This is a genomic window from Streptomyces sp. CB03238 (assembly GCF_002099185.1).
Taxonomy (GTDB): Bacteria; Actinomycetota; Actinomycetes; order Streptomycetales; family Streptomycetaceae; genus Streptomyces.
This window is the reverse complement of the sequence record NZ_NBCN01000022.1, coordinates 57,672-139,225: the sequence shown is the minus strand read 5'-3', so window position 1 is coordinate 139,225 and position 81,554 is coordinate 57,672. Positions and strand designations below refer to the sequence as shown.

Annotated in this window: 61 protein-coding genes and 5 pseudogenes (1 of these 66 only partly in view); 38 read left to right on the top strand and 28 right to left on the bottom strand. The window is 72.3% G+C overall.

Going from position 1 to position 81,554, the window contains the following annotated elements:
- Positions 1-83: 83 nt before the first annotated feature.
- Positions 84-524, bottom strand: a complete 441-nt coding sequence (locus BKD26_RS31180; protein WP_084905215.1) for an ATP-binding protein — start codon at positions 522-524, stop codon at positions 84-86.
- Between the two features lie 546 nt (positions 525-1,070).
- Here BKD26_RS31180 and BKD26_RS31175 point away from each other — a divergent pair.
- From BKD26_RS31175 to BKD26_RS31160, 4 genes are all read left to right on the top strand, one after another.
- Complete coding sequence (locus BKD26_RS31175; RefSeq protein WP_084905213.1) at positions 1,071-3,266, top strand: discoidin domain-containing protein; 2,196 nt, start codon at positions 1,071-1,073, stop codon at positions 3,264-3,266.
- A 261-nt stretch (positions 3,267-3,527) separates the two neighbouring features.
- The gene (locus BKD26_RS31170) at positions 3,528-5,702 is read left to right on the top strand and encodes a discoidin domain-containing protein (RefSeq protein WP_084905211.1); all 2,175 of its coding nucleotides are present in this window, start codon (positions 3,528-3,530) and stop codon (positions 5,700-5,702) included.
- Between the two features lie 82 nt (positions 5,703-5,784).
- On the top strand, positions 5,785-6,861 hold the full coding sequence (locus BKD26_RS31165) for a DUF1996 domain-containing protein (RefSeq protein ID WP_084905209.1): 1,077 nt from the start codon (positions 5,785-5,787) through the stop codon (positions 6,859-6,861).
- Positions 6,862-6,995: 134 nt separating this feature from the next.
- The gene (locus tag BKD26_RS31160; protein WP_084905207.1) at positions 6,996-9,437 is read left to right on the top strand and encodes a glycoside hydrolase family 3 C-terminal domain-containing protein; all 2,442 of its coding nucleotides are present in this window, start codon (positions 6,996-6,998) and stop codon (positions 9,435-9,437) included.
- Positions 9,438-9,443: 6 nt separating this feature from the next.
- On the opposite strand, the gene BKD26_RS31155 is transcribed toward BKD26_RS31160, so the two are convergent.
- On the bottom strand, positions 9,444-10,766 hold the full coding sequence (locus BKD26_RS31155; protein WP_084905205.1) for an ROK family protein: 1,323 nt from the start codon (positions 10,764-10,766) through the stop codon (positions 9,444-9,446).
- Positions 10,767-10,958: 192 nt separating this feature from the next.
- On the opposite strand from BKD26_RS31155, the gene BKD26_RS31150 reads away from it, so the two are divergent.
- The 4 genes from BKD26_RS31150 to BKD26_RS31135 are packed head-to-tail and all read left to right on the top strand — an operon-like array spanning position 10,959 to position 15,564.
- The gene (locus BKD26_RS31150) at positions 10,959-12,275 is read left to right on the top strand and encodes an extracellular solute-binding protein (RefSeq protein ID WP_084905203.1); all 1,317 of its coding nucleotides are present in this window, start codon (positions 10,959-10,961) and stop codon (positions 12,273-12,275) included.
- A 14-nt stretch (positions 12,276-12,289) separates the two neighbouring features.
- Entirely contained in the window at positions 12,290-13,285 is a 996-nt protein-coding gene (locus tag BKD26_RS31145; protein WP_084905236.1) for a sugar ABC transporter permease, read from the top strand.
- A gap of 28 nt (positions 13,286-13,313) precedes the next feature.
- The gene (locus BKD26_RS31140) at positions 13,314-14,153 is read left to right on the top strand and encodes a carbohydrate ABC transporter permease (RefSeq protein WP_084905234.1); all 840 of its coding nucleotides are present in this window, start codon (positions 13,314-13,316) and stop codon (positions 14,151-14,153) included.
- A 55-nt stretch (positions 14,154-14,208) separates the two neighbouring features.
- Positions 14,209-15,564 carry a GH1 family beta-glucosidase gene (locus BKD26_RS31135; protein ID WP_084905201.1) on the top strand — a complete coding sequence of 452 codons (1,356 nt, stop codon included), beginning with the start codon at positions 14,209-14,211 and terminating at the stop codon, positions 15,562-15,564.
- 110 nt (positions 15,565-15,674) lie between these two features.
- Here BKD26_RS31135 and BKD26_RS31130 read toward each other — a convergent pair whose 3' ends face one another.
- The 4 genes and pseudogenes from BKD26_RS31130 to BKD26_RS31115 all read right to left on the bottom strand — a co-directional run bounded on the left by BKD26_RS31130 (position 15,675) and on the right by BKD26_RS31115 (position 18,311).
- Positions 15,675-16,694, bottom strand: coding sequence for a LacI family DNA-binding transcriptional regulator (locus BKD26_RS31130; protein WP_084905199.1), 1,020 nt, complete (start codon positions 16,692-16,694; stop codon positions 15,675-15,677).
- 186 nt (positions 16,695-16,880) lie between these two features.
- Positions 16,881-17,306, bottom strand: a complete 426-nt coding sequence (locus BKD26_RS31125) for an amino acid transporter (protein WP_241518933.1) — start codon at positions 17,304-17,306, stop codon at positions 16,881-16,883.
- Positions 17,307-17,552: 246 nt separating this feature from the next.
- A complete protein-coding gene (locus BKD26_RS31120; RefSeq protein WP_241518932.1) occupies positions 17,553-17,864 on the bottom strand; it encodes a sulfite exporter TauE/SafE family protein in 312 nt (103 codons plus the stop codon).
- 91 nt (positions 17,865-17,955) lie between these two features.
- Positions 17,956-18,311: pseudogene (locus BKD26_RS31115) on the bottom strand (helix-turn-helix domain-containing protein).
- Positions 18,312-18,384: 73 nt separating this feature from the next.
- Between BKD26_RS31115 and BKD26_RS31110 the strand changes: the two are divergent.
- The 3 genes from BKD26_RS31110 (at position 18,385) to BKD26_RS31100 (ending at position 21,639) form a co-directional block, all read left to right on the top strand.
- Positions 18,385-19,086 (top strand): DsbA family oxidoreductase, encoded by a 702-nt coding sequence (locus tag BKD26_RS31110; protein ID WP_084905197.1) that lies wholly within the window; start codon positions 18,385-18,387, stop codon positions 19,084-19,086.
- A gap of 249 nt (positions 19,087-19,335) precedes the next feature.
- Positions 19,336-19,725 (top strand): ester cyclase, encoded by a 390-nt coding sequence (locus tag BKD26_RS31105; protein ID WP_107418048.1) that lies wholly within the window; start codon positions 19,336-19,338, stop codon positions 19,723-19,725.
- Positions 19,726-20,040: 315 nt separating this feature from the next.
- Entirely contained in the window at positions 20,041-21,639 is a 1,599-nt protein-coding gene (locus BKD26_RS31100) for a serine/threonine-protein kinase (RefSeq protein WP_084905193.1), read from the top strand.
- A 514-nt stretch (positions 21,640-22,153) separates the two neighbouring features.
- Here the strand turns inward: BKD26_RS31100 and BKD26_RS31095 are convergent.
- The 3 genes from BKD26_RS31095 to BKD26_RS31085 form a co-directional block, all read right to left on the bottom strand.
- Positions 22,154-22,741: a hypothetical protein gene (locus BKD26_RS31095; RefSeq protein ID WP_084905191.1), complete on the bottom strand. Its 588-nt coding sequence runs from the start codon at positions 22,739-22,741 to the stop codon at positions 22,154-22,156.
- Positions 22,742-22,963: 222 nt separating this feature from the next.
- Positions 22,964-24,154 (bottom strand): Ig domain-containing protein, encoded by a 1,191-nt coding sequence (locus BKD26_RS31090; protein ID WP_241518931.1) that lies wholly within the window; start codon positions 24,152-24,154, stop codon positions 22,964-22,966.
- Positions 24,155-24,251: 97 nt separating this feature from the next.
- On the bottom strand, positions 24,252-25,145 hold the full coding sequence (locus tag BKD26_RS31085; protein ID WP_179166766.1) for a LysR family transcriptional regulator: 894 nt from the start codon (positions 25,143-25,145) through the stop codon (positions 24,252-24,254).
- Between the two features lie 397 nt (positions 25,146-25,542).
- On the opposite strand from BKD26_RS31085, the gene BKD26_RS31080 reads away from it, so the two are divergent.
- From BKD26_RS31080 to BKD26_RS31035, 10 genes are all read left to right on the top strand, one after another.
- Positions 25,543-32,343, top strand: coding sequence for a type I polyketide synthase (locus BKD26_RS31080; RefSeq protein WP_084905187.1), 6,801 nt, complete (start codon positions 25,543-25,545; stop codon positions 32,341-32,343).
- Complete coding sequence (locus tag BKD26_RS31075) at positions 32,336-36,988, top strand: type I polyketide synthase (RefSeq protein WP_107418046.1); 4,653 nt, start codon at positions 32,336-32,338, stop codon at positions 36,986-36,988. Before BKD26_RS31080 ends, BKD26_RS31075 begins: the two co-directional genes overlap by 8 nt.
- Positions 36,978-37,289 carry a phosphopantetheine-binding protein gene (locus tag BKD26_RS31070; protein WP_084905185.1) on the top strand — a complete coding sequence of 104 codons (312 nt, stop codon included), beginning with the start codon at positions 36,978-36,980 and terminating at the stop codon, positions 37,287-37,289. Before BKD26_RS31075 ends, BKD26_RS31070 begins: the two co-directional genes overlap by 11 nt.
- Positions 37,290-37,300: 11 nt before the next feature.
- A complete protein-coding gene (locus tag BKD26_RS31065) occupies positions 37,301-38,152 on the top strand; it encodes an alpha/beta hydrolase (RefSeq protein WP_084905183.1) in 852 nt (283 codons plus the stop codon).
- Entirely contained in the window at positions 38,149-39,315 is a 1,167-nt protein-coding gene (locus BKD26_RS31060; RefSeq protein WP_084905180.1) for a nucleotide disphospho-sugar-binding domain-containing protein, read from the top strand. The genes BKD26_RS31065 and BKD26_RS31060 overlap by 4 nt, the downstream gene beginning before the upstream one ends.
- Entirely contained in the window at positions 39,312-41,171 is a 1,860-nt protein-coding gene (locus BKD26_RS31055) for a class I SAM-dependent methyltransferase (RefSeq protein ID WP_084905178.1), read from the top strand. The genes BKD26_RS31060 and BKD26_RS31055 overlap by 4 nt, the downstream gene beginning before the upstream one ends.
- Positions 41,172-41,175: 4 nt before the next feature.
- Entirely contained in the window at positions 41,176-42,060 is an 885-nt protein-coding gene (locus BKD26_RS31050; protein ID WP_241518930.1) for a galactokinase, read from the top strand.
- A 38-nt stretch (positions 42,061-42,098) separates the two neighbouring features.
- On the top strand, positions 42,099-43,310 hold the full coding sequence (locus BKD26_RS31045; RefSeq protein ID WP_084905176.1) for an alkaline phosphatase family protein: 1,212 nt from the start codon (positions 42,099-42,101) through the stop codon (positions 43,308-43,310).
- Positions 43,311-43,482: 172 nt separating this feature from the next.
- Positions 43,483-44,655: an MFS transporter gene (locus tag BKD26_RS31040; protein ID WP_241518936.1), complete on the top strand. Its 1,173-nt coding sequence runs from the start codon at positions 43,483-43,485 to the stop codon at positions 44,653-44,655.
- The gene (locus BKD26_RS31035) at positions 44,652-45,668 is read left to right on the top strand and encodes a TolB-like translocation protein (RefSeq protein WP_084905172.1); all 1,017 of its coding nucleotides are present in this window, start codon (positions 44,652-44,654) and stop codon (positions 45,666-45,668) included. The genes BKD26_RS31040 and BKD26_RS31035 overlap by 4 nt, the downstream gene beginning before the upstream one ends.
- A gap of 335 nt (positions 45,669-46,003) precedes the next feature.
- Here the strand turns inward: BKD26_RS31035 and BKD26_RS31030 are convergent, their stop codons facing one another.
- Complete coding sequence (locus BKD26_RS31030) at positions 46,004-46,399, bottom strand: RidA family protein (protein WP_084905170.1); 396 nt, start codon at positions 46,397-46,399, stop codon at positions 46,004-46,006.
- Positions 46,400-46,535: 136 nt separating this feature from the next.
- Here BKD26_RS31030 and BKD26_RS31025 point away from each other — a divergent pair.
- Positions 46,536-47,504 (top strand): annotated as a pseudogene (locus BKD26_RS31025) (WYL domain-containing protein); the annotation flags it as partial.
- Positions 47,481-47,948, top strand: a pseudogene (locus BKD26_RS41690) (transposase); the annotation flags it as partial. The pseudogenes BKD26_RS31025 and BKD26_RS41690, both read left to right, overlap by 24 nt.
- 13 nt (positions 47,949-47,961) lie before the next feature.
- Here the strand turns inward: BKD26_RS41690 and BKD26_RS41685 are convergent.
- Positions 47,962-48,138: pseudogene (locus BKD26_RS41685) on the bottom strand (IS5/IS1182 family transposase); the annotation flags it as partial.
- A gap of 35 nt (positions 48,139-48,173) precedes the next feature.
- On the opposite strand from BKD26_RS41685, the gene BKD26_RS31020 reads away from it, so the two are divergent.
- On the top strand, positions 48,174-48,650 hold the full coding sequence (locus BKD26_RS31020; RefSeq protein ID WP_084905166.1) for a hypothetical protein: 477 nt from the start codon (positions 48,174-48,176) through the stop codon (positions 48,648-48,650).
- Between the two features lie 163 nt (positions 48,651-48,813).
- Positions 48,814-48,924 (top strand): annotated as a pseudogene (locus BKD26_RS31015) (LacI family DNA-binding transcriptional regulator); the annotation flags it as partial.
- Between the two features lie 449 nt (positions 48,925-49,373).
- Here the strand turns inward: BKD26_RS31015 and BKD26_RS39885 are convergent.
- The 7 genes from BKD26_RS39885 to BKD26_RS30985 all read right to left on the bottom strand — a co-directional run bounded on the left by BKD26_RS39885 (position 49,374) and on the right by BKD26_RS30985 (position 59,160).
- Positions 49,374-49,595, bottom strand: coding sequence for a hypothetical protein (locus BKD26_RS39885; protein WP_143662733.1), 222 nt, complete (start codon positions 49,593-49,595; stop codon positions 49,374-49,376).
- 121 nt (positions 49,596-49,716) lie between these two features.
- Positions 49,717-52,608 (bottom strand): NHLP bacteriocin export ABC transporter permease/ATPase subunit, encoded by a 2,892-nt coding sequence (locus BKD26_RS31010; protein ID WP_084905164.1) that lies wholly within the window; start codon positions 52,606-52,608, stop codon positions 49,717-49,719.
- Between the two features lies 1 nt (position 52,609).
- Positions 52,610-54,739: an NHLP family bacteriocin export ABC transporter peptidase/permease/ATPase subunit gene (locus BKD26_RS31005; protein WP_107418053.1), complete on the bottom strand. Its 2,130-nt coding sequence runs from the start codon at positions 54,737-54,739 to the stop codon at positions 52,610-52,612.
- A gap of 83 nt (positions 54,740-54,822) precedes the next feature.
- Entirely contained in the window at positions 54,823-55,632 is an 810-nt protein-coding gene (locus BKD26_RS31000; RefSeq protein WP_084905159.1) for an HlyD family efflux transporter periplasmic adaptor subunit, read from the bottom strand.
- Positions 55,633-55,726: 94 nt separating this feature from the next.
- Positions 55,727-55,948, bottom strand: a complete 222-nt coding sequence (locus BKD26_RS30995; RefSeq protein WP_084905157.1) for a hypothetical protein — start codon at positions 55,946-55,948, stop codon at positions 55,727-55,729.
- Between the two features lie 436 nt (positions 55,949-56,384).
- Complete coding sequence (locus tag BKD26_RS30990) at positions 56,385-57,374, bottom strand: polyprenyl synthetase family protein (RefSeq protein ID WP_084905226.1); 990 nt, start codon at positions 57,372-57,374, stop codon at positions 56,385-56,387.
- Positions 57,375-58,113: 739 nt separating this feature from the next.
- Positions 58,114-59,160: a tetratricopeptide repeat protein gene (locus BKD26_RS30985; RefSeq protein ID WP_084905155.1), complete on the bottom strand. Its 1,047-nt coding sequence runs from the start codon at positions 59,158-59,160 to the stop codon at positions 58,114-58,116.
- A gap of 251 nt (positions 59,161-59,411) precedes the next feature.
- On the opposite strand from BKD26_RS30985, the gene BKD26_RS30980 reads away from it, so the two are divergent.
- Together BKD26_RS30980 and BKD26_RS30975 are read left to right on the top strand one after the other, a co-directional pair.
- Positions 59,412-60,161 carry a beta-phosphoglucomutase family hydrolase gene (locus BKD26_RS30980; protein WP_084905153.1) on the top strand — a complete coding sequence of 250 codons (750 nt, stop codon included), beginning with the start codon at positions 59,412-59,414 and terminating at the stop codon, positions 60,159-60,161.
- The gene (locus BKD26_RS30975; RefSeq protein ID WP_084905151.1) at positions 60,158-62,554 is read left to right on the top strand and encodes a glycosyl hydrolase family 65 protein; all 2,397 of its coding nucleotides are present in this window, start codon (positions 60,158-60,160) and stop codon (positions 62,552-62,554) included. The genes BKD26_RS30980 and BKD26_RS30975 overlap by 4 nt, the downstream gene beginning before the upstream one ends.
- 24 nt (positions 62,555-62,578) lie before the next feature.
- On the opposite strand, the gene BKD26_RS30970 is transcribed toward BKD26_RS30975, so the two are convergent.
- From BKD26_RS30970 to BKD26_RS30955, 4 genes are all read right to left on the bottom strand, one after another.
- Positions 62,579-63,283, bottom strand: a complete 705-nt coding sequence (locus BKD26_RS30970) for a pyridoxamine 5'-phosphate oxidase family protein (RefSeq protein WP_084905149.1) — start codon at positions 63,281-63,283, stop codon at positions 62,579-62,581.
- A 112-nt stretch (positions 63,284-63,395) separates the two neighbouring features.
- Entirely contained in the window at positions 63,396-64,244 is an 849-nt protein-coding gene (locus BKD26_RS30965) for a geranyl diphosphate 2-C-methyltransferase (protein WP_084905146.1), read from the bottom strand.
- A 60-nt stretch (positions 64,245-64,304) separates the two neighbouring features.
- Positions 64,305-64,535, bottom strand: coding sequence for a hypothetical protein (locus BKD26_RS30960; RefSeq protein WP_084905144.1), 231 nt, complete (start codon positions 64,533-64,535; stop codon positions 64,305-64,307).
- A 117-nt stretch (positions 64,536-64,652) separates the two neighbouring features.
- Positions 64,653-66,086 carry a family 2B encapsulin nanocompartment shell protein gene (locus BKD26_RS30955; RefSeq protein WP_084905141.1) on the bottom strand — a complete coding sequence of 478 codons (1,434 nt, stop codon included), beginning with the start codon at positions 66,084-66,086 and terminating at the stop codon, positions 64,653-64,655.
- A 363-nt stretch (positions 66,087-66,449) separates the two neighbouring features.
- On the opposite strand from BKD26_RS30955, the gene BKD26_RS30950 reads away from it, so the two are divergent.
- Entirely contained in the window at positions 66,450-67,250 is an 801-nt protein-coding gene (locus BKD26_RS30950; RefSeq protein ID WP_084905139.1) for a DUF4239 domain-containing protein, read from the top strand.
- Positions 67,251-67,261: 11 nt separating this feature from the next.
- Here the strand turns inward: BKD26_RS30950 and BKD26_RS30945 are convergent, their stop codons facing one another.
- From BKD26_RS30945 to BKD26_RS30930, 4 genes are all read right to left on the bottom strand, one after another.
- On the bottom strand, positions 67,262-67,915 hold the full coding sequence (locus BKD26_RS30945) for an LUD domain-containing protein (protein WP_084905137.1): 654 nt from the start codon (positions 67,913-67,915) through the stop codon (positions 67,262-67,264).
- Positions 67,912-69,330, bottom strand: coding sequence for a lactate utilization protein B (locus BKD26_RS30940; RefSeq protein WP_084905134.1), 1,419 nt, complete (start codon positions 69,328-69,330; stop codon positions 67,912-67,914). The genes BKD26_RS30945 and BKD26_RS30940 overlap by 4 nt, the downstream gene beginning before the upstream one ends.
- Entirely contained in the window at positions 69,327-70,037 is a 711-nt protein-coding gene (locus tag BKD26_RS30935) for a (Fe-S)-binding protein (RefSeq protein ID WP_084905132.1), read from the bottom strand. The genes BKD26_RS30940 and BKD26_RS30935 overlap by 4 nt, the downstream gene beginning before the upstream one ends.
- A 109-nt stretch (positions 70,038-70,146) precedes the next feature.
- On the bottom strand, positions 70,147-71,436 hold the full coding sequence (locus BKD26_RS30930; RefSeq protein ID WP_241518929.1) for an MFS transporter: 1,290 nt from the start codon (positions 71,434-71,436) through the stop codon (positions 70,147-70,149).
- 191 nt (positions 71,437-71,627) lie between these two features.
- Between BKD26_RS30930 and BKD26_RS30925 the strand changes: the two genes are divergently transcribed.
- On the top strand, positions 71,628-71,951 hold the full coding sequence (locus BKD26_RS30925; RefSeq protein WP_084905130.1) for an L-rhamnose mutarotase: 324 nt from the start codon (positions 71,628-71,630) through the stop codon (positions 71,949-71,951).
- Positions 71,952-72,056: 105 nt separating this feature from the next.
- Here the strand turns inward: BKD26_RS30925 and BKD26_RS30920 are convergent, their stop codons facing one another.
- Positions 72,057-72,527: a MarR family transcriptional regulator gene (locus tag BKD26_RS30920; RefSeq protein WP_084905128.1), complete on the bottom strand. Its 471-nt coding sequence runs from the start codon at positions 72,525-72,527 to the stop codon at positions 72,057-72,059.
- A 153-nt stretch (positions 72,528-72,680) separates the two neighbouring features.
- Here BKD26_RS30920 and BKD26_RS30915 point away from each other — a divergent pair, with 153 nt between their 5' ends.
- The 6 genes from BKD26_RS30915 to pcaC are packed head-to-tail and all read left to right on the top strand — an operon-like array spanning position 72,681 to position 77,823.
- Positions 72,681-73,436, top strand: coding sequence for a CoA transferase subunit A (locus BKD26_RS30915; protein ID WP_084905126.1), 756 nt, complete (start codon positions 72,681-72,683; stop codon positions 73,434-73,436).
- Complete coding sequence (locus BKD26_RS30910; RefSeq protein ID WP_084905123.1) at positions 73,436-74,071, top strand: CoA transferase subunit B; 636 nt, start codon at positions 73,436-73,438, stop codon at positions 74,069-74,071. The genes BKD26_RS30915 and BKD26_RS30910 overlap by 1 nt, the downstream gene beginning before the upstream one ends.
- A 20-nt stretch (positions 74,072-74,091) precedes the next feature.
- Entirely contained in the window at positions 74,092-74,877 is a 786-nt protein-coding gene (pcaH, locus tag BKD26_RS30905; protein WP_084905121.1) for a protocatechuate 3,4-dioxygenase subunit beta, read from the top strand.
- Positions 74,874-75,455: a protocatechuate 3,4-dioxygenase subunit alpha gene (gene pcaG / locus BKD26_RS30900; RefSeq protein WP_084905118.1), complete on the top strand. Its 582-nt coding sequence runs from the start codon at positions 74,874-74,876 to the stop codon at positions 75,453-75,455. The genes pcaH and pcaG overlap by 4 nt, the downstream gene beginning before the upstream one ends.
- On the top strand, positions 75,452-76,711 hold the full coding sequence (pcaB, locus tag BKD26_RS30895) for a 3-carboxy-cis,cis-muconate cycloisomerase (protein ID WP_084905116.1): 1,260 nt from the start codon (positions 75,452-75,454) through the stop codon (positions 76,709-76,711). Before pcaG ends, pcaB begins: the two co-directional genes overlap by 4 nt.
- On the top strand, positions 76,708-77,823 hold the full coding sequence (gene pcaC / locus BKD26_RS30890) for a 4-carboxymuconolactone decarboxylase (RefSeq protein ID WP_084905114.1): 1,116 nt from the start codon (positions 76,708-76,710) through the stop codon (positions 77,821-77,823). The genes pcaB and pcaC overlap by 4 nt, the downstream gene beginning before the upstream one ends.
- Here the strand turns inward: pcaC and BKD26_RS30885 are convergent.
- The gene (locus BKD26_RS30885) at positions 77,820-78,560 is read right to left on the bottom strand and encodes a Clp protease N-terminal domain-containing protein (protein WP_084905112.1); all 741 of its coding nucleotides are present in this window, start codon (positions 78,558-78,560) and stop codon (positions 77,820-77,822) included. The genes pcaC and BKD26_RS30885 overlap by 4 nt on opposite strands.
- 199 nt (positions 78,561-78,759) lie before the next feature.
- Here BKD26_RS30885 and BKD26_RS30880 point away from each other — a divergent pair, with 199 nt between their 5' ends.
- The 3 genes in view from BKD26_RS30880 to BKD26_RS30870 are tightly spaced (each overlapping or abutting the next) and all read left to right on the top strand, a layout consistent with a single transcriptional unit that may run on beyond the window.
- Complete coding sequence (locus tag BKD26_RS30880) at positions 78,760-80,070, top strand: extracellular solute-binding protein (protein ID WP_084905110.1); 1,311 nt, start codon at positions 78,760-78,762, stop codon at positions 80,068-80,070.
- Positions 80,067-80,963, top strand: a complete 897-nt coding sequence (locus BKD26_RS30875) for a sugar ABC transporter permease (protein WP_084905108.1) — start codon at positions 80,067-80,069, stop codon at positions 80,961-80,963. The genes BKD26_RS30880 and BKD26_RS30875 overlap by 4 nt, the downstream gene beginning before the upstream one ends.
- Positions 80,960-81,554 carry the 5' portion of a carbohydrate ABC transporter permease gene (locus tag BKD26_RS30870; protein ID WP_084905106.1) on the top strand. The gene runs 236 nt beyond the window's last position, so only the first 595 of its 831 coding nucleotides appear in the window; the start codon lies at positions 80,960-80,962; the stop codon falls past the right edge of the window. Before BKD26_RS30875 ends, BKD26_RS30870 begins: the two co-directional genes overlap by 4 nt.

The following is an 81,554-nucleotide window of genomic DNA, read 5'->3' as shown; positions in this document are numbered from 1 at the left end:
CCGAAGCCGTCGACAGGCGGGGCCTCACTACAGGGCGAACGTTGACTGATGCGGCACTAGATGCCTGTGCGGCCCTGGAGATTTCACCAGGGTAGAAACGCGTGGATCTCCTTCCCGCCTTGGTTGGGCACGACGCTGACCTGGCGAGAGAGCGCCTGGATGAGATGCCAGCCGAGACCGCCGGCCCCGCGCGTCGGGTCGCAGGTCCTGGGTGTGGGCGGAGCCGGGTTTTGGTCGGCCACGGTCACGTGCACTCCGTCGAAGGTGCGGCGCATCCGCAGCGTGAAGGGGCCGGGGGCGTACTGGATGGCGTTGGACGCCAGTTCCGTGACCACAAGCAGGATGTCGCTCCCACTCTCGGAGCTGCTTGACGGGTCATGGCGCATGAGCGTGCCGAGGAACAGCCGTGCCGCCAGTCGTATGTCGGTGACGTCGCTGATTTCACCGTCGAAACGGGCGGTGAAGGCGTCGCCGACCTCTGGACAAACGCTGTTTTCGTCGTCCCGGAGCGGCCCGGTGACCATCCCGTCCTCCTGCCTCTCGCCCTGCGGTGTCCCTTTCATGCTGGATTGCGCCTTCCCCCTCACCTGGGAACTACTCGCACCGTCGGCGGGAGGCGACACGACCGGTACCGTAGCCGCCTTCGCCCGACGTAGGCACGGACCGGACGGGGAAGGGCCGAATCCCGCAGGTCACTGCGGGGCTCGTCGTACAACACGCGTATCGACGGCTGTTCCCCAGAGGTCGTCACGGCGACATCGTGGGGGTGGCGGCTGGGCCGTACGTGTTACGGCAGTTCTTCCCCCTCAGCCTCGTTCGGCCGGTCGGTGAGGCCTCACCTGGCCTGAACGGCCAACAGGCGGCACACCCTCAGCTCCACGCCGTTCCGGAGCTGGGGAACGACCGCCGTCGGTGATTCGCGCGATGCGTCCAGTCGTCGAGGCCGTCAACTGCTGCTTAATGAAAGCCGAAAGATAAGTGGCGACGGAGCCCTTGACCGCCCGTGTCGTTACGGGCAGGGTTCCGGAGAGCGCTCTCCTGAGTCGTTCTCGTTTCCAAGGAGCCCCCACATGACCACAGTTGGCATACCATCCGTGGCGCCACCGGCACCACGCAGATTCGCCCGCAGCGGTGTCGTCGGTGTGGTGGTCACCGCTCTCGCCGCCACCCTTCTCGCCTTCGCCCCCGCTCAGGAGGCCGAGGCCGCGCCCGTATTGCTGTCCCAGGGCAAGCCCGTCACGGCGTCGAGCCAAGAGCACTACGGCACGCCGGCGAGCGCAGCGGTTGACGGTGACAACGGCACGCGGTGGTCCAGCGCCGCCTCCGACCCGCAGTGGATCCGTGTCGACCTCGGTGCGTCGGCCACGATCAGTCAGGTCGAGCTGCGCTGGGAGGCCGCGTACGCCAAGGGCTACCGTATCGAGACGTCCCAGAACGGCACGGACTGGTCGACCGCCTACTCGACCACCACGGGGACCGGCGGCACGGAGACGCTGAACGTCTCCGGGACGGCCCGTTACGTCCGGATGCTCGGTACCGCCCGGGCGACCGGGTACGGGTATTCGCTGTGGGAGTTCAAGGTGTTCGGCTCCATGGGCGACGACGGCCCGACCCTGCCGGGCGGCGGTGACCTCGGCCCCAACGTGCACGTCTTCGACCCGTCCACCCCCGGTATCCAGGCCAAGCTTGACGAGGTGTTCAAGCAGCAGGAATCGGCGCAGTTCGGCAGCGGCCGGCACGCCTTCCTCTTCAAGCCGGGCACGTACAACGGCCTCAACGCCCAGATCGGTTTCTACACCCAGATCGCGGGCCTCGGGCTGCGGCCCGATGACACGACCATCAACGGTGACGTGACGGTCGACGCGGGCTGGTTCAACGGAAACGCCACCCAGAACTTCTGGCGGGCCGCGGAGAACCTGGCCCTGAACCCGGTGAGTGGGACCAACCGGTGGGCGGTCTCACAAGCGGCGTCGTTCCGCCGCATGCACGTCAAGGGCGGACTGAATCTCGCACCGAACGGGTACGGCTGGGCCAGCGGCGGCTACATCGCCGACACCAAGGTCGACGGGCAGATCGGCAACTACTCGCAGCAGCAGTGGTACACCCGTGACAGCTCGATCGGCGGCTGGTCCAACTCCGTGTGGAACCAGGTCTTCTCCGGCGTCGAGGGTGCCCCGGCGACCAGCTTCCCGGAGCCCCGCTACACCACCTTGAACACCACCCCGATCTCGCGTGAGAAGCCGTTCCTCTACCTCGACGGCAACGAGTACAAGGTCTTCGCGCCCGCCAAGCGCACCGCCGCGCGCGGCACGACGTGGGCGAGTGGCACTCCGCAGGGTGAGTCGATTCCGCTGAGCCGGTTCTATGTCGTCAAGCCGGGAACGACCGCCGCCACCATGAACGCCGCCCTGGAGCAGGGCCTGCACCTGCTGTTCACCCCGGGTGTTTACCGCGTCGACCGGACCATCAACGTGAACCGGGCGAACACCATCGTGCTGGGCCTCGGCCTGGCGACGATCATTCCCGACAACGGGGTGACGGCGATGAGGGTCGCCGACGTGGACGGGGTCAAGCTCGCCGGCTTCCTCATCGACGCGGGTCCGGTCAACTCCCCGACGCTGCTGGAGATCGGCCCCCAGGGCGCCGCCGCCGACCACGCGGCCAACCCCACCACGGTGCAGGACGTCTACATCCGGATCGGCGGCGCCGGGCCCGGTAAGGCCACCACCAGCATGGTGGTCAACAGCGACGACGTGATCATCGACCACACCTGGGTCTGGCGCGCCGACCACGGCGACGGCGTCGGCTGGGAGACCAACCGCGCCGACTACGGTGTGCGGGTCAACGGCGACGACGTCCTGGCCACCGGCCTGTTCGTCGAACACTTCAACAAGTACGACGTCGAGTGGTACGGCGAGCGCGGCCGCACGATCTTCTACCAGAACGAGAAGGCCTACGACGCGCCCAACCAGGCCGCCATCCAGAACGGCACCACCAAGGGGTATGCCGCCTACCGGGTGGACGAATCGGTGAACACCCACGAGGCATGGGGCCTGGGCAGCTACTGCAACTACAACGTCGACCCGAGCATCCGCCAGGACCACGGCTTCAAGACCCCGGTCAAGCCAGGGGTGAAGTTCCACAGCCTGCTGGTGGTGTCCCTCGGCGGTATGGGCCACTACAACCACGTCATCAACGACACCGGAGCATCCACGGTCCCTGCCGGCACCTCGACCGTGCCGTCCACCGTCGTGTCCTTCCCCTGACACACCCGGTCCGCCGGCCGCCGGATGATCCGGTGCGGACCGGCAGCGATTCCCCTCCGGTCCGGGTGACATCCCCGCGACCCGGCCCGGAGGGGCCACCACCCGGTGCCTGAACCCGAACGGTTCGCACCGCGCACCGCCTGAACGCCGACCGCGCCGTCCCGAGCCGGGAGCGCCGTCGCGACCATCGCCGACGGGCGCCGGAGTCCCCAGGAGAGCGGCCCCGCCCCGCCCGGCACTCCAACCCGCCAGGAGTCAGATGTGTCCAGACCCTCCTCACCACCCGCCCCGGCCCGCCGCCGTGCCGGCGTCCCCCTGCTGGCCCTCGGCGCACTGGTGGCGTCGACGCTCACCCTCGCCGCCCCGCCCGCCCAGGCGGCGGACACCCTGCTGTCGCAGGGCAAGCCCGCCACCGCCTCATCCCAGGAGGGAGACGGATACGCCGCGTCGGCGGCCTTCGACGGCAACCTCACCGGCACCCGCTGGGCCAGCCAGTGGAGCGACCCGCAGTGGGTGCAGGTCGACCTCGGGCAGCGGTCGAACCTGAGCCGTGCCGTCCTGACGTGGGAGGGCGCGTACGGCAGGAGCTATCAGATCCAGGCCTCCGACAACGGCACCGACTGGCGGACGCTGAAGACCGTGACCGGCGGTGACGGTGGCACCGACGACCTCGCCGTTTCCGGCTCCGGCCGCTATGTCCGGATGCTGGGAACCGAACGGTCCAGCGGCTACGGCTACTCCCTGTGGGAGTTCCAGGTCTACGGGAACACCGACGGAACCCCTCCGCCCGCCACGGGAGGAGCGGTGCGGGTCACCGGCTCTCAGGGGAACTGGCAGCTGACCGCCGGTGGCCAGCCGTACACGGTCAAGGGTCTGACCTGGGGCCCGTCTGTCGCGGACGCTCCGAAGTACATGCCCGATGTGAAGTCGATGGGCGTCAACACCATCCGTACCTGGGGAACGGACGGCTCCACCAAGCCGCTGCTGGACTCGGCGGCCGCGCACGGCATCCGCATCGTCAACGGCTTCTGGCTCCAGCCCGGCGGCGGCCCCGGCAGCGGCGGCTGCGTGAACTACGTGACCGACTCGACGTACAAGAACACCATGCTGGCCGAGTTCGCCAAGTGGGTGGAGGCTTACAAGTCGCACCCCGGCACCCTGATGTGGAACGTCGGCAACGAGTCGGTGCTCGGCCTGCAGAACTGCTACAGCGGCGCGCAGTTGGAGACGCAGCGCAACGCCTACACCTCCTTCGTCAACGACGTGGCCAAGAAGATCCACGCGATCGACCCGGACCACCCGGTCACCTCGACCGACGCCTGGACCGGTGCCTGGCCCTACTACAAGCGCAACGCGCCAGACCTCGACCTGTACTCGATGAACTCCTACGGCGACATCTGCAACGTGCGGGAGGACTGGGAGGCGGGCGGCTACACCAAGCCCTACATCATCACCGAGGGCGGGCCCGCCGGCGAGTGGGAGGTGCCGGACGACGCCAACGGGGTCCCGGACGAGCCCACCGACGTGCAGAAGGCGGACGGCTACACCCAGGCGTGGAACTGCACCACCGGCCACCGGGGCGTCGCGCTCGGCGCCACCCTCTTCCACTACGGCATCGAGCACGACTTCGGCGGCGTCTGGTTCAACCTCCTGCCCGACGGGCTGAAGAGGCTGTCGTACTACGCCGTCAAGAAGGCCTACACCGGATCGACCAGCGGCGACAACACGCCTCCGGTCATCACGAACATGGCCGTCAGCCCCGCCTCCTCGGCCCCGGCGGGCGGTGAGTTCAGCGTGCGCGCCGAGGTGCGCGATCCGGACGGCGACCCGATCGCGTACAAGATCTTCCTCAGTGGGAACTACGCCAACGGCGACAAGCGGCTCGTCGAGGCCCGGTGGCGCTCCACCGGCAACGGCACCTTCGCCGTCACCGCGCCCGAGAAGCTGGGCGTCTGGAAGGTGTACATCCAGGCCGAGGACGGCCGCGGGAACGCCGGCATCGAGACCACGTCGGTCAAGGTCGTCGCCCCGCCGGTCTCCGGGACCAACGCGGCGCTGAACAAGCCGACCACCGCCTCCTCCTTCCAGGCGTCGTACGGCGACTGCCCCTGTGAGCCGGCCAAGGCGACGGACGGCAGGGCCGACACGCGCTGGGCCAGCGACTGGAGCGACCCGCAGTGGATCCGCGTCGACCTCGGCACCCCCACCGCCATCCGCAAGCTCCAGCTGGTGTGGGACCCGGCCTACGCGAAGTCCTACGAGGTTCAGGTGTCCGACGACGGAAGCACCTGGCGCACGGTCCACACCACGACGACGGGCAACGGCGACATCGACACCATCGACGTCGTGGCGACCGCGCGGCACGTCCGTCTCCACCTGACGGCCCGCGGGACGGGCTGGGGCTATTCGCTCCACGAGTTCGGCGTCTACAGCTGACGCACCACGCCACGCCCCCGGCAGGGGGAGCGCTCAGCCCCCTGCCGGGTCACCACCCCCACCCATGGGCTGGAGGCCCTCCATGAGATGGCGTTCCAAACGACTCCCCGCGCTCCTTCTCGGCAGCGCTCTCGTCGCAACGGTCCTCGGCATCGGCACGGTCGCCACCGCGGCCGATCCCGGAAGTCCCACCCCGGCCGGCAGCCACGCCGGGCACACGATGGCCGTGTCGACCCAGACGTCCGGCGACGACCCCGACGGCGACGGCTACGTACCGGCCGTCCCGCAGGTCACGGGCGTGACACCGTCCACGGCCACCCCGCCGCCGCGCTACTTCCACGAGTTCCAGGCCAACTGCTCCGTCACGCATACCGCGCCGGACGACCCGATCGTGTACCCGGGACAGCCGGGCAAGTCCCACGACCACACCTTCATGGGAAACACGACGACGAACGCCGCCAGCACGACCGCAAGCCTCTACGGGGGCAGGACCACCTGCAAGGCACCCGCCGACGCGTCCGCGTACTGGATGCCGTCCCTGTACAACGGGGACAAGAAGATCCTCCCGGTGGGCCCGCAGGTCATCTACTACAAGGCCGGGGTCACCGACTACACCAGCGTGCGGCCGTTCCCCAAGGGGCTGCGGTTCGTCGTGGGTGATCCGACGCAGAGCGCCGACGAGTTCCGCCGCGACCGCGGCTTCGTCGAAGGCTGGGAATGCGGTGACAGCTTCTTCAACGTCGACATCCCGGCCAGCTGCCCGAGCCGTCCCGACGTACAGCTCAACATCCGTATGCAGGCCCCCAGTTGCTGGGAGGGCAGGTACCTCGACACCCCCGACCACAAGAGCCACATGGCCTATCCGATCGTCAAACCCGGCACCAACGACAACATGTGCCCGGCCTCCCACCCGGTCGCCCTGCCGATGATCGAGTTCAAGATGGCCTTCCCGGTCAACGGCGACATGAGCCGGGTCCGGCTGGCCAGCGGTCGCGGCTACTCCTTCCACTACGACTTCTTCAACGCGTGGGAGGAGCGCACCCTCAAGGCGATGGTCGACCACTGCATCGTGGGCGGCCTCCAGTGCGACGCGCGCGGCTACGACCAGACCCACCCGCAGCGGGGCGCGGTCCTGAACGCGGACTACCGACTGCCCTGACCGACCGGATTCCCCGGGGCCCGGCCGTTCCCGCTCGCGCGAGGGCGGCCGGGCCCTCTGCCCTGCCCGGTGTCCGCCGGGCAGGGCCACGACGGAGCAGCTGCGAATGAGAGGGCGGGAATGAGAGGGCGGGAATGAAGGACGACAGGACGCTCGATCGGCTCGTGGGCAAGCTGACCCTTGAGCAGAAGGTACGTCTGCTCACCGGCGCGACGACGTGGCGCACGGCTGGGGAGGCCGACATCGGGCTGCGGGAGATGGTGATGTCGGACGGGCCCGCCGGTGTCCGCGGTGAGGCTTGGGACGAGCGGCGCCCCTCCGCCCTGCTCCCCTCCGCCTCGGCGCTGGGAGCCCTCTGGGACGAGGGCCTTGTGGAGGAGCTCGGTGGGCTGCTGGCCGCGGAGGCCGTCCGCAAGGGCGTCGACGTGGTACTGGCCCCGACGCTGAACCTCCACCGGACCCCGCTGGGGGGCAGGCACTTCGAGTGCTTCTCGGAGGATCCCGAACTGACGGGTCGCACCGGGGCCGCCCTGATCCGGGGCATCCAGGCCCGCGGAGTGGGGGCCACGGCCAAGCACTACGTCGCCAACGACTCCGAGACCGACCGGCTGACCGTCGACGTGCGGGCGTCCGATCGCACCCTGCGGGAGGTGTACCTCGCGCCGTTCGAGGCGGCCGTCGAGGCGGGGGTGTGGCTCGTCATGGCGGGCTACAACGCTGTCAACGGCGTCACGATGACGGCCGGCCCACTCCTGCGGGAACCCCTCAAGGGGGAGTGGGGGTTCGACGGCGTCGTCGTGTCCGACTGGGCCGCGCTGCGGTCGACCGAGGAACCGGCCCGTGCCGCGCTCGACCTGGCGATGCCGGGCCCGCAGAGCCCCTGGGGCGCTTCACTGGTCCGGGCGGTGAAGGACGGCCTGGTACCGGAGGAAGCCGTCGACGACAAGGTGAGGCGACTGCTTCGGCTCGCCGACCGGGTGGGCGCCTTCGCGCCGCGCCGCCGCATGTCCGTGAAGAGCTCCCGCGAGCCCCGTACGCTGCTGCGGCGCACGGCCGCGGCCGGTTCCGTCCTGTTGAGCAACAGCGGGGTGCTTCCGCTCGATCCGGCGAAGCTTGCCACCGTCGCGGTCATCGGTGCGCATGCCGCGGCACCGCGTACACAGGGCGGTGGCAGCGCGGGTGTCTTCCCGTCCGAGGTGGTCACCCCCCTGGCCGGAATCCGCGCTCGGCTGCGCGGGCGCGCCCGAGTGGTGCACGCGCCCGGCCCGCCCCTGGGGGCCCCTCCCGACCCGCTCGACACCGACCGGTGCGGCAACCCGAGGTCGGGTGCTCCCGGTGTGCTGCTGCGCGTGCTGGACGACGAGGGGCGGGAGCTGTACGCGGAGCACCGCTTCTCGGGCCGCCAGCTCGAGCCGGACCTGCCCCCGGGTGCCCACACGGTGGAGATCAGCGCGCGCCTGCGGCCGCAGCGGGCGGGGGAGTGGTCGTTCGGTGTCGGGGGCTTCGGCCGGATGACGCTCACCGTCGACGGGCGTACGGTCCTGGAGGGCACGTTCCCCCGCGAGACGGACGACCCGGCGGTCGTCCACGTCAATCCGCCCGTGCACACGGCCCGGGTGGCGCTGACCTCGAAGCGGCCGGTGCACGTGGTGGCCCGGCGTGAGCTGGTCCCCGGCTGCGGACGCGCCACCATCGTCACCGCGGCGCCGCCGGACCCCGATGCGGCGAGCGCGCTGGCGGCCGCGGTGGAGGCTGCCCGGGACGCGGACGCCGCGATCGTGGTCGTCGGTACCACCGAGCACGACGAGACCGAGGGGTACGACCGAACCGGCCTGTCCCTCGGCGGGCACCAGGACGCTCTCGTACGGGCGGTGGCCGCCGTCAACCCGCGCACGGTCGTGGTCGTCAACAGCGGCGGCCCGGTCGAGATGCCGTGGCGGGACGAGGTCGGCGCGCTGCTGCTCGCCTGGTTCCCGGGGCAGGAGGCCGGTGCGGGGCTCGCCGACGTCCTGTTCGGCCTGGCGGAACCGGGCGGTCGGCTCCCCACGACCTGGGGCGCGTCCTTCGCGGACGCGCCCGTGACGCGCACGCGGCCCGTGGCGGGCCGTCTCGACTACGCCGAGGGCCTCCACGTCGGCCATCGGGCCTGGCTGCGGGCCGGGCGCGAACCGGCCTTCTGGTTCGGCCACGGACTCGGTTACACCACCTGGGAGTACGAGGCCGTCGAAGCGCCGACGGAGATCGCGGCAGGCGCTGCGTTCACGGTCCGGGTACGGCTCCGCAACACGGGGGCCCGCGCCGGGCGGGAGGTCGTTCAGGTCTACGTGGCCCGGCCGGGGTCGGCCGTGGAGCGGCCCGTGCGCTGGTTCGGCGGCTATGCGGCGGTCCGGGCGGAGGCGGGCCGGGAGGTGACCGCCGAGGTGGCGGTGCCGGCCCGTGCCCTGCGCCACTGGTCGGAGGAGGAGCGCGCCTGGTCCACGGAGCCGGGGCCGTACCGGCTCATGGTGGGGAGGTCGGCGGGGGACCCGCGGTGGGAAGGGGCGGTGACGGTCGAGCGCCGGGCGGTCACCGGCTGAGCCTCCTCACTGCGCCGCCCGTTCCCGCAGAGTCGTCTGCCAGGCGGGGCTCTGCTCCTCCGGATCCGCCTCGGCGCGACGGCCGCCGCGGGCGAAGAAGTCGGCGACCGGCAGGATCGCGGCTCCGACGGTGACGGCGTCCGGTCCAAGGGTGCCCAGGTCGATCTCGACGCGCGCGGCCGGGTACTTCAGCGAGTACGAGGTGGCGTAGGTCCGCACGGAGTCGAGGAAACGCCGGCCGAGCTGCAGTCCCGCCCAGCCGCCGACCAGGATGCGTTCGGGCTGGAAGAGGTTGATCAGGTCGGAGAAACCGGCACCGAGGTACTCGGCGGTCTCCTCCAGGACGGCCAGAGCGGTCGCATCGGCCGGTGCCGTCGTTCCGTCGGCGCCCGTGGCGGGGTAGGCGGCGGCGAGCATCGCGGTCAGCGCGGTCTCCTCGTCCGCGCCGACGGGGGGCCGGCCGCCCGCCTCGGACCAGCGTTCCAGGAGGGCCTCCGCTCCCGCGTACGCCTCCAGGCAGCCCTGGGCGCCGCAGCGGCAGTGGCGGCCGCGTACCCGTACGGTCAGGTGTCCCCACTCCACGGCCCGGCCGGAGCGCATGTCGTCGGTGACGAGGCAGGCGCCCACCCCGGAGCCGAAGAGGACCACCACGGCGTTCTGCGCACCACGCCCGGCGCCGAACCACATCTCCGCCTGGCCGAGTGTCTTGGCGCCGTTGTCGATGTAGTACGGCACGGTCTCGGGCAGGAGCCGCGACTCGCGCAGGAGCCGTTCCAGCGGGACCGCGTCCCAGCCGATGGTCTGGCCGTGCACCACGGCGCCGTCCTCGGGGGTCCTGGCGACGATGCCCGGCACTCCGATGCCGACGCCCAGCAACCGCTCCGCCGGGATCCCGGCCTGGCTCAGGACCTCGGGGATGCCCTCGCGCACATGGCCGACGACGACGCCGACGTCGTACCGGTCGGTCCGGCGCGGGCCCTCGGTCTCCAATGGCTTCTCGACCCGTGCGCGTTCGGTGAGGGTCAGGTCGAAGAGTTCGATCCGCACGCGAGTCTCACCGATATCCACGCCGATCATGTAGCCGCTGTCCGCGCGGATACGCAGGAGGATGCGGGGGCGGCCGCCGGCGGAGTCGACGCTGCCGGCCTCCTCGACCAGGCCCTCGGCGACGAGCTCGGACACCACGTTGCTGACCGAGCCGGAGCTCAGGCCGGTGACCGGGCCGAGCGAGAAGCGGCTCAAAGGCCCGTCGAAATACAACCGTTGCAGTACCGCGGTGCGGTTCTCCCGCCGCAGGTCACGCACGGTACGGCCGCTGCGCACCTTCACCCTGCCCCCTCATCTCCGTTGTCCTGCAGGCAACTTACATGTGACCGAGGCCTTGACGCGACCTTCGCTTGAGGTTTAACTCACATCCTAAATTAAGTGGCGGGTTCCGGGATCCGAACGCGGGACGCTACTCGCGTCGCATTCCTCCCCCGCAGGCGAAGTCCGTCCACCTCCCGGAAGGCCCCTGCAGTCATGCGCAGAATCAGAGCCGCAGCCGTCGGCGCCGTCACCCTCTCGCTCGTTCTCACCGCGGCCGCCTGCGGCGGGGGTACGTCCGGCTCCGAGGGCTCCAACGAGCAGCCGGAAACGCTCACGTACTGGGCCTCGAACCAGGGCGCCAGCTTGGAGGTGGACAAGAAGGTCCTCCAGCCCGAACTCGACAAGTTCGAGAAGGAGACCGGCATCAAGGTGAAGCTGGAGGTGGTGCCCTGGGGAGACCTGCTCAACCGCATCCTCACCGCGACCACCTCCGGCCAGGGCCCCGACGTCCTCAACATCGGCAACACCTGGAGCGCCTCCCTCCAGTCCAGCGACGCCCTGCTGCCCTGGGACGCGAAGAACTTCGAGGCGATCGGCGGCAAGGACCGCTTCGTGGATTCCGCCCTCGGCTCCACCGGTGTCCAAGGCCAGGACCCCGCCGCCGTACCGCTGTACTCCATGGCCTACGCGCTCTACTACAACAAGAAGATGTTCGCCGACGCCGGCATCCAGAAGCCGCCCGCCACATGGGCGGAGATGGTGGAGACCGGCAAGAAGCTCTCCAAGAACGGTACGTGGGGGCTCGGCGCCGAGGGATCCAACCTCTCCAACAACATCCACCAGGTGTTCGTCCTCGGCAAGCAGCACAACGCGGACTTCTTCACCCCCGATGGCAAGGCCGACTTCACCTCCGGCGGGGCGGTCGCCGCCGTCAAGCAGTACGTCGACCTGATGGCCAAGGACAAAATCATCGCGCCGGGCAACGCCGAATACGCGCAGAACCAGTCCCTGAGCGACTTCGCCAAGGACAAGACGGCCATGGTCCTGTGGCAGACCGCGTCGGCCACCTTCAAGGCCCAGGGCATGAACGAAGACGAGTGGGGAGTGGCGCCCGCCCCGGTGCAGTCCGGAAAGCCCGGCCCGGGTGCCGCCACCAACTCCATGGTCGCCGGCATCAACATGGCCGTCTTCAAGAACACCAAGAACATCGACGGCGCCAAGAAGTTCGTCAAGTTCATGACCAGCGACGAAGAGCAGGTGATCCTCAACAAGGCCTACGGCGCCATCCCGCCGGTCAAGACCGCCCAGCAGGACCCGGCCTTCAACACCCCGGCACTCGCCGTCCTGCGCGAGACCCTGGCCACCAGTGCCACCGCGCTTCCTCAGGTCCCCGAGGAGTCGCAGTTCGAGACCGTCGTCGGCACCGCGGTCAAGGAACTCTTCGCCGATGCCGCCGCCGGCCGGCCGGTGACCACCGAGTCGGTGCGGGCCAAGCTCGAAAAGGCCCAGCAGCAGATGCCCAAGAAGTGAGCACGGACACCTCGATGACCCTCACCGCTGCCTCCAGCACGGGCGAGCGGACGGCACGGAAGACCTCCCCCGGAGCGGCACCGCGTACGCGCCGCTCCGGGCGGCTGCGCCGCATCGGCCTGCCGTACCTCCTGCTGCTCCCCGCCCTCCTGCTCGAACTCCTGGTCCACCTGGTGCCGATGGTGATCGGCATCGTCGTGAGCTTCAAGGAACTCACCCAGTTCTACATCCGCGACTGGGGCACCGCGCCCTGGGCCGGGTTCGACAACTACTCCCTCGCGGTCGACTTCAACGCCCCCGTGGGCGAGGCGCTGCTGGAGTCCTTCCTCACCACGTGCCTGTTCACCCTGTTCTCGGTCGGGCTGTGCTGGCTGCTCGGGGCGGCTGCCGCCATCTTCATGCAGGAGAGCTTCCGCGGCCGGGGCTTCCTGCGCACGCTCTTCCTCGTCCCGTACGCGCTGCCGGTCTACGCCGCCGTCATCACCTGGGCGTTCATGTTCCAGCGCGACAACGGCCTGGTGAACCACGTGCTGCACGACCAGCTCGGGCTCACCGACAGCCCGCCGTTCTGGCTGATCGGTGACAACAGCTTCGTCACACTGCTCGTGGTCTCCGTGTGGAAGGGCTGGCCCTTCGCCTTCCTGATCATCATGGCCGGGCTGCAGAACATCCCCCGGGAGATCTACGAAGCCGCCGCCCTCGACGGTGCCGGAATCCGGCAGCAGGTCCGCCGCATCACCCTGCCGTCCCTGCGGCCGGTCAACCAGGTCCTCGTGCTGGTGCTGTTCCTGTGGACCTTCAACGACTTCAACACCCCCTTCGTCCTCTTCGGCAAGGCGGCACCCGAGGCGGCGGACCTCATCTCCCTGCACATCTACCAGTCCTCGTTCCAGACCTGGAACTTCGGCGCGGGCTCCGCCATGTCGGTCCTCCTGCTCCTGTTCCTGCTCGTGGTGACAGGCGCCTACCTCCTGCTCACCTCCCGAGGAAGGAAGGCCACCGATGCCTAGCCACTCCCGGCGGCCGGTCCGCTCCCCGATGGCCGCCCCGCGGTCCTTCCTCTGGAGCCGGCGGATCTTCCTGACGCTCCTCACCGGCTTCGTGCTGCTGCCGGTGTACGTGATGGTCTCCAGCTCGCTCAAGCCACTGGAGGACGTGTCCGGCACGTTCCAGTGGATCCCCTCGGGCCTCACCGTCCGCCCGTACTTCGACATCTGGGAAACCGTTCCGCTGGCCGACTACTTCATGAACTCCCTGATCGTGGCCGGGGCGGCGACCGTCTGCTCCGTCACGATCGCCGTGTTCGCGGCCTACGCCGTCAGCCGCTACTCCTTCCGCGGCAAGCGGGTCTTCACGGTCACGGTGCTCTCCACCCAGATGTTCCCCGGCATCCTCTTCCTGCTGCCGCTGTTCCTCATCTACGTCAACATCGGCAACGCCACCGGAATCGCCCTCTTCGGCTCCCGCGCGGGCCTGATCCTCACCTACCTCACCTTCTCCCTGCCCTTCTCCATCTGGATGCTGATCGGCTACTTCGACTCGGTGCCCCGTGACCTGGACGAGGCGGCCAAGGTGGACGGCTGCGGGCCGCTCGGCGCCCTCTTCCGGGTCATCGTGCCGGCTGCCGTCCCGGGCATCGTGGCGGTCGCGGTCTACGCCTTCATGACCGCCTGGGGCGAGGTCCTCTTCGCCTCCGTCATGACCAACGACACCACCCGGACCCTCGCCGTCGGCCTCCAGGGCTACTCCACCCAGAACGACGTGTACTGGAACCAGGTCATGGCCGCCTCCCTGGTCGTGAGCCTCCCGGTCGTCGTCGGCTTCCTCCTCCTCCAGCGCTACCTCGTCACCGGGCTGACCGCCGGTGCCGTCAAGTAGCCGCCGAGACCCCCTCCCTCACCCCATCCCTGCGATCACCCCAGAGAGGCCCTCTGTGTCCGACTCGATAGACCTCGCCGCCTTTCCCCCCGACTTCGTATGGGGCACGGCCACCTCCGCCTACCAGATCGAGGGCGCCGTCGCCGAGGACGGCCGGGCACCGTCGATCTGGGACACCTTTTCCCACACCCCGGGACAGGTCGACAACGACGACCACGGCGACGAAGCCTGCGACCACTACCACCGGTGGCCCGAGGACATCTCCCTGATGCGATCCCTCGGCACCAACGCCTACCGCATGTCCATCGCCTGGCCGCGCATCCTGCCCGCCGGCGACGGCCCGGTCAACCCGGCCGGCCTCGACTTCTACGACCGGCTTGTCGACGGCCTCCTCGACGCCGGCATCACCCCGAACATCACCCTCTACCACTGGGACCTTCCCCAGGCCCTCCAGGACCGCGGCGGCTGGACCATCCGCGACACGGCCGAGCACCTCGCCGCCTACGCCTCCGTCGTCGCCGGGCGGCTGGGCGACCGGGTCACCCGTTGGGCCACCTTGAACGAACCGCTGTGCTCCGGATGGATCGGCCACCTCGAAGGCCGGATGGCCCCCGGCCTCACCGACCTGACCGCCGCCGTGCACGCCTCCTACCACCTGCTCCTCGGGCACGGACTGACCACGCAGGCGATCCGCGCGGCAGCGCCGGGCGCCCGGGTCGGGCTCGTGACCAACCACTCGACCGTGGAGGCCGCGTCCACCCGGCCGGAGGACATCGCGGCTGCCACCCGGATGGACGGCCACACCAACCGCTGGTGGCTCGACCCGGTCCACGGCCGGGGCTTCCCCGCCGACATGCGCGAGCTCTACGGCGTCGACCTGCCGGAACGCCCGGGCGACCTGGAGACGATGGCCGTCCCGCTCGACTGGCACGGCCTCAACTACTACTTCCCGGTCACGGTCGCCGACGACCCGGCCGGCCCCGTCCCGTACGCCCGCGAGGTCCGCCTGCCCGACGTACCCCGCACCGGCATGGACTGGCAGATCGACGCCGACGGCCTGGAGGCGTTCCTGATGCGGCTCACCGACGACTACGGCGTACGCCGGCTGTACGTCACCGAGAACGGCTCCGCCTTCTCCGACACCGTCAGTCCCGACGGTACCGTCGACGACCCCGAGCGGACCCGCTACCTGGAACAGCACCTGAGCGCCTGCGCCCGTGCCGTGCGCAAGGGCGCCCCGCTCGCCGGGTACTACGCCTGGTCGCTCCTCGACAACTTCGAATGGGCCTACGGCTACGACAAGCGCTTCGGGCTCGTCCACGTCGACTACGCGACGCAGGCACGCACCATCAAGTCGAGCGGCCGCCAGTACGCGGACATCATCCGTGCCCACCGACAGGCCCATACCTGATCCGCGGCGCAGAGGGCGGGACAGGCTCCCGCCGGCGGACAGGCGCGCACCGGCAGGAGCTTCGCGGAAGTGACAGCGGAGGTGTGACCGGCGGCCTGCCGCCGGTCACCTCAGGCGGACTCCCGTACGACCAGCTCCGGTTCGAAGATCACGGTCCCGGGTTCGGTACGCGCACCCTGAACCTGCTCGTTCAGGAGCCTGGCCATCGTCGCGGCCATCTCCTCCACGGGTTGGCGCACCGTGGTCAGGGGCGGCCGGCACGTCACCGCGATGCTCGAGTCGTCGAAGCCTATGACCGCGACGTCCTCCGGCACCCGCCTGCCCTGCTCACGGAGGACCTGACAAGCCCCTTGTGCCATCAGGTCGTTGGCCGCGAACACCCCGTCCACCTCGGGATGCTCCCGCAACAGCCCGGTCATCGCCGCCGCACCGCTGTCCAGGGTGAAGGCGCCCTCGACGACCGGGGCCTGCCGCCGGCCGGCGCGGGCCAGAGCGTCGCGGAACCCGGCGAGACGGTCCTGGCCGGCGGGGAGCTCCGGTGGGGCGCTGATCGCCGCGATGTGCCGGCAACCGCGGGCCAGCAGATGAGCGCCGGCCAGCCCACCCCCGGCATAGTGGTCCAGGTCGACGTAACTGATCGGTGCCGTCCGGGCTGGACGGGCGAAGAGCACGGTGGGTATCCGAGCGGAGAGGAGCATCTTTGGCAGGGGGTCGTCGGCCAGGATCGACACCACCAGTACCCCGTCCGCGCTGCCCTGGCGCACGTAGTCGACCACCTGCTTCCTGGCCGCCTCCGATTCGGCGAACAGCAGCACCGGGTGCATCGCGCGGGCTCGGAGGTACCCCACGACGCCGCTCACCACGCGCCCGAAGAAGGGGTCGGCGAAAACCCTGGCGGCGAAGGCGTCCCCGGCCCCGGAGACGATGAGGGCCACGGTCTCCGCTCGCCGGGTGACCAGCGACCTCGCCGCGCGGTTGGGCGTGTAACCGGTGCGCTCGATCGCGTGACGGACCAGATACTGGATGTCGGGATCGACGTTGCGCACGCCGTTCACGACCCGCGACACCGTCGCACGGGACACCCCCGCCTCCCGCGCCACATCTTCCAACGTCGGGGCCCGTCTGTTCATATCCCCGAACTCTACCGCCGGCGATGTCCCATCGGCAGAGTGCCGCCATGGGGCGGGCTGACGGTGCCGAACCGCCCGCGGTCGGCGCGGTCTGGGGATGCGCCGGACCTTGCGAGCCGGGGCACCTTGCAATGACGCCGTCGGATGTGCGGTGGGTACGCGGCGCTGGTGGTCATCATTGGCGGCTCAGAAGTAGAAGAGCTGCACGTCGGGTGCGGGATACGGGATACCCGTCTCGCTGGTTCGCCCTAGCCGGTCGATCGGGAGCCGGATCGCCGATTCGCGCCGTGAGACCCACTGGGTGCCCTCGGCCTCGTCCAGCATGAGCTGTACAGACCAGGGCGCCTCGGGCGTGCGTCGGCACCGATGTCGTGGAGCGACGACTGAAGGGCCTCTCCTGGGTGCCATGGTCGCAGCTTCCCCTGGCCGGGCGGGTCCGCCACGGTTCAGGTCCCAGTCGGCCAGGAGGTCGCGTACGAGCGTCTGGTCGCGGCGGAGGGCAAAGACGTCGAGATCGCTGTGCGGGCGCAGCTCACGGCCGACCGCGAGCTCGATCGCGTATCCGCCGGCGATCCACCACGGGGAGTGCGCCTTGGTGAAAACGGCTGCCACATCCGCAGGACGATCAGGCACCCAATGCCCCAGGACCCGCACCTGGCCGCGATCTTCGACATCTCCGAGACAACCGCCGTGAGGTACGCGACCTCGCCCGCCAGCTCCTCAAGGAAGCTGCGCTCGGGAACGAGCTGTAATCGGCGCAACGTCACCACTGTCGTCTGCCGCGAGAACGTCAGTCGTTCTGCCACGGGAAGTGTCAGTGGTTGTGCCGGGCGAGCTTGACCGCAGACACGAGCAGGATCACGGACAGCACGGGGATGAGGACCACGTCGAGGAATACGCCGAGGAGGAGTCCGCCGAGTACGGCGCCGAACGATGGAGCCTGCGGCCATGATCGTGGTGAAAGCAGATGTTGGCTCCGAGGACGGCGAAGCTGCCGTCGCGGCTGTTCCGGGCGAAGGCGACGAGCATGGTCGGCGGGGAGACCAGCAGGGAGAGGCTTCCAGCGGTTTTGATGTCCTCGCCGAAGAGCAGCACGATCGTGGGGATCAGCAGCTCGCCGCCGGCGACGCCCATAATGGCGGCGACGACCCCGATGCCGCAGCCAGCCACGACGCCGCAAGGCACTTGTGCCCACAGCGGTAGGTCGAGGGCGCCCAGGGTGGCCCTTCGGCAAGCGGGGGCCCGGCTGTGAGCCGGGGGGTTATGCCGGGGTGGTGGCGGTGTGCTTTTCCTGGGATGCGAGGACTGCGGGCATGTTGGCTTCGATGTGGCCGATGAAGGCCATGAGGTGGTCGGCTGTGGTCTCGCCCAGGGGAGTGAGGGAGTAGTTGACGCTCTCGGGGGCATCGCGGTGAGGACCTCGCGGCTGACGAAGCCGTCGCGCTCCAGGGCCTGAAGCGTCCGGGCGAGCATCTTCTCGCTGACCCCGTCGATGCGCCGACGCAGGGCGTTGAAGCGCGCGGGCCCCTTGCGCAGGCCCGCCAGCACCAGGACCCCGCCGACCTGAGCGGACTCCTGGGACGGCCGACCACACCGCTGTTCACCGCCGTCACGCAGGCCCTCGCCGCATGACCCTCGCCGCACAGCGCAACACCCCTGCCACCCGCACCGACGAAGGAACAGCACGACCATGCGCGTAGAGATATGGGGCGACATCGTCTGCCCCTGGTGCTACATCGGCACCGCCCGCTTCGAAAAGGCCCTGGCCGGCTTCGAACACCGCGACCAGGTCGAAGTCATCCACCGCTCATTCGAACTCGACCCCACTCGCGACAAGACCCACGTCGTGCCGGTGCACAAAATGCTGGCCGACAAGTTCGGCCCCCAGGGCCCCGGCATGGACCAGCAGGTCGCGAAAACAGCGGCCGGTGAAGGGCTCGCCTACCGCACCGACCGCCAGGTCGGCAGCACCCTGGACGCCCACCGCCTCCTGCACCTCGCCAAGGCACACGGCCGCCAGCACCAGCTGCTGAACCTGCTCTTCGAAGCCAACTTCGCCCAGGCCCGAACCATCTTCACTCCCGACGCCCTCCTCGACCTCGCCACCCGCGCCGGACTCGACGCGGACGAGGCCCGCCGCGTCCTGGACGACCCCGACGCCTACCTCGACGCCGTCCGCGCCGACGAACAGGAAGCCGCCCGCCTCGGAGCCACCGGCGTGCCCTTCTTCGTCATCGACCGCCGCTGCGCCCTCTCCGGAGGCCAGCCGGTCGACGCCTTCGCCCAGGCCCTGCACACCGCCTGGGCCGAGCGCCCGCTCACCGAGGCCGCCCCGGCAGGAGCCGTCTGCGGCCCGGACGGCGCATGCGCCGTCCCGCCCGCCAGGCCGTGACCTCTCGGCGGCAGCACATCCGCCGGAGCCTGCGGGCCTTCCCCGCGCCCCCGGGCTTCCGGTCCCTTCCCGCCCACCGGCCGGCCCGAAACGACGATCATGCCAGCAGATGATCCGCTGCGTGCCTCTCGCCCATCTGGCCGTCGTGCATGGCGCGGGGCCTCTTCCACCTCAACCTTGAAGGGTCTCCTTCCGGCGCCACCCGTGTGCCCGGCCGCAGGCAGTCCCCGAACCTTGAACGGAGCAGCTGTGTCGAATCCTGAGCAGAACAAGAAGGTCGTCGTCGACTATTACCAGACGGCGTTCGGCGGCAATCCGGAGAAGGCCGTCGCCGATCACTTCGGCCCGGTCTACGTCCAGCACAATCCCGACGCCCAGGACGGCCCCGAGGCGTTCACCGGCTTCGTGACCTGGCTGCGCGGCGAATACCCCGACCTGCGCCTGGACATCAAGCGGGTCATCGCCGAGGGCGACATGGTGGTCACCCACTCCCACCTCGACCTCGAACCCGGCAACCCGGACAACCCCGGACGTGCGCTGGCGGACTTCTTCCGTCTGGAGAACGGCAAGGTCGTCGAGCACTGGGACGTCATCCAGGACATCCCCACCCAGGCAGCCAACGACAACGGCATGTTCTGAGCCGCAGACGCCGCTCCGTTCCTGATCATGCGCTACGTCACCGCTCACGGCCACCGACCGCCGCAGGCCTTCACGGATGCTGTTCTCGCTGTCGATCTCCACGCATGGGCATGCGCACGGTGGCCTGACGTCCCCTTTCCCTGGGTTCCGGATGACGCGGAACGCAGGCCGGAGTAGCGACGAGCGAGGCTCACGTGCGCAGCCAGAGCCGGATCGAGGCGAGCATCTCAGGTCGGCGGGGCCCACTCGTCCCGTTTAGGCTTCCGTACCGGGCCGGCCCGTCGGCCGGTTGGGGATCAGGGGGACGACAGTCCTATGCGCAGCACCACCGAGGTGTTTCAGCCGCTCCAGGCGGACGACCCTCCCGTCGTGGCGGGTTACCGCCTCGCGGCCCGGCTTGGCGCGGGGGGCATGGGCCGGGTGTACCTGTCGCACACCCAGGGCGGCCGCCCGGTGGCGATCAAGTTGGTGCGGCCGGAGCTGGCCGACGACCCGGCTTTCCGGCGACGGTTCCGCCGGGAGGTGGAGGCGGCCCGCCGGGTCAGGGGCGCCTACACCGCAGAACTCATCGACGCCGACACCGACGGCGTACCCCCCTGGCTCGCCACGCTGTACGTGCCCGGGCCGTCCCTCACGGAGGCCGTCGCCCGGCGTGGTCCGCTGCCGGTGTCCACCGTGCTGTGGCTGATGGCCGGCGTGGCCGAGGCGCTCCAGGCGGTCCACGCCGCGGGGGTCGTGCACCGAGACCTCAAGCCGTCCAATGTGCTGCTGGCCGACGACGGGCCGCGGGTGATCGACTTCGGTATCTCGATCGCCGCCGACCTCTCCTCGCACACCGCCACCGGCTCCACCGTCGGTACACCCCATTTCATGGCCCCCGAGCAGGCGATCGGCGGTGAAATCACCCCGGCGACCGACGTCTTCGCACTGGCCCAGACGGCGGCCTTCGCGGCGCTGGGCGAACCGCTGTACGGGGACGGCATCGCGCCCGTCGTGCTGTACCGGATCGTGCACGAGGAACCCGACCTTTCCCGGCTGCCCGAGCCGTTGCGCCCGTTGATCGCCCGGTGCCTGGCGCCCGATCCGGGGGAGCGGGCCACGCTGGCGGAGGTCGTCAGGTGGTGCCGACGTCGACTGGACACGGACGCCGACGCGGGCGCCGGGCCGGCCGTCTGGCGCGAGGTCACAGGACCCGAGGCGACCGTTCCTGGCCCGGTCCCCACCCCCGTGGCTTCGTCGAACGCGGCCGCGACGCTGTTGCTGAGGCCCGCCCGGCGGTGGGCGCCCGGACGGCGTACCGCGCTGACCACGGCCGCGGCCGTGACGGCGGGCGCTCTGGTGCTGACGGGCGTGACCTGGCTCGCCGGGCACCGGTTCGGCCTCGGCGAGCGGGCGGCGGACACACCCGCTTCGACACCCGGCGCGACGAAGTCGGCACGGTCCACGGCGCCGCCGTCAAGCACCCCGCCGACCGCCGGCGGCGCCCCCCGGGCGTCGCAGCCTGCCCCGAACGCCTCCCCGGCGCCGGGAGCCGTCGTGCGGTCCCCCGTGTGGCTGAACGAGAAGAACTCCCTGAGCTTGCGCGAGCCGATGCTGCGCGAGGACCGCACGGGCGACATCCGCCTCGACTGCGAGGACGACGCTGACTGCGCGCTGCAGAGCGACACCAGCGTGTTCGTGCAGCTTTTCAACGGAAAGGCTGCCTCCCTCGACGCCTGCCGTCACCTCCTCAGCGGCGCCATCGGCTCCGCATACCGCACCTGGTCGCTCGCGGCGGCGGACGACGGCACCCATCTCTGCGTCAAGAACGCCTCTGGCGACATCGCGGTCCTCGCGATCCAGGTCAAGCAGACGACCCTACGAGAAACCGCCTTCCTGCAACTGAGCATGAACGTCTGGAGGAAGGCGGCCTGAGGCGTGGACCAGACGCACCTGTGCCCCGGTCCAGAGCGCGAATGCGGGGCAGGTGGCGGGGCTGACATGGCGTTCACCGGTCGGTGATCCCGCCGTGGTTACGGTACCGGCACGTACGTCGGCGAACCGATGAAATGCGGGCACCGCAGTGCCGAAATACCGTTCCGAGACCTCGGAAGGCACGTCTCGTCGAGGATGCGTGTCCTGTCGCACCGACATTGAGCGGATTTTACTGAAGCTTGACGGATCGCACTTCGTCTCACCGAAGGTCAAGTACGCAGGTCAAAGCGTTGTCGCAGCGGCCCGACCCAGCCCGGGGCTCTTCCGCTGTCAGGGGGCGAGAGGTTCCGGTGCAGGCCAGGCGCATGCTCGGTGGTGCAGTCAGGTTCGGCAAGCAGAGCAGGAGGTGGTTGTGCCAAACGCCTCCCAGGGCAGCTGGTCGAGAATGCCGGCCCCTGTGCAGTTCTCCGCGCCCCCTGACGGACCGCTGCCCCGTACCGTGCACTTCCGGCTCTCAGCTGAAGATGTCCAGGACATCCAGCCAGGAGCCGTCGTCGGAGGAGCGGGCAGCCCGCATCGGGCGCGGCTCCGGGTATGTTGCCGCTGTGGCTCTCGCGCGGACGATTTCCGGCCCGCCGCACGCCGCGACCGCGAAGGCGCCGAAAACCTTGGCGAAGGCGGCCGGGTCGCGAAACTCCACGCCGACCGCCCGGCCGTCCCGCAGCGGCACCCACACCACCCGGTCGAACCGTGTCCACTCCAGCACCGGCTGGTCGTCCGCGGTCGACCGCCCCTCCAGCCACAGTCGCGCCACGTGCAGCAGGTTCACCTTTTCCATCGGCAGCCGCTTGCGCCGTACACGCAGCTCACGCGTCGTCAAGGTGACCCGCTGGTCCTTCTTCGGATACCAGACGACGCCGATCCCGAACGGCGCCCACAGCAGGATCCCGATCAGCGGCCAGACCAGAGCGTCACCCCACGATCGGAGCAGCCCGCCGTCCAACAGGTACAGGGCCCCGAAGACCAGAACCCACTTCGCCGTCATCCGCCAGAACCCAGTGCCCTGCCGGTACAGCACCCGCCGCTTCCTCGTCATCGTCATGCCCGCACGCTATCCGCCGCCGCGCAGCTCCCGGCAAAGCCGGCTGTCCGTCAAAGCCACGCAGACCTCGATGAGGCTGCTCAACCTTCACTGCGACAGGGCAGCGAGAAGCGATCGGCCGCCGGGGTCGAGCTCCTCGAAGTGCGGGGGGGCGCCGGGCCACGTAAGGAAAACCCGCCTTGCCCGGACGCGCGGCCGGCCCTGCCGTGCCGGCCGTCCGGCTCAGAACCAGTTGACGGTCAGGGGGAAGGCGGCGGTGGCAGAGGCCCCGGTGGAGTCGGTGACCGTGGCCGTGACCCGGAGGGTGCCCACCTGCCAGGGTTTGCCGGTGATGCGGCCGGTCGCGGCGTCGATGGAGAGGCCGAACGGCAGGCCGGTCGCGGCGTACTTGAGGGGTGCCTTGCCGCCGGTCGCGGTGATCTGGACCGTGCAGCTCTGGTTGAACGCGCAGGTCCGGGCGCCCGGGTCGGTCACCTTCAGGTCCCCGCCCGGCGGAGGCGGCGGCGGAGTGACACCGCAGTCCGGAGTGGCCTCCGGCGGCAGGGGGACGCGCCACAGCTGGCTGTCGTTCTCCGAACCCACCAACAACGTCGAGCAGTCGGCGTACGTAAGGGTCTCGCCCTGGGGCTGGGACGGCAGCGCGACCTCGGCGAGTTTCGTGCCCGAGGCGGCGTAGACGTACGCCGTGTCGGCGCCCAGCGGGCCGCCGCTGCGCACCGCGTAGGACGTGCCGGTGGGGGAGAAGGCGCCGTCCGTGGCGAAGACCGGCCCCGGGCGGACGGGCGTGAGGGTGTTCACCTGGCCGGGCTGAGGTGGCAGCGGGGCCTTGTAGAGCCGGCCCGCCGCGCCGATCAGCTTGGTGGCGACGTACAGCTGACCCGTCTTCGGGTCGGCCAGGAGGGACTCGGCGTCGTGCCTCCCGTCGGAGTAGGCGAAGCGCAGGGCGGTGGGCGTCACCGTGCCGGTCACGAGCTGGTCGGGCTCGGGGAACGTGTACACGGTGAGTTCCGCGCGGCCGCTGAAGTTGTCGCCGATGTCGCCGACGTGGATCAGCGGCCTGCCCTGCGGGTCCGTGCCCACGGCCAGTGCTTCCCAGTCGGTGTTGGTCGCGCCGCCGAGCGTGTACGTCGCCTTGAGCGTCCCCGTCGGGCCGCTGCAGTCGACGGCGAACACCTGGTTGGTGTTCCCGCTGTCGTTGAGGGCGTAGAAGACCCCCCGATGCTTGGTGCTCATGGCCAGGCCGCTGAGCTCGGCCAGGCCCGCGGGCAGGGTGCACGCGCGCTCCGGCGCGGCTGCCGCCGCCGCTGCCGGCGACAGGAGGGCCGACAACATGGCGACGGTCGTCGTCGCCACCGTGGCCAGGGACATGCGTGTGTGCGCCGCCGTACGGCGCCGGGTCACGTATCGGAACATGCGCACAATGTGACGGCGGGCGCTCCAAGGGCCAAGCGCGCACCGCACACCCATTGGGCATGAGCCGATACCCGGCGGGCATGGCGACCGGGTGGACTCACCTCGCCGGCTCCCGCACCGGCGCGTTGTGACGGGCGTGCGAGAGGAACGAACGCGCTGCGCGGCCGAGCGGGCCGCGCGGGTGCACGATGCCGATGGCACGCAGCAGCGGCGGAGTGAAGGAACGGACCTCCACGCGGTTGCCGAAGGCCCGTACCGCCATGTCCCGGTACCAGATCAGCGATCCGCGCCCCTCCGCCACACTGGTCACCCAGGCCAGCCGCTCGTCGACTTCCACCGCTGCTTCGGGGCGGACCCCGAGCCTGCCGAACATCGCCTCGAGCTCCGTGCGCCGACCGGTGCCGGGCGTCGGCAGCACCATCGGCAGCCCGCCCAGCATCCGGAACGGCACCGGGTCGGGCAGGCCGCAGCCGGGCGGTGAGATCAACGCCACCTCACGGTCCGCCAGGTGATGAGTGGACAGTTCCTTGTCCACCGGCAGATCCACCAGCCCCAGCTCCGCCGCCCCGTCCGTCAGGGCCCGGACGATCGCCTCACGGCTGTCGTGCTGGAGCATCCGCACCTCGATGCCGGGGTGGCGTTCGGTGAAGGAGGGCACGAGGTCGGCGACCAGGTCGAGGGAGAGGGTCGGGGTGGCGGCCACGACCAACGTGGTCCGCGCACCGCTCCCGTGCGCTTGGCCGATGTCCTCGATCGCCTCCACCGCGTCGAGCACGGTCCGGGCCAGACGTACGACACAGGCGCCTTCGGGGGTGAGGGTCGCTCCCCGCCCCCTGCGGTCCAGGAGCTCCACACCCAAGTCGCGCTCCAGGGACTGGATGGAGCGGGAGAGCGCGGGCTGGGCGATGAAGACGGAACCCGCCGCGGCTGTGATGGAACGGCAGTCCGCGACGGCCACGAGATAACGCAGCTGCTGCAGTGTGGGGGTCATGTGCGGACGGTAGCCCCAGCGCCCTGAGGGTGTAAGGGGCACCGAGGCGAACACAAGGCCGTCAACCCATGGCGGTCGACACCTGGCCGGTACCACTCCATACCCGTCCGGCATGGGAGGGGGATCTGCGTTGACAGTGCGGACCGGCCGCCGCACGATGCAACGCGGCACGGCGGCGTTACCGACCGTCACCCCGCCGCACCGGACCCGCCCCGGCCGGCTGCTGTGCCGTTGCCGTCTGCCGTTCACCCGCTGCGCTCACCCGCTGCCGTTCACCACTGCGGTGCACCGCCGGCGTCGCCCCCGCTGTTCCCCGCTGCCCCGCCCGGCTCCGCACCCGGGCGGCATCCGCTCCCCACGTCCCCGCCCGGCCCTGCCCGGAACCCAAGGAGAGCACATGACCCCTCAGCCTGCCCGGCCCCCGCGCCGGGATCTCGTCGTCGTGGTCAGCCCCTTCGAGGAACCCGACCCCCGGATGGTCGCGGCCGCCGAGCGCGCCGGCGCGCTCGGCCTGCTCGACCTGGGCAGGGACCGCGACCGGGCCGTGGCCGCGATGGCCGGACTACGGGGGGCGTACGGGGTTCGCGTACCCGCCGGGTGCCCGATCGGCCCGGACGAGCTACCCGACGACGTGGACACCGTGCTGCTCACCGAAGCCTGGTGGCGGACTGGTACGGGTCACTGGAAGGCGGCGGCGAACGGCAGGCGCCGGGTCTGGGCGGAGGTCGTCAGCCCCGCCGAAGCCGTGGCCGCCGTCAGCGCGGGGGCGGCCGGGCTGGTCGCCAGGGGGTACGAGGGCGGCGGCCGGGTCGGCGAGCTGACCACCTTCGTCCTGCTGCAACGGCTGCTGGCCGACCCCGCGGTGACCGTGCCGGTCCTGGCAGCCGGAGGCATCGGCCCGCACACGGCCGCCGCGGCCGTGGCCGGCGGCGCCGCCGGCGTCGTACTCGACGCACAGCTCGCGCTCACCACCGAGGGCCAGGCCCGACTGCCCGCCGCGGTCGCCGCCGCGATACGCGCCATGGACGGCAGCGAGACCACCGTCGTCGCGGGTCACCGCGTCTACACCCGCCCCGACATCACCACCCGGGACGGGAACATCGCCGAACTGCTGGGCGCCCGCGGCCTGCACACCCAGGCGCTGCCCATCGGCCAGGACGGGGCGTCGGCCGCCCGCCTCGCCGCGCGGTACCGCACCACCGGCGCCCTCGTCCAGGCCGTGCGGGCGGCCATCACCGACCATCTCGAAGCGGCGGTACGGGCCAGGCCGCTCCGGCCGCGCCCCGGCGAGCGTCCGCCCGTGGTCCAGGGGCCCATGACCAGGGTCAGCGACCGGACCGCCTTCGCCTCCGCCGTGGCCGACGCGGGCGGACTGCCCTTTCTCGCGCTGGCCGTGATGGACGGCCGCGAGGTGCGGGAGCTGCTCACCGATACGGCCGGTCGCCTGCACGGCCGGCCCTGGGGCGTCGGACTCCTCGGCTTCGCCCCCGACGCGCTGCGCCGCGAACAGCTCGCCGCCGTCGCCGAGGCACGACCGCCGTACGCGATCATCGCGGGCGGCCGCCCCGCCCAGGCCGCGCCCCTCGAAGCGGCCGGGACCAGGACCTACCTCCACGTACCGTCACCCGGACTGCTGGACCGGTTTCTGACCGACGGAGCCCGGCGGTTCGTCTTCGAGGGCCTCGAGTGCGGCGGGCACATCGGTCCCCGCGCCGCCTTCCCGCTCTGGGAGGAGCAGATCGAGCGGCTGCTGTCCGTTCCGTACGCCGCCGAGCTCGACGTGCTCTTCGCCGGCGGCGTCCACGACGAGCGTTCCGCGGCGATGGTCGCGGCCGCCGCCGGGCCGCTGGCCGAGCGCGGGGCGCGCATCGGCGTCCTCATGGGAACCGCCTACCTGTTCACCGAGGAGGCCGTCGACGCCGGAGCCGTACTGCCCGGCTTCCAGCGCACCGCCCTGGACTGCGCCGCCACCACGCTGCTCCCCACCGCCCCCGGCCACGCGACACGCTGCGCCGTCACGCCGTACACCGACACCTTCACCGCCACCGCGCGGCGACTGCGCGACGACGGTGCGAGCCCGGCCGAGGTCTGGGAGGAGCTGGAGAAACTCAACCTCGGACGGCTGCGCGTCGCCAGCAAGGGCCTGCGCCGCAGCGGGGCGCGGCTCGTTCCGGTGGGCGAGGCGGAACAGCGCGCCGAGGGCCTCTACATGCTCGGCCAGATCGCCACCGTCCGCACGGCCACCACCACGGTCGCCGCCCTGCACGCCCAGGTGACCGAGGGCGCGACGGCGCTGCTGGCCGAGCGCGCGCGGCGGCTCCGGGAGCCCCTGCCGGAGGCGGACCAGGCCCCGCTCGACATCGCCGTCGTCGGGATGGCCTGCCGTTACCCGGGAGCGGCCGACCTCGCCGACTACTGGGCGAACATCGTCGCCGGGACCGACGCCGTCACCGAAGTGCCCGCCGACCGCTGGGACGCCACCGTCTACCACGACCCCGACCCGGCCCGGGCGGGGGAACGGACCCCGTCCCGCTGGGGCGGTTTCCTGCCGGCCGCACCCTTCGACGCGCTCGCCCACGGCATCGCGCCCACCTCGCTCGGCAGCATCGAGCCGGTGCAGCTGCTCGCCCTCGACATCGCCGCCCGCGCACTCGCCGACGCCGGCTACGCGGGCGAACGGCACTTCGACCGCTCCCGTACGTCCGTCGTCTTCGGCGCCGAGGCGGGCACCGACCTCGCCGGCGCCTACGGCTTCCGCGCCCTCCACCCCGGCTACCTCGGCGAGCTGCCCCCCGAACTGGACGAACAGCTGCCGCGGCTGACCGAGGACTCCTTCCCCGGCGTCCTCGCGAACGTCATCGCCGGACGCGTCGCCAACCGCCTCGACCTCGGTGGCGCCAACTGCACGATCGACGCCGCCTGCGCCTCCTCGCTCGCCGCACTCGACCTGGCGTGCAAGCAACTGCGCGACGGGGACAGCGACATGGTGCTGTGCGGCGGCGCCGACGTGCACAACGGCGTCAACGACTACCTGATGTTCTCCTCCGTACGCGCCCTGTCGCCCACCGGCCGCTGCCGCCCCTTCGACGCCGCCGCCGACGGCATCGCCCTCGGCGAAGGCGTCGCCTGCCTCGTCCTCAAGCGCCTGGCCGACGCCGAGCGCGACGGCGACCGCGTCTACGCCGTCGTCAAGGCCGTCGGCGCGTCCAGCGACGGGCGCTCGCTCGGCCTCACCGCACCGCGCCCCGAAGGGCAGCGCCGAGCCCTGCAACGCGCCTACCGGCGGGCCGGGATCACACCCGGTGAGGTCGGCCTCGTGGAGGCGCACGGCACCGGGACCGTTGTCGGCGACAGCACCGAACTGTCCGTCCTGACCGAGGTGTTCGGCGGATCCGGCGGGGCCTGCTCGCTCGGCTCGGTCAAGTCGCAGCTCGGGCACACCAAGTGCGCGGCGGGGCTGGCCGGGCTCATCAAGGCCGTACGAGCCGTGCACGGCGGCGTACGGCCGCCGACCCTGCATCTGACCAGCCCCAATCCCGCGTGGCGGCCGGACACCAGCCCCTTCTTCTTCGACACCGAGGCCAGGCCCTGGACCGCGCCCGCCGCCCGTCGGGTCGCCGCCGTCAGCGCCTTCGGCTTCGGCGGCGCCAACTACCACGCGGTCCTCGCAGGCCACGCGGACGCCGACGACCCCGCCCACGGGCTGGACGCCTGGCCCGCCGAGCTGTTCTGCTTCCGGGGCGCCGACCGCCCGGCCGCCCGGCGCGCCATGGACCGCCTCGCCGCCCGGCTGGAACAGAACCACGCGGCCGGCCGCCCCTGGCCGCTGCGCGACCTCGCCGCCGAGACCTGCCTGGATGACCAGAGCACGGTGCAGGTGGCGATCGTCGCCACCGACCTCGACGACCTGGCCGCCAAGCTGGACCGGGCCGGGGAGTTCGCGCCGGGTGACGGCGTGTACGTACGGGGCGAAGACGCTTCCGGACAGGTCGCCTTCCTCTTCCCCGGACAGGGCAGCCAGCGCCCCGGCATGCTCAGCGACCTCTTCATCGCGTTCCCGCGCCTGCGGACCCTGCTGTACGACGCCGATCCGCGCACCGTCGCCGCGATGTTCCCGCCCGCCGCCTTCACCGCGGCGGACCGGGACGCCCAGCGCGCCGCCATCACCGACACCCGCATCGCCCAGCCCGCCCTCGGCCTCGCCGGCTCCGCCGCCCACCTGCTGCTCACCTCGCTCGGGGTCCGACCCGACTGCACCGCAGGGCATTCGTACGGCGAGCTGGTCGCCCTGCGGGCGGCCGGCGCCTACGACACCGCGACCCTGCTGCGGCTCAGCACCCGCAGGGCCGAGGCGATCCTCACCGCCGCCGGGAACGACCCGGGAGCGATGGCCGCGGTGTCCGCGGCCCCGGACGGCCTTCCGCGGCTGCCGTCCGGCTGCGTCCTCGCGAACCACAACGCGCCACGCCAGAGCGTCATCTCCGGGCCGAGCCCGGCGGTCGACGCCGCGATCGGCGCGCTGCGCGAGGCCGGCATCCCCGCCGAACGCCTCCCGGTCGCCTGTGCCTTCCACAGCGAGGTCGTGGCCGGCGCCACCGGGGCGCTGGCCGCCGAGCTGGCCGGCACTGCCGTGGCGGCGCCCGCCGTACCGGTCTGGTCCAACACCACCGCCCGGCCCTACCCCGGCGATCCCGCGGCCGTCGGCGAACTGGTGGCCCGGCAGCTCGCCGAGCCCGTCCGCTTCACCGAGCAGATCGAAGCCATGTACGCGTCCGGGGTGCGGACCTTCGTGGAAGCCGGCCCCGGCCGGGTGCTCAGCGGCCTCGTCGGCCGCATCCTGGGCGACCGGCCGCACACCGCCGTGCCCCTCGACATCCCGGGCCGACACGGCCTGACCCGTCTGCTCACGGCGCTGGCCGAACTCGTCGCGGCCGGCGTCGACATCGACCCCGTACCCCTGTTCAAGGACCGCACCGTGCCCCTGCCCGCGCAGCCGCCGCGCCGTGCCGGCTGGCTGGTGGACGGCCACCTCGTACGGACGGCGGACGGCGAGCCCGTCGCGGGCGGGCTCCTCCCGGCCCGGCGGGTGGCGCCCGTCCGTGCCGCCGCCACGTCCGCGGACCGGCGGGAGGACGCCGTACTGGAGTACCTGCGCGGTGCTCGCGAACTGATCGCGGCGCAACGGGACGTACTGCTTGGCTACTTGGGCGCGCAGGCCACGCCGTCGCTGCCCGTGCCGTCGCTGCCCGTGCCGTCGCCGCACGCGCCGGAGACGTACGCCCCGGAGGCGTACGCCCCGGAGGCGTACGCGCCGGAAGCCTCGGTGCCGCCTCCCGCGCCCGTGGAGGCCGAGGACGCCCGCCCGCGGATGCCCATGCCCCGGACCGCCGACCAACTCATGGACGCCGTACTGGAGATCGTCCAGGTCCGCACCGGCTACCCGAGGGAGATGCTCGACCCCGCCCTCGACCTGGAGGCCGATCTGTCGGTGGACTCCATCAAGCGGGTGGAGATCATCGGTGCCCTCGCCGACCGGATCGGTCTGCCGCGCGGAGCGGACGGCCCGGCCGAGTCGGCCGTCGAGGAGCTCGCCCGGCTCAAGACCATCCGAGGCGTCGTCGACTGGATCGTCGCACGCAGCACGGCCACGGAGCACCCGGCTCCCGAGAACACCGACGCCGACACCGACACCGGCATCCGCACCGGTACCGCACCTCCCGACCGCCTGCTGGTCGAGGTCACCCCGGTGGCGCCGCCCGTGACCCGCGACCCCTCCGAGGTGCTGCCCGGCCGGCGCTTCGCCGTCGTCGACGACGGCCTCGGTGTCGCCGTGGCCCTCGCCGCCGCGCTGGAGTCCCAGGGCGCCGAGGTACGGACCGTTCACCCCCACCGCATGGCGGAGGCCACCGGAGCCGACGGCGTGGTGTACCTCGGCGCGCTGCGCCCCGCCCGGGACCCCGTGCTCCCGGAGGCCTTCGACGCCCTGCGCGGGACCCTGGTGGCCGGGACCCGTCGACTGCTGATCGTCACCGGCTGCGGGGGAGCCTTCGGCCGGACGGCGCCGTCGCCCGACTCGGCCGACCCGATTCCCGGAGCGGGACTGTACGGCTTCGCCCGTACCGCGGCGATCGAGTACCCCGGTACGGAGATCCGGGCCGTGGACGTCGACCCCAAGGACCGTCCCCAGCGCATCGCCGCGCACCTGATCGCCGAACTGTGCGCGGCGGACGAGCCGTTGGCCGTCGGCTACACCAACGGCACCCGCAACACGCTGCGTACCGTCCCGGCGCCGCTCCCCGCCGCTCTGCCCGACGCCGCCGAACCGGCGCCGCCGCTCCCGCTCCCGCTCGGCCGTGACGCGGTGGTGCTGCTCACCGGCGGAGCCCGCGGCATCACCGCCCGTGCGGCCATAGCCCTGGCCCGCGCCACCGGCTGCCACATCGAGCTCGTCGGCCGCACGCCCCTCCCCGGCGACACCGAGGACCCGGCCGTCGCCCATGCCCACGACCGGGTGACCCTGCGCGCGGCCCTCGTACGGCAGGGTCTGCGCACCCCCGCCGACATCGAGGCCGCCGCGTCGCGCATCCTCGCCGCCCGCGAGGTCCGCGCCACCCTCGCCGCGCTCGGCGAGGTCGCGGCCTCCGTGCGCTATCACGCGGCGGACGTCACCGACGCCGGTACGGTACGCGGCGTGGTCCACGACGTACGCGCACGTCACGGCCGCCTCGACGGGATCGTGCACGGCGCCGGAACCCTCCAGGACAGGCTGCTGTGCGACAAGGACCCGGCGTCCTTCGCGCGGGTCTTCGCCACCAAGGTGGACGGCGCACGGCACCTCGCGACCGCCGCCGCCGACCACGGCGACACCCCGGCCCCCGGCTTCCTCGTCCTCTTCGGCAGTGTCGCGGGCGTCTTCGGCAACCGCGGCCAGGCCGACTACGCGGCCGCCAACGACGCCCTGGACACCCTGGCAACCGCCTGGTCCCGTCGCTTCCCGGGCCGCGTCCTCGCCATCGACTGGGGCCCCTGGGCGGCCGAGGCCGGCGGAATGGTGACCCCGGAACTGGAACGGATGTACGCGAGCCGCGGCATCCCGCTCCTCGACCCGGACGCGGGAACCGCCGCGTTCCTCGCCGAACTGGCGTACGGCACGGAGGGACAGGTCGTCCTCATGGCGGCGGAGACCCGCCATGGCTGACCCGCGCCGCGGCCCCCGCCCCACCGACGCCGCCGTCATCGGCATGGGCGCCCTCTTCCCCGGCGCCGCCGACCTGGCCGCGTACCGGAGCAACCTCCTCGCGGGCAGGGACGCCATCACCGACGTACCGCCCGGACGCTGGGACCCCGAGGTCTACTACGACCCGGACGGCCCCGGTGACTCCGGTGGCCCCGGTGGCCCCGGTGGCTCCGACGGCTCCCACGGCGCCGGTGGGCGCCCCGGCCGCAGCGACCGCTTCTACTGCCGGCGCGGCGGCTTCATCGACGACCTCGCGGCCTTCGACCCGACCCGCTTCGGCATCATGCCCGCCGCCGTCGCCGGGGCGGAGCCCGACCAGTTGCTCGCCCTGCGCGTCATCGCCGACGCCGTGGCCGACGCCGGTGGTGAGGCGCGCCTGCCCGCCGACCGCTCCCGGATCGGTGTCATCCTCGGCCGCGGCGGGTTCATGGGCGTGGCCACCGCCCGCCTGGACCAGCGCGTCCGCACCGCCCACCAGCTCGCATCGACCCTGCGCGAACTCGCCCCGGACCTCGGCGAGGACCGGATCGCGGGCGTGCGCGCGGCCTTCCAGGCCCGCCTCGGCCCCGAGCTTCCCGAAGCGTCCATCGGCCTCGTACCGAGCTTCACCGCCGCCAGGACCGCCAACCGCCTCGACTTCCGGGGACCCGCCTACACCCTCGACGCCGCCTGCGCCTCCTCCCTGCTCGCCGTCGAGCAGGCCGCCGGTCTGCTGGCGGGCGGCAGCTGCGACCTGGTGGTCGCCGGGGCCGTCCACCACTGCCACATCGCCACCTTGTGGAGCGTCTTCACCCAGCTGAGGGCGCTCAGCCCGAGCCAGCACATCCGCCCCTTCGACCGGCGCGCCGACGGCACACTGCTGTCCGAGGGCACCGGGGTCGTCCTCCTCAAGCGCCTGGCCGACGCCGAACGCGACGGCGACCGGATCTACGCCGTCGTACGAGGGACCGGGGTGGCCGGTGACGGCCGGGCGGCGAGCCTGATGAGCCCCCTGGTGGACGGCCAGGTACGCGCCCTGCGCAAGGCCTGGGCGCAGGCCGGCCTCGACCCGGCCGCCCCCGGCGCGCTCGGTCTGCTGGAGGCGCACGGCACCGGCACCCCGGTCGGTGACGCGGCGGAACTCGCCACCCTGGCCGAGGTATTCGGCCCACGGCCGGCCGGCGCGGAACCCGTCGCGATGGGCTCGGTGAAGTCGATGCTCGGCCACACCATGCAGGCCTCGGGGATGGCGGGGCTGATCAAGGCCGTTCTCGCCGTGCACGACAGGACGCTGCCGCCGACACTCCACCTCGACGATCCGCACGAGGGCTTCGCGCGGACACGGATGCGGCCGGTGACGGCGGCGGAACCCTGGGAGCCGGGTCGTGGGCCCCGCCGGGCGGGCGTGAACGCCTTCGGTTTCGGCGGGATCAACGCCCACGTGGTACTGGAGGAAGCCCCGGGCCCAGCCGCGCCCGATCCACCGCCCCCCTCGCCCGAGCGCCTGAGCGCCGGCACCACGGCCGCCGCGCCGCCCGGTGCGGGGCATGCGCCCGGTGCGAGGCATGCGCCCGAACCGAGCCATGCGCCCGAACCGAGCCATGCACCCGAACCGAGCCATGCGAGCGTGGCTTTGCTGGCCGCCGCGACGCCCGGCGAACTCGGTCGTCTCCTGGCGGCGTCGCCCCTCTCGGGTCACCTTCCGGCGTCTCCGTCGTCCGACGGGCCCTGTCGCCTCGCCGTCCTCGGGCTCACCCCGAAGCGCCGCGCCCTGGCCGCGGCGGTGATCGCCCGTGGCCGGCCGTGGCGCGGGCGCGGCGGCGTGTGGTTCTCGCCGAGCCCGCTGCTCGCGGGTGAGGCGCGGGACGCACGCGTGGCGTTCCTCTTCCCCGGCCTCGAGCCGGACTTCGCGCCGCACGTCGACGACGTCGCCTACCGCCTCGGGCTGTCGGCGCCCGCCCTGACCGGCGGCGACACGCTGGTGGAGCGCGCGGTCGACGCCATCGCCGTCGGGCGGTTCTTCGCCCGCGCACTGTCCGAACTGGGCATCGAAGCCGACCTGCTGGCCGGTCACAGCCTCGGCGAGTGGACCGCCATGGTGGTGGCCGGGATGTATCCGAGGCAGGCCGTCGACACGTTCCTCGACTCACTCCGCCCGGACGGTCTCGACGTCCCCGACCTGGTGTACGCGGCGCTCGGCTGCGGTGCTCGGCAGGCCGCCGACGCACTGCACGGGCTGGCCGGAGTCGCCGTCAGCCATGACAACTGCCCGCACCAGTCGGTGCTGTGCGGGGAGCCCGGTCCCGTGTCCCAAGCGCTGGACCGGCTGGCGGACCAAGGCGTGCTCGCTCACGAACTGCCCTTCCGGTCGGGGTTCCATACGCCCATGTGGGCGCCGTACCTCGGCCAGGTGCGCGCCGCGTTCGCCGGACTGCCCCTGCGGCAGCCCGCCGTCCCCGTCTGGTCGGCGACCACCGTCTCCCCCTACCCCCCGAACCCGTCCAAGGTCCGGGACGTGGTGCTGCGCCACCTCCTGGAGCCGGTGCGCTTCCGGGAGCTGACGACCCGGCTGTACGAGGAAGGGGTGCGGGCCTTCGTCCAACTGGGCCCCGGCAGCCTTCCCGGCTTCGTGGCGGACACCCTGCACGGCCGGGACCACCTCGCCGTCTCCGCGGGCGCCCCCCGCGGCGTCGGCGGTCTGGACCAACTGCGCCGTCTCGCGGCGGCGTTGTGGACGGAGGGCCTGCACCCGCGCTGGGAGCGCCTGGCGGAACCGGCCGCGGTGGCCGCGGTGCCCGGGTCGGGTACCGCGGTGGCCGCGGTGCCCGACCCGCCCGCCCCCGGCCCAGGGCTCGTACGCCTGGACCTGGGGTCCGAGCTCGTACACCTGGACGGCCTCGTCCCTGGCCTGGCCCTTACGGGCACGGCCCGGGCCGCCCGGCTGCCCGCCATGGATCGCCCGGCGCTGGCGGCAGCGCTCGGCGCGGTGCTGGAGGACACGGCGGAGGCGGCACGCACGATCGCCGACGCCTGTCATGCGGCGCCGCTCACCGGGCGACCGACCCCGCCGGCCCCTGCGACGCCACGGCGCATCCGGCGGCGGTTGTCCCTGGAGACCATGCCGTACGTCCGCGACCACTGTCTCTATCTCCAGCCCGACACCTGGCCCGACGTCTCGGACCGCTTCCCGGTCGTCCCGATGACCACGCTCCTCGAAGTGGCCGCCGACGCCGCCCGCGAGGCGGTGCCCGGGCGCACGGTGACCGGCTTCGACGACGTACGGGCACTGCGCTGGCTGCCCGTGGCTCCACCCGTCGACGCGGAGATCAGCGCGGTGCCCGATCCCTCCGGCGGCGGCCGTGTCCATGTGGAGATCGCCGGGTGCGCGACCGCCACCGTCGTCGTCGCCGGCCGGTATCCGGCCCGCCCCGCTCCCGGCCTTGCGCCGCTGACCCGGGAGGGACCGCCGCCCGTCAGCGCCGAGGCCCTCTACCGCGACCGGTGGATGTTCCACGGCCGGGCCTTCGCCGGGGTCCAGAAGGTGAGCGCGGTCGCGGACGACGGCATCCGGGGCGTGCTGCGTGCCCTGCCCGCGCCGGGCGCCCTGCTGGACGCCGCCGGACAACTGCTCGGCCACTGGATGCAGTTGCGCCTGCCGACCGACCGGCTGGTCTTCCCCGCGTCGCTGGGACGGGTGCGCCTGTACGGGTCGGCCCCGGCGGACGGCACGCTGGTACGGGCCACCGCCCGGATCCGCGCCGTGCGGCCGGACTCCGTACAGGGAGACGTGGAACTCGTCGGCCCGGACGGCCTGCTGTGGGCTCGCCTGGAAGGCTGGACGTACCGGCGCTTCGCCGCCGACGAACGGGTGTGGCCGATGAAGTTCACCCCCGAGATCCAAGGCATCGGCGAACCCCAGCCGGGCGGCTGGTGCCTGGCCAGGCGCCGCTGGGGCGACCCGGCCTCGCAGGAGCTGGTGATGCGGCGGTATCTGGGTGCCGCCGAGCGGGCGGCGTACGAGAGCCGCCCACCACGGGCCCGCGGGGCGTGGCTCCTCGGGAGGATCGCCGCCAAGGACGCGCTCCGGCACGCTCTGTGGGACGCCGGGGCCGGACCCCTGTTCCCCGTGGAGGTCCCGGTCGGCAACGACGACCACGGCCGCCCCCGGCCGGAGGGCCCGCTTGCGGCCGGGTGGCACCTGTCGCTCGCCCACAAGGACCTGCTGGCGGTCGCGTACGCGCATCCCATCGACGCCGTCGGCATCGACATCGAGGCGGTCACCGACGACCCGGGCGCGCTCAGCCGTATCGCGCTCACCGCCCACGAGCGCCGTCTCGCCGAGCACCTCGCGGCCCGGGAGCGGATCCCGCCGCCGCACGCGCTCACCGCGCTGTGGTGCGCCAAGGAGGCAGCCGCCAAGGCGGAGGGGACGGGCCTCGGCGGCCGACCGCGGCAGTGGACCGTCACCCACGGACCCACGGGGCTGCGCGTGGCCTCTCCGCAAGGCCGCAGCCACACCGTCCGGACCAGCACGGTCCACCACGACGCCACGCCCCACGTCGTGGCCTGGACCGTATCCACCAGCCCAGCCACCCCCGACCCCACGGAGGCCAGCCATGGCATCTGACCCCACGGCCGAACGGATACTCGCCGAGATCACCGCCATGCTCGTCGAGATCGTCGGCGACGAGTTCCTCCTCGTCGAAGAAGTCGGCCCGGACACCACCTTCAACGAGGATCTGGCACTGGAGAGCATCGAGTTCGTCGCGCTCGCCGAGCTGCTCCAGCAGCGGTACGGGTCAGGGGTGGACCTGATCGCCTTCCTGGCCGAGAAGGACATGGAGGAGATCCTGGCCATGACGGTCGGCGACCTCGTGAGCCACATCGCCAGTACCGCCCCGTCGGTCCCGTCGATCCCGGCCGCCTGAGGCAGCCCGCCATGGCCGACATCCTCGCGAACGCACTCCGCTTCCACGTCCACCGGCTGCCCGCCGTGCCCGCCGTGCCCGCCGTGCCCGGCGTACCCGGCGACGGAGCGGGCCGGACCGTCGTGTTCCTGCACGGCCTGGTCGTCGACAACCTCTCCAGCTTCTACTGCACTCTCGCCGTCCCCGCCGCGCAGGCCGGGCACGACGTCGTGCTGTACGACCTGCGCGGCCACGGCCGCACCGAGCGCCCGCCCACCGGATACGACACGGCCACCGCCGTACGCGACCTGACGGCCCTGCTCGCCGCCCTCGGCCTCGACGAACGCCCCGTGCATCTCGTGGGCAACAGCTACGGCGGCACAGTGGCGCTGCACACCGCGCTCGCGCATCCCGACCTCGTCGCCGGGCTCGTCCTGATCGAGCCGCCGCTGAGCGGGCCATGGCTCGAGAACATGCTCGACACGCTGTCCGTCGCCGCCCTCGCCCTCGAGGGCAGCGAGGTGCCGCGGGAACTCGCCTCGCTGGGTGCGCGCAAGGCCGCCCGGCTGACCGCCACGGCCGACGCGCTGCTCAACCGCACCAGTCTGATCGACGACATCGCGGTGAGCCGGCCCTTGAGGCCCGAGGACTTCGCCCGGGTGCGCTGTCCAGTGCTCGCCGTCTGCGGGGAGCACTCCGAACTCGTCCCCGGCGCCCGGGAGCTGGCCCGCCACGCGCCCCGGTGCACGGTCCGCGTCCTGCCGGGCCTGGGCCACGACGTCCTGCAGGGCGGCACCGAAGAAGTCCGGCGGGCGGTGCTGGACCACCTGGCCGAGGCCGCGCGGCAGCAGGCGGACCAGGCGACGGAGGCGGTGCCGGTATGAAGGCGCTGTTCGTCGTCCCGCCGCTCGCCGGGCACGTCAACCCCACCCTCGCCGTCGCCGCCGAACTGGCCGAGCGCGGGCACGGCGTCGCCTGGACCGGCCCCGCCGAGGTCCTGCCCCGCCTGCTGCCCACCGGCGCCACGCTCCTCCCCTCCGGCGACAGGGCGGGCAGCCGGGGATACGGCACGCTGCACGAGCAGTGGCGCGACCTGCGCGGCGTCGCCGCCCTGCGCTTCCTGTGGGAGGAGGCGATCGTCCCGCTCGCCCACGCCATGCTGCCCGGCGTGGAGGAGGCGGTCGACGCGTACGCCCCCGATGTGCTGGTCGTCGACCAGCAGGCGCTTGCGGGAGCGGTGGTCGCCCGCCGGCGTGGGCTGCCGTGGGTGACGTCCGCGTCGACGTCGGCGGAGTTCACGCGGCCGTTCGACGGGTTCCCGAGGGTGGGGGAGTGGGTGGCGGACCGGATCGCCGGGCTGCTCGCGGCCTGCGGGGCGCCGGCGGGCTGGGATCCGCGCTTCTCGGACCGCCTGGTCCTGGTCTTCTCCAGCCCCGAACTGGTCGGCGCCGACGGGACGTACCCCCCGCATTACGCGTTCGTCGGACCCGCCCTCGGCGCCCGCCCGTCCGACGGCTCGGCCTTTCCCTGGCACCGGCTGGATCCCGTACGGCGCCGGGTGCTCGTCTCGCTCGGCACGCTCAACCGGGAGGCCGGCGGACGGTTCTACGCGACGGTCCTGCGGGCCGTCGAACCGCTGGCCGACCGCGTGCAGGCGATCCTGGTCGCGCCCGCCGAGGCAGCCGGCGAGGTGCCGGACCACGTCCTGCACCAGGAGTACGTCCCTCAGCTCGCGCTGCTGCCGCACCTCGACGCCGTCGTCTGCCACGGCGGCCACAACACCGTCTGCGAGGCGCTCGCCCACGGACTGCCGCTCGTCGTCGCGCCGATCCGCGACGACCAGCCGATCGTCGCCCAGCAGGTGGTGGCGGCCGGAGCGGGGGTCCGCGTGCGGTTCGGCAGGCCACGCGCGGGCGAGCTCCGCGACGCGCTCGACGCCGTACTCGACGACCCCGCCCACCGCCACGCCGCCCGCCGCGTCCAGGCGTCCTTCGCCGCCGCCGGCGGCGCCGCGGCAGCGGCCGACCGGTTGGAGAAGCTGCTGTGACCCCTCCCCGTACGCACGTCCCCTGGGCAGCCGCCGCCGCACTGGCCGGGCTGACCGCCGGCACCGCGCGCGCCCGCCGCAGACTGGCCGCCCTGCCGGTCCTGGACCCCGGCGCCCTCCCCAACAGCACGCCCCGCACCACCTGGCACCTGATCAGCGCCCGCGGGGTCGACGTCGACGACGCCACCCTGCGCGCCGCCGTCGCGCACGCGGAACGGACCGGCCTGCAGGTCCTCGACCTGATCCCGGGCCGCCTCGACACGGAACGGGCCCTCAGCCTCCTCCGCCTCCTCGACGCCGACGCCTCCCGCCTCGTCCGCACCGCCGAGGCCCGCGGCGCCGGGCACGCCGTACTCGTCGACGAGGACGTCCGGCGCCGATCCGGAACCGAGACCGGCACCGCCCTCGCCACCGCCGAACTCCACACTCTCCTCAAGCGTTTGAAGGAGTACGCCCCCGCCGCGACCGGCGTCGCCATCGCCCCCCGCCTGGCCGCCCCTGCTCCCGACCCCGCCCTGCGGGCCGCGGAGCTCCGCGCGCAAGGACTGCCCCCTGCCCTCGTCACCGCCGCCCAACTGGCCGGACTCGCCCTGCTCCTGCGCGCCACCGCCACGGACCGGCGGTGGGGCGCCGCGGCCGCCGCCCTCTACTGCCTCCAGCCCGCCCTCGTCCTCGGCGGCCCCGGCAGCCCGCTGCGCCCGGCCGACCTGCCCCGCGCCACGGCCGCCCGGCCACTGCGCTCCCTCGGCGCCGCACTCCGTACCGCCGCGAGCGTCCGCCCGAGCCCCGGACCGCCCCCCGAACTGGAGGCGCTGCGGCCGTACTACGCCACCGAGCTGAAAGCAGGCACCGACCGGTTCTTCGAACCCCGCCGCCCCGACTGCCCCTGGTGCGGCTCCGACCGCCTCTCCGTACGCACCAGCGTCCCCGACCTGTTCCAGGGCAAGCCGGGCCGGTTCACCCTCGAACAGTGCGGCGACTGCGGGCACGTCTTCCAGAACCCCCGCCTCACCCTCGACGGCCTCGACTTCTACTACCGCGACTTCTACGACGGCCTCGGCGACGGCGGCGCCGAGACGGTGTTCGGCAGGATGAGCCGCTCGTACCACGACCGCGCCGCCATGCTGAAGCCCTTCGGGACCCCGGCCGCCTGGCTCGACGTGGGCACCGGCCACGGCCACTTCTGCGACCGGGCGCGCGACGTCTGGCCCGACACCCGCTTCGACGGCCTCGACATGGCGGGCGCCGTGCGCGAGGCGGAGGCACGCGGCTGGGTCACCGCCGCCCACCACGGCCAGTTCCCCGAGCTCGCCCCCGGGCTCGTCGGCCGCTACGACACCCTCAGCATGTACCACTACCTGGAGCACACCCGCGACCCGCTCGCCGAACTCGACGCGGCCGCCGAAGTGCTGCCCCCCGGCGGCCATCTGCTCATCGAGCTGCCCGACCCCACCTCGCGCCTCGCGCGTCTGCTGGGCCCGCACTGGCTCCCCTGGTTCCAGCCCCAGCACCAGCACCTCATCCCGGCCGCCAACCTCCGCCGCGCGCTGGCCGACCGCGGCTTCACCGTCCTGGCCGAGGAACACGGCCGGGCCCACCAGTCCTGTGACTTCTTCGGCGCCGTCCTCCTCACCGCCAACCGGCTCGCCCCCAACCCGTACCGCCCCTGGGGCCCCGGCGACGCCACCCCGGCGCGGCGCGCGGCCCGCGCCCTCGTGCAGACCGCCGCGCTGCCCTGCTACGCCGTCGCCGCCGCCCTGGACACCGCGCGCACGGCCGTGGCCCGCGCCACCGACGGCGGCAACGCCTACCGCCTGATCGCCCGCAGGAACCCCGCCGATCCGGAAGCGGGGTGAACACGTGCTGGACATCGCGCGCCGCCACACCGCCGACCCGCTCTTCCGGCTGGTCGCCTACGCCCTCGAATCGGCGCACGACCGCCCCCCGGCCACGGTGTGGAGCGCCCCGCACGCCGTCCGCCTCGGCTGCCCGGACGTGGTCGCCGCCGTCGGCTGGCCCGTGGCCGCCGCCGCGGCGCCCCGCGACGACGGCCTGGTACGGCTCAGCTCCCTCGCCCACCCCGCGCAGAGCTGCGAACTCCCGCTGACCGGCCCGCCCCGGCCCCACCCCGAGTGGGCCGCCCGCACCTACGCCCTGCTGCGCGCCATGGCGTGTGTCGGGTACGGGCGGGGCGGCGTCGACCTGCACATACACTCCACGCTGACCGCCGCGGCCGGGCTGTCCAGCGCCGAGCCGCTGGAGTGCGCCGTGGCGCTCGCGGTCGCCGACCTGCACGCCCGCGCCCCGCAGTCCGGACGCGTCAGGCCCCGCCCGCCACGCGGCCGGCTGGCCGCCCTCGCCCGGATGGCCGCGCCCCACGGCGACGAGGCGCTGCGCGAGGCCGTGCTGTTCGCCCGACCCGGCAGGGCTCTGCACCTGGACGGCGGCGGCAGGCGCCGTATCCCCTTCGACCCCGCCCGGCACGGATCGAAGCTCGTGCTGCTGGTGGCCCGTGGCGACGACCCCGACGACATCACGCGCGCGATGAAGGGCGCCCTGCGCACGGGCGCCTCGGCCGCCTGGTGGCCCGGCCGGGAACCGGGGCACAGCGTCCTGCTGCTCCTTCCGCAGGACCGGACGACGAGCGTGCGTACCACCGTGGCCGAGGAGTTCCGCACCCGGGGACGGCCCGTACCGCGCTTCGTGAACATCACCGTGGCGGGCGCGGCCCGCCGCGAGGAGTGATGAGGAACGAGAAACGAGAGGAACAAGGAGGAACACCCATGGAACCGAGAGCCTCAGCGGACCGGACACCGATCCGCGCCGCCCGGAGGTGGCGGGCGGCCGCCGCCGGGATCTTCAGCACCCTCGCCCTGGTCACCGCCATCGGCGTGTCCGATTCGACGGCAGCCGAACCCGGCGGCGCGGCGCGGGCCGCCGCGCTGCCGAGCTACGACCACGTCGTGGTCGTCGTCTTCGAGAACAAGCAGTACGGCGAGATCATCGGCAGCGCCAACGCGCCCTACATCAACCAGCTCGCCAACGCGGGCGCCAGCCTGACCGCGATGAAGGCGCTGACCCACCCCAGCCAGCCCAACTACTTCAACCTCTTCTCCGGCGCCACCCAGGGCATCACCGGCGACGGCTGCTACGTACCGCAGTCCATGACCGCCGCCAACCTGGGGCAGGAGCTGATCGCCGCCGGCAAGACCTTCGCGACGTACAACGAGGACCTGCCGAACGAGGGCTCCACCGTCTGCACCAGCGGGCAGTACGCGCAGAAGCACAACCCCTGGTTCGCCTTCAAGAACGTGCCGCTCAACACCGGCAAGACGTGGGCGCAGTTCCCGAGGAGTGACTTCAGCCAGTTGCCCCACCTGTCGTTCGTCGTCCCCAACCAGTGCAACGACATGCACTCCTGCCCGGTCGGCACGGGTGACACCTGGCTGAAGAACAACCTCGACCCGTACGCCCAGTGGGCCAAGGCCAACAACAGCCTGCTGGTCCTCACCTGGGACGAGGACAACTTCCTCGGCTCCAACCAGATCGCCACCGTCTTCTCCGGCGCCCATGTCAAGCAGGGCAGGTACGGCAGCGCGTACAACCACTACAACCTGCTGCGCACCTTCGAGGACCTGTTCGGCACCACCCATGCCGGCAACGCGGCGACCGCCACCCCCATCAGCGAGGTCTTCGGCGACGGCACGACCCCGCCGCCGCCTCCGCCGGGCGGGGACCTGAAGGTGACCGACCCGGGCGCCCGGACCTGCGCGTTCAACCAGAGCTGCACGGTCCAGATCACCGCGACCGGCGGCAAGGCACCCCTCAAGTACGCCGCGACCGGCCTGCCGTTCGGCCTCTCCATCGACGCCGCGACCGGCCGCATCACCGGCAAACCCTGGCAGGTGGGCACCCTCCGGGTCACGGCCACGGTCACCGACTCCACCGGGGCCTCTGCCGCCGCCGCCTTCCCCCTGACCGTCAACTGGTTCTGATCAAGCATCAGTTCCAGGAGAGGAGGCACCTGTGTATCTGTCGGCCGGCCGGGCCGCCGACACCGCGGCGGGCGTACGCCACCCTCGGCCGCGCCCGCCGCGCGGCACTCCAGGCCGCCGCCGTCGTGGCCTTCGTCGTGGTCTTCGCCGTCCCGCGGTCGCCGGAAACGTCATCACCCTGGGCGCGGTCAGCCTCGTCACGGACGTTTCCGCCGAGATGGTCACCGCCCTCCTGCCGCTCTACCTCGTCGTCGGCCTCGGCATGTCCCCGCTCGCCTTCGGAGCCCTGGACGGCCTTTACCAGGGCGCGTCCGTCCTGTCCCGGCTGGTCGGCGGCCACCTCGCCGACCGCGCCCGCCGCCGCAAACTCGTCGCGGGCACCGGATACGCCCTGTCCGCCGGGTGCAAACTCGCCCTGCTCGCCGCCACGACGCCCTGGGCGGTGGGCGCCGTCCTCGCCGCCGACCGCACCGGCAAGGGCCTGCGCACCGCGCCGCGCGACGCCCTCATCTCGCTGTCCAGCCCGGACGATGAACAGGGCCGCGCCTTCGGAGTGCACCGGGCCATGGACACCACGGGTGCGCTGCTCGGCCCGCTCGTCGCCGTCGCCGTGCTGTGGGCCGCGCACGACGGCTACGACGCCGTCTTCGTGGTGAGCTTCTGCGCCGCGGCACTCGGCGTGGTGCTGCTCATGCTCTTCGTACGGGAACACTCCACGGAACGGTCCGCGGCACTGGAGCGCAGTAGGCAGCCGCGGAGACAGCGGGACGCCCTGCGTACGCTGCTCCGCACCGCCGGCCTGCCGCGGCTGTGTCTGATCGCTGGGCTGCTCGGCGTGGTCACCGTGAGCGACTCGTTCCTCTATCTCCTGCTGCAACGCCGCCTCGACCTGCCCGCCCCCTATTTCCCCCTGCTGCCCGTCGGCGCGGCCGCCGGTTTCCTGCTGCTGGCCGTCCCGCTGGGCCGGCTGGCCGACCGGATCGGCCGCCGCCTGGTCTTCCTCGCCGGGCACGGCGCGCTGCTCACCGCGTACGCCCTGCTGCTCACCCCCTGGGCGGGCGGGCCGATCACCGCCGCCTTCGTACTCATCCTGCTCGGCGCGTTCTACGCGGCCACCGACGGCGTCCTGATGGCCGCCGCGGGGCCGCTGCCGCCGCCGGAGCTGAAGGCGAGCGGCCTGGCGCTGGTGCAGACGGCCGGGGCCCTGGCCCGCTTCGCGGGCTCCCTCCTCTTCGGCGCGGCATGGATGTACCTCGGGCCCGACGGCGCGCTGACCGCGGCCGCCGCCGGTCTGGCCCTCGCCCTGGCCGTTGTCGCCATCCTCCACCGACGGAGTCCCGCATGAGCACCAGGGCTCGGCTGCTCGTCCTCGTTCTCGCCACGGCGGTGCTGGCCGCGGTCGCCGCCGTAGCCACCCTGCGGGCTGCCGACCGCGCGACCGAACGCGAGCGCGCCCGGCCCGGCGACCCGGTCGCCGCGGCCGGCGCCGTGACGCTGCACCGGCCGGGCAGGCTGCTCTTCCGCAACCTCGCCTGGGGGCCGCAGCGCGACCGCGTCTCCTCCGTGCCGCTGGCCGGCACCGCCGGGGTCCGCACCTCCGCACCCGTCGACTGCCTGCGTTTCCACGCGGCGGCCGGCACGGGCATCTGCCTCCGGGCCGTCGACGGGGTGCTCCCGGGTCACGAAGCCGTGCTCCTGGACGCGCGGTTGCGGCCCGTGCGCACGTTCCCGGTGCCGGGCACGCCCACCCGCGCCCGGGTGTCGCCCAGCGGACGGCTGGTGGCGTGGACGGTGTTCGTCGGCGGAGACTCGTACGCGGCCGGCGCCTTCTCCACCCGCACCGCCCTCTACGACACGCGCACCCGCACCCTCCACCCGAACCTGGAGGAATTCACCGTCCTCAAGGAGGGACGGCGACAGCGGGCCGCCGACCACAACTTCTGGGGTGTCACCTTCGCCACCGACGACAACCGCTTCTACGCCACCCTCGCCACCGGCGGCCGTACCCACCTGGTCGAGGGCGACCTGTCCCGGCGTACCGTGCGCACCCTGCGCGAGAACGTCGAGTGCCCCTCCCTCTCCCCGGACGGCACTCGCGTCGCCTTCAAGAAGCGCCTCCCCGGGACGCCGACCGCCGCCCCCTGGCGCCTCCACGTCCTGTACCTGCGGACCGGCCGGGAGACGGCGGTCGCCGAGACCAGAAGCGTCGACGACCAGGTCCTGTGGCTGAACGACCACACCCTTCTCTACGCCCTGCCCGGCGACTTCGGCGCCGACCTCTGGTCGGCCCGCGCGGACGGCCGGGGTGCACCACGAATGACCGTGAAGTCCGCGACGTCTCCGGCCCTGATCCCTTGACCCCGGTCCCACCCGACTCAACTCGCCCCACGCCCACCACCGTCCGGACCGCCGACCGTGTGAGTCGGCGTCAGAACGGGCGCGCTCGACCGCCCCTGTCGGCCGGTCCGCGAGGGCGGTGTCCGTCTCGGTGGTGAGCCGGGGGGGTGATGCGCCGCTCGACGTAGGCGGCCACGGCGGCGGCCACGCGGAGCGCTCGCTGCCGAATCCACCTGGAGCACGATGCGTGTGCTTGCTGTCCTCGCCGCCGTGGCTCTTGCAGGACGCATGGTCTGAGCAGCCTGCTCCTCGTGCCGGTTCAACCGGCACGAGGAGCAGGGTCGGCGAAGGTCGCATCAGGCGACGGCGGTCCCCTCCAACTCGACCATCTGGCCGGGGATCGCCAGCCGCGTCACCCCGAGCATCGTGGTGGTCGGCGCCACCCCGGCGGCGCCCAACCGCGCCGCCAGCACGCCGTAGTGCTGGAAAAGCAGATCGACGTCGGTCGTGTAGACGTTGAGCCGGACGAGGTTCGCGAGAGACATGCCGGCCTTGCCGAGCACGGCCTCCACGTTGTCGATGCTCAGCGCCAACTGTGCCGCCATGTCACCGTCATGCTGGGGCTTGCCGTCCACGCTCATCGCGGTCTGCCCCGAGATGTACAGGGTCCGGGTGTGCCCGGAGACGACCTCGCCCTGGTTGAAACCCAGCTCCGCCGACCACGTCACCGGGTTGACCGCCGTTCGCTCCACTGCCACATCAGCTCCATTCGATTCATCGGGAGTACGCACGTCCATCGGCTCGGTAGCCGCCAGGTTTGACGTCGCGTCAACGAGCCTCCCAACAAATCACGACACCCTCAGTCATGTATTCCGATAAAGTGTTCGCATGCGCGCCGACCGGTTGGTCTCTCTGGTGCTGCTGCTGCGTCAGCGCGGTCGGCTGACAGCGGACACGCTGGCCCGCGAGCTGGACGTATCCACCCGCACCGTGCTGCGTGACATCGAGGCGCTGTCCGCAGCTGGCGTCCCGGTCTACGCCGAACGCGGCAGGCACGGCGGTTTCGCGCTGCTGCCCGGTTTCCGGACCGAGCTCACCGGACTGAACCACGACGAGACCCTCGCCCTGCTGACCGCCGGATCGGGGCGCGGCGAGCAGGTATTCGGCCTCGGCTCGGCGCTCGCTTCGGCCATGCGAAAAGTGGTCGACGCGCTGCCCGAAAGCCACCGGGCCTCCGCGAGCGACGCGGCCCAGCGATTTCTCGTCGACCCGGAGACCGACCTGCTCTCACGCCGGCTGATCACCGATGAGGTACCGGACACCACAATGATCGAGGTCAGGCGCGCGGTGCTCGCCGGACACAAGCTGCGCATCCACTACGCGGCCATGGGCCAGACGCCACAGTGGCGCACGGTGGACCCGATCGGCCTGGTCACCGTACGCGACCGGGGCTACTTGCTGGCCACGAGATCTGGCGCGGACCGCACCTACCGGCTGTCGCGGGTGTTGGCCGCCGAGGAGCTCCCCGAAACGGCACAGCGACCAAACCGGGCCGATCTGGACCGGATCTGGAGGGAACGCTCCGCGCGGTTTCTCTCCGGCGGCGACCACATCACCGTGCTGGTACGGGTGGACCCGGCGCGGCGAGAGGACCTGTTGGACACCGCGCTGGCCGTCCGTGCAGAAGAACCCGACGCAGACGGCTGGCTACGGCTGGAGGTGACCTTCCAGGATTCACGACACGCCGAATGGGCGCTGTGGCAGCTCAGCACGGACGCGGAAGCCCTGGCCCCGCAGTCCTTGCGCACCTCCCTGCGCAACCGTGCCGCCGCGATTGCCACCCGCTACGGAGACTCGTCGCTGCCGCCCCGTCCACCGCGGCGCCGGTGATGCCCGGGGCGGTTGCCGGTGGACGATCGGGCTGCCCAGCGGGACTGGGCTGAAGCGGACGTCTGGCCCCGCCTGCACGCGGTCCTTCTGACGGAGCTCCGGCGGGCCGGCCTTGTGGACCTGGCCGACGGCGGCGGTCGATGGCTCACACGTGAGGGTCTTGAAAGGGAGGCTCACACCGGACCTTCGCCGGTTGACCGAGCCCGGCACCGGCCAGGCGGCTGTTCGCCGACCATGGTCACGACTCGACAAGTACCGCCGGCTTCTCCGTGCAGGGGGCATCACACCGAAGATCGCCCGCAACGCCACAGCACACGGCCCGGCCTGGGAAAGACCCACTGGGTCGTCGAGCAGACCTTCGCCTGGCTCCACCAGTTCACGCGACTGCGGATCCGCTACGAGATACGAGCCGGCCGTTCCGTCCACTGGCCACAAGCCACACCCGGTCCTCCAACGGCAGGCTCCACGGCCGGGGCCCTTGCGGGCCCGATCCGCTCCCCTCGCGCAGTAACACCGGGATCGTCATGCAGAACTGACGTGGGCTCAGTCCGGTAAGCGGGGCTGCCGAGGACGGCTCGGGTGCCGTGACCACACCAGCCACGACGGGGTCGTCTCAAAGATCGACGCTATGGAAAGATGATGGTCATGGCAGGTCAGGTCTGGGTGTCACTCATATCGTTGGGCGGCGTTGTCCTCGGCGGCGTGTTGTCCTACCTCGTCCAGCACAGGACTCAGCGATCAGCGGAACGTGCCGAACAGCAACGGCAGCGGATCGCCTTGTCGGAGACGCGGCGCGCGGAACGGCTGGCGCTGCTGGAGCGGTTCATCGAGGTCTCGGCAGAGGCGGAACGCTGCGCCTATACCCGGCCGTCCGAGTGGGAGGACACCGATGACTGGTACGTCACCACCCAGGACGTCATGAACAGGCTGTGGGTCGCGGATCGGCTCCTGCGCATCCAGTTCCCCCTGACCGTGCATGACGCCGCACACGCGCACTTCCTCGACCTCAACAGGACCGTGTGGCACGGCTTGCCCGACGGTGAGAGCGTGCGGGACTACCTGGAGGGCAACCGGTCGACGTTTCTCGACGCGGCCCGCGAGGTCATGGGGTAGCCCACCGCGCTTTGCGTGGTGCGCCCGAGGGGCACGTACCTTCCCGCCGCGTCTTCGTCGTCATCCGGTCTCGCTCCCCACCGCACCCCTTGTCGCCTGCCTGTGTGATCGTTTCCAATCCCTCCTGGAATCGATTACACGGCTCACCAGGGGTGGTCCCGGCGTGGCGGGCATCAAGGATGTCGCGGCCGAGGCGGGAATGTTCGTCGCCACGGTGTCGCGGGTGCTCAACAGTCATCCGTCCGTCAGCCCCGAGGCGCGGGCCCGTGTCCTGGTCGGCGCTGGCAGCCGTCCTGGAGCGCCGAACTCGTCGAGATCCTGTCCGTCCTGCGCCACCTCACCGAACAGGAGCCGGCACAGACCTGTCTGCTCACGCGGGTGCTGGAGGGGCCGCTCATCGACGTGGCGGAGCTGACCCGCAGGGGAATCCTGGAGCCGGTGGTGCAGGCACAGGGGCCGCGCCCGCCGGTCGATCCGGAAACGGTGCTGCCGGGCCTGGCCGACGTCGACGGTCGGCAGCCACCGCCCGTCCAGCCGCTGTCCGCCGCCATTGACGAGGAGCCGGTTCCGAAGGCCCGAAGGCGCGGGTCACGAGCTCGAGCGAAGAAGCACGACGGGAGCGGCTCCGGAGCCGGCGCCCCATAGCAACGGCGCCGCACAACGACGCGGCCGCCGGGGCGACTGGGGTCGTCCCGGCGGCCGGGGTTACGGCGGGGTGAGTGACTACCAGTTGGCGCCGATGGCGCCGCCCTTGTGCCAGCCGCCGGCGGAGATCTTGGCGCCGCCGGCGGATTCCAGGGCGGCGACCTTGCCCTTGTCCCACTCGACGGCGTGGAAGTTGCCGTGGTCGTCGTTGTTGTCGCCGCCGTGAGCGGCGGCCGGGGCTGCGCCGAGCGCCATGGCAGCCGTAACGAGGGCCGCGCAGGCAAAGGCCTTCCTGAGCATCTGTTCCTCCGTGGACGCGCCGCCCGGTCCGTCCGGGCGGGGTTCGGAGGGAGGGGTTCCCGGTTTCGTGGGGACCGGCGCGCCCCGGAGGGCGAAGCCCACCCTTTCGAGGGGTGTCCGGTCAGCGCATTTGGCGGCGTACCAGCTCGTACAGGTGCCCGCGCGGGTCGGCGAGGAGCGCGGACGGGGGGCCCTGCTCGACGACGCGGCCGGCCGACATGACGATCACCCGGTCGGCGTCCATGACCGTGGACAGGCGGTGGGCGATGACCAGGCGGGTGGCGTTGAGGCGGCGCGTGGAGTCGATGACGATGCGCTGGGCCTCGTTGTCCAGGGCGCTCGTCGCCTCGTCCAGGAACAGGATCCGGGGGCGCCGGATCAGGGCCTGGGCGATCATCAGGCGCTGGCGCTGGCCGCCGGAGATCGCCCCGCCGCCCGCGATCATCGTGTGCAGGCCCATCGGCATGCGCCTGATGTCCTCCGCCAGGCCTGCCATCTCGGCGGCCGACCACACCTCCTCCTGGGAGAAGGATTCGGCGCCGCTGATGCAGTCCAGGATCGAGCCCGTGAGGGGCTGGGCGTTCTGCAGGACGACCCCGCACTGGCGGCGCACCGCCGCCTGGTCGAGGGCGGTCAGGTCCTGGCCGTCGTACAGGACGCTGCCCGTCACCGGCCGGTCGAAGCCGATCAGCAGGCGCAGCAGGGTCGACTTGCCGCAGCCGCTGGGGCCGACGACCGCCACGAACTCGCCCGGCCGGATGTCCAGCGACACGTCGTCGAGGACCAGGGGCGCGTCGTCGGAGTACCGGAAGGAGAGGTTACGGGCCTCTATGGCGCCGGACAGGACGCCGGGCTGGGTGGTGGATCCGCGGACTTCGGGGGCCTCGTCCAGGACCGGCTTGATCTGTTCGAACAGGGGCAGCGCCGCGGCGGCCGAGACCAGCGCCCCGGTGACCTGGGTGACCGATGTCAGCAGCATCGTCACCGACGTACTGAAGGTGAGGAACTCACCGGCCGTCATACTGCCGCGCGCCGGGCCCGCCAGGAGCATGAACATGATGAGCGAGCAGAGCGGCAGATAGACCGCGTCCAGCACGGTGGTCACGTTCCGGATCCGGCCCGCCCGCTGCTGGAGCTCCCGCGAGCGGGCGAACTCCCGCGCCCACGCCGCGTACGCGAAGCTCTCCGCCGCCGCGACACGCAGCTTCGGCAGCCCGCGCAAGGTCTGGAAGGCCTGGTTGTTGAGCTTGTTGTTCAGCTCGACCAGCCGCCGCTGCCAGCGCACCTGCCACAGCCCGAGACCGAGGAAGACGACCGCGATGAAGAGGAGCATCGCCATCGCCACCAGTGCCAGCGGCACGCTGTAGAAGAGCAGCAGCACTACGTTCATCACGCCGACCGTGCTCGCCTGCACGGCCACCGGGCCCACCCCGGTCAGTACGCGGCGGATCGCACTGATCCCCATGGCGGCGCTGGCCAGCTCCCCGGTGGAGCGCTCGGCGAAGAACTTCGTCGGCAGCCGCAGCAGCCTGTCCCACACGGCCGGCTGGAGCACGCTCTCGATGCGTCCCTCCATCCGCAGCACCGTCAGGTTCTGCATCAGCATGAACGCCGCCGACACCACGCCCGCCATCATCACGGCCAGCGCCACCTGCACGATCAGGCTCGTCTGCGCGGCCGGTACGTACACGCCCAAAATCCGGCCCGTCGCGATCGGCACCAGCGCGCCCAGCCCCACCGTCACCAGCCCCGCGAGGGCCAGATTGCGTACGTCGCCCCCGGCGCCGCGCAGGCTGAAGCCCAGCAGCCGCAACGGCGTCATCGGCCGCTCCGGCAGCGGGCGGTAGAACATCACCGCCCGCGGCTCCAGCTCGGCGGCCTTCTCCTCGCCGATCCGCAGCCGCAGCCCCGACGCCGGGTTCACCGCCTCGTACCGGCCGCGCCGCCACAGCAGCGCCACCGGGGCGCCGGACTTCGCCCAGTGCCCCACCAGCGGCCCGGAGTCCGTACGCCACCAGCGCCCCTCCAGCCGCACCGCGCGGGTGCGGACCCGGGAGGCGACCGCGATGCGCTCCACCGCGCCGGTCCGCTCGTCGGCCACGCCGCTCGCCGACGGCTCGGCCAGCGTGATCCCGGCCGCGCGGGCGACCTGCCGGCACACCGCGTACGTGGCGTCGTCGGCCGCCGCGGAGCTCTTCTTCCGGCCGGCGCGGTCGGGCCCGCCGATCGACGCCAGCAGCGCCTGGTCCGCCCGCGCGCGGACGGTCTCGCCCGCCTTCATGCCGGCCGCCGCCCGGTCCTCGTGGGCACGCTCCAGCTGCTCGATCCAGCGGTCCACGGCGGACAGCAGCCGGTACTGCTGGTTCACCATCCGCTGCCACAGCGCCCCGTCGACCAGCAGCTCGGCCGCCGCGTCCGCGCTGTACGAGGCGCCGTACTGGACGCTGCCCGGCGGAACCGGCATCCACAGCATGTCGTCGTCGGACAGGGCCTCGTCCCCCGGCGGGCGCCCGTCGTCGAGCGGTGCCTCGAACAGGACGCCCAGGCTGCGGGCGGTGCCCAGCGCGAAGGCGTGCTCCAGGGGGGTGGGTTCGGCGTACGTGCTGTACGGGTCGTGCCCGGCGTACGTGTCGTACGGGTCCTGCGCGGCGTACGCGTCGTACCCGGCGTACGCGTGCCCCTGCCCCGCGTACAGCTCCCGCAGCCCGATCCGGCGCAGCGCGCAGTCCTGCGTCGGCCGGCCCACCAGGGTGTGCTGCGGGCCCTCGACCGGGCCCAGGAGCAGGCTCCCGGCCTCCAGGCGGCCCAGGAAGTGCCAGTGGCCCTGCTGGGCGGCGTCGACCGCGAACAGGTCCAGCCCGCCCGTGACGACCAGCCACAGCACGTGCGGCCCCTCCAGCGGTACGGTGCGCAGCCCCGCGCAGTCGACGGGGGAGCCCAGGGCGCCCAGCGCGTGGACCACCGGGTCGGCGGCGGCCACCCCGGGATGGACGGAGTCCGGGTGGACGGACATGTCAGCGCTCCTTGACCAGCTCGGCGTACGCGCCGGAGGCGGCGAGCAGTTCTTCGTGGCGGCCGCGTTCGACGACCGTGCCGTGGTCCAGGACCACGATCTCGTCGCTGTCGCGGACCGTGGACAGCCGGTGGGCGATGACCACGCACGCGCAGCCCCGCCGCCGCAGGTTGTCGATGATGACCTGCTCGGTCCGGGCGTCCAGCGCGCTCGTCACCTCGTCCAGCACGAGGATGCTGGGGCGCCGCACCAGCGCGCGGGCGATCTCCAGGCGCTGGCGCTGCCCGCCCGAGAAGTTGCGGCCGTCCTGTTCGACACGGCTGTGGATGCCGCCGGGGCGGCGCGCGATGACGTCGTCGTACACGGCGGCGTCCTTGAGCGCGGCGACGACGGCGTCGTCCGGTATGGAGGGGTCCCACAGCGCCACGTTGTCCCGCACCGTCCCCTCGAAGAGGAACACGTCCTGGTCGACGAACGACACGGAGGCGGCCAGCGCACCGCGCGGGATGTCCTCCAGGCGCTGCCCGTCGATGCGGATCGTCCCCTCCCAGGGGGCGTAGAGGCCCGAGATCAGCCGGGAGACGGTCGACTTGCCGCTGCCGGAGCCGCCGACCAGCGCCACCTGCTGCCCGGGTCCCACGGTCAGGGAGAAACCGCTCAGCAGCGGCTTGTCCAGTGGGCTGTAGCCGAAGGTGATGTCGTCCAGCTCCACATGGCCCTTGAGGCGGCGGGTGCTCGTGTCCGGCTCCACGCGTGCGTAGAGGGCGTCGACGGGGAAGCTCTCGACGTCCTTCAGCCGGGCCACGTCGGCGGCGAAGTCCTGGATGCGGCCCGCCACGCCGTTCAGCCGGGTGATGGGCGCGGTGAACCGCGTCACCAGGGCCTGGAACGCGACGAGCAGGCCGATCGAGATGTGGCCCTCCACGGCTCGCAGTCCGCCGATCCACAGGATCAGCGCGCTGTTGACCGTCGCCAGGGTGGGCGCGACGACGGCCAGGGCGGCGGTCGGCACCCCGAGGCGCTGCTGCACCTCCAGGGTCGCCGCGTGCTGGCCCGCCCAGCGGCGGAAGTAGCCGTTCTCGCCGCCGGTCGCCTTCATGGTCTCGATCAGCTGGAGACCGGTGTACGAGGTGTTCGTCAGCCGTGCGCTGTCGGCCCGCAGCTTCTGCGTGTGCGTCGCCCGCAACCGGATCACTATCCGCATCGCCACCACATTGAGGAGCGCTATCAGCACCCCCACCACGGTCAGTTGCGGGTCGTACGTCCACAGCAGCAGCGCGTAGAGGATGACGACGATGCCGTCCACGCCCGCGGCCGCCAGGTCCCGCGCCAGTGTCTCGGCCACCGCGTCGTTGGACTGCAGCCGCTGCACCAGGTCGGCAGGGCTGCGCTGGGCGAAGAACGTGACCGGCAGCCGCATCAAATGCCGGAGGAAGCGGGCGCTGCTGAGGGTGGAGGAGATGATGCGCCCGCGCAGCAGGTTCGCCTGTTGCAGCCCGGTCAATACGGCGGTCAGGGCGACCATCGCCGCCATGGACGCGAACAGCGGGCCCAGCACCGAGGTCTGGTTCCCGATCAGGAACATGTCGATGTACGTACGGCTCAGCGCGGGCACCGCCGCGCCTACCGCGACCAGCAGGAGGCTCGCCACCAGCGCGGCCAGCAGGGTGCCCGTCGTGCCGCGCAGCCGCGCGGGCACGGCGCCCAGGACACCCGGCTTGCGGCCGCCCCGGCGGAAGTCCGGTCCCGGCTCGAAGACCAGGGCGACCCCGGTGAAACTGGTGTCGAACTCCTCCGGCGAGACGAACCGGCGCCCCTTGTCGGGGTCGTTGATGTGTACGCCCCGGCGGCCGAAGCGGCGCCCCGTCCCGTCGTAGACGACGTAGTGGTTGAACTCCCAGAACAGGATGGCCGGGGCCTGCACCTCGGCCAGCGCCGCCGGCTCCATCTGCATGCCCTTGGCCTGGAGGCCGTAACTACGAGCCGCCTTGAGGACGTTGCTGGCGCGTGAGCCGTCGCGGGAGACGCCGCAGGCGATGCGCAGTTCCTCCAGCGGCACATGGCGCCCGTGGTGGGCGAGCACCATGGCGAGGCAGGCGGCGCCGCACTCCACGGCCTCCATCTGGAGCACGGTGGGCGTGCGGACGGTCCTGGGCCGCTTGGTGGTGCGCGTCCTCGGCGCCGGCTGGGCGCGGCGGCGGCCGCCCGGCGCGCTCACGGGAGCAGCCAATCGATCGGGGCCTGAGAGGCCAGATGCACGGAGGCGCTCACCAGGGTCATGGAATCGAGTGCGTATGCCGGGCCGTCCGACGTCGACCACGCGTAGCCCGTCCTCGTCGAGGACGACCGCTCCAGCTCGACGAGGACCGCGACCGGCTGGCCGGCGCGCGAGAACTGCTCACCCAGCTGGCTGTTGCCGAGAAAGGCGGTGATCCGCTGACGGGTCTGGGCGGTCCGGCCGACGGCCTTCACCCGGCCGCGCAGGACGCCGTACGTCTGCGTCGGCACCGACTGGACGGTGAGGTCGACGGAGGCGCCCACGGGTACGGTCGCGCCCCGGTCGGCCGGTACGTACACCATCGCCATCAGGGGCGCGTCCTCCGCCTCGACCCGCTCGACGGCCGCCACGTCCGAGCCCGTCGTGACCACGGAGCCGATCGTCGCGACGAGGGCCGTGACCCGGCCGGCGGCGATGGTGCGCACCACGGAGTCACCGCCCTGGGGGCTGCGGACCTTCAGCAGTGGCGCGTCCGCGGGGAGGTGATCGCCCTCCTCGGCGAGTACGCCGGTGACCTGGCCGGCGACGGGGCTCTGGAGGATGTAACTGCCCTTGCCGTGGGTGAGGACGCCCGGCGCGGTGAGCGTGGAGGAGACCGATCCGGTGACGGCCCAGACGGCCGCGGCGGCCATGGCGAGGACGGTGACGGTCAGGACGAGGAGGCCCTGCGGCCGGGCGAAACGCACCGGCAGGTCTATTTCCTCTGGGGACTGCAGCTTGGAAAGGGCCTTTTGGCGGAACTGCACGTAACTCTTCCCTCGACTGCAAATGTCCGATTCAGGAAGCGAACAGCGCGGTGAGCCCCGGAACAGGGAAGTTCCGGGGCTCACTCATGCCGTCTCAGAGACCGGCGACGAAGCCGGTGAGCGCCGAGGAGTTCAGGCCCGCGAAGGACTCGACGGCGGCGACGCCCGAGGTGGCGACAGCGGAGACCGGGGCGACCGAGTCGAGCGTGGCGGTCGCGCTGCCGACGACACCGTTGGCAACGGCGCTGTGGAGGCCACCGGACACGGCGTCCAGGTCGGCGTCGGAGATCTCCTGGGTCTGGATCTGGGGGTTCATGTGGTGAGGTTCCCTTCACGAATAACTCGAAATGACTACGGAGCGAGCCTTTGTACGGCCGCCGCAGTGCGAAGGATCAAAGCACGGGGGTGCGTTGCTCAGCCAATCCTGCGAGGGCCCGTAACGACGGTTCACCGGTGCGGAATTACGTCGATGTGCAGGTACGTCCATGACTTGGTGCCAGCTTCTTCACATGGGTGGCCGTTTGCCTTTCCAGGGGCTGCCGCCCGGGCGTTTCGGAACGGGACATTCCGGTATCAAGGGCGGAGTCGTCCGGCCGGTGTCATGAGGGGCCGTGGGAGGCGGTGTGACGCCTGTACATTCGGTGTGCAGATTCGCTGGCATTGCCTCATAACGGATGTGCGTGCCGGGTGGGGAATTGGCCGTTTTCCTGGCGTTGACCGACTTTGTCGGAACCGTCCGTTCCGTACGCACGTCACACGGAGCGCCCCATCACGTACGGCAGCAGCGCGAGGAGCCGGCCGGCCGGCTCCGGAGCCAGCGGGACGCTGCCGAGGCAGTCCCTCGCCCGGTCCAGGCGGTCCCGCGCCTCCGCCAGGGCCGCCTCCCGGCCGCCCGCCTCCTCCACGAGCCCGGCCGCCCGCCGCAGCGCGGCCCCGGCCGGCGGACCGGGCTCCGCGAGGAGCGCGGCCAGCCGGCGGGAGGCCGGTGTGTCCGCCGCCAGGGCGGCCAGCACCGGCAGGGTCTTCTTCCGGCGCCGCAGGTCACCGTGGACCGGCTTGCCCGTCGTCGCCGGGTCGCCCCACAGCCCCAGTACGTCGTCGACCGCCTGGAAGGCGACGCCGAGCTGCCGCCCCGCCGTGGACAGGGCGTCCACCGTCGCCGCCGGGGCACCCGCCAGCAGGGCGCCCAGCGCCGCCGCGCAGCCCAGCAGGGCGCCCGTCTTGTGCTCGGCCATGCGGAGGTACGCGTCGACCGGGACGGCGCCCGGTCCGGTCCACGGCCGGCCCTCGAACAGCAGGTCCTCGGCCTGGCCGTCCACCACGTCCGCCATGTCCCGGGACAGCCGCCGCACCGCCGCCCCGCCGTGCGGGCCGGGCGAACCGGCGAGCACCTCGAAGGCAAGCGCGAACAGCGCGTCCCCGGCCAGGACGGCGGGCCCCGTCCCGTACGCCTTCCAGGCGGCGGGTCGCTGCCTGCGGGTCTCGTCGCCGTCCATGATGTCGTCGTGGAGGAGGGAGAAGGTGTGGACCAGCTCCACGGCCACGGCCCCGTCGACGGCGCTCTCCGCCGCCGCCCCCGCCGCCTCGGCGCACAGCACGGCCAGCGCCTGACGCACCCCTTTCCCGGACGATCCGGTACGCGGCTCACCGCCGCGCTCGCACCACCCGAAGGCGTACCCGGCCATCTCCGCCGGCCACGCGTGCATCCCCGCCACCCGCGCCCGCAACACCGGCTCCACCATCCCCCGACACCGCGCCAGCACGTCGGCGGCGTCCGGCTCGGACGGGTGGTCGCGCGCGCCGCCCGCGACGACGCCGTCCGGTGCGGCCGCGTGGTCGCCCGCACACGGTCCGTCCACCGGTACGGGGCCCACGACGCCCGGGATGCCCTGCGGGTCCGAGGCGTCCGGCACGCGCGCGTGCTCCCGCGTGCCGGGGCCGCCCGTCCCGGGCGGCAGGCCCCCGGCAGGGTCACCGCATGGGCCCGTGCCGAACCCCGCGCCCGGGTCCTCCCGGCCGGAACTCGGCCCTGCCTCGCCGGGGGCGTCCGTCGTGCCCGTGGCCTGCCCCGCGCAGACGGTTTCCCGGCCGCGCGGGTGGCCCACCGGGCGGGGTGCGTCCACCGGGGCGGGGCCTTCCACCGGGGCGGGGCCGAGGGGTCTGCCGAGCCTGGGCCGTCCGGCGTGGCCGTGGCCCGTCCCGTGCCGGCGGCTTCACGGCCGGGCGGGTGGCCCTTCGTGCCGGGAGTGTCCCGCGCGCGGGGGTGGCCCACCGGGCAGGGTTCGTCCAGCGGGCGGGGTGCGTCCAGCGGGGCGGGGCCCTCCGGCGGGGCCGCGGGGTCTGCCGCGCCTGGGACCGGGGCAAGGGCCGGGACCGGGGCCGGGGCCTCTCGGGTGGCCCGTGCCGGGGTCGTGGAGGCGGCCGGGGCGTCCCGGGGCGTGGGGCTGGACGTGGCGTTAGGGGCGGTGGGCCGGGGGAGTGTCATCGGTGGGGCTCCTCGATGGGCAGGCCGAGCTCGGTGTGGGCCTTGTCGACCATGGCGCGCGCGTGGCGGAGGCCTATCCGGTCCAGGACGCCGCCCAGCTCGGCGAGTTCGGCGGCGGTGCGGGCCGGGTCGGCGACACCCAGCCGGGCGCGGGCCTTGACGGCGCCCAGGCGGGAGAGGGCCTGGCCGCGCGGCTCGTCCATCTCGCGGAACTCGGCCAGCGCCTGCTCGTACGTCTCCAGCGCCTCCGCGTACCGCCCCGCCCGGTACAGCACGTTCGCGCGCATCTTGTGGTTGTAGGCCAGCGCGCTCGACAGGTTCATCTCGCGGCAGCCCGCCTCCGCCCGGCCGAGCAGCTCCAGCGCGCGGGCGGCGTCCCCGTCGCGTACGGAGACGATGTCGGCCAGCCCGCGCAGCGCCCAGGCGTGACCGCGCCGGTCGTCGGCGGCAGCGGCTATTCCGGCGGCCTCCTCGAACAGCTCGTACGCCGTGTCGTACCGGCCACTGTTGCGGTGCATCTGCGCGATGCCCTCCAGCGCCCACACGGTGTGCCGGGCCTCGCCACGCGCGCGTGCCTCCGCGAGCAGCTCGTCGTGCAGGGCGCCGACCGCCTCGTAGTCGCCCTGGATACGGCCTGTCTCCGCGAGCCCGGCCAGCGAGTAGCCGTGGACGACCACGTCCCCGCCGCGTTTGCCCAGGTCGGCCGCGTACCGCAGCAGCCGGAAGGCGAGCGCGAGCGCTCCGCGCTGCCGGGCCAGGGTGCCGCCGCTCCACAGCGCCCACGCCATGGCCGGTACGTCCCCGGCCGAACGGGCCGTGCGGTAGCTCGACTTCCATGCCCGGTCGGCGGCCTCCACCTGGCCGAGCCGCCGGTGCGCCTCCGCCACCGCGAGCGCCGCGCGGGCCGTCTCGTGCGCGTCCCCCGCCCGCTGGGCGGCGGTCATCTGCTCGGTCGCCGCGGCGAGCACATCGGTGAGCGAGGAGTTCACCGACAGCGCGCTGAGCGCACCCTGGTACTCCGGCGCGAGAGCCTTGCTGAACATAAGTGCCTTTCCGCCAGGGGCGGCCGTGGACCGTACGGCATGTGGGCCATCGACACGGCGCCCCCTTCTCTCTCGTCTCTTCAGCTGGCTGCGCGCGCTTCGGGAGGGAAGAGGATCAAGAGCCGGCGGAGGTTCCACTTTCGGGTGACGGATGGTGACGACTCTCCGCGTATCTCCGCGTACGAAGCCCCTGGCAGGGAACCCGCCGAGGCCAGGACCACCGAAGGAGGCCCGCCGAAGGAGGCCCGCCCATGACCTCACAGGCCCCCGCCCACCGGCTGCGGGCGATGCGCGCCGTGGTGTTCGACACCGACGGCGTGCTCACCGACACGGCCCGGGCGCACGCCACGGCCTGGAAGGCGGCCTTCGACGCCCACCTGCGGGCCCACCCGCCCGCCGACCCCGCCCAGCGCCGGCCGTTCGACGCCACCGAGGACTACCTCCGGTACGTCGACGGAAAGTCCCGCCCCGACGGCGCGGCCGCCTTCCTCGCCTCCCGCGGACTGAACCCGTCCCCCGGCACCGTCGCGGCGGTCGCCGCCGAAAAGGAACGACTGTTCACCGAACGGCTCCGGGAGCAGAGCATCGACGCCTACCCGGACGCGGTGCGGCTGCTGCACGCCCTGCGCCGCTCCGGCATCCCGCTCGCCGCCGCCTCCGCCTCCCGCCACGCCCGCGAGGTCCTCGCCTCCGCCAAGGTCCTCGACCTCGTCGACGCGTGCGTCGACGGAGCCGAGGCGGCCCGGCTCCGGCTGCCCGGCAAGCCCGACCCCGCGCTCTTCCTGGAGGCGGCCCGCCGGCTCGCCACGCCGCCCGCCGCCTGCGCCGTCGTCGAGGACGCCCTGGCGGGCGTCGAGGCCGGCCGGCGCGGCGGCTTCGGGCTGGTCGTCGGCGTGGACCGCGTGGCGGGCCCGGACACCGGGGGCGCACTGCGCCGCGCGGGCGCCGACACCGTCGTACACGACCTCACGGAGCTGCTCTACGAAGGAGTGCCGTCGTGACGGACTGGACCTGGGAGTACGAGGGGTACGCGCCCGCCAAGGAGAGCCTCCGCGAGTCCCTGTGCACCCTCGGCAACGGCTACTTCGCCACCCGCGGCGCCGCCACCGAGTGCTCCGCCGACGGCATCCACTACCCGGGCACGTATGTGGCGGGCTGCTACAACCGCCTCACGTCCGACGTGGCCGGCCGCGCCGTCGAGAACGAGGACATGGTCAACCTGCCGAACTGGCTGCCGCTGCGCTACCGCATCGGCGACCCGGACACCCCCGGCGAATGGCTCGGCCCCGACAGCGACCAGCTGATCGATCACCGCCAGACGCTCGATCTGCGCTCCGGCACCCTGGAGCGCCTGACCCGGTACGAGGACGACGACGGCCGGCGCCTCGCGGTGCGGCAAACCCGCGTCGTGCACATGGCCGACCCGCACCTCGCCGCGCTGCGCACCGAGTTCACCGCCGAGAACTGGGCGGGAACGCTGGACGTCGAGGCCGCCCTCGACGGCGACGTCACCAACAGCGGCGTGGCCCGCTACCGGCAGCTCGCCTCACGCCACCTCACCCATGTGCACACGGGCGACTCCGCCGCCGACACCGTGTGGCTGCGCTGCCGTACCCGTACCTCCGACATCCGTATCGGCATGGCCGCCCGCACGGCCACCGCCGGCGCCGAGGACACCGGGCTCACCGTCCACCATGCCGACTGCCGCGTGACCCAGTGCTTCCGCTTCGAGGTGCGGCCGGGCAGCGCGGTCGTCGTCGACAAGACGGTCGCCCTGCACACCTCCCACGACGCGGCGATCAGCGACCCCCTGCACGCCGCCGTCGACCGGGTGCGCCGCGCACCCGGCTTCGAGTCGCTGCTGGCCTCCCACCGCGCCGCCTGGCGGCAGCTGTGGCGCCGGGCCGAGCTGGAGGTGCCGGACGAGGCGGGCCGCATCCTGCGCCTGCACCTGTTCCACGTCCTGCAGACCCTCTCCCCGCACACCGCCGACCTCGACGTCGGCGTCCCGGCCCGCGGCCTGCACGGCGAGGCCTACCGCGGCCACATCTTCTGGGACGAGCTGTTCGTCCTGCCCTACCTGAACCTGCACTTCCCCGAGGTCTCCCGCGCCCTGCTCACCTACCGCCACCGGCGGCTGGAACGCGCCCGCTTCACCGCCCGCGACGCGGGCTGCACCGGCGCGATGTACCCCTGGCAGAGCGGCAGCGACGGCCGCGAGGAGACCCAGCTGCTCCACCTCAACCCCCGCTCCGGGCGCTGGCTGCCCGACCACTCCCACCTCCAGCACCACGTCGGCTCGGCCATCGCGTACAACGTGTGGCAGTACTGCGAGGCCAGCGGCGACACCGAGTTCCTGCACACCAAGGGCGCGGAGATGCTCCTCCAGATCGCCCGCTTCTGGGCCTGCCGCGCCGCCTGGGACGGAGACCTGGCCCGCTACCGCATCCGGGGCGTCCTCGGCCCCGACGAGTACCACGACGCCTACCCGGACGCCGACCGGCCGGGCCTGGACGACAACGCGTACACCAACGTCACCGCCGCCTGGGTGCTCGCCCGCACCCTGGAGCTGCTGCGCGAGCTTCCCGAGCCGCGCCGGCGCGAGCTGGCCGAGCGCACGGAGCTGGACCACAGCGAGCTGGAGCTGTGGGAGGACGTCTCACGCGGCCTGCACGTGCCGTTCCACCAGGGCGTCATCAGCCAGTTCGAGGGCTTCGGCGACCTCGCGGAACTCGACTGGGAGGGATGGCGCCGGCGGTTCGGCGACATCCGCCGGCTCGACCGGATCCTGGAGGCCGAGGGCGACTCGGTCAACCGCTACCAGGCGTCCAAGCAGGCCGACGTGCTGATGCTCGGCTACCTCTTCTCGCCCGCCGAGCTGGGCGCGCTGATGCGCCGCCTGGGGTACTCCCTGGGCGACGAGGCCTGGCGGCGCACCGTCGACTACTACCTGCACCGCACCAGCCACGGCTCGACACTGAGCGGCCTGGTGCACGGCTGGGTCCTGGCCCGGGTGCGGCGCTCCGAGGCATGGCGGTTCTGCCAGGAGGCGCTCGAAGGGGACATCGCCGACGTCCAGGGCGGCACCACCGGCGAGGGCATCCACCTGGGCGCGATGGCGGGCACCCTCGACCTCGTACAGCGCGGACTGACCGGCCTGGAGACGCGCGGCGGGGTGCTGCGGCTCGACCCGGTGCCGCTGCCCGAGCTGTCCGAGTACGACTTCACCCTCCGCTACCGCGGCCACTGGGGCGTACGGCTGCGCATGACGCCGGGCAACCTGCACATCGCCGTGCCCGGCTCGGGAAGCGAGCCGATCGGCGTCGAGCTGGACGGCGGCGTGGCCGTCAGCGTCGAGCCGGGCGAGACGTGGGACCTGCGGCTGCCCGCCTGAGCCCGCTGATCGTGTCCGGAGGGCTTACGCGTGCGCGTACGGCACGTCGATCCGCCGGCCGCTGACGCGGGCGGGCGTGACCGCCATCCAGCAGGCCTCCTGACCCTCGGACCACGGCGTGCTGTACGCCAGGTCGTCGAGCCTCCGTACGGCATCGGGGTCGGTGACCTCGTGCGGGGTGCCGACGACCAGGACGCTCCAGCCGCGGCACAGCGCGTCATCGATGTGGTCGACCTCGAACGCCATCTGGCTTTCCCCGGTCATGGGCGGCAGGGTGTCCCGTCCCACCCGGAACGCGACCTCGCCGTCGGTGATCAGGTAGTCGACCGGCAGGATGGCGGGGCCGTCGTGCGTCGTCACGGCCACGTGCCCCACACCGTGCGTGCCGAGCAGGGTGCGGCACTCGTCGAGGCCGAGGTCGACGAGCTGGGGGTGGACCGGGGGGTGGCCGGTGCCGGGCGGCAGGTCGGCGGTGCCGCCGGTCAGCTCCATGACGCTGGTTTCCAGGGCGTCCGCCAGCCGCAGCAGGAAGCCGATGCCGGGCGTGGCCGTCTGCTCCTCCAGGTATTGGATGTACCCGGGCGCCGACCCCGCCCGTACGGCCACCTCCTCGCGGCTCAGGCCGAGCTGCTCCCGGCGCGCGGCCACCCGCCGGCCGATGTCGCCCCGGCAGGGCCCGTGGGCGTGCGTACCGGCGTCAAGTCCCCGCAACAGCGATTTCTCGGGCATGGGAGGCACCGTCCCTTCCAGGTGCGCCACGTGGGCCACGTGCGCTACGCAGGCTGCCTACCAGCCCACGGTACGCCTCGGCGCGCTCCCACACCCCACGGATCGGATCCGGTCAGATCCGGTCGGCCGCGATGAGCAGGTAGTGGAAGCTGCCCTCCTTGTACGCCGTGAGGAACGGCTCCTCGATGCCGGTGGCCAGCGAGGACTTGGCACGCAGCTCCCAGTACGGGATGGTCTGCGCCGTCAGGTCGACCACGTTGATCGGCACCAGGCCGTTGGCCGCCATGGCCTTGAAGTACTCGCTGCGCGGGTGGATGTTGCAGGTGTAGTGCTCGTCGATACGGCTGACCGCCTTGGAACGACCGCCGGTGACGTCGTTGTAGCAGCCGGTGATGCAGACGTAGCGGCCACCGCGCCGCAGGACGCGGGACATCTCGGCGTACAGCTCGAAGAGGTCGACGTACATGGTCGTCTCGTTGGTCCAGGCGGCCCGGCGTGAACCGGCCTCCAGACCGGTGTCCAGCATGTTGCGGAAGTGGAACTTCACGCGGTCGCAGACGCCGCGCTCCTCCGCCTGGGTGTTGGCGAAACCGACCTGGTACTCGGAGATCGACACCCCGTCCACGTAACAGCCGAAGCGCTGGTTTGCCATGATGCTGGTGCCGCCGCGCCCGGAACCGGCGTCGAGCAGCCGGTCCTCGGCGGTGACGGGGCCCAGGTGGTCCAGCAGGATGTCGGCCTGCGCGGTCTCCAGGCGGTGCAGTTCCCGGGTGATGCGCTCCTGGCGGGTGCCCTCCGGGCCTTCCAGTACGGAGGGGTCGTACTCGCCGAGCCCGTAGTGGTGGTGGTAGAGGCCGTCGACCTCGCCGAGGCGCAGGTTGACCGGATCCTGCTGGTTGGTGTTCCAGTACGCGGCCACCGACTTCTGGTAGTCGGTGCGCAGTACGTCGTTCACGGTCATGGGGGCGACTCCTTCTGAAATTCTGAGTGTGTGGGGGGTTGCGGGCGGGCCGCGTACGGCTCAGCCGGCGGCCTCGGCGACGGCGGGCGGGCAGGACAGCGCGGGCCGCCCCGCCGAGCCGTCCGCCGCCGGGGCCCCTGAAGCGGACACCTCCGACGCCTCCGACGCCTCCGAGCGGTGCGAGGGCCCCGGTGACCACAGCCGGGTGGCGGCCGTGCCCGGTCCGGTCGCCGTGCCGAGGCCGCCCGTGGCGGCCCGTACAGGAGCGGTGCCCGCCGTGCTCCCGTTCACGGCCGACGACGACAGGGACGGCAGCCCCGCCAGTCGCGTTGCCGCCCTCCCCAGCCCGCCGGGGTGGCCGCCTTCACTTGCCCGTGCACGGGCGTGCGCACGGGCGGGCCGGAGTGGCTACTCGGCACGCGGACGGACCTCGACGTTCTCGAGGATGCCGATCGCGTCCGGCACGAGGATCGCGGCCGAGTAGTAGGTGCTGACGAGGTACGAGATGATCGCCTTCTCGTCGATGCCCATGAACCGGACGTTGAGCCCGGGCTCGTACTCGTCCGGGAGACCCGTCTGGTAGAGGCCGATGACGCCCTCGTTGTCCTCGCCGGTACGCATCGCGATGATCGACGACGTGTGCTGCTCGGTGACCGGGATCTTCCCGCACGGGAGGAGCGGGATGCCGCGCCACGCGGGGATCTGGTGACCGCCGACGTCGACGCTGCCCATGTACAGACCGCGCTTGTTGCACTCCTTGCCGAACGCCGCGATCGTGCGCGGGTGGGCGAACAGGTACTGCGTGTTGCGCCGCATGCTGATCAGGTCGTCCAGGTCGTCCGGGGTGGGCGCGCCGGAGTGGGCCTGGATGCGCTGGTTGTAGTCCGTGTTGTTCAGCAGTCCGAAGTCGGGGTTGTTGACCAGCTCGTGCTCCTGGCGCTCGCGCAGCGCCTGGATGGTGAGCTTGAGCTGCTGCTCGGTCTGGTTCATCGGCTGGTTGTAGAGGTCCGCGACGCGGCTGTGGACCTTCAGGATCGTCTGCGCGACGCTCAACTCGTACTCGCGCGGTTCGAGTTCGTAGTCGACGAAGGTGGTCGGCAGGTCCGGCTCGCCCTCGTGGCCGGACAGGAAGCTGATCTCGGCCTCGCCGTACTTGTTCGTCGGCTTGTGCCCGTTGGAGGAGAGCCCCTGGACGTGGTTGCGCAGTGTCTCGTACTGGCCGGCCACCTGCTTGTACGCGGCCTGCGTGAGCACCAGCGCCGTGGTCCTGGTGGTGGCGCGGACGGTGAACTCCCACTTGGCGTCCTTGTCGCAGGCCAGCATCCGGCCGCCGAAGGAGTCGCCGTCGGCGAGCATCCCCAGCCGCGTCTCGGCGTCGTCGTACTTGGCCTTGCCGAGCTTCTCCACCTTGCCGTGGGCGATCAGGAAGACCTGGTCGGCCTTGCGGCCGCTCTCCACGATCACCTGTCCGGCGTCGAACTCCTTCTGGACGAACTTGTCGGCCAGCGCCGCCAGCGCGGTGGGGTCGCTGAACCCGCGCAGCAGCGGCAGTTCGCCGAGCTCCGCCGGTACGACCTGCACCTTGGACCCGGTCTGGACGAACGTCACCCGGCCGTCCCCGACCGCGTACGACAGCCGTCGGTTGACCCGGTAGGTGCCGCCGGGGGTGTGGACCCAGGGAAGCTTGCGCAGCAGCCAGCGGGAGCTGATCTCCTGCATCTGCGGCTGGGACTTGGTGGTGGTCGCGAGGTTGCGCGCCGCCTTGGTGCTGAGGCTCAGCTGTACGGATTCCTGCGAAATGATCTCGGGCGCCGCCGGGGCCGGACGGGTCTCGACTGTCATCGGCTGTCTTTCGGTTAGTGTGTTGATCCGCTCGGCTCGTGACGGGTGGTCAGGACACCCCGGCCGACCTGGCGGAATCACTGTCGGTCCCTAGCTGTAACGCATGGTGATGGTCGGTCGTTCGAGGCGCGCACCCTTCTCCGTAGCGCGGCAAAGGGGCGCACGCCCTCCCTTCGCGCCCCTGCGCGCCCCCAGGCCGTCCCCTGTGTCACGCACATCGCTCTCACCCGCACGTGAACGGTGAAACGTTCACTCGGCCTGCATACGGATGCAACGACCTCGCGCCGCCGGGTGTGGCGCGCCCCTGTCGGCTATCCACGACACCGACAACGACGGGGGAACGGAACGGAGCGGAGGACGACTGTGCTGACCACCCTCCTGGTGGTGGGCCTGGCCCTGGTGCTGGGCCTGGCGGCCAACCGGCTCCTGCGCCCACGGCTGGTGGAGGACCAGGCCGACGCGCTCACCGTGCGCGACTTCATGGAACCGCTGCTGACGCTCGCCGTACTCGTCCTGGCCTTCGTCATGGTGCTGGCCGCCGAGTCCTACGGCGACGCCGAGGACGCCGCACGGGAGGAGGCGGGCGTGGTGGACCACCTCTTCGAGGTGGCCGACTTCGCGCCCGATCCCCAGCGGGTACGCCTCCAGGCCGACGCCGTCTGCTACGCCCGCGCCGTCCACGACATCGAATGGCCGGCCATGGTGCGCGGCAGCGCGTCCACCGCGCCCAGCGTATGGAGCACCGACTTCCGCAAGCAGCTCAAGGGCGTGGACCGCCAGGACGCGGTCTTCGGGATCCTGATCGACGCCGACCGGGACCGCTCCGAGGCACGGCAGGCACGCATCGCCGAATCGACCCCGGCCATCGCGCCGCTGTTCTACTGGTTCATGCTCGTCACCCTCGCGGTGACGGTGATCGTGCTCGCCTTCTGCCTGCCGCTGCGGAGATTCGGCACGGAACTCGCCACCCTCGTGGTGCTCACCATCCTGCTGACCGCGTCGCTGCTCATCATCCATGACGTCGACCGGCCCTTCGGCGGCATCATCGACGTGCCCGCCACCTCGATCGCCGACGCCTCCCGCGACATCTCGGACGACTTCGTGGCAGCCCACGGCGAGGCCGCCCTGCCCTGCGACGCGCAGGGCCGCAAGCCGGCCGCCTGACCTTCACCTCGTCATCCGCCCACGAGCACCACGACCAGCGTGCGAGGACCGTGCACGCCCTCCACCCGGTCCAGTTCGATGTCGCTGGTGGCCGACGGCCCGGAGATCCAGGTCAGCGGCCGCGCCGGGGCCAGCCGCGGCAGCGCCTGCGGCAGCGAGGCGACGACCTGGTCCGGCGCGCGGACGACACAGATGTGCAGATCGGGTACGAGGGTCAGGGCGCGGCGCCCCTGTCCCTCCGCCGCGTCCAGGACGATCGTGCCGGTCTCGGCGATCGCCAGGGCGCAGCTGGTGACGACGGCATCGGTGGCGTCGAGTTCGTACGGACCGAGCGGGCGCCCTGCCGTGTCGTGGCGCCGCTCGGCGTCCGTACCGGCCAGCCAGGCCGCCGGCAGGCCGGGCGGCACGGCGACCGAGGCCGCCCCGCGCTCGGCGAGCAACCGGGCGATCAGCGACGGCAGTTCCTCCTCCGTCGCGCGGTGGACGTGCGCCCGGTAGTCGGCCAGGTTCTCGTGGAGCAGGTCCACCAGGACGGCCGGGTCGTCGGGGGAGTGGCTCGTGCAGTAGTCACGGACCGGTTCGGGGGCGTCCGGCGCGCCGGCGGTGGCCGCGCGGATACGGGCGAGGATCTGGTCACGGGAGCCCCGCGCGGGTGTCGTCGTCATGTGCGGTTCTTCTTCCACCAGTCGCGGAACGACCGTTCCGGCAGCTCGGGCAGGTCGCGGCCGTCCGTCCACGCCCCGGCGCCCGGCGGCCTGGACGGGTGCGCCTTGCGGGTCGCCGAGGCCACGCGCTCGCCGGCGGCCAGGGCGGCGGGGTGGTCCAGCAGCCAGGTGGCCGCCCTGACCGCCGCCCGCTCCAGGCGGTGCCCCTTCCCGCCCCGCTCGGCGACCTTCCCGCGGAGGTGGACGAGCACCTCCGGGATGTCGATGGCGACCGGGCACACCTCGTAGCACGCCCCGCACAGCGACGACGCGTACGGCAGGGAGGCGTCGATGTCGCTCGCCGTGCCGCGCAGTTGCGGGGTGAGGATCGCGCCGATCGGGCCCGGGTAGACCGACCCGTACGCGTGCCCGCCGGCCCGCTCGTACACCGGGCAGACGTTCAGGCACGCCGAGCAGCGGATGCAGCGCAGCGCCTGGCGGCCCACCTCGTCGGCGAGCGCGCCGGTGCGTCCGTTGTCCAGCAGGACCAGGTGGAAGGTGCTCGGGCCGTCGGCGTCCGTCGTCCCCGTCCACATGCTGGTGTACGGGTTCATCCGCTCGGCCGTCGACGACCTCGGCAGCGTCTGGAGGAACACCTCCAGGTCACGCCAGGTCGGTACGACCTTCTCGATCCCGACGACCGAGATCAGCGTCTCGGGCAGGGTCAGGCACATCCGCCCGTTCCCCTCCGACTCGACCACGACCAGCGTGCCGGTCTCGGCGACCATGAAGTTCGCCCCCGAGATCCCCACCTTCGCCCGCAGGAACTTCTCCCGCAGGTGCAGCCGGGCCGCCTCCGCCAGGTCGGCGGGGGTGTCGGTCAGGTCGTCGGGCGCCGGCCGGCCCCAGTCGGCCATCCGGTCACGGAAGATGTCCCGGATCTCCCCGCGGTTGCGGTGGATCGCCGGAACCAGGATGTGGGAGGGCCGGTCCTCGCCCAACTGCACGATCAGCTCGGCGAGATCCGTCTCGTACGCGGCGATGCCCTCGGCCTCCAGGGCCTCGTTCAGGCCGATCTCCTGCGTAGCCATCGACTTGACCTTGACGACCTCCCGCTCACCGGTCGCCTTGACCAGTCCGGTCACGATCCGGTTGGCCTCGGCGGCGTCCGCCGCCCAGTGGACCGTGCCCCCGGCCGCCGTGACGGCGTCCTCCAACTCGACGAGGAAGGTGTCCAGGTGGCGCAGCGTACGGTCCTTGATCTGCTTGCCCGCCTCGCGCAACCGCCCCCAGTCGTCCAGCTCCGCGACCGCCCGGGCCCGCTTGTCGCGGATCGTGTGCGTCGCGTGCCGCAGATTGGCCCGCAGCACCGGATCGGCCACCGCTTCCCCGGCCGCCTTCGGGAAGGCCGGCATGCCCAGATACGTTCCACTCACCGCAGCGGCTCCTCTTCCGTACTGGCCAGGATCTCGGCGATGTGCACGGCCCGCACCCGCTCGCCCTCACGCCCGAGGACGCCGCCGATGTGCATCAGACACGAGTTGTCCGCACCGCACAGCACCTCCGCCCCCGTCCCCACCGCGTTGCGCACCTTGTCGCGGCCCATCGCCACCGACACCGCCGGGTTCTTCACCGCGAACGTCCCGCCGAAACCGCAGCACTCCTCCGCGCCCGGCAGCTCCACCAGCTCCAGGCCCTTGACCGCCTGGAGCAGCCGGCGCGGCCGGTCGCCGAGCCCCAGCAGCCGCAGCCCGTGACAGGACGGGTGGTAGGTCACCCGGTGCGGAAAGTACGCGCCCACGTCCGTCACGCCCAGCACGTCGACCAGGAACTCCGTCAGCTCGTACGTCCGGGGCCCGAGCCCCGGCTCGCCGAGGGCGGCGTAGTGGTCGCGCACCATGGCCGCGCACGAACCCGACGGGGTGACGACGTACTCGTACCCCTCGAAGGCCCGTGCCGTACGGCGTACCAGTAGCTCGGTCTCGCGCCGGTAGCCCGTGTTGTACTGGGGCTGGCCGCAGCACGTCTGGGCCGCCGGGAAATCCACCTCGACGCCGAGGCGTTCGAGGAGTCTTACCGTGGCGATCCCGGTCGCGGGATACACCGCGTCATTGACGCAGGTGACGAACAGCGCGACGCGCATCGCGGCTCCTTCCTTCCTTTGCTTCGGGTGCGGGTCCGGCCCCGGACGAGCATATGGCCGCGTGCGGCGGCCCCGGCCGGACCCGCGCGGCCGCGTGGTGACCGGGGATTCACCGGCGCTCGGTCTGGATCTGCTCCAGGGACTTGCCGGTCGTGTCCGGCATGAAGTACCCGAGTACGCCACAGGCCAGCAGGCATACGGTGAGGAAACCGGCCACCGGGGCGATCCCGGTGGACGCGAGGGCGGGCACGAAGAACGACCACACGCCCAGCACGATCCGCGCCACCCCGAAGGAGATGCCCTGGGCGGTGCCCCGCAGCATCGTCGGGAACAGTTCCTGGCTGACCGTCTTGTAGAAGCCCTCGCCGGCCATGGTCTGTCCGATGCCGAAGAGCAGCACGTTGAAGACGATGGTGGGGATGGTGAACGGCAGCACCAGGAACAGCCCGTACGCCGTCACCTGCATCACCGAGCCGGTGACCCACATGGCCTTGCGGTAGCGGTGGCCGCGGTCGGCGAACCGCATGTAGATCGCGACCGTGCCGAGGATGGCGAGGGCGAAGCTGCCGCACGACAGCGCCACGCTGGTGGCCTGGCCGCCCGCCCCCAGGGTCCTGACCATGTAGGGCGTGAAGATGCCGTTGGTGCCGGCGGCCAGGTTCCAGGCCAGGTAGATGCCGGTGGTCCACAGCAGGGCCCGCAGATGCGCGCCCCGCAGCAGGTCGGTGACCTTGACGCGGGCCGCCGCGCCGGAACGGGCGGCGCTGCGCCACACCGCCGACTCGGTCATGCCCCGGCGCAGCGCGTAGGTGACGAGCGCGACGACGAACAGGTGCAGGAAGACGACGCGTATGCCGAGCAGGCCGAGCGGCGCCAAGGCCCAGGCCAGCAGCAGTACGATCACCGGCCCGAGGTTCCACGTCACCTGCGTCAGCCCGAGCAGCTTGCCGCGCGCCCTGGCGGGTGAGAACTCCCCGACCAGCGCCAGCGACGTCGGTACGTCGGCGCCGACCGCGACGCCCACCAGGAAGGTGCCCGCGAACAGCATCACCGGGTCGACGGCGAGAGCGATGAGCAGGATGGCGCCCGCGTAGACGAGCAGGTCGTACTGGTAGATCCGCTTGCGCCCGAGCCGGTCGCCGAGCCGGCCGCCGATGAACGCGCCGATGGCCGCGCCGATCGCGTTGGGACCGATGGCGGCGAGCGCGCCGATACTGCTGTCCGTCAGCCCCATGTGGTCCTGGAACAGCGCCAGGCCCGAGCCGAGCGCGACGATCGATCCGGCGTCGAGGTACGAGGCCATGCCCGCGAGGGCGGTCCACTTCCACTGCCGGCGGGTGACCGTGCCACCCTCGGTGGCGCTGTCGGGGGTGGCCCGCGTGTTCGGCACAGACGTCACCGGAGCTCCTTCGGGGCGGCGTTGAAACGTATCAAAGATGGCGTCTGCGGTGGTGCGGGTCAAGGGTGATCGCCCCCGCGGTGCTCCGGCAACACCGGCCCGGAGTCAGGGGTTGACGTCTCAGGTGCGCATCGTCTTAGCTCGTCTGAAACCTTTCATCCGCTCGATCGGCGGAGAGGAGCCGATACGCCATGCAACGCGTCTGCTTCCTGCTGAAGGTCCGCGCGGACCGGCTCGCCGAGTACCGTGCCCGGCACGCGGCCGTCTGGCCGGAGATGCTCGACGCGCTCACCGCGGCCGGCTGGCACAACTACTCGCTCTTCCTCCGGGACGACGGCCTCCTGGTGGGCTACCTGGAGACGCCCGACTTCGCCGCCGCGCAGGCGGCGATGGCCGCCACCGACGTCAACGCCCGCTGGCAGGCGGAGATGGCGGAGTTCTTCGAGGGACTGGGCGACGGCCGGGGCCCGGACGAGGCGATGCGGCCCCTCGCCGAGGTCTTCCACCTCGCCTGACGCCTGACGCCTGACGCCTGGCACCTGAACGCCTGGCACTTGCCGCCTGACGCCTGGCACCTGAACGCCTGGCACCTGCGGCCTGACGCGCTCGCGCGGGCCGGCTCACGCGCCGACGGCCGCCGCCGGGGGAGGGGTCGGGTGACGCAGCCCCTCGGCGGCGTCCGAGACCCGGCGCAGCAGGTCGAGGAAGACGGTCTGCTCCGCCGGTTCCAGCGGGGCGAGGAAGACCTGGTTCATCCGGGCCGTCCGCAGCGCCAGCTTCTTGTGGACGCGTACGCCCTCGTCGGTGGCGTGCAGCACCGAGCGGCGGCCGTCGCGCGGGTCGCGGACCTTGTCGATCAGGCCGCGGTCGACGAGCCGGCGGACCACCTCGGCGATGGTGGAGCGGTCGAGGCCGACGCGCTCGCCCACGGTGCGCTGGTCCAGTCCGTCCTCGCCGGCCAGGGTGTTGAGGACGGCGAACTGCGGGGAGGTGACCTCCTCGGAGACGATCGTGTTCCACAGCAGGGTGTGCGCCTGCTGGAAGCGCCGGGCCAGGTGGCCGGGATGGCTGCTGAGGTCGAGCGCGGGCACGGTGCGTCCTCTCTCCCCGTCTGTTCCTGTGACCTCAGTGTCTCATGGCACTGAGGACCTTGACCTGCGGCAATCCGGGTGCCAGGCTGCCCTTCACGGGGAGATAGTCAGTACACTGAGCATTATGTGCATGGAGGGGAAGGAAGCGGACCGATGGACAAGGTGGTGGCCACGGCCGGCGAAGCCGTGGCCGATGTGTACGACGGAGCGACGTTCGCGGTCGGCGGCTTCGGCCTCAGCGGCGTACCGAACGCGCTCATCCAGGCCGTGTACGCGACCGGGATCACCGGTGTCGGCGTGGTCTCCAACAACTGCGGCGCCATGGACTCCGGCCTCGCCGTCCTGCTCGCCGCCGGGCGCATCGCCCGCGTCACCGGCTCGTACATCGGCGCCAACAAGGAGTTCGCCCGCCAGTACCTCGCCGGCGAGCTGGAGGTCGAGCTGATTCCGCAGGGCACCCTCGCGGAGCGGCTGCGCGCGGGCGGCGCCGGGGTCCCGGCCTTCTACACACCGGCGGGCGTCGGCACCCAGGTCGCCGACGGCGGCCTGCCCTGGCGGTACGACGGCAACGGCGGCGTGGCGCTGGCCTCCCCGCCCAAGGAGGTCCGCGAGTTCGACGGCGTCCCCCACGTCCTCGAACACGGCATCCGCACCGACTTCGCGCTGGTACGCGCCGCCAAGGGCGACCGCCACGGCAACCTCGTCTTCAACAAGTCCGCCCGCAACTTCAACCCCCTCGCCGCCATGGCCGGACGGATCACCGTCGCCGAGGTGGAGGAGCTGGTCGAGCCCGGCGAGATCGACCCGGACCACGTCCACCTGCCCGGGATCTTCGTCCAGCGCGTCGTGGCCCTCACCCCGGAGCAGGCCGCCGACAAGAAGATCGAGAACAGGACGGTGCGCGCCTGATGGCCTGGACACGCGACGAGATGGCTGCCCGCGCGGCCGCCGAGCTGCACGACGGCGAGTACGTCAACCTCGGCATCGGCCTGCCCACCCTCATCCCCGGGCACCTCCCCGACGGCGTCCACGTCGTCCTCGAATCCGAGAACGGCATCCTGGGCACCGGCCCCTACCCGTACGAGGACGAGGTCGACCCCGACCTCATCAACGCGGGCAAGGAGACCGTCACCGTCCTGCCCGGCGCCTCCTACTTCGACTCGGCGCTCTCCTTCGGCATGATCCGCGGCGGCCACATCGACGTCGCCGTCCTCGGCGCCATGCAGGTCTCCGCCACCGGTGACCTCGCCAACTGGGCCGTCCCCGGCAAGCTGGTCACCGGTATCGGCGGCGCCATGGACCTGGTGCACGGCGCCCGGCGTGTCATCGTCACCATGACCCACACGGCCAAGGACGGCAGCCCGAAGATCGTCGAGGAGTGCACCCTGCCGCTCACCGGCCGCGCCTGCGTCCACCGGATCATCACCGACCTCGGCGTCCTGGACGTCACCGACGACGGCCTGGTGCTGGTCGAGACCGCCCCCGGCGTGAGCGTCGACACGATCCGCGAGACGACCGCCGCCCCCGTCCGCACGGCCCGCTGAGCCGTAAGGAGCCCACCGACATGGCACTCGACACGGCACTCACCCAGGCCGACATAGACCTCCAGATCGTCCGGCAGCGCGACGCGTACGAGAAGTCCGTCGCCGAGGGCGCGCAGCGCTCCGACCACCCGGCGCGCGACTACCCCCCGTACCGCTCCAGCGGGCTGCGCCACCCGCACCAGCCGCTCGTCGCCGTCGCCGCCGCCCGCGACCCGGAGGCCGTCGAACTGGCCTCGCCCGCCTTCGGCGAGACCGACGTCACCGAGCTCGACAACGACCTCACCCGCCAGCACCAGGGCGAACCCCTCGGCGAGCGCATCACCGTCACCGGGCGCGTCCTCGACCGCCACGGCCGGCCCGTACGCGGCCAGCTCGTCGAGCTGTGGCAGGCCAACGCCTCGGGACGGTACGCCCACCAGCGCGACCAGCACCCCGCCCCGCTCGACCCCCACTTCACCGGCGTCGGCCGCACCCTCACCGGCGACGACGGCGGCTACAGCTTCACCACCATCAAGCCCGGCGCCTACCCCTGGCGCAACCACACCAACGCCTGGCGCCCCGCCCACATCCACTTCTCGCTCTTCGGCTCCGCGTTCACCCAACGCCTCATCACGCAGATGTACTTCCCGGGCGACCCGCTCTTCCCGTACGACCCGATCCTCCAGTCCGTCACGGACGACGCCGCGCGGCAGCGGCTCGTCGCGACGTACGACCACAGCCTGTCGCAGCCCGAATGGTCCCTCGGCTACCGCTGGGACATCGTGCTCGACGGGCCCGCCGCCACCTGGATGGAGGAAGGCCGATGAACACCCTCAAGCCCACCCCCTCGCACACCGTCGGCCCCTTCTACGGGTACGCGCTGCCCTTCCCCGGCGGCGGCGACATCGCCCCGGCCGGCCACCCCGACACGGTCACCGTCCACGGCCGGGTCCTCGACGGCGAGGGCACCCCCGTCCCCGACGCCCTGGTCGAGGTCTGGGGCCCCGGCCCCGACGGCGAACTGCCGCGCACGGGCGGCTCGATGCGCCGCGACCCGGTGACCGGCGGGTTCCTCGGCCGCAACGGGATCGACTTCACCGGCTTCGGCCGAGTACCGACCGACGCCGACGGGCACTGGGCGGTACGCACGCTCCGCCCCGGCCGGCGCGGCACGTCCGCCCCGTACCTGAGCCTGTGCGTCTTCGCCCGCGGCCTCACCCACCACCTCTTCACCCGCCTCTACCTGCCCGAGCCCGCCGACGCGCGGGCCGTCGACCCGCTGCTGGCCTCGCTCGCGCCCGCCCGCGCGGCGACGCTCGTGGCGCACGCCGAGCCGTACCGCACCTACCGGTTCGACATCCGGCTGCAGGGCGAGGGGGAGACCGTCTTCCTGGAGTTCGCATGACGTACGAGGACGCGGGGCTGCTCGCTCCGGGGCGGGCCGGTTCGCCGGCCGAGGAGACCACCTCCGACGCCGCCTTCCTGCGGGCGATGCTCGACGCGGAGGCCGCCCTCGCACGCGTGCAGGCGCCGCCGGAGGCCGCCGGGGTGATCACAGCCGCCTGCGCGGGCGACTTCGGCGTACGGGACCTGGCGCTGCGGGCCCACTCGGGCGGCAACCCGGTGATCCCGCTGGTCGCCGACCTCACCGCCGCCGTACCGGAGCACGCCCGGCCGTATGTGCACCGGGGCGCCACCAGCCAGGACATCCTCGACACGGCCGCCATGCTCGTCGCCGCCCGCACCCTGGCCCTGGTCCTCGCCGACCTGGAGCGCACGGCCGGGGCGCTGCACACCCTCGCGGCCGCCCACCGGGACACGCCCATGCCCGGCCGCACCCTCACCCAGCACGCCGTGCCCACCACATTCGGGCTGAAGGCGGCGGGCTGGCGTGCCCTGGTGCTGGACGCCCGCGACCGTGTCGCCGCCGTACGCGACCGGCTGCCCGCCCAACTGGGCGGCGCGGCGGGCACCTTGGCCGCCTTCACCGCGTACGGATGTGACGACGCGCCCGCCGTCGTCGCCGCGTACGCCCGCGAACTCGGCCTCGCCGAGCCCGCCCTGCCCTGGCACACGCTCCGCACCCCGGTGGCCGACCTGGCGGGCGCCCTCGCCGTCACCGCCGGGGCGCTCGGGAAGGTCGCCGCCGACGTGCTCACCCTCTCCCGCACCGAGATCGGTGAGGTGAGCGAGGGCAGCGGCGGGGGCTCCTCCGCCATGCCGCACAAGGCCAACCCCGTGCGCGCCACGCTCCTCGCGGCCGCCGCCCGCCGCGCGCCCGCCCACGCCGCCGTCCTGTACGGCTCGGTCGCCGCCGGGGACGAGCGGCCCGCCGGCGCCTGGCACGCCGAGTGGGAGCCGCTGCGGGACCTGTTGCGGCTCGTCGGCGGCGCCGCCCACGACGCCGTACACCTCACCGGGAACCTGCGCGTCCACCCCGCGCGGATGCGGGCGAACCTGGACCTCACCGACGGGCTGATCGTCTCCGAACGTCTCCGGGCGCACTTCCCGAAGGAGCGCCTGACGCGGGCGGCCGAGGAGGTCCGTACGACCGGGAAGCCGCTCGCCGACGTCCTCGGCGTCTCGCCCGAACTGACCGACCCCACCCACTACACCGGCGCGGCGGCACAGCTCACCGACCGCGCCCTGGAACGCCGATGAACCAGCTCCACCACGTCATCGAGGGCCCCGCCACCGCGCCCGCCGTCCTCCTCGGCCCGTCGCTGGGCACCTCCACCGCCCTGTGGGACGCCGTCGCACCCGGCCTGCCGTTCCGGTGCGTACGGTGGGACCTGCCGGGGCACGGCGCGAGCCCCGCCGGCCTCATCGGACCCGGCGCCACCGTCGCCGACCTCGCCGCCCACGTGCTGCGCCTCGCCGACGCCCTGGAACTGGACCGGTTCCACTACGCGGGCGTGTCGCTGGGCGGCGCCGTCGGCCTGTGGCTCGCCGTCCACCACCCCGACCGGCTGCACCGGCTCGCCGTCGTGTGCTCCTCCGCCCACTTCGGCGACCCGGGCCCCTGGCAGGAACGGGCCGCCCTGGTACGCCGCGACGGCACCGCCCCGATCGCCGAGACGGCACCCGGCCGCTGGTTCACCCCCGGGTTCACCGTCCCCCGCCTGGTCGACGACCTGCGCCGGGCCGACCCGGAGGCGTACGCCGCGTGCTGCGACGCGCTGGCCGCCTACGACCTGCGCCCCGGCCTGCCGACCCTCACCGTCCCCACCCTGGTGCTGGCCGGCCGCCAGGACCCGGCGACCCCGCCCGCCCACGCCCGCGAGCTCGCCGACGCCATCCCGGGCGCGGCCCTCACCGAACTCCCCGGCGCCTCCCACCTCGCCCCCGCCGAGCAGCCCGCCGCCGTCCTGGCCGCCCTGCGCGCGCACTTCGGCGCACCCGGCCCGGACGCGGCCGCGGGCACCGCCGTACGCCGCGAGGTGCTCGGCGACGCCCACGTGGACCGCGCCCAGGCCCGTACGACCCGGTTGACGGCCCCCTTCCAGGACTTCATCTCCCGCTACGCCTGGGGCGAGATCTGGGCGGACCCCACCCTCAGCCGCCGCGAACGCAGCCTGATCACGCTCACCGCCCTGGTCGCCCACGGCCACCTCGACGAACTGGCCATGCACATCAGGGCCGCCCGCCGCAACGGCCTCACCCCGGACGAGATCGGCGCCGTCCTCCTCCAGACCGCCGTCTACTGCGGCGTCCCGGCGGCCAACGCCGCGTTCGCGGTGGCGCAGCGGGTGCTGGAGGAGGGCACGCCCTAGTTGTCCTGCCCGGCGGCCTGTGCGGCCGCGGCCGCCGCGGCGGTCACATGGGCTTCGGCGGCCGCCTTGTCGATGCCGAGGCCGGTGAGGAGACCCTTGCCGTCCTCGAACTCCAGCAGGGCGAGCAGGATGTGCTCCGTCCCGATGTAGTTGTGGCCCAGCCGCAGAGCCTCGCGGAAGGTCAGCTCCAGGACCTTCTTCGCCCGGGCGTCGAAGGGGACGAGGTCGGGCACGCTGTCCGCCTTCGGCGGGAGCGCTGCTGCCGCCTCCTGCCGGACGGTGTCCAGGAGCACTCCCTGGGCGACGATCGCCTTGGCGGCGAGCGCCTCGGGCTCGTGCAGGAGCCCGAGCACCAGGTGCTCGGTGCGGATCTCGTCGTTCTCCGCCGCGTGGGCCTCGTTCTGCGAGGCCATCACGACATTGCGGGCGCGCTCGGTGAAGCGGCTGAACCCCTGGGCGGGGTCCAGGTCCGACGACTCGCCGGCCTTCGGTACGAAACGCTTCTGGGCGGCCTGCCTGGTGACGCCCATGCTCTTGCCGATGTCGGTCCAGGAGGCGCCCGAGCGCCTGGCCTGGTCCACGAAGTGGCCGATCAGGTGGTCCGCCAGCTCACCGAGGTGGTCCGCGGCGATCACGGCGTCGGAGAGCTGGTCGAGAGCGTCGGTGTGGGCCTTCTTGATGGCCTCGATGAGGTCGTCGAGGCGGACGGGATGCGTCATTCCGACTGGTTGCGTCATGTGTCAACCGTAGGTTGACACCCTCTCCCTGTCAACCGGTCGTTGACACCCCTCGCGACCTCCTTCTGTTCGCAACTCCGAACAAAGCCGGGCCCGTTGAGCAATCTCTGCGCGACCCATTGACGTCGATGATGTTCGAACCTACGGTCCCGTTCGAAGTTGCGTGCGTCATTCGAAATATCGAACACAGGGGGTGGGGATGGGACTTCCTTCCCTGAGCCGCAGACAGCTGCTCACCGCGGCGGGCGTCCTCGCAGGCGGCTGCGCCGCGCCGCGGACCGTCGGTGAGGGGCGGACCGGACTCCGCTACTGGCACCTCTTCGGGGGCGGCGACGGCATCAACATGCGGGTGATGCTCGACGCCTTCCGCGCCGCGCACCCGCACATCGCCGTCGAGGCCGCCACCTTCCAGTGGGGCGCCCCCTACTACACCAAGCTCGGCATGGCCGGCGCCGGAGGCCGGGCGCCCGAGGTCGCCGTCCTCCACCTCGCCCGGCTCGCCGGATTCGCGCCCGGCCGGCTGCTCGACGCCTTCGACCTCGACCTGCTCGCCCAACACGGCGTCCACGCCGACGACTTCCCCGACGGCATCTGGCGGCGCGGCGGCATCGACGGCAAGCAGTACGCCGTCCCGCTCGACACCCACCCCATGGTGCTCTTCCACAACACCGAGGTGTGCGAGAAGGCCGGACTGCTCGACGCCGACGGGACCCTCCGCCCCATCGAGGGAGCCGGCCGGTTCACCGCCGCCCTGCGCGCCGTCAGGAAGGTCACCGGCAGGCCCGCCCTCGTCACCGAGACGCTCGGCGCCGACTGCATCGGCCCCTGGCGGCTGTTCTCCACCCTGTACTCCCAACTGGGCGGCACCATCCTCACGCCCGACGCCAAGCGCCTCGCCATCGACGACACCAAGGCGCTCACCGCCCTGGAGTACATGCGCATGCTCGTCGACGAGGGCCTCGCCGTGCGGCGCGTCGACTACGTCGGGGCCGTCGGCGTCTTCAACAACGGCGACACCGGCTTCTACCTCAACGGCGAGTGGGAGATGAGCTCCTTCCTCACCACCGGACTACCGTTCTCCGTGACCCGCGTACCGAACCTCTTCGGCCGCCCCACCGCCCAGGCCGACTGCCACTCCTTCGTCCTGCCGCACCAGAAGGACCGGGGCGGAGCCGCCAACGAGGCGGCACACGCCTTCGTCGCCTGGATGCTGAAGAACACCGTCGAATGGGCCAAGGGCGGACACGTACCCGCCTATCTGCCCACCCTCGCCGAGCCGGAGTACCTGGAGCTCACCCCGCAGTCCGCCTACCGCTCGGTCGTCGACGACGTGGCACTCGACGAGCCCGCCTGGTTCGCCGGCTCCGCCTCCGTCATGTGGATCGAACTGGGCGCCGTTTTCTCCGGCGTCCTCACCGGATCACGCACCCCCCAAGGCGCCCTCGCCGAGGCGAAGTCCCGGCTCCGCACCCTGCTGGCCACGCCCAACCCCTTCGGAGGCGCGGCATGAGTGCGACCGTACGGCGTCACTGGAGCGAACACGGGCTCGTCTTCATCGCCCCCTTCCTCCTCGTCTACGCCCTCTTCCTCCTCTGGCCGCTGCTCTCCGGCATCGGCATGAGCCTGAGCAGCGACAACATCGCCGGTACGGGCGGCGACTTCATCGGCCTGGACAACTACGCCGAAGCCCTGAAGGACCCCAACGTCTGGTCGTCCCTCTGGAACACCGTCTGGTTCACGGTCCTGTCCACCGTCCCCCTGGTGCTCACCGGCCTCGTCCTGGCCCTGCTCGCCCACCACCTGCCGTTCGTACAGTGGCTGTGGCGGCTCGCCTGGTTCGCGCCGTTCCTGCTGCCCTCCGGCGTCGTCGGCCTGCTCTTCCTGTGGGTGATCTTCCCTTCCGACTTCGGCTTCGCCGACCAGGCGCTCGCCGCCGTCGGCCTGCACCCCGGCATCGGCTGGCTCACCGACGAGCGGTACGCGATGCTCTCCATCGTCCTCACCACCGTCTGGTGGACCGTCGGCTTCAACTTCCTGCTCTACCTCGCCGCGCTCCAGGCCATCCCGCAGCACCTGTACGAAGCCGCCGCACTCGACGGCGCCGGCCCCTGGCACCGGCTGCGCCACATCACCCTGCCCATGCTGCGCACCACCACGGGTGTGATCGTGGTCCTCCAGATCCTCGCCTCGCTGAAGATCTTCGACCAGGTCTACATCATGACCGGCGGCGGTCCCGACGACGCGACCCGGCCGATCCTCCAGTACGTCTACCAGGCCGGATTCACCGGCTACCGGATCGGCTACGCCTCGGCCGTCTCGTACCTTTTCTTCGCCCTGATCCTGCTCGTCTCCCTGGTGCAGCTGCGGCTGTCCCGCCGTACGCGTGAGGAGAACGCCCGATGAGACCCCGCTGGACCCCGGGCCGTACGGTGATGCTGCTCGCCGCGCTCGCCCTGGTGGTGGTCTGGGTGCTGCCGCTCGCCTGGGCCGTGGCCACCTCCCTCAAACCGGAGAGCGAGACGACGAGGACGCCCCTGGAGTGGTTCGGCTCGACGCTCACCCTCGACGCCTACCGGCAGGTGTGGAAGTCCGGCGACCTCACCCAGTGGATGGTCAACTCCGCCTACATCTCCGTCATGACCACCCTGCTGACCGTCGTCCTGTGCGCGATGGCCGCCTACGGCTTCGCCCGCACCGACTTCCGAGGACGGCGGACCCTGTACGGGATCGTCCTCGCCGGCATCATGGTGCCGCCGCAGGTCCTGATCGCCCCGCTGTTCGCGGACATGGTCCAGCTCGGCCTCGTCGACACCTACTGGGGCGTCATCCTGCCCCAGGTCGCCGTCCCCGCCATGGTGTTCATCCTGGTGAAGTTCTTCGACGGCGTGCCGCGCGAGCTGGAGGAGGCCGCCTTCGTCGACGGCGCCGGGCGCTGGCGGGTCTTCTGGACCATCGTGATGCCGCTGTCCCGGCCGGTCCTCGCGGCCGTCGCGA

What these genes read in the sequence shown, in the direction of transcription:
- BKD26_RS31180 (WP_084905215.1), bottom strand. Translation starts at nt 524, where the DNA reads ATGGTCACCGGGCCGCTCCGGGACGACGAAAACAGCGTTTGTCCAGAG.
- BKD26_RS31175 (WP_084905213.1), top strand. Translation starts at nt 1,071, where the DNA reads ATGACCACAGTTGGCATACCATCCGTGGCGCCACCGGCACCACGCAGA.
- BKD26_RS31165 (WP_084905209.1), top strand. Translation starts at nt 5,785, where the DNA reads ATGAGATGGCGTTCCAAACGACTCCCCGCGCTCCTTCTCGGCAGCGCT.
- BKD26_RS31160 (WP_084905207.1), top strand. Translation starts at nt 6,996, where the DNA reads ATGAAGGACGACAGGACGCTCGATCGGCTCGTGGGCAAGCTGACCCTT.
- BKD26_RS31150 (WP_084905203.1), top strand. Translation starts at nt 10,959, where the DNA reads ATGCGCAGAATCAGAGCCGCAGCCGTCGGCGCCGTCACCCTCTCGCTC.
- BKD26_RS31145 (WP_084905236.1), top strand. Translation starts at nt 12,290, where the DNA reads ATGACCCTCACCGCTGCCTCCAGCACGGGCGAGCGGACGGCACGGAAG.
- BKD26_RS31140 (WP_084905234.1), top strand. Translation starts at nt 13,314, where the DNA reads ATGGCCGCCCCGCGGTCCTTCCTCTGGAGCCGGCGGATCTTCCTGACG.
- BKD26_RS31130 (WP_084905199.1), bottom strand. Translation starts at nt 16,694, where the DNA reads ATGAACAGACGGGCCCCGACGTTGGAAGATGTGGCGCGGGAGGCGGGG.
- BKD26_RS31110 (WP_084905197.1), top strand. Translation starts at nt 18,385, where the DNA reads ATGCGCGTAGAGATATGGGGCGACATCGTCTGCCCCTGGTGCTACATC.
- BKD26_RS31100 (WP_084905193.1), top strand. Translation starts at nt 20,041, where the DNA reads ATGCGCAGCACCACCGAGGTGTTTCAGCCGCTCCAGGCGGACGACCCT.
- BKD26_RS31095 (WP_084905191.1), bottom strand. Translation starts at nt 22,741, where the DNA reads ATGACGATGACGAGGAAGCGGCGGGTGCTGTACCGGCAGGGCACTGGG.
- BKD26_RS31090 (WP_241518931.1), bottom strand. Translation starts at nt 24,154, where the DNA reads ATGTTCCGATACGTGACCCGGCGCCGTACGGCGGCGCACACACGCATG.
- BKD26_RS31085 (WP_179166766.1), bottom strand. Translation starts at nt 25,145, where the DNA reads ATGACCCCCACACTGCAGCAGCTGCGTTATCTCGTGGCCGTCGCGGAC.
- BKD26_RS31080 (WP_084905187.1), top strand. Translation starts at nt 25,543, where the DNA reads ATGACCCCTCAGCCTGCCCGGCCCCCGCGCCGGGATCTCGTCGTCGTG.
- BKD26_RS31075 (WP_107418046.1), top strand. Translation starts at nt 32,336, where the DNA reads ATGGCTGACCCGCGCCGCGGCCCCCGCCCCACCGACGCCGCCGTCATC.
- BKD26_RS31070 (WP_084905185.1), top strand. Translation starts at nt 36,978, where the DNA reads ATGGCATCTGACCCCACGGCCGAACGGATACTCGCCGAGATCACCGCC.
- BKD26_RS31065 (WP_084905183.1), top strand. Translation starts at nt 37,301, where the DNA reads ATGGCCGACATCCTCGCGAACGCACTCCGCTTCCACGTCCACCGGCTG.
- BKD26_RS31060 (WP_084905180.1), top strand. Translation starts at nt 38,149, where the DNA reads ATGAAGGCGCTGTTCGTCGTCCCGCCGCTCGCCGGGCACGTCAACCCC.
- BKD26_RS31045 (WP_084905176.1), top strand. Translation starts at nt 42,099, where the DNA reads ATGGAACCGAGAGCCTCAGCGGACCGGACACCGATCCGCGCCGCCCGG.
- BKD26_RS31035 (WP_084905172.1), top strand. Translation starts at nt 44,652, where the DNA reads ATGAGCACCAGGGCTCGGCTGCTCGTCCTCGTTCTCGCCACGGCGGTG.
- BKD26_RS31020 (WP_084905166.1), top strand. Translation starts at nt 48,174, where the DNA reads ATGATGGTCATGGCAGGTCAGGTCTGGGTGTCACTCATATCGTTGGGC.
- BKD26_RS39885 (WP_143662733.1), bottom strand. Translation starts at nt 49,595, where the DNA reads ATGCTCAGGAAGGCCTTTGCCTGCGCGGCCCTCGTTACGGCTGCCATG.
- BKD26_RS31010 (WP_084905164.1), bottom strand. Translation starts at nt 52,608, where the DNA reads ATGTCCGTCCACCCGGACTCCGTCCATCCCGGGGTGGCCGCCGCCGAC.
- BKD26_RS30995 (WP_084905157.1), bottom strand. Translation starts at nt 55,948, where the DNA reads ATGAACCCCCAGATCCAGACCCAGGAGATCTCCGACGCCGACCTGGAC.
- BKD26_RS30990 (WP_084905226.1), bottom strand. Translation starts at nt 57,374, where the DNA reads ATGGTGGAGCCGGTGTTGCGGGCGCGGGTGGCGGGGATGCACGCGTGG.
- BKD26_RS30985 (WP_084905155.1), bottom strand. Translation starts at nt 59,160, where the DNA reads ATGTTCAGCAAGGCTCTCGCGCCGGAGTACCAGGGTGCGCTCAGCGCG.
- BKD26_RS30980 (WP_084905153.1), top strand. Translation starts at nt 59,412, where the DNA reads ATGACCTCACAGGCCCCCGCCCACCGGCTGCGGGCGATGCGCGCCGTG.
- BKD26_RS30970 (WP_084905149.1), bottom strand. Translation starts at nt 63,283, where the DNA reads ATGCCCGAGAAATCGCTGTTGCGGGGACTTGACGCCGGTACGCACGCC.
- BKD26_RS30965 (WP_084905146.1), bottom strand. Translation starts at nt 64,244, where the DNA reads ATGACCGTGAACGACGTACTGCGCACCGACTACCAGAAGTCGGTGGCC.
- BKD26_RS30955 (WP_084905141.1), bottom strand. Translation starts at nt 66,086, where the DNA reads ATGACAGTCGAGACCCGTCCGGCCCCGGCGGCGCCCGAGATCATTTCG.
- BKD26_RS30945 (WP_084905137.1), bottom strand. Translation starts at nt 67,915, where the DNA reads ATGACGACGACACCCGCGCGGGGCTCCCGTGACCAGATCCTCGCCCGT.
- BKD26_RS30935 (WP_084905132.1), bottom strand. Translation starts at nt 70,037, where the DNA reads ATGCGCGTCGCGCTGTTCGTCACCTGCGTCAATGACGCGGTGTATCCC.
- BKD26_RS30925 (WP_084905130.1), top strand. Translation starts at nt 71,628, where the DNA reads ATGCAACGCGTCTGCTTCCTGCTGAAGGTCCGCGCGGACCGGCTCGCC.
- BKD26_RS30915 (WP_084905126.1), top strand. Translation starts at nt 72,681, where the DNA reads ATGGACAAGGTGGTGGCCACGGCCGGCGAAGCCGTGGCCGATGTGTAC.
- BKD26_RS30910 (WP_084905123.1), top strand. Translation starts at nt 73,436, where the DNA reads ATGGCCTGGACACGCGACGAGATGGCTGCCCGCGCGGCCGCCGAGCTG.
- pcaH (WP_084905121.1), top strand. Translation starts at nt 74,092, where the DNA reads ATGGCACTCGACACGGCACTCACCCAGGCCGACATAGACCTCCAGATC.
- pcaG (WP_084905118.1), top strand. Translation starts at nt 74,874, where the DNA reads ATGAACACCCTCAAGCCCACCCCCTCGCACACCGTCGGCCCCTTCTAC.
- pcaB (WP_084905116.1), top strand. Translation starts at nt 75,452, where the DNA reads ATGACGTACGAGGACGCGGGGCTGCTCGCTCCGGGGCGGGCCGGTTCG.
- pcaC (WP_084905114.1), top strand. Translation starts at nt 76,708, where the DNA reads ATGAACCAGCTCCACCACGTCATCGAGGGCCCCGCCACCGCGCCCGCC.
- BKD26_RS30885 (WP_084905112.1), bottom strand. Translation starts at nt 78,560, where the DNA reads ATGACGCAACCAGTCGGAATGACGCATCCCGTCCGCCTCGACGACCTC.
- BKD26_RS30880 (WP_084905110.1), top strand. Translation starts at nt 78,760, where the DNA reads ATGGGACTTCCTTCCCTGAGCCGCAGACAGCTGCTCACCGCGGCGGGC.
- BKD26_RS30875 (WP_084905108.1), top strand. Translation starts at nt 80,067, where the DNA reads ATGAGTGCGACCGTACGGCGTCACTGGAGCGAACACGGGCTCGTCTTC.